This is a genomic window from Acidithiobacillus sp. IBUN Pt1247-S3 (assembly GCF_041146875.1).
In the GTDB taxonomy this organism is placed as follows: domain Bacteria; phylum Pseudomonadota; class Gammaproteobacteria; order Acidithiobacillales; family Acidithiobacillaceae; genus Igneacidithiobacillus.
Genome location: NZ_JBFRXP010000004.1, coordinates 1 through 113,973 on the forward strand (window position 1 = coordinate 1; position 113,973 = coordinate 113,973).

A 113,973-nucleotide genomic window follows, 5' to 3' on the forward strand; every position below is an offset into this window, starting at 1 on the left:
GCCACCACAGACGTTTTCGAAAATAGGCGCTGAAACCCCTATGAATGCTGGGGTGGCATTACGAATTTGACGATTTTTGCCGTTGAACTGTCGAACTCGGGTGGGCCATAACCAAAATATCCACCGGTTGCGGTACTTCCTTCACCAGATGCGCCGGACTTCTCATAATCAACACCGCCAGCGATTGACCAATTGGGTGTGATATAATATGCCCCGTGGATCATGGCACTAATATCATAGGAGCTCTGTGTGGTACCAAACTGTGCGTTCTTGGGTGTGTACATATATTGCACTTCCGGTGTTACCGTGAAGCTGCTACCGCTGTAAGTATAATATGCGCCGTACAAGTCACTATTGTCGTAAACTAGAGAACCATCAACATAGCCATTCTTGGAGAAGGCTAAGGACGTAAGATCGCTCACAGTCCCGGTATGTCCAGTATTTCCGGCGGCATAAATTGACAATGAGTTATCTGTATTGATTGCGTAGGTTAGCAATCCAGAAATGACGTTGTAACGATTGGAGAAATATCCGTCATTCCAAGAAAGAGAAGCTGAGACTGGCCCCATCGAGTAATTCACCTGAACGCCTCGACTATAAGAGGGTTGAATGGTCCAGGGAAATCCACCCTCAATATTCATGCGGTTGAAGTCAAGCGTGCCCGTGTAGCCAAGAAGCGTAGGGAGCTGCCCGATGCTGATCGAAAAATCGGAGCTTGGTACTACCGAAACATAGGCCTCGGGGAGCGCGGTAAAGTCCTTGATCGCTGTGCTAGCCGAGTGGAAAGGCTGTCCAAGATTGGGGAAATTGTAGGCACCCGCAATAAGGTTGAACTGAACTAATCCAGTGGACTTATTGATCATTACGAGACCATTGGTGATGCCTGCTCCGAAGTTCTTGCTGTTTAAACCACTCCCTGGCGCAGACGGGTTTGTCTGTGCGAAACCCATAACGGATGCTACACCTTGCACATCTATGGTACCGACAGGGCCAGCATCTACTTTAATTGGTGCAGGAATAGAAAAGCCGGCGGCAAAAGCCGTACTGGATACCGCGAAAACCGTGGTAGCTGAAAGTTTGGTGAGTAACTTGGTTGTATTGCGAAGTGACATGTAGAAGCCTCCTTGGCTAGTTGTTCAGGCAAGACATTAAACATATTGTGCCAACAATACAAAGATGCTCGTTGCGCCTTTACTACAAGATGTTGTAAATAATTTTTGCTTTTAAGTCCGATGCTGATCCGCTATGTTGTGCACCAAACATGTGCGTCCTGCCCTATGCCAGTGCGCGCTTCTCACCAGCGTGGTGCTGATTTGATAAAAACAGATCAAAGAAACAATGGCACGAAACATGCTTGAATCTAAGGGTTACCAACTTTGGAGGACAAAATGGTGAGCACAGTTCAATCCGTTGTGAAAAAATCCGAAAAAAGAACCTTCGGTGGTTTGGTAAATAACCCGGTTCTCGAAGACTACTCTTTGCGTTATGCCCCATCTAGCTTCCGCAAATGGTCAGAGTATGCAGTTGCCATGGCTGCGCTTGGCGGAATTGCCTACATGGCGGACCAGGCTATCGGTGGGTCACTCGCGATACAGTTCGGCTTTACCAACGCCTTTTGGGGCATTCTTACAGCAGCGCTTATCATATTTTTGACGGGAATACCAATTGCATATTACTCCGCAAAATACAACGTTGATGTTGATTTGTTGACGCGTGGTGCAGGGTTCGGATACCTTGGCTCTACGATCACATCGGTAATCTATGCGTCATTTACATTTATCTTTTTCGCCTTGGAAGGGTCAGTTATGTCTCAGGCGATGAATGTGTTTTTCGGCGTGCCTTTGGCTGCTGCATATGCTATTTCTTCGCTCATAATCATCCCATTGGTTGTTTTCGGAATGACATTATTGTCGGTGTTGCAGAAGTGGACACAACCGTTGTGGATTTCATTGCTGATCATTCCCGTGGTTGCTGTGTTGATTAAGGATCCCTCTTCGGTAGCAGCGTGGACCAGTTTTGCTGGAAAATCTCCGAGCGGATCAGGTTTCAACCCACTGTTGTATGGGTCTGCGGCAGGAATAGCGCTTTCACTTATCGCTCAGATTGGCGAGCAGGCAGATTATCTACGTTTTATGCCGGCGCAAAAAAGCGGTCGTCGTTGGATTTGGTGGCTCGCGGTAATGGCTGCTGGTCCTGGATGGGTGGTGTTGGGGGCTAGCAAACAGCTGATGGGTTCATTCTTCTCGTCTCTCGCTGTATCACACGGTACCGCCCTTGCTGATGCTAATCAACCTGTGCATATGTACATTGCGGCCTTTCAGTATGTGTTTCCCTATGCTGGCTTGGCTTTGACCGTCGCAGCACTATTCATTTTTCTTTCCCAGATCAAAATCAATGTTACGAATGCGTATTCGGGATCTCTTTCGTGGTCAAATTTCTTCTCGCGCGTGACCCACCGTCACCCAGGGCGCGTGGTATATATCTTCTTCAACGTCGGCATCGCCTTAGCGTTGATGGAAGGCAACATGTTCTCCATACTGGGTACGATACTTGGCTTCTATTCAAACGTCGCGGTAGCGTGGATAGGGGCTGTGGTGGCTGATTTGGTTATCAATAAGCCCCTGCTGAAACTTAGTCCTTCCTATCTAGAATTCAAAAGGGCACATTTGTACAACTTCAACCCAGTTGGTTTTGGTGCCATGGTGATTGCGTCTGCTATCTCTGTAGCTGCATTTTTCGGAGCATTCGGCCCTTGGGGAGAGTCTTTCAGTGCATTCATTGCATTGTTCATAGCCTTTACACTCTCTCCAATCATTGCCGTAATCACCAAGGGAAAGTACTACATAGCTCGTGATCGCCATTACCACGCCGGAACACACCATGACGTACTAAGCTGCACGAGTTGTGGCTATGAGTACGAAAAAGAAGATATGGCTTGCTGCCCGGCCCACGACGGACCAATCTGCTCGCTGTGTTGCTCTTTGGACACCACTTGCCATGATATGTGCAAAGATGTCGGTATGCTGAAAGACATCCCTGTGAAATGTGCGTGAACGTGTAAACTGGCGTTATTTGGAGGATTGCAAATGCCCGAAACACTTGTAAAAGTTGATCTTGAACAATCGCCATACGAGAATGAAATGGTTCATAACCGATGGCATCCAGACATTCCAATGGCGGTCTGGGTCAAGCCGGGAGACGAGTTTGTTTTGGAGACGTACGATTGGACTGGCGGCTACATCAAAAACAATGATTGCGCTGATGATGTGCGTGATATTGATTTGAGTACCGTACATTTTCTTTCTGGACCTGTGGGCGTAGAGGGTGCAGAGGCTGGTGACCTTCTAATGGTCGATATTCTCGATATTGGTGCCAAAAGTGACAGTCTTTGGGGATTTAATGGATTCTTCAGTAAGAAAAACGGTGGTGGTTTTCTCACTGAGCACTTTCCCAGCGCACAAAAGTCCATTTGGGACTTTCATGGGATGTTCACTAGCTCGCGCCATATTCCTGGCGTAAATTTCGCCGGTCTTATCCATCCTGGCTTAATAGGCTGTTTGCCCGACCAGCCAACCTTGGATATGTGGAATGAAAGAGAGGTAGATTTTATTGCGAGTGATCCAGAGCGTGTTCCCCCGCTGGCGAATCCACCATTTGCCAAGACTGCGCACATGGGAAAGTTGACTGGTGAAGCTCGGGATAAGGCAGCTGCGGAAGGAGCGCGTACAGTTCCTCCGCGAGAGCATGGAGGAAATTGCGATATCAAGGATCTGTCTCGCGGTGCTCGGGTATTTTTTCCTGTATACGTAGATGGTGCTGGCCTCTCGGTTGGTGACCTGCACTTCAGTCAGGGCGACGGGGAAATTACTTTCTGTGGTGCGATTGAGATGGCCGGGTGGATTCACATGCGTGTCAATCTTGTAAAGGGCGGAATGAAAAAATACGGGATAAGGAATCCTATATTCAAGCCTAGCCCAATTACTCCAACATATAAAGACTATTTGATATTTGAAGGAATATCCGTAGATGAGTCTGGAAAGCAGCATTATCTCGACGTCCATGTGGCGTATCGACAGGCTTGCTTGAATGCAATCGAGTACCTTAAAAAATTTGGTTACTCGGGGGCGCAGGCATATTCCATACTTGGCACTGCACCTGTGCAGGGACACATTAGCGGGGTCGTCGATATTCCCAATGCCTGCGCGACATTGTGGCTACCGACGGAAATCTTTGATTTCGATATAAATCCGTGTGCCAATGGCCCAGTGAAACAGGTATCCGGCGATGTAGATTTGCCATTGTCAGTTGACTAACTCGCTTTCGGGGTGCTTTCAGTAGGGATGTGGATTGCGCCCCATTTCGGAGAACTGCGTATGCCTCTATATGAATTTGAATGTACTCGTTGCGGCTCATTTCAATTGCTACGCCCTATGAATGAACGGAACGAAAATTGCTCATGCCCATCTTGTGGAAATCTTGTTTCCCGCATAGCAATCTCCGCACCAGCACTTTCTTTGCTGTCCAAGCAGCAACGTAGCGCGCACGCCACTAATGAGAAATCACGGCACGAGCCATCGATGTCGGCAGATATTCAGACGCGTTCAAGACACCCTACAGGTTGTGGTTGTTGCAATGGTAAGAAGAGTTTGTTGTCACCTATTCAGTCCGACTCTCCTAAAGGATTTCCTGGTAAGAGGCCGTGGATGATTAGTCACTAAATGCCTAATCTAATTTTTTTGAATAGTCACATATAGAAGATTGATGACAGATGGAATTATGATTGGAACATTTGCTTACATAGGTTTGTTCGCCATACTTGGAGCATGGGCCCGGTACGGGCAGACGTTGTTGGTACAGACGGTGCTCGGTAGAAATTTTCCCTGGGCTACCTTGAGCATTAATGTCATGGGTTGTTTTATCATGGGGTTTTTATTCTTTGAAACTCTGGAACGTATTTCCCTCAGTCCAGAGCTACGCACAGGAATGCTCACTGGAGGACTCGGCGCCTATACCACGTTTTCCACTTTTTCCCTAGAAACTCTGGTGCTCTTTGAAAATGGCGAGCCAGTGAAGGGCCTGCTATATATGTTTGCTTCATTGTTTCTTTGTGTAGTAGCGGCTTTTGCCGGTGCCTGGATCTCGCGCAGTATTTGAGAGGTGGAGGATGACGACCGTATCGGTAGTACGCATTTATATCAAAGAGGGTGACAAGTACGACGGGCACAATCTTATGGAAGAGATCTTTCGTATTCTGCATGACGAATATAAAGTGCATGGCGTAACGGTGTTTCGTGGTATCGCCGGGTTTGGTAGCAAAGGGATCGTGCGTGCTGATGATATCTTGCGCCTGAACGTACACCTGCCTCTGGTGCTCGAGTTTTTTGACGAGCCGGAGACCGTAAATGCCGTCATGCCTCAGTTGCAAAAATTAGTCCCTGCGAATCATGTGTTGCGCTGGGACGCGCAGTGTGGATGTCCGTCTTAGGCCATGATTCGTATATTAGATACGCCAAGTAATCCAACTTATTGCACAGTATTTAAATAAAGGAGCCTCAATGCGTCATGGTGATATTTCGTCCAGTGCAGATACCGTCGGCGTTGCCGTCGTCAACTACAAGATGCCGCGTCTGCATACCAAGGCCGACGTTCTGGACAATGCCCGCAAGATCGCAGACATGGTCGTGGGTATGAAGCAGGGCCTGCCGGGCATGGACCTTGTCATTTTCCCCGAGTATAGCACCCATGGGATCATGTACGACCCGAAAGAAATGTACGAAACAGCCTCAACCGTTCCGGGCGAAGAGACCGAAATCTTTTCTGCCGCCTGCCGTAAGGCGAAGACCTGGGGCGTGTTCTCCCTGACGGGCGAGTGTCACGAGGAGCACCCGAACAAGGCACCGTACAACACGCTGACCCTGATCAACGATCAGGGTGAAATCGTGCAGAAGTACCGCAAGATCATGCCATGGTGCCCGATCGAAGGCTGGTATCCCGGCGGCAAGACCTACGTGAGCGAAGGCCCCAAGGGAATGATGGTCAGCCTGATCATCTGTGACGACGGCAACTATCCTGAAATCTGGCGCGATTGCGCCATGAAGGGCGCCGAACTGATCGTTCGTTGCCAAGGGTACATGTATCCGGCCAAAGACCAGCAGGTGCTGGTCGCAAAAGCCATGGCCTGGATGAACAACACCTATGTTGCCGTCGCCAATGCGACGGGCTTCGATGGCGTGTACTCCTATTTCGGCCATTCGGCCATCGTCGGTTTCGACGGTCGCACACTCGGTGAGTGCGGTGAAGAGGAATACGGCATCCAGTACGCCGAATTGTCCGTTTCCCAGATTCGCGACGCGCGCAAAAACTGGCAGAGCCAGAACCACCTCTACAAGCTGCTGCACCGCGGTTACACCGGCATGATCAATTCCGGCGACGACATGAACGGCGCTGGCGAATGCCCTTACGAGTTCTACAAGACCTGGATCACCGATCCAGCGAAGGCACGTGAAAACGTCGAGAAGATCACGCGCTCGACACCCGGCACGGCCGAATGCCCGATCCAGGGCATTCCGAACGAGCAGGATCTGGGCGGCCACAAATAAGGCAACTCACCTCCGACACTTGAGCATGGCGGGTGCGACGTTGCCACAACCGAGCACCCTGAATCGAACAAGGATTAAGTAAGGAATAATCAAATGAGCCAAGAACATGATGCCAGCCTGAAAAAAGGCGGCGAACATCACTACGGTGAGCATTTGGTCGAAGAGGTCAAGCACATCGAAGAAGAAGTTGAACATACCCTGGGCAAGGAATACGAGCATACCGCCGTTCCCATGTCCGCCCGTCGCAGCATGTTCTCTGTGAGCATGGTCTGGATGGGGTTCCCGATGATCATTACCGGCGCGATGACCGGTTCGCTCCTCGTACTCGGCATGGGCTTCACCAGTGCCTTGTGGGCCATGCTGATCGGTAACCTGATCATGCTCGGCTACGTTGGTCTGCTGGGCCTGCTGGGCACCAAGAAAGGCTTCAACTTCGCGCTGCTCGCCAGCATCGTATTCGGTCGCAAGGGCTACGCTCTGGCGTCGGGTTTGCTCTCGACCCTCCTGTTGGGCTGGTTCGCCGTTCAGACGGGTATTGCCGGTTCCCTGATCAGTAGTGCCTATCACATCAATTACGTCGTCATGACCATCATCGCGGGTCTGCTCTTCATCGGCATCACCTTTGTTGGTGTTCGCGGTCTGCACTGGATCGGCATCATTTCCGCGCCATTGTTTGTCGTGCTCGGTTTGTGGGTCGTGATTGATGCGTCCAGCAAGACAACCTTCGACGCGATCATGTCCTACCACGGCAACGATCCGACGCACCTGCTGCCGTTCGGCGTCGGGTTGACCATGGTGATTGCTCTGTTTGTTGACGCGGGTACCGTAACGCCAGACTTCAACCGCTGGGCCAAGGACAAGAAGAGCTCCCTCGTGGCGACCTTCAGTGCCTTCCCGTTCGCGAACATGATCGCGATGCTGGTGGGCGGAATCATGACCGCAGCACTCGCCGTACCGAATGCCAACCCATTCGGCCAGGACAACATGTTCGGCTACATGATGGCCAGTGGTTCGGGTGTCCTGATGGTGCTTGCCTTCATCTTCCTGCTGGCTAACCTTGGTTCTGTCTGCTCACACTGCCTGTACAACGCCTCTACCGGCTGGTCACGTATTCTGGGCAGCGAAATGCGCTTGATGGCGGTTGTGCTGGGTGCCATCGGTATCCTCATCGCGGCGACCAACGTCTGGGCCTTCTTCATCCAGTGGTTGAGCCTGCTCGGTATCATCGTGCCGCCAATCGGCGCCATCATCATCATCGACCAGTACCTCAAGCGTCCGAACTCGCAGGTCACTGCCGACTGGCGTCCGCTTGCTTTCATCGCATGGGCGGCCGGCTCCGTGGTTGCCTTCATCGTCGAGAAAGCGTTCCCGGGCCTGTCCACCGCTATCTCCTCCGCGTTGGTCGGTGGGGCGGTGTACTGGATTCTTATGTCTACAGCCACCAAGAAAAACGCGGTGGCCTAACGTGGCCGCCGTACAGAAAACGGCTGCTGGAACACCGAATCAACCGGTGTTCCGGGTAGTTGACCAGCCTGATGAGATCGCCCGAAGCCTGAATGGCCTCGGCGTGATCGGGGAGGGCGCATGAGCGGCCTGGGCGGTTTGAACAAATCTCCGGATGGCGTCGTTCTGGGGCTGGTGCAACTGCAACTGCCCGTCGTGAAAACGCCAGCGGATCTGACCCTTCAGATGGAGAAGGTCTGCGCCATGGTGGCGAAAGCAAAGAACGGGATGCCCACTCTGGATCTGGTGGTCTTCCCGGAGTATGCGCTCCATGGACTGTCGATGGATACCAACCCGGAAATCATGGTGCGCATGGATGGGCCTGAGGTTGCCGCGCTGCAGGCTGCCTGCGTGGAGCACGCCGTTTGGGGCTGTTTCTCCATCATGGAATACAACCCGGATGGCTACCCGTACAACACGGGGCTGATCATCGATGCCGAAGGCGTGATCCGCCTGAAGTATCGCAAGCTCCATCCATGGGTGCCGGTGGAACCCTGGGAACCGGGTGACATGGGCATTCCCGTGTGCGAAGGACCGAACGGCAGCACCCTGGCATTGATTATCTGTCACGACGGGATGTTCCCCGAAATGGCGCGGGAATGCGCCTATCGCGGGGCCGACATCATGTTGCGTACAGCGGGCTACACCGCACCGATCCGTCATTCCTGGAAGATCACCAATCAGGCGAATGCCTTCTGCAACCTCATGTACACCGCAAGCGTTTGCATGGCGGGCACGGACGGGACGTTCAACTCGATGGGTGAAGGAATGGTGGTCAATTTCGACGGGACAACCCTGGTCGAGGGTAGCGGCGTACCGGACCAGATCATCACGGCCGAGGTCCGACCGGCCCTGGCACGTGAAGCGCGGCGTCTGTGGGGGGTGGAGAACAACATCTACCAGCTCGGACACCGCGGTTACGTCGCCGTCGACGGTGGGGCAAAAGACTGCCCGTACACCTTCATGCAGGACCTGGTCGCCGGTACCTACCGGTTGCCTTGGGAAGATCAGGTGGAGGTCACGGACGGCACGTCCTGCGGCTTCCCCAAACCCGTTCGAAAGTACGGCGCGGCATGAGTGTTTATCCACCAGTACATATGCGCTCTGCGCCTTGGCCTTCAGCTCGTTCACTCCATTCGGACGTCCTGAAGGTGCTGCTCGGTGATCGAGCGGCGGCAATGCGTACGGATACGGTCATTCAATCGTTCGAATCGAACGATCTTTATTAAACCTTGAGGAATATGAAATGAGTGATTACAAGATTTTTGAAATGGGTGACGTGGTTCTGCAGTCCGGCGCCACCATTCGTGACGCCAAACTGGCATACAAGACCTTCGGTACGCTGAACGCGGCGAAAGACAACGTCATCGTGTATCCGACCTGGTATTCCGGTCAACACTACGACAACGAGTGGCTGGTCGGCCCCGGTATGGCGCTGGATCCTGAAAAGTACTTCATCATCATTCCGAACATGTTCGGCAACGGTCTGTCGTCTTCGCCAAGCAATACCCCGGAACCCTACAACCAGTCTCGTTTCCCGGGTGTTACTTCCTACGATAACGTCAGCTTCCAGCACCGCCTGGTGACCGAGGTATTCGGCATCGAGAAAATCGCGCTGGTGACCGGTTGGTCCATGGGCGCGCAACAGACTTTCCAATGGGGCGCGTCCTACCCGGATATGGTCGAGCGCATCCTGCCGTTCTGCGGTTCGGCGAAGACCTCCGTGCACAACTTCGTGTTCCTCGAAAGCGTCAAGGCCGCTCTGACCGCCGATGCCGCCTGGAACAACGGCTGGTACGAGAAGCCGCCGACCAAGGGCTTGCGCGCCATGGCACGTGTGTACGCCGGTTGGGGTTTCTCCCAGGCGTTCTACCGCGAGAAGCTGTACCTCCAATACGGCTACTCTTCGCTGGAAGACTTCCTGGTCGCGTTCTGGGAGGGCTTCTTCCTTGCGCGTGACGCCAACAACCTGCTGGCCATGCTGTGGACCTGGCAACAGGGCGACATCAGCAACAACCCGCTGTACGGCGGCGACTTCGAGAAGGCGTTGGGCGCGATCAAGGCCAAGGCCATCGTTATGCCGGGGCAGACCGATCTGTACTTCCCGCCGGAAGATAACGAGTACGAAGTCAGCAAGATGCCGGACGCCGAGTTCCGTCCGATCCCATCGATCTGGGGACACTTTGCCGGCGGCCCGGGCATGAACAAGGTGGACGTGAAGTTCATCGACGATGCCTTGAAGGAACTGTTGGCTCGCTAATCCGGGCAGTCATCTCCGTCCGGCGCTGCCTGCGGCTCCGGATGGATTGTCCGGTCGTCATAAAGCCCTTGCGGAACGATGTTCTGGTTGCCGCATCATTGCGGTAGCCCCAAATTCTTATGTCCGTTTCCATGAAGACTCCTATGGCTAATCTCATACCTCAACAATTGGAAGCGGAACCTGTTGTGTCATCTCAGTCCTTCGAGGACGTGCGACATCTATTAAATCTGTATCTGATCGCACTCTGGGGACATTCTTTCGATCTGGCTGGCATTCCGGCCGCGTCGGGATCGGCAGCCGTTCGCCCCCGTATTGATCAGACCCATATTCGACTGCCGTCTTCACTGCCCCGGCAAGGGGAGGTGACCGCGCGGCGAGTCTATATTGCAGCAGCGGTCCATGCGGCCGCCCATCGCATGTACAGCCAACCGTTGAACCCCGAGTCACTGAACGCGCGTCAGCGACATCTGGTTGAACTGGTCGAGGACGCTCGGGTCGAGTACCTCGCCTTTTCGCACTTCCCGGGATTGCGTCGGCTCTGGCTGGATCTGCATCCTCCGGTGTCACCGGACCCCACGCCCTTTGCGACACTGATGTGGCGTCTTTCCCGTGGTTTGCTGGAACTGGAACAGTCCACGGACGACGACTTCATGGTTCGTAAGGCCATCTCTCTGTTTCAGGAACGAATTTCCGAAATCGATGACGCAAGGACGGCCCGTGAAATCGGATTGCGTTTGGCCCACGATATCGGCCAGATGCGCCTGTCGATGGACGAGGGCAGCGTGCCGCCAATGGCCGTCTACCGGGATGACAACCAGCATCTCTGGTATGAAGAGCACCCGTTGCCCGAAGAGACGAAGGCCGCCGATCAGGCGACAGAAGGCGTGCAAGCCGGCGCGCAGTTCGAGGAAGCCGCCGAGGGACGGCAATTGGCCTTCACCGAAGTTCCTCAGGTGTCGAGTGATGCCGAGGCTGGCTATCGAATCGAAGAGGTGACGGAAGACGCACAACTGACGTTCTTCCAGACCAGCGAAGACGAGGAAATGCATCCATCACGCTACCCGGAATGGTTCGCCCGATTCGGTGTCGAACGGGAAAACTGGTGCGCCGTGCACGAACGAAATGCGGAAGAGGGCGACATGGACTGGGCGCCCGCGGTGATTGCGGCCAATCGCCCGTTGCTGTCCAACCTGCGCCGTGTTGTCGGTGCCTTGCGCAGTCGGCACCGTGTGTTGTTGCGCAAACAGGAACGGGGGATGAGCTGGATCTGGATGCGGCGCTGAGGGCGATGGCGGATATCCGTAACGGGCAGGAGCCGGACCCGCGCGTGTTCATTCGCACACGACCGCAGGACGATCAGGTTCTGGCGTTGTCGCTGTTGCTCGATCTTTCCGAATCGGTGAACAACCCCGATCCCGTCAGCGGTCGTCCCATTCTGGATTTGGCCCGCGAAGCCGTTCTTCTGTTGGCCGAGACCGCGACGGATCTTGGCTCCGAACTGTCTTTGGCCGGGTTTCACTCTCAAGGACGTCATCTAGTAGATTACCAGAGCGCCAAGCGCTTTGATGAGCCTTTCGATACGGCGGCCAAGTCGCGCCTTGCCGGGTTTAAAGGGCGTTACTCCACTCGGATGGGAGCGGCGATCCGGCATGCGAGCGAGGCATTGCTCACGCGGGGCTCATACAACCGGATAATGCTGATCGTGACCGACGGTGAACCTTCTGATATTGACGTCTTTGATCCAGAGCATCTAATGCTGGACACACGTCATGCAGTGATTCAGGCGCGTCATCGTGGTATCTATGTTTTCTGTATCAGCCTGGATACGTATTCTGAGGAATATGTTGAACGCATATTCGGAAAAAAATATTTTGTTATTTCATGCAATCCACTTTACTTGTCTGAGCAAATGGCGAGATTGTTCCTGCGTTTCGCGCATAAGAATCTCTAGAAGGAAATTCGAATGCCTCAGTGAACGGCAAAGTAATCAAATTTGTCAAATCCTTGCCGGCCGAATTGCCGGCCGAAGGAGGGCTTTCTCATCACGATATGCGCTGCATTTGTTATAATATTACAACAATGATTGATCCCTGCACGCAAAATAGGATGCAGTCCAGAGCCCACCGTGTCGTGGCATGCCCTATGCCGTGATGATGGCTACGGGCGGGGTGGCGTATTTTGTCATTGGCTCAGCAGATGAGCATATCGGTATCCATACGATTCCCCTTGGCTTGGCTGTGCTGAGTTCCGCTTTGGCGTTTTTAGTGCATGGTGAAGATCTCCCCATGCTGTTTACTCTCGCAGAAGCCTTGCTCGCCCTTAATTGGCTCTTGACTATTTTCTGCGTATCGCAATTGTCCTTGTCTCTATACCAATTCGGCATACCTTGGTAAAAAATTAGTGGTGCCTGATTTCTCGTGCCCAAGGCGATACGGCGCTATCCACCAACACCCAGACCAAAAGGCCTAAGGCCAGCAATCCGAAGACCCCGGCAGCTTCGGCAAAGACCTCATTGAAGGCCAGCATCCCGGCCAACCGCTGATACTCCCCCGCCATGACCTGCGCCGCTGCCGGGTGCGATAGCCCTTGCGTCCCCAGGGTCTGCAACACGGTCTGATAAGCCGCCCGGCTCCCTGCGGGCAGCTCAGCCAAAAAATGATGGTAGAGGTCTTCGCGCCGGAGCCAAAGCGATGTCACCAGCGGAATCCCCAAGCCCTGACCCAAGGTGCGCAGGGCATTGAGCCAGCGGTTTGCATCAGCCTCATGGCCCAGGACCGCTGCAGCACGGCTGCCCAAGTCCATGAAACCCGAAAAGAATCCACCCAAAAATAGGCCAAAGAATAGCGGCGGCCAGATCAGACTCGTCGGCGTGGCATCCCTGGCGTAATGAGCCACCCAGACAGCACTCAGGGCGGTACCCCCCAGGCACAACACCAAAAGCAGGCGCGACGAATATGCCCGACGCAGCCACCAGGCACTCCCCAGCAGACCGAGCAACACTGTTGGCGCCATACCAATGAATAGCAGCCCCACCTGCCAGGTACTGTACCCCAGCAATACCTGGTACTGGACCAAAAAGAGGGCAAACAGCCCCTGGAGGACAGCCGTTGCCAGCAACACTCCCAGGCCCGCTACGCAAAAGCGCGGACTGCGAAGCAAGACCGCCGGCAAGGGCGAGCGCCGGGTCCAAAGACCTCGTCCCAAAAGCAAAAGCGCCACGCCTAACGCCAGCATCAGGCCCATGCGGATGGCAGAGGCCCGCCACCAGTCCAAGATCTGCCCGGAATCAGCTACTGCCTGCAAGACACCAATACCAAGCACCAGCAGCAGGAGTGCCGGCAAATCCGTCGTGTGGCCCGACGCGCGCTGTGGCGCACCGGCAACGGGAAAGCACCACAGTCCCCCCACCGCCACAGCGGCCACCAGCGCTTCCAGCCAGAAAAAAACCGGCCAGTGGCCATAGCGTATCAACGCCCCAGCCAGCAAGGGCGCCAGAAAAAAGGGCGTCATCCCCAAATAAGACCACGCCAACCGCTGCCCCTGCCCCCCCGGCCCATGGATGAGACGTTGGAATTGCCGCAGGGCCAAGGGCAGCGCAGTTCCCGCCCCCCAGCCCATCAGCACTCGGGCCGGCAGCAACTGCGCCAACGTGCTAGCCGTAGCCGCCAGCACGGCAGTAATCACCACCGTAGCTAAGGCCAACGCCAGGCTGTATCGCTCCCCTAGCACTCGCTCCAATTCGGGTAAAAGCAAAAAGGCAATACCCATGGCCGCAAAAAAATCCGCCTGCCCCCACATTCCATACAGGGTGTTAACACCTACCCCACCAGAAATATACGGGACCAGGGGTAGATACCCCCCTGCGGCAAAAAGGACAACAAAGGCAGCAGCGGCTAGTAGGCTCATTTGCAGGGCTTTCATGGCAAGCAAAGTACGCCGGCGCTGCCATCAGTGCAAGGTACGCAGCATCGTTGTTGCCATGGTATTCGCTATGAGCTGTTGCCCCAGGCGAGCCATATCAGCGGTATGGCCCAGAGCGCAGAGAACAGATAGATGTGATTCAGTGACAGTAAAGCCTGTAACGGCCCGAGGCCTGCCGAACCGATGCCTTCGCCCACCATCAATGCCCCCACCATGAGTCCCGCCATTTGTGTGCCTTCCTTGCCGTGCCGGGCAACGCCAAAGGCCATACTGTAGGGGTAGTAAATGCCACAGGCGGCACCCGCCAAGGCAAAGCACAGCAATAGTGCAGTGGCGCTATGCAGTTGCGGGATGATCAGAAAACAGGCGGCCATGCCCAGGGGCGCAGCACGGTAGACCCAGCGCCGCGACAACCATGGGTCGGGGATGGCACCGAGTACAAAGCGCGCAACCGTCATCCCCCCCCAGAATAGTGAAAGCGCCGCGGCGCCTGTTGCTCTGGCTAGATGATGATCGACGCTGACCAGAATGTTCGCCCAGCTACCGAAGCTGCCCTCGCAGATCGCATAGATAACAACGGCTGCCGCGAAGGGGATCATGGACTTTTTCCAGGCACGCAGACCGCCGATCTCCTGTCCTTGGTTCTCCTCAAGCGCCTGTGGCAAGAGCAAGGTGAGCAGCCAAAGCAGGAGCAGCGCGGCCGGCCACAGCACCCAGGTCAGCCAGACAGTCGATAGGTGCAGGAGCATGGGCGAGATCGACGTGGCCGCACCGATTACCCCATTGAGGATGGTGACCGCGGCGGTGGCACTGCCGGCAAAGATCAAGGTGGAGGCGCGATTGATCGCGGCATTGGTGAGACCAAAACCGACGCCGAGCAAGAGGGTTTCGGCCAGCAAAATGACCACCACGAGGCCCTGGCCACTGAAAAATGCCAGCACCAACAGAACCATGGCGATGGCATTGGCCAGGACCCCAATACGAAAAAGTCCATGGGCACCAAAGCGCTTGTGGATGCTACCGGCGGCCAAGGCCGCAATGATGGCGCCGATAATCTCGGGGAAGTAGAGCATGCCGTAGGTGCCATTGCCCATGGCGTAGGGGGCGCTGCGCAGAATGCTACCCAGGGCCGGGATCAGCACAAAGGCCGAGCCCTGCAAAAATCCCGCAGCGAATACCGCGGTCGTGCCTTTTTTCATCTACGTCCTATCCAGCCGTTTCCGCAGTACATCAGCGACGCGTATGGCGTTGGCCATAATGGTCAGCGACGGATTGACGGCGCTGATGGAGGGCATGAAGCTCGCGTCTACCACATACAGATTGTCGAGGTCATGGGCTTTGCAATTGGGGTCGAGAACACTCGTTTGCGGATCATCACCAAAGCGGCAGGTGCCCACCTGATGCGCCGTCGCGGAGATGTCCATGGCCTGAAAGAATACCAAGGGAAAGCCGGCTTTTTGCAACAGGCCGCGCCATTTTTCACAAAGACGCCGGTGGCTTTCGCGGTTCTTGGGCTGCCAATGCAGGTGAATCGTGTTGTGCTCATCGACGGTGACGCGATTCTCGGGTAGCGGCAAGTCTTCGGTGGTCAGCCACCAGTCGACGGAATGGCTCGCCGCCCAGGCGGTCATGGGGATCGGCCAGCGCGGCCGCTGGGCGTGCAACAGTGCTGGCGTCACCTTGCCCAGGCCCTGGATATGCCCGAGGGGGTAGGGGTAATCGGGATCACCAGAGTCCTCATAGAAGTCATTTAACGCGAGGGTCTTTTGAAAGATGCTGCGGTTTTCCCGCAGCGGATCGATCGCCATGCAGGCGCTGTTGAGATGGCACATATAGTTGCGCCCGACCTGATCGCTGCGGTTGGCCAGACCATTCGGGAAGACCTCGCTGCGGGACGCCAACAGCAGGGCGGCACTGTTTACCGCGCCCGCGGCAAGGACCACGACCCGGGCAGTGAAACGCCCGTGGTCCGTCTCGACCCCGGACACCGTCTTACCGTCGTTGGCGAGCAGGATCTTCCGCACCCGCTCGTTACAGCGCAGGTTCACATTGTTGTGCTCCAGCGCTGGACGCACCCCGCAGACCTCGGCATCGCCCTTGGCGTGGACCATACACGGGAAACCATCACATTGGGGGCAGCGCACACAGGGGCTGTGGGCAGGATCGTCTTCCAGGCGGTGCAGGGCCAGGGGCAGGGGGAAGGGGTGATGTCCTTGATCGCGCAGGGCCTGCTCGACCGAGGCCACAGCTGCATCGTGGGCGAGCGGAGGAAAGGGGTAGGGATTTCGTGGCCCCTCGGTGGGATCGCTGCCCGCTTCACCGTGGGCAAAGTACCACGCCTCCGCCTGGTCGTAGTACGGCGCAAAATCTTCGTGGGTAAGCGGCCAGTCTGGCGTAACTCCATCAACGTGCTTGCGTGCCTTGAAGTCCGTGGGCCGCCGGCGCAGAACCGCAGCCCCGTAAAACTTGGTGTTGCCGCCCACGTGATAGCCGGTGACCGGGTGAAAGGGCTGGCCATCAGCATCGAGCCAGCTCTCGTCGCTGTGATAGCGATAGCTGGCGAAGACCGTCTGCGGGTCCCAGTTGCCCCACTCGCGCGGCAAGAAATCGCCCCGCTCCAAGATCAGAATGCGCAAACCACTATCGGCCAGGGCGCGGGCCAGGGTACCGCCACCCGCGCCACTACCGATGATCAGGACATCGGCATCCATGGTTTAGCCTCCGTGACGAAAATCGGGATAGATGAGCATGCCGCCATCCACCGCTAGGGTGGTGCCGGTGATGTAGCTGGCCAGATCACTGACCAGAAAGGCGACGACTTGGGCGACCTCTTCCGGCTTGCCCAGCCTTCCCATGGAGATCTTTTTGTCGAGATCCTTGAGAGATGTTGGGTCGTCCCATACCGCCTGGTTGATGGGTGTCTTGATGGCACCGGGGGCGAGGGCGACGACGCGAATCCCCTTGTCGGCGGTCTCCTGGGCCAGGGTTTTGGTGAACATCGACAGGCCCGCTTTGGCGCTGGTGTAGGCACTGTAGCCTTCCCAGGGGATGAATTCGTGTACCGAGGTGACGTTGAGGATGACACCATGCTGTTTCTTTTCCATGCGGGGGATGGCAGCACGGGCGCAGTAATACGGCCCGAGCAAGTCGACGGCAATCACCTTTTCCCAGGTTTGTGGATCATCATCACCGACCAGTGCGTGGGGTCCATCCATTCCAGCATTGTTCACCAGAATATCGAGGCCGCCAAAGGCGCCTTCCACATCCTGTAGCAGGCGCTCCACCGCTTGCGGGTCGGAGACATCGGCAGCAAAGGCTTGGGCCTTGCCGCCCGCCTGCTCAATCCCGCGCACGACCGCTTCCGCCTCTTCCTGCCCCTTGCGATAGTGCACTGCAACCTGTGCCCCGGCTGCTGCCAGGGTCTCGCTCATGGCACGCCCCAGCCCACCGCTACCGCCGGTTACCAAGGCCGTTCTTCCGCTTAGGTCAATTTGGATCATGTCTCACCTCCAATAATCTGCACGGTAAAATTCTCTCCCTGCCAGCTATTGCTCTCTGGCCAGTACAGGGTGAACTGGACGCTTTGCCCAGGGCGCAATTTGCGGGTCGGCAAGCAGGCCAGATATCCCAACTCCCAATCTTCTGCGCGGAGATCTTGCACGTCCTGCCAATCGTCAATGCCCCAATGCACGCGAAACGGCGCCCCAAGGAGGATGCGTAGTTCCTGTCCGACCATCAATTCCCGCAGCCGGTGGCGCAGGCGCCAGATGCGATAGTCGAGCTGGGGGCGCTGGCCGCCATAGCGTTTCCAGGTCTGCGCCGGCCGATCCACCGCGTGCCCCTGGAGCGTGCTGTGGCAAAGTTTGAGAAACTCCCCGTGGGTCCAGACCAGGGGCATGGCTGAGCCGCTGGGTTGCCCCGGATACAAGCCCTTCTCGGGGATCGGGTCGCTGTCCCAGACCTGCTCCGGCAACAACCCGCCTTTGCCGGTCATCGCCGCCATGGCGCGCAGATAGGGCAGAGGGTCTTCGCCGGCGGCCAGGGCGTAGTGACCGCGTTCGCCGGTGAGCAAGGGCCAGCCACGGCCAATGCCGCAGCCATCGAAGGGGTTGCCATCGGGATGCTCGCCATAGCCATCGCCGTTGTAGCGATGCCAGACCGAACCCTTGGGCGTGTCGGTCTTGAGTAGCCCATCCATGACCGCCACCGAATCCTGGATCTGTGGGTCGTCAGCGGCGCGCAGGCCGTAGCGCACCAACTGGAGAAAATCGGTGGCCACCTGCTCGCTGGCGGCCCAGTGCGGATCCTGAGCGCGATTCTTGACCAATATCCATTCGTCTTTGGCACCCTCCTGGGTCAGCACATCGGCGGGGGCAATGCGCAGATAGTAGCCAGACACATGAAAACGCTGTGCCAGATCGGTATTGCGCACGAAGGTCCAGTCCTCCATATGGGCATTCCAGTAGTCTGCCAGCATCAGGGCGCAATCCGCGGCTTTGCCCTGCAGAAAGGAGGCGCCTTCGACCAGTGCGGCAATGGCCACCGTCAGGGTAAAGGCATTGATCCCACCATCTTCCTCCCAGCGATCCTGACCGGTGACCGGCCCTTCACAAACAATGAAGTGCAGGGCACGTTCTATCATGTCCCTGACTGACATCCCGTTCAGTGCCTTGCGTTCCTCCAGAAGGCTGGCGAGTAGCACCGGGAAGCCCGCTTCGTCGAGCTGAATCCCCTGCCAGAAGGGTTTGCCACCGAGCCATTGGTTTTGCAGCCAGTGACCGTCGGCCTGCTGGGTGCTGATCAAATAGGCGAGTACCTGGCGTGCCTCGGCCAGGGCGCCGATGGCCACCAAGGCCCCGGCGCTTTCCACCAGGTCACGGGACCAGACCAGGTGATACCCACCGCGGCTGTCGCTGGCCTCGCCCCAGGGCACCGAGAGGCTGGCTACCCGCGCGCCGGGAAAGGTGTGGTCCTCGTGTACTTTGAGCACATTGATGGAACGCGCGTAGAGCGTGTGCAGGTCGTCAGGAATCCTGTTGCGAAAATTGCGCGGGGGTGGATGCCCACGGTGCCAATCGCGCCATGCCGCCTGGTATTCGGCTTCGATCTGCGCGAAGCCACAGGCCAACGTGGCCCAGGCATTGGTGGCCGCCGCCTCTTTACTACTGCCCAAACCCAGAGCCAGATGCCCCTGGCGCGGCAACTCGCCGGACAACGCGACCTCACCGGGGCCGGCGCTGTCATAGTCCCAGCGCATCCGCCGGTGCTGATGGAAATCCTGCCAAAGATCGCTGGCACCAATCTCGCCCACAGAGCGGCGCGCAAAGCCCGGTAGCCCCGCCTCGTTTGCACAAAGCAGGGCGAGGCCAAAGGGCCCCTGTTCGGCCCAGAGCAGATCGCGCCCCTCCCAACTGCCACACCACGCTTCATTCTGTGTCGCATCCCCGCCCAGCCGCGCAGCACAAAGCAGATAGGGACGCAGCTTTGCATCGCCCTCCAAGCTGTATTCCAGTAGCAAAACATCGCGTCGGGAATCGGGACAAAGGCGCAAAGAAAAGCTGAAGCGCTCGTGATGATGGGTAATCTGCGGTAGCGGGATTTGCGCGTCTTCCAGATGCAACTCGGGCTCTGGCAGGGTTTTGAGCTCCACCCAAAAGCCTTGGTCGTCAGCAATGATAAAGCCCAAGTCGCGGATTTGGGGGATGTCGATGCGGGGATAAAAAACTTCCGTCAGGATGCCCCGAGCCATGGTAAACCACACCCGACTGCGGTTCGGGGCCACCCCTACGCAGCTTTTTTGGGCACTAGCCCAGACGGGATGACTCCAGGATGGGGATGGCGCGTGCGACATGGCTGACTCTCCTTCTTTCTCTAAATCTGTATAAAAGTGTAGGTGATGACGGCGCGGATTGCCTTGACAAAGGCGCGCCCGGCTATCGACAATCGCCAGACTTTGCGCAGACCATGGGGTTAGCGCCGTAGCGAGAGAGAGTGAAAAATGGATTTCGATGGCGTCAAAGAGCTGGTCCAGGCCGACATGCTGGCAGTCAACCGCGTCATCCAAGAACAGCTACAATCCGGTGTTCCCACCATCCCCGCCATGGGCGCGTATTTGATCAATGCTGGAGGCAAGCGCCTGCGCCCGATCATCCTTTTGTTGGCCGCGCGCCTGGGCGGGAATCGTAGTGCGCGGCCCATTCCTTTGGCGGCGGTGGTGGAGTTCATTCACACCGCGACGCTGCTGCACGATGACGTGGTCGACGGTTCGGAACTGCGGCGCAGCAACGCTACTGCCAATCAGCTCTGGGGCAATGCTGCGGCGATCCTGGTTGGTGATTTTCTCTATGCCCGCTCCTTCGAGATGATGGTAAAAGACGGTGACATGCGCGTCATGGCGACCATGGCCGAGGCCACCAGTGTTATTGCCCAGGGCGAGGTGGCACAACTCGAAAATGCCAACGATGCCGACCTCGACCCAGAAAATTACTACGCCGTGATCGCCGCCAAGACCGCCAAGCTCTTCGAAGCGGCGACCCGCCTTGCCGCTATCGTCAACCAGATGAGCCCAGATCAGGAACATTCGCTTGCCGAATATGGGCGTTTGCTCGGCACCGCCTTCCAGCTCATGGATGACGCCCTCGATTACGAGGCAGCGGCCGAGCGTATGGGCAAAAATCGTGGTGATGACCTGGCGGATGGCAAGGCAACGCTGCCTTTCATCCACGCGATGCGGCATGCGACCCCTGCGGAACAGATCGTTTTGCGTGCGGCGCTGGCAGACGAAACCCGGCAGCATCTCCCCCAGGTTCTCGAAATCATTGCCAAGACCGACGCCATTGCATACACTTTGCGCTCTGCTGAAGAGATAGCACTGCAAGCGCGTTCCTATCTGCAAGGTTTTGCCGACTGTGCCGAGAGAAATGCATTGTTGTTTTTGGCGGATTTTGCGGTCCATCGTGACCACTAACGTATCGGGGCGTGGCTCAGCCTGGTAGAGCGCCGCCTTCGGGAGGCGGATGTCGGAGGTTCGAATCCTCTCGCCCCGACCAACAACAGCGCCTGCTAGCAAAGCGGGCGTTTTTTCTATAAGGGAGGCCGTTGATCGGATGTGGAAATTTCTCATCCTGATCGCTGTTGCTGTGTACGCCGCTTGGCACTGGCGACAGGTAAGGCAACGTAATGCGCAGCGAAGACAGCCCCCTTTGCAAGAGCTGCGGCAGTGTTCCCGCTGTGCGCGCTACTGCGCACCGAAAGACATCAACTCCTGTAACGATCCTCAGTGCCCGCGTCAGCCATGAACGAAGACACCAGTTCGCGTTTTCGTAAACTTCCGGGGTGGCGCGCCGGACTCCTGATTTTGCTTATCCTTGTCGGCCTTGCTCTGGTCCTGGGGCGCGACGCCGAGTTACAGTTCTTGCAACAGCATTTGCTGCGCGGGCAGGGCGATATGCGCTACCTGCAAGAGCGCCCGCTACCGGCGCAGCGTGGAATTATCTATGCGGCCAATGGCCAGGCCCTCGCGGTCAACGTGCCCGCCGTCACTATCTGGGCCGATCCGCGGATCTTTCAACGCTATCAAAAAGAATGGCCGGCGGTGGCTCAGGCCCTCGGCATTTCTGAGTCGAGTTTGCAGCATCGTGTACATGGCGGCGGCGCGCAATTTGTCTATTTGCTGCGCCAGGTACATCCGCAGTTGGGGCAGGCCCTGGAAAAACTCCACGTGCCCGGCATCTATATAGAAAAGACCAGCCGCAGTTACTATCCTTTGGGGCCTGTCACTACGCCGCTCCTCGGTCTTGTGCATCTTGATCACCATGGCGCTGCTGGCCTGGAACGAGGCTTCGACACTTGGTTGCAGGGCAAGCCCGGGCGCGAAAAAGTGCTAGTAGATGGCAAGGGCGACGTCTTACGCGTGTTGCAGATGCAGCCAGCGCAGAATGGCCATGACCTGCATTTGACCATCCAGCCGCAAATCCAGTACTGGGCCTACATGACTCTGCAGGCTGCACAACGGCATTTTGGCGCCGAAAACGGCTCGGCGGTGGTGATCAATGTGCATACCGGCCAGATCCTCGCTATGGTTAGTGTGCCTTCGTGCAATCCGAATACCCAAAATGGCTGCACCAGTCCCAACGATTACGTTAATAACGCCGTGCATCAGGCCTTCGAGCCCGGCTCGGTGATGAAACCATTCGTGGTGGCTGCAGCTCTTGGCACGGGAAGTATTCAGCCAGACCAGAGTTTTAATGTTTCGCACTGTCTGCCGATTGGTGGGTTTTGTCTTCGCGATGATGTCGTCCACCAGGAGCTCAATGTCGCGCATATCCTCAAGTATTCCAGTGATATCGGCGCGGCCAAAATTGCCCTGCGTACGGCACCGGACGCCATCTATGACATGTATCAAAAGGCCGGCTTCGGGCGTGATCCTGAGCTCGGCTTCGATGGGGGTACCAGTGGTGTCTTGCCGCCACCAAATACCTGGGACAAGGCGCGCCATGCTACCATCGCCCTGGGTTATGGGGTATCGGTAACCACCTTGCAACTAGCCGAAGGCTATGCCGCCATTGCCAATGGTGGAGTGCATGTGCAGCCGACCCTGATTGCCGGGCAACCCGGGCGTAGTGATCGCATTATGTCGACTGGAATCTCCACGCATCTACGCCGCTGGTTGGAAGGCGTCTGTTCCGCGAATGGCACTGGCATTCTCGCTGCCATTCCTGGCTACGCCGTGGCAGGCAAGACCGGTACCGCCAATCTCGCCAACGGTAAGGATGGTTTCCAGAAAAACAAGACCAACGCTACCTTCGTCGGTTTTGCGCCGGGTTTTGCGCCCGATCTGGTGATGGCGGTATCCTTGCGCGGCAGCACGCGCTACTGGAACTTTGGCGGGGTAGAGTCGGCGCCGGTGTTTCGCGTGACCATGCACCATGCACTACAGCAGCTGGGGATCGCCCCGCGCTGGTGTGGTAATCATCCTTGCGCCTCGGCGAGTAATCAGGTCACCCAGGCGCAGGCGGAAATCTGGGCGGAAGGAGGTGGGCAATGAGATTGGCAATGGATGCAGCGGATCGCTGGGTGGCGGGGGTTTTGGCCGCTGGCGTGGGCATTATCCTACTCGCGATCCTACTCGTCGCACTGTTTACGCGTCTGCCCGTTTCGCATTTATATGTTGATGCCAGCGGAGCGCGCTTACTGCGCCAAGCGGGTATCTCTGCGCAGACCGCCCCGGATTGGCCGGGTGCTTATCGGGTGAACGCAGAGGCAAGCAATGCCGCGTTCACTTCCACGGCTAAATTGTTTCTTTCTTCCAACAAAACGGTGAACTTGCCGCGTAGGGATGTGCTGTTATGGGTCTACCGCGGCTAGTTCCTTACCTGCGCGGCTTACTGGGGGTCGTTGCTGTCCTCGTCGCGGTATTGTTGGGACTGCTAGTCGATGTATTGCTGTTAGTCCCCGGTCTACTGCTGGCCTACGTCATCACTGGTACGGCATGGCAGTGGAGTGGCTGGGTACCGAGCCCGGTACAAATCCCTACCCCGTGGGTAGCTATGGGGCTGGCGTTGCTGGCCAGTTTGGTTCCAGCGCTAGTCGATTATCTTGCTCTGCGCGTACTGCGGCTGCCCTGATCACTCAGCACTACTAAGTCCCGCATCCTTCGCCTCCAACTCCTCCCAGCGCATATAGGCGGCCTCCAGGTCGGCGCTGATCCGTGCCGCCTGCTCCTGTAAGGACATGGCCTTTTCCGCGTTCTGATAGGTTTCTGCTTGGCCCAAGGCTTCCGCCAGCACGGCCTGTTCGACTTCGAGCGCTTCAATGTATGCCGGAAACATGTCCAGCTCCTTGCGTTCGCGCATGCTGAGGGCTTTGGGTCGCCGTGCCGTCTTATTGCGCTGCGGGAGGTCTTTGCTTTTCCCTTTTAAGCCTGTCGTTGCAACCTGCTGCGCCGCCTGCCAGGCGAGGAACTCCTGATGCCCACCGGCGGTGTTTAACCAGTTCCCATCGCCCAGGCTGATGATGCTCTGCGTCACTACATGGTCGAGAAAGTCGCGATCATGGGAGACGAGCAGAACGGTGCCCGGAAAGGCGAGCAGACGATCTTCCAGGACCTCTAGGCTTTCCAGATCAAGGTCGTTGGTGGGTTCATCGAGGACCAGGATATTAGCGGGTTTGGCAAAAAGACGGGCGAGGAGCAGGCGCGCCCGTTCGCCACCGGACAGCCCCTTCACCAAGCCGCGCGCACGGTCTGGCGCGAAGAGAAAGTCCTGCAAATAGCCAAGTACATGGCGGCGCTCGCCATCGACGTCGATAAAGTCGTTGCCATCGGCGATGACGTCGACTACGCGCATCTCCGGATCGAGCTGCTCGCGCAACTGATCAAAATAGGCGATGGATTGGCGAGTACCGCGGCGGATGCTTCCTGCATCCGGTTCCAGCTCGCCCAGCAGCAGACGGAGGAGCGTCGTTTTGCCGGCACCATTTGGGCCGATGATGCCAACCCGATCACCACGTTCGATGCGAGTAGAGAAGCCGTGCAAAATTTGTTGCTCACCCAGGCGCAGATGCACATTGTCCAACTCGGCAATGAGATTGCCCGAACGCTCGGATTGCTGGATGCGGATCTGTGCCTCACCCACCCGTCCACTGCGGCTCTTGCGCTCCTCGCGCAGTTGTTCGAGTCGGCGCAGGCGGCCCTGATTGCGTTTGGCACGCGCCTTGACACCTTGGCGCAGCCAGGCTTCTTCCGTTGCCAGTTGTTGTTCGAGACGGTCGAGGTCGGCCGCCTCGGCATTCAACAATTCCTCTTTGCGTTTTTGGTAGGCAGAAAAATGCCCAGGAAAACTGCGTAACTGACCGCGATCAAGTTCGACGATGCGGGTACACAAGGATTCGAGAAAGCGCCGGTCGTGGGTCACGAAAAAGAGCGTGCCGCGATAACGGAGCAGGGTCTTTTCCAGGGCCTCGATACCCGCCAGATCCATGTGGTTAGTGGGTTCATCGAGAAAAAGCAGCTCTGCCCCGTGAATCAGGGTGCTGGCAATGGCCAGACGTTTTTTCTGCCCCCCCGACAGTCCGGCAATCTGGCGCTCACGTGGAATATCCAGACTTTCACAGAGGGCCTCCGCGCGTGCGGGCAGGGTCCAACGCTCTGGCGAGTCGTCGTGCAGGACTTCGGCACTGGCACTGTCCTGCGGACTGGCCAGCAAATAGTCGAAAACGATCTGCTCGGCCGGAAGCTCTGGCTCCTGGGTCAGAAAGGCGCGACGCAGGGCCGGGTCAATCCACAGCTCTCCACCATCCAGGGGATACTGACCGGCGAGTGCCGCAAGCAGGGTGGATTTGCCCTCGCCATTGCGGCCAATCAGGCCGATGCGCTCGCCGGCTTCGGCGCGTAAGTCGGCGTGATCGAGTAATACTCTGCCGCCCCACTCGATGAGACCCTCGCGTAACTCTAAAACCGGCAAGATCCCGCCCTCCCTCTCACAATCCTGGTTGGCAAGCTTAGGGGAGGGCGGTAGGGCCCGGCAAGGGCTTTGCTGGGCTCAATTCACCAGGCGCAGGGTCAGTGGGTAGCGATAGGCCTCACCGCTGCTGGTTTTCACCGCGGCCAGTATGCAGAAAACCAGATTCACGACGAGGAGAATCGGGAATATGACGAAACCGATCAGTAAGGAGCTGAGAATGGTGGCGACCACATAGCCAATCAGCATGGTGATCTGAAAATTCAGGGCCTCTTTCAGTTGCCCCAGCAGCCAGGCGTTTGCTTCTTCTTTTTTGAGCAGGTAGACGATGAGTGATGGCAAGAAACCGAAGAGGATGCCACCCGCGTGCACGAGCGTGGCAATATTACGATCTTCCTTGGGACTTTCCGGTGCTATAACTGTAGATTCAGGCATGTGACGTTCCCTTTATGTAATCCTGTAAAATTATAGGGTTAGCAGAACTTCTTGTCTATCTTTTGTTGGCAGGCTTCTTTGTGATTGGCAGAGGGGCTATCATCCAGAAATGGTCAGCAAGATTTTCAGCCCCGCACAAATCGCCTATCTGCAAGCCCTCGAGATTGCAGTTCCAGCAGGCATCGAAACACTAGAAATGCGGGAAGAAAATCCCGATGACGTCAGTAACGTCAAAGCAATCCCCCGCCCAAGCCCATCTGTGGTGGCCGCAGAAGAAATTCCCGAACTCTCTGCGGAAGAACCCCTGGCCGATGAAAGTCCCATACCGGTGCATTCGGCAGAAGAGAAAAAATCAGCACAGTCAGTTGCGCCCACCACCCCAATAACAAATGAGCGAATCGAGCGCATTACCCGCATGGACTGGTCCCTGCTAGAGACGAGCATCCATGCCTGTCGTGCCTGCAGTTTAGGGGAAACGCGCAAAAACGCCGTCGTCGGCGCCGGCACGCGCCCTAGCCCCTGGCTCTTTGTTGGCGAGGCGCCGGGTGCAGAAGAGGACCGCCGTGGCGAGGCCTTCGTCGGCCGTGGCGGGCAATTGCTCGATGCTATGCTGGGAGCGATGGGGCTGAGCCGGAACGAGCAGGTCTACATTGCCAACGTGCTCAAGTGCCGGCCACCACAGAATCGCGACCCGCTCGGGCCCGAGGTGCGCTCTTGCCTGCCATTTTTGCAGCGCCAGATTGCCTTGCTGCAGCCGCGCATTATCGTTGCCATGGGGCGATTCGCTGCCCAGAGTCTGTTGCAGAGCACGGAACCCTTGGCCAACTTGCGCGGCGCCTTGCAACATTATGGCGAGATTCCGTTGATTGTGACTTATCATCCTGCCTATCTGTTGCGCAATCCCATCGAAAAACGCAAGGTCTGGGAGGACCTCAAATTGGCGTTGCAAACTTACGCAGACTTGCCACAAGGTAGTGACGCCAGTGCCTCTGCTACGGAGTAACGTGCCCGCCACGCAAGCTCCCTCTCTGCGCGACTACAGTCCACCACCAAAGGGTACTGTAGACCCAGAAGCCAGCCAGGATCTCCCAAGCGACGGGTAAAAGGACGCAAACGCTGGTGTAGCCAGTGGAGTTGGCGTGGGCTAATGGGTGCTGGCAGGCGGCGTGGAATTTGCGACCAAGCGATGGGGTTGGGCGCGGCAATATTAAAGGCCCCGACCGCCCCTTGTTCCCAGGCCGTCAGGACTGCCGTCGCCGCATCGTCTTCGTGCAGGCACTGAATGGGCAGGTTGCTGTCAGGAAGACGCAGACCGATCGGCGAACAGGCGATGGCGTTGACCAGAGGCTGGGCATGCTGGCCGACAATAGCGTGCAGGCGTAACCGGCTCAGTCGCATCTGTGCATGGCGCGCGCTGTGTTCCTGCATTAGCCGTTCTACTGCCGCTTTGTCTTCTGCGTAGGCGAAGCCCGGGGGTGGGCGCAGTAGCTGGTCCTCTGTGATTCTTACCGGGTTATCGGGCCAGGCACCATAAACCGCCACACTACTGCTATATACGAAGCGTTCCACGCCTGCCGACGTAGCGGCCTGCAACAGACGCAGCGTGCCGCGGCGATTGATCTCAGCCATTTCGGCCCGCCAGCGATGCTGTGGACCCAGGCGCGGGCTGAGCACGACAAAGGCAAGATGGATGACACTGTCTACCTCTGTAAGGAGGGCGTGCCAATCCGCGTTGCGCAGATCGCCTTGTATCCAGCGCAGGCGAGGATGCTGCAGACTGCCGGGCAGGCGATCAAAGGCGATGACATCGGGCTGGCTTGAATGCTCCAGGAGGCGTGGAAGCAAGACACTCGCGGTATGCCCCGCAGCCCCGGTGAGCAGGATGCGGCTCATGCCGCGTTGGCGCTATCGTCGCTGAAGGAGGGCAAGACCTCTTTGGCCAAGAGTTCCAAAGAACGCCGCGTGACATCAGCTGGCACCATGCCGGCACCCAGCGCCAAAAGCAGACGATCTACCCCGGCACGAGCGTAGCGAGCGAGTCCTTTCCGGCATTGTTCGGGATTCCCCACCACCACCATACCCATGGTCTCCAGCAGGCGCAGGCTCAAGCCCTTGCGCAAGAGCGGCTCGAGAAAGGCCAGGCGGTGATAGTATTCATAGCTTTCCCGCAATTGCGCTAATACCGGCCGTGTTTGATCGAGCAGGCGCTGGTAATACCAGGTAAAACCTTCGGCCAGCTGCCGCGCCTCGGTGGCGTCTTCCAGGCACAGGCAACCAATGGTCATGGCAAAGCGCGGGTTGAAGCCCGGCGTATTGGCGTGCGGGCTATCGGGAACCGCGCGGCGATAGGCCTTGAGATCTTGCTTGATCATGAACCACGGCTTGAACGGGCCACTCAACACACCGATGCCTTCTTGTGCCGCCCAGCGGAAAGTTTGCGGGCTGACGGCGGCAACCCAGAGCGGCGGGTGCGGTTGCTGCACTGGCTTGGGCAGGATGTCGATCTCATCGAGCTGGTACAGCTTGCCTTGATGCTGCACCGGACCTCCGCCAGCGGCACGCAAAATCGCTAGGCCCTCCTGCAGATGGGCGCGACTGTCGCCCATCTCCGCGCCAAAGATCGCATATTCTCGGGGTGAGAAGCCGCGCCCAATCCCCACATCCAGACGACCATTGCTGAGCAGATCCAGAACGGCAACGCGCTCGGCAACCCGTACCACATGATTGTAGGGTAGGGCGATGACGGCATGGCCCAGGCGCAAGCGCTGGGTACGTTGACTGGCGGCAGCGAGAAAGATCTCGGGGGCGCTGGAATGCGAATATTCGCGCATGAAGTGGTGCTCGACCAACCACGCGCCGTGGAAGCCGAGTTTGTCGGCTAGAGCGAGTTCCTCCAAGGTTTCGTGATAGACTTGTGTCTCGCTACGCGAAAGATGGGCGGGTACCGCCAGTTCGTAGAAGAGATCCACCTGCATGATTCGGGAGACTCCATGTCAACACATACGCCACGACAGATTGCCGAGCGTCTGGAAATCGCCATCCTAACATCAGAGCAGATGCGCCTGCACTGGGTCGACGACAAAGATCAGACCCATTATATGACCGTTGTTCTACCCTTGGCTCTGGAGGAGGGAGATGCTGCCGATTATCTGCATTGCCGCGTCCTCGAAGACAATCTCGAGATTCGTGTGCGCGTTGACCTCATCCAAAACCTGCCAGCTCCGGTAAAGTAGCCCTAAACGAAGTCGGGACGCTCTTCCTCCCAATCCGATTCCCGAAACAGGGTCTGCCGATAGTAGCGCAACTCTTCGATGGACTCGCGGATGTCGCTCAAGGCCTCATGACGCTCGGATTTCTGGAAGCGAGGAAGTTTGCGATACCAACGTGCGCTCAACTCCTTCAAAGTCGAGACATCAATCAAACGGTAGTGAAAAAAGCGTTCCAAGCGCGGCATGTGCTGTGCCAAAAAACGACGGTCTTGGCAGACGCTGTTGCCACAGAGCGGCGAACTGCCAGGAGTGACATGCGCATTCAGAAAATCCAGGGTTTGCGTCTCGACGGCAGCGAGGTCCAAGCGGCTGGCGCGCACCCGATTGATCAGGCCGGACGCCCCGTGGGTACGCTGATTCCAGTCGTCCATGGCACGCAACACGTCTTCTTCGTGGTGTACTGCGAGTACGGGACCCTCGCAAATGACACGGAGCTGATTGTCGGTAACAATAGTGGCGATTTCGAGGATATGATCCTGTTGGGGATGGAGACCCGTCATCTCCAGGTCGATCCAGACTAGGCGCTGACTCTTCGGGTCCATCGGCTCTCCTCATGGCTACCTGAGCATGGTAGCATGGCAACGCCCGGATAAAAAAAGACGGGCGAGGTGCCCGTCTAATAGCCGCAAAACAACCGCTACAAACTTGTTGGCTGGCAGGTCTTGGCCTGTTTGCCGGTAATCATACGCTCCATCTCGATCGAGGCTTGGGTAGATCGCCTTCCTTAAGATCTAGAATGCCTAGGTAATGTTTCGAGAATATTTCCGGGTGTAGGGTGTGGTTTTCCGCGAGACAGCGGCTGAGCTTGGGATAAAAAAAGACGGGCGAGGTGCCCGTCTAATAGCCGCAAAACAACCGCCTGAACTACAAACGCGATGGGCGTCTGCATTCAACGGTGTAGATTCTGCAGGTAAATTGTTTCAGAATTATTTCCTGATCTCTTGCGGGGAGCGATTTATGGCGGTAGTCCTAATCGTCGACGATGACTTACGCCTGGCGCAAATGCTGAAAGGCTTCTTGGAGAAAGAAGGCTTTGCTGTGCTGTTGGCGGGCAATGGCAAGGAGATGTGGCAGCAACTCGGCGACGGCTCGGTGGATGTGATTGTCCTCGACTGGATGCTCCCCGGCGGCAAAGACGGAATAGCCTTGATCAAAGAGCTGCGCGCCAAGAATGCCCCGCCAGCGCTGATGCTCTCGGCGCGAGGTGATGACGACGACCGTATCATTGGCTTGGAAAGTGGCGTCGATGACTACTTGGCCAAACCTTTCAATGCCCGCGAATTGTTGGCGCGCTTGCGCGCGTTGCTGCGTCGGCACGGGCGTGACGAGCAAAGCTCGAGCGTCACGTTCGGTCGCTTTCGCCTTGATCTCGCCATGCGGCGCCTCTATGCCGGCGACGAAGAGTTAGATCTGACCCCCGCCGAAATTGAACTGCTAACAGTTTTTGCGCAGCGGCCAAGGCGTATTCTCAGTCGTGATCTTTTGTTGCAGGTGCTAGGCGGCGAGGAGGATGGCCGTTTTGATCGCAGTATCGATGTACGGGTGACCCGGCTGCGCAAGATTATCGAAGATAACCCCAAGCAGCCGCGCTTTTTGCTTACCGAACGCGGGGTTGGTTACCGTTTTGAGCCGGGTCAGATATCATCTTAGTTCAGCCCTATTTCCTTGCTGTTAACCAACACAGAGCAATAATTCAGGAATCCGCCGTTACCGTTTTGTGAAGTCGTGCTCTCTTCCTGTCCGCCCTCACAGAATTGAGCTATCCTACTGTTGTGACTCATTTCTGTGGAGGGTTCTAGTCATGCGATACTGGAAACCTGTTCTCGCGATGTTCTTACCTCTCACCCTTTCTGCCTGTGCCACGATGTCGCCGGTAGCTGGCAACTTTCCTCCCATCACCCCGCACCAGGCCCAGACAGGGGCCGAAAACGGCAAGCTGGTGCGCTGGGGGGGAGAACTGATCCAGACCGAGCCCGAGGCGCAACAGACCTGCTTTACCATGCTGGGCTTTCCCCTGAATCGTGATGGTCGCCCGATGCTTGGCCGGGAGGCCGCCGACGTCGGTCGCTTCATTGCCTGTGCGCCCGGATTCTACGACCCGACGCTTTATGCGGCGGGGCGAGAGATGACCTTCATTGGGACTGTGCAAGGCATCGTGAGCAAAAAAGTGGGCGGCTTCGTCTATCCCTATCCGCGTCTCAGTGCCAGCCGCGTGTATTTGTGGCCGCTACCGGAGCCGGAACCGCGGGTGAGCACCGTGATCGTGGGTGGCGCCTGGGGTTGGGGTTGGCCGGGCTATTATGGCTCCTTTGGTCCAGGTTTTGGCTGGGCGTATCCCTGGTAGCGTAGAGCGTGTCCTGCGCGCGTCCGCGTGCTAGACTTTTTCCTTTGTCGGCGGTTCGCAAATGATTCGAAGTATGACGGGTTACGCCCGGGTTACGGGGAGCGAGGCAGAAGACGGGAGATCTTGGGAGATCCGCGCGGTCAACCATCGGTTTTTGGAAGTTGTCTTGCACATCCCAGACAGTCTCTTGGCAATCGAGAATGAGCTGCGTCGGCGGGTCGGCCAGATCGTTAAGCGGGGAAGAGTGGAACTCTGGTTGCGCCAGCGTCCCCAGGAAGATGAGAGCAGCATTCGTATCAATCCCCTTCTATTGGATGATTTGCGCGGAGCGGTGGCGGAAGCTGCCGAGCTATGGGATGGCCCGCTTCCGGCACCCGATCCTCTCGAATTATTGCGTTGGCCAGGGGTTCTCCAGGGAAGTGTGCGAGAACTGCAACCAGAACCGTTTCTCGCACTTCTCGATGTCGCGCTACAAGAGCTGCAGGATTCGCGCGGCCGCGAGGGCGCAGCACTGGCAGATATTCTCGGGCAGAAACTGCAGGCGATGGAAGAAATATTGCAGACCCTGCGCGCGCAGCTGCCAGCTATTGAGGCCAGGTTGGCAGAACGCTTGGCGCGACGATTAGGGGATTTGCAACAACAAGTGGAGCCGGGTCGCTGGGAACAGGAACTGGTGTTCTATCTACACCGGCAGGATGTGGCAGAGGAAATGGAGCGACTTAGTACGCATCTTGCAGAAATACGGCAAGTGCTGCAGCGTGACGAAGCGATTGGGCGACGCCTGGACTTCCTGGTGCAGGAATGCAATCGAGAGGCCAATACCCTGGGCTCCAAGGCAGGAGATCAACAGGTCAGCCAAGCGGCCATTGAGCTCAAGGTGCTGATTGAGCAGCTACGCGAACAAATCCAGAATGTGGAGTAGACATGAGTGATCGAGCCCATCATGCGGGTATTCTATGGATTGTGTCGGCGCCGAGTGGGGCGGGCAAAACGAGTCTTTCCCGCGCCCTCGTGCAGGAAGCCGCTGCTCTGCGCACTTCGGTGTCTTACACCACGCGTGCGCCTCGACCTGGGGAAGTGGACGGCCAAGATTATCACTTTATATCGGTTGCGCAATTTGCCGCAATGGCGGAGCGAGGCGAGTTTTTAGAGCATGCCCTGGTGCATGGCAATCGCTATGGTACGGGCGAGTCCTGGGTGAAAAAACAGTTGTTTGCCGGTACCGACTGCCTCTTGGAAATTGATTGGCAGGGGGCACGCCTGGTACGTGAACGTTTACCGGAGCACATTGTTAGCGTCTTCATTCTCCCTCCTTCCCTGGCGGCGCTTGCCGAACGTTTGTGCGGCCGGGGGCAGGACAGCGACGAGGTGATTGCTGGAAGACTGGCGGCAGCGCGGGAAGAACTGCTACATTATGATGAGTTCGACTACTTGGTAGTGAATGAGGATTTTCAGCGCGCCTTAGAGGATTTGCGCTCCATTGTGCGTGCCGAGCATCTGCGGCGTAGTCGCCAGCAGCATAGCGAGCACGCGCGTCTGCGCGATCTCTTGGCGTGATTTGTTTTACAGAGAGGAAATGCCGTTATGGCCCGTATTACCGTAGAAGATTGTTTGTCGAAGGTTGATAACCGTTTTGAGCTGACCCTGGTGGCAGCGAGGCGGGCCCGCCAGTTGGCGAGTGGCGCGCAGCCATCGCTCCCGGCGGGGCGGCACAAAGATACCGTAGTGGCGCTGCGCGAAATTGCGGCTGGTGCGGTAACGCGCGCCATCCTTGATGAACCAGCACCGCCGCCCTTGGCCAGCTTCCCTGGTGCCTCGCGGCGCGAACCTGCAGGTGCCGAGGATGTCGGCAGCGACTGAGCTCAGTAGCCCGGCGGACTCCGTTTTTCTTATGGAGGCCGCTGAGGTTTTGCAACTTTCGCCGGTATCACCGTCCCTCGACGACCCCTGCGCGCCGTTGCGCCTTTTGCTGCAGCATTATTTGCCGCCAGAAGATGTGCAGAAGGCGCGGGATGCCTACGAGTTGGCAGCTGCTGCGCATCGGGAGCAAAAGCGCCGCAGTGGTGAGCCTTACATACATCACCCGGTTGCCGTTGCCTGTATTCTCGCTGAGCTGCAATTAGACGTAGCCACTATTCAAGCGGCCCTGCTGCATGATGTGATCGAAGACTGTGGCATCAGCAAGGATGAGCTGACGGAAAGGTTTGGCGCCGAAGTCACCGAGATGGTGGATGGTGTTAGCAAGCTTGGTCAGGTGCGTTTCGAGACTCGGGAAGAGGCGCAGGCGGAAAACTTCCGCAAGATGTTTTTGGCGATGTCGCGCGATATTCGCGTGGTGCTGATCAAACTTGCCGACCGTCTGCACAATATGCGTACGATGGGCGTGATGGCCGCGGAAAAGCGCCGACGTATCTCGCGTGAGACTCTCGATATTTATGCGCCGATTGCCCAGCGTCTGGGTATTCATGCAGTGCGTATCGAGCTGGAAGAGTTGGCATTTTCGCACCTCTATCCTAAGCGCTGGCATGCACTGAACCAAGCCATAAAATCGGCCCGCGGCAATCGCAAGGAGGGCGTGCAAAAAATTGGGCAGCTGATTGCCGAACGCCTGCGGCAGGAGGCGATTCATGCCCAAGTGAGCGGGCGCGAGAAAAATGTCTACAGTATTTACCGCAAGATGCAGCGTAAGGGTTTGCCCTTTTCCGCCATCCACGATCTGCACGCTTTTCGTATTATTGTTGATGATGTCGATACCTGTTATCGGGTCCTTGGTATTGTACACAGTCTGTTTCGCCCCATTCCCGGACGTTTCAAGGACTACATCGCCATCCCGAAATCCAATGGCTATCAGTCTCTACATACCATCCTGCTCGGGCCTTTTGGTCATCCCGTAGAGATTCAGATTCGTACTGAGGATATGCATCGTGTGGCGGAAGCCGGGGTGGCGGCGCATTGGCTTTATAAAAGTGGCATTCAGAGGGCGCATGCTGAGGCGCAGGCGCGAGCGTGGATTCAGCGCCTCTTGGAGTTGCAGGCGCAGGGTGGAGATTCCCAAGAGTTCCTCGAAAGCCTCAAGATGGATCTCTTCCCCGATGAGGTCTATGTTTTTACGCCCAAGGGGAAAATTCTTGGTTTGCCGCGTGGCGCAACAGCTATTGATTTCGCCTACGCCGTGCACAGCGATATTGGCAACCGGGCAGTAGCGGCCAAAATCAATGAGATCTATGTGCCACTGCGTAGTATCCTCGACAATGGTGACAAGGTGGAGGTCATCACCGCCGAGTCGGCGCATCCCCAGGCAGGCTGGCTGGAGGTGGTGGTTACCGCCAAGGCGCGCGCGAACATTCGCTCTTATCTCAAGACCATTCAACGCGGGGACGCGGAACAACTTGGACACAATCTGCTGGACAAGGCCTTGCGCAGTCTTGGAACTGCTATTGAGGCGCTGGGGGAAGAAGATTTCCAACGCGTCTACCCGACTTTCCAGGTACAGGACCGCAGCGCCCTGTTGGTGGCGATTGGCATTGGTCAGGTGATTCCTTTAGTGGTGGCGCAGAAGTTGGTGCCCGAAGAAGAGCGCGGACGTCTGGCGCAGACCGCAAGGCGTCTGGGGCAGGCGGTCAGTTCTTTGCTTCCTGGGCGGCCCGGGCGCGACGGCGAACATAACCAGCCGCTGCTGATCCGCGGTACCGAAGGGATGCCGGTAACCCTTGCGCGTTGTTGCCGTCCCATCCCCGGCGACCCGATTCTCGGCTTCATTACGGCGGGTAAGGGCATCGTCGTGCACACCCACGATTGCCACAATATTCGTGAATGGCGTAAGCGTCGCGACCGCTGGGTCGACGTGCAATGGGATCCCCAGGTACATGCCGAATTCCCTGTCCTGGTGCGGGTAGTGGCGGAGAGTGGGCGCGGTGTTCTGGCCCGGGTGGCAACCCATATTGCGCAAGCTGATGCCAATATTGATCATGTTGATATTGAGCCCCAGGATGGCCTGTACACCGGGATTACCTTTACCATTACTGTCCGTGACCGCGATCACCTAGCCCAGGTGGTACGGAATTTGCGCTCCCTGCCGTCGGTATCGCGGGTACAGCGTGTGAAAGGGTAAATTGTCAGGAGATTCCTATGCCCAAACCAGTCCACAGTGCAGACGCCCCAAAGGCCATTGGTGCGTACAGTCAGGCTATGATCCATGGAGATCTTTTGTACCTGTCCGGGCAAATCCCCATCCACCCGGGCACGGGGGAATTGGTGCAAGGAGACTTTGCGGCGCAGATGCAGCAGGTGCTGGATAATCTGCAGGCAGTCTGCGTGGCGGCCGGCACGGACCTGCGTCGGGCCGTGAAACTGCAAGTATATCTCAGTGACATGAGTAACTTTGCGACGGTTAACACCCTCATGGAAAAGTTTTTTACGCCACCCTACCCGGCGCGGGCGGCATTGCAGGTAGCCGCCTTGCCGCGCGGTGCTGCGGTGGAGATTGATGGCATTGTGGCCCTTGCCGAGGCAGGACATGTTGCCGATTGATTTGCAGCAGCCGATGCGCGTTCTGCTGCAGCAGTATCCAGAACTGCGCAGTCTGCTGGAAGAGCGTGGCATCCACTGCAACGAGTGTTTTATTGCCGACCGCGAAACCCTTGCTGGCGTAGCTGCTATGCATCACATTGATTTGCAGTCGTTGCTCGCGGACTGGGAAACGCGTCGCAGTAACAGCCCCAGTCACTAAAGTGTATGGCCGGGGGTAAAGCGGCGACGAGGCTTTGGCCGCAGGATTCCTTGACGGCTCTGCCTGGTATCGGGCCAGCGCTTGCCGAGCGGATGGCGAACCTGGGGCTGGAGCGAATCGAGGACCTGCTTTTTCATCTTCCCCTGCGCTTTCAGGATCGTCGGCGCATGTTGCCGATCACAGTATTGCGTCCGGGTATGGAGTGCGCAGTGCTCGGTGAGATTGTGGATTTGCAGCGGCAGCAGGGTCGACGGGAACAATGGCTGCTACGTCTGCGGGACGGGGGCCCGAGCACGCTCACCTTGCGCTTTTTTCATCTGAGTCCTGCCCTGCGTCAACAGTGGCATAGCGGTCGGCGGCTCTGGTGTTTTGGCGAACTGCGTTCTGGACTGCATGGGTTGGAGATGGTGCATCCGGAGTGGCAAATTGCCGATCGAGCGGATTTTCATCCTCCCGAGCATCTTACGCCTTTTTATCCGAGCACCCAGGGTATCCACCAGCAGCAGTGGCGGCGCTTTATTGCTGCGGCATTAGCATTATTGCCAACACTCGCAGACCCAATACGGGACCTTCTTCCCGGGTGGCCGACGCTAGCAGATAGCATCTGCTATCTGCATCGGGGGGCTGAGCGAGCGCCAACGCCGTGTGACCGCGAGTGGCAGCGCCTCGCGTTGGAAGAACTCCTGGCGCATCACTTGGCCCTGCGCCGGGAGCGCGAGCGCGAAACTACACAGCAGATTGTGGCGTGCGCCGCTGACGCGCGCCTGTGGCAGCAATTGCGTGCAGGGCTTCCGTTTTTCCCTACCGCAGCGCAGGATAAAGTAATTGCCGAGGCAGTGGCAGACCTGACTGGCAGCCGACCTATGCGGCGCCTCGTGCAAGGCGACGTCGGCTCCGGCAAGACCCTGGTTGCGACTGCGGTCCTATTGCACGCGGTGGCTGCGGGAATGCAGGTGGCGGTAATGGCGCCGACCGAGATCCTCGCAGTACAGTTATATGAACGTCTCCAGTCCTGGCTTGCGCATCTGAATGTGTCCGTGGGGCTGTTGTTGGGTAGCCAAGGATTGCGCCAAAGGCGCGCCGCTATGACAGATTTGCAAGAAGGAAAATTATCGGTTGTTTGCGGTACGCAGGCGTTGTTCCAGGAGAACGTGGAGTTTTCTCGGCTTGGGCTGGTCATTATCGATGAGCAGCACCGCTTTGGCGTTGATCAGCGTCGGCGTCTTTTGGAAAAGGGCAACATGCCACATCTGTTGGTCATGACTGCGACTCCTATTCCGCGCACCCTGGCGATGACCCTGCATGCCGATCTCGATCTTTCCACCATCGATGCCCTGCCTCCGGGCAGACAACCTATTGATACTTTGGTGTTGGCCGATGATCGGCGGGAGGATCTCATCCAACGTCTGCATCACCTGCTCGCCGCAGGCCGTCAGGTCTACTGGGTCTGCCCGTTGATCGAGGAATCGGAACTGCTGCAGTTGCAGGCCGCCGAGACTAGCTATGCGGATTTGCAAATAGCTCTGCCGGATACAGCAATTGGCTTGATGCACGGGCGCCAGCGGAGCGAAGAGAAGGCGCAGATCATGGAGGCATTTCGCGGCGGCGAGCTACGCATCTTGGTGGCCACGACGGTGATCGAAGTGGGTGTAGACGTGCCCAATGCCTCGGTAATGGTGGTTGAACATGCCGAGCGCTTGGGATTGGCACAACTGCATCAATTGCGGGGGCGGGTGGGACGTGGCGCGCAAGCCAGCATTTGTATCCTGATGTACCACGCGCCTCTCTCGGCCAAGGCGCGCGAACGGTTGCGCATCATGCGCGAATCGCAGGACGGTTTCGTCATTGCGCGCAAGGATTTAGAGATGCGTGGACCGGGGGAATTTCTTGGGGTGCGCCAGAGTGGCGAACGACAATTGCGTATCGCTGATTTGTTTCGTGATGAAGAACTCCTTGATCTGCTTCCCCAGCTTGCCGAACGCTTGGAGTATGACTACCCAGAGGCCGTTGACCTGCTCATTCGCCGCTGGTTGGGGAGCGCAACTGCTTACGCTGGAGTAGGGTAAAAGAAACTAATAAATCATAGACATTCGGTGATATCTTAGGGTACTCTACAAGAAATTCTATATTAGCGCGAGGAAGCACGCGTGGGACGTTGGTACCATTGGTCTCTGGCAATTGTAGGCATGGGTTTTTTGGGCGGCTGCACTTCGCAATTGCCGCCGAGCCAGGTCCACTCTGTGGCCTACTACGCGGCGAGGATCCCGCCGCCGCCCGTAAGCCCTACGATTCCCGCCGCTCCCACGCAATCCGTCGCGCCGCAAAATGTCACATTGCACATTGTCGTCAACACCGAACAGCGCAAATTGTATCTTTACCGTGGTCCCACGCTGCTTGCCACGTATCCGGTGGCTATCGGCTTTGGCGGTTCGGCTCCCCGCCGCATCCGTGGGGATGATAAAACACCCGTTGGGCATTATCATATTGGCTATGTGCGCTGGGGAACCCAGTATGGGCCCTTTATGCTCCTTACCTACCCCAATCGACGCGATGCAGAGTGGGGTTTGCGTGAGGGGGTCATCACGCAGAGTCAGTATCAAGCGATTGTGTACGCCATCGATAATGGGCAAGTGCCGCCGCAGAATACTCCTTTAGGTGGCTATATTGGCATCCACGGCATGGGGCCTGGTTTTTCCTATAGCCGCTCTGCGACAGTCTTCCCTGGTCGCTGGACCGCTGGCTGTGTCGCCCTGTCCAATCATGATGCGCAAAATCTCGCTGGCATAGTGGAACCCGGTACCCCAGTAGAGATTGTCGGTAAAGTGGGGAGTTACGGTCAGCAGATTGGTGAAAGTAGGCGTTTGGCTTTTCAGTACCGCCATGTAGCGGATAGTGGCCTAGGCCCTAGTACATCTACAGATAGGGACGTTGTCCAAAAACCCCAGACAGAGTGATGTGTTAGACCTCACTACGAACAGGTATTTCTGCAAACCAGCAAATGCGGTTTCGGCCTGCTGTTTTCGCTTTATATAGGGCGTCGTCGGCGCGAGACAAGATGTTCGAGCTTGATGTGTCTCGTGCTTCCATCGTGGTTGCGCCAATGCTGACGGTGACATAGGTGATGGTTTGCGCATTAACGTGTACGGGGTGACTGCCTACTTTTTGTAGAATACGGTTGGCCAATAATGTCGTATTCGCAACAGAAGAGTCCTCACAAACCAATAAAAATTCCTCTCCTCCGAGGCGACCAAAGTGATCAGTGCTGCGTAGCTCACTTTGGACAAGTTGAGAGAATTCCCGTAGAACTTGATCTCCTGCCAAATGACCATGTTGGTCATTGATTTTTTTAAAATGATCCAGATCCAAGATGCATACCATGGTCTCGCGCCCGTGGCGTTGATAGCGCGAGAGCCTCTTCTCCAGTTCCTCTAAGCTATAGCGGCGGTTGGCAATTCCCGTGAGTTCGTCCCTGCTGGCGAGTTGCTCCAGTTTTCGCTCTAACACGCGTCGCTGGGTAATGTCACGCCAGATGCCTTCTACACCGGCATACTGACCCATTTCATCGAGCAGGATTGTGCTGCTGATGGAGATATCGATGACCCTCCCATCACGACATTGCATTTGCCCCGGAAAATCGCGCACATAGCCTTGCGTTTTTATGGTTTCCACAAGTGCTTTACGATCTTCCTCGCAGGGATAAAACACGGCTGCTGGCAGGCCAATGATCTCATTTGGCTGATAGCCGAGAATATTGAGAACCGACGGACTGACATACCGCGTAATACCCTCGGCATCGGTGCGGTAAAAGACGTCTTGCATGGTGTTCATCAGATGCTGAAACTGTTCATCACTCTTGCGTAACCGCTCTTCCATGGCACAACGCTCGGTCATGTCGAGAAATGTGGCAATCAGACCAATGCGACTGTTCACCAGAAAAGTTTGACTCGTCAGGGCGATAACTCGGACATGATGCCGGCAGGTATAAATGCGAAACTCAGTGGGTGGATTGAGGACATTATCCGTTTCTGCTCGGCGGATGCGGGCGACGACTCGCTCTTGATCGAGGGGGTAGATAAATTCATGTACGGAATGTCCAAGGACTTGATCAGTGTTGTCGGCCTCAAAAATTTTGCGTGCAACGGCGTTGGCATAGAGAATTGTATCAGATTCGAAGACAACGACTGCTGTTGGAAGAAAGTCAAACGCCGCACATTCTTCGATAGTGAGCGATGAAATCCGCACCGGGGTGATCTCGTCTCCCATGCCCCTTCCCCGCCTCCCTGGTGTGTAGTCTGGTTGACTGTTCGCCCGACATCCTTGTGAGGATTATCGTGATTCTCATTCCTGATAGTCAACCGCCAAGCGAGAATTCTTTAATATTATGATTGTCCTGCTGTTATTCCGTTGCGGATACAATCCCCCAATGCCACGCCGCCGCGCCAATTCCCTAGTAGTGACAAGCCAGGCCAGTCTCGCAGAGCATTATCAATTGCATTGATGCGCTGTGCATGCCCGAGGTTGTACTGCGGGATGGCGCGAGACCAAATCTGTACCCGTTGGAAGCTTGGCTCACCCTCGATGCCCAAGATGGGGGAAAGATCATGCAACGCCTGAGGAACGAGCGCTTCCTCGCCGGAGAGCGGCTCGCGTGCGCCGCCGAGAAATATCGTGAGTAATACCTGTCCCTCCGGCGCGCGGTTGGGAAAGAGGGTAGAAGAGAATAGTGCCCCGAGCGTGGAAATGCCCAGTCGCCGCGGAATTAGTACACCAAAACCATCCAATGGATGTTGTACGTGCCTGCGATGAAAGCCAAGGGCCAGGGTTGCCACGCTAGGATATTCGATTGCTGCAAGCCGATCCCGCAACAATTGCGCCGCAGACGGCAAGATACGGGCAATGGCATCAGTAGGTAGGCAGAGGATCAATTTCTGTGTTTCCCAGGTGCCAGTCGTGCTTTCTACCTGCCACCCGTTTGCTGTTGGAGCAATCGCCGTGACCGCGCTATTGCAGCGCAGCTTGTCGCCGAGTTTCGCAGCACAAGCACGCGGAAGGGCCTGCATACCTCCAGGAAAAGATAGGAGACGGCTCTTTACGGCGGGGCGTTTGCGGCGCAAGCCGGCAAGCATCAGGGATCCGTGTTCCTGCTCCATCTGTGCCAGTCGCGGCAGACTCGCACTGAGCGACAAGCGCTCCGGGTCACCTGCAAAAACGCCGGATACAAAGGGATCCACCATCCAGTCGAGCACTTCCGAACCCAGGCGGCGGCGCACAAAAGTAGCCACGGATTCCTCGCTATGCGCGCGAGCGCGAAAGGGCTCGCCTAAGAGATGCAGGCGTGCGCGCAAGGATAATAGCTTGCCTCCCAGCAAGGCCCCAGGACCGAGAGCGACGAGCCGGTTTTGTCGGTTGAGGACGAAGCGGCGCCGCGCAATCGGGTTTGCCGCGATACCCGCAAGGGAAAGATTATGCAACAGTTCCGCAACCAGAGGGTCGCGAACGAGCAAGGTGTTGGGGCCTAGGTCGTAGGTGAAGCCCTCCTCGCTGTGACTACGAATGTTGCCACCGGCCTGGTCGCGGGCCTCGAGCAACAGGAATTCCTTGCCCTGTTCTTGCAGGCTCAACGCCAGGCTCAGGCCAGTGATTCCCGCGCCGACGATGAGATAGGGCAGCGATTTCATGGATTAGTCCTCCAGCGGTACTTCCGCCGCAGCGTAAGAGCGACTGTGGAGATACCAACGATGTGCGTGTCGCAATAGGGCAATGAGGATGGCGGTAACCGGCAGGGCGATGAGTAGACCAACGAAGCCAAATAGCTGGCCCCCGGCGAGAACGGCAAAAATCACCAATACGGGATGCAGCCCGATGCGGTCTCCGACCAACACCGGAATAAACAAAGTGCTCTCCAGGATTTGTCCGACGCCATAGACCGCCCAGACTTCCACCAGAGAGAGAAAAGCCCCGCCCTGGATATACATCGCCAGACTGGCAAGGATGATGCCGCTGGCAAAACCTAAGTAGGGGACAAAGCTCAGGAGACCGGATAGCAAGCCAATGAGAAGGGCGGTTTTCAGGCCCACAATACTGAGCCCGATGGCATAGGTGGCACCCAACGCGAGCATGTCCAGGAGTTGCCCGCGTAGGAATGCCATGAGCATGCGGTCGGAATCAATGGCCAATTGGCGGACCAAAGCGAGGCGCTGGCGCGGGATGAGTTCATCGAGGCGCTGTAGCAAGCGTGGCCAATCGCGCAACAGGTAGAACGTGATAACGGGAATTAGAAAGAAATTCATTAAGATGGAGAGCACGCCAGAGCCAGAAATGAGGGCTACTTGTAGACTGCTGCTGGCCCAGTGGGCAAGCTTACTGGCGTTTTTGCTGGCATAGGTAGTCAGGGTGTGACTATCGAGAGGGATTCCCAGGCGCTGGGAAATCTCTGGCAAGAATTGCGTCTGCAGCAAGTCGGCATATTGGCGAATGTAGTTGATGGCGATAAGCGTCTGGGCGCGCACAACGGGCAGCAGGGCAATAATGATCGCGGCGGCAAGCAGAACCGCAAGCAGAAAAACCAGTGTCGTACCCAAAGTTCTCCCCATGCGCCCACGCTGCAGGCGTGTGACCAGTGGATTCCCGAGATAGGCCAGCACGCCAGCAATGAGGAAGGGGGAGAGAATGGGGCCGAGCAGGTAGATCAGCCAAAGGAGTAAAGCGAGACCGATCCAAGGAAGCCAGCGTAACGGCATGTCTCAGTATTTCCTTTTCTGGATGCAGGGATACTCGCTGCATCTAATGCAGATTATGGCCACTGCCCTCCGCCGCCTCCAGCATGACTTGCTGCACTTCGGGGCTGAAATCGCCTTGGAGTACCTGTTGCCTACCTTCCTGAAAAAAGAGTTGCGCGTCCGCAGGGAGAAATTTTTGTAGGGCGGCAAAGGCGCTGCGCATGAGCTCTGGGGCTTGTGCCCGCGTGGCGGTGATCCCCCAGTTGAATAAGAGGATACGCCAGGGGCGCTGCGGGTCATTACTCTCCAGGTCGGCGGCGTAATCGGCCTCGGCCGCCTCTGCCACTGCACCCATCAAGCGCGCGAGGCTGGCGAGCGCAACAGGCTCACGCTCGCCATTGGCCAAGACGGCTAAGCCGTTTACTACCGGGTCGAGGGTGTGAATGGGTTGCTGCTCCTGTACCAGCCAAGCGGCTATGCTCACGCTAACGACCTCAAGCGCAGCCTTGCTTTTGCGCTCTCCCAAACGCTCTGCCCAGGTCGCGAGGTCCATCAGCAGGCCAATGGCGAGATCGCCAATACGTTCCGCCTCGTCTTCCGGTAGCGAAGGGTCCCAGCTGGTGGTGTCCTTCTCTAACACCGTAAAGAGCTGGCGCAAGGCATCAACCAGTTGCGGTGGGGTGATTTGTTCGCCTGTCGCAATGTTGCTTTCCGCAAAGCTGGCGAGGAGAGATTGCACCTGCTGTTCAAAGCGAGCTTTGGCGCTGGCAATGTCGGCGAGAGAAGGCACGGCGAGTTCCTCAAAGTGCGTAAATTGGGCTTTGATGGTATCATGAAAACTTTGCTAAAGCAGTTGTATTGGGAGTTCTTATGCCACAGTCCACACCCCCTCGTTCCGCGGTTGATCTACACATGCATTCTCTGCATTCCGATGGCAGCATGCGGGTGGAAGACTTGGTCGCGCGGGTCGCCAAGCGCGAGGTGCGGCTGATGGCACTTACGGATCACGATAACACTGCTGGCATTGCCGTAGCTGCGTTGGAGGCAGCCCGCCACGAGATCGATTTTATCCCTGGGGTAGAGGTTTCGAGTGAATGGAACGGTATCGGCATCCACATTGTAGGTCTTGGTATCGACATCGAGAACCAGGAACTGCAAGCTGGCCTTGATAAGATTATGGAGTTTCGCGATTGGCGCGCAGCGGAAATCGGTCGCCTGCTGGAAAGCGCGGGGATCTCTGGTGCAGAGTCAGGCGCGCGGCAACTGGCCGGGAGTCGCATGGTAGGACGCACCCATTTCGCCCGCTGGCTGCAGGACTCTGGTCACTGCCACGACAATGGCGAGGCATTTCAGCGCTGGCTTGGGCGTGGTCAGGTGGCCTACGTGCCCAGTGACTGGATTCCCATGGCTGAGGCGGTGTCCTGGATTCGCCAGGCAGGTGGTGTTGCCGTGGTTGCCCATCCTGGGCGTTACAAGCTGAGTGCGACGCGCCTGCGCGCCTTATTTGAAGAGTTTCGCGCTGCGGGTGGCGGTGCTGTTGAGGTCTCTTCGGGCGCACAGGGGGCTGCCGATCGGGAACACTTGAGCAAGTTGGCACAGCAACTCGGTCTTGCTGCTTCCCTTGGTTCGGATTTCCATGGTCCGGAAATCGGGCATGCCGAAATCGGGCAACTTGCGCCGCTGCCTGAAGGGGTACAGCCGGTGTGGGAGTGTCTCGGGCATTCCACCCCAATCGCCACCCACTGACGTCTTCCCATGCCCCAACTGCGCGAAAATATTCGTTTTGCTACCTGGGGAACGGTCGTTCTCGTCTTTGTCTATCTTGGGGCCCTCTATACCTTGAGCCCCTATGCCGGCCCGTTGCTCATGGGCGCCGTACTCGCCACAGTCGGCTGGCCGTGGCAGCGACGTTTAGAACGATCCTTTCATCTGCCACCCTGGCTCGCGTCCCTTTTGCACGCCCTGGCGTGGATGGCGGTCATCATCATCCCTGCCGTTCTCGTTGTCGAATCGATTCTGCCAGAATTGCTGAGGGTGGTTGCGCGCTGGCAGACAGGTGCACCGTTGTTGGGTGTGCCGCGGGAGTTGCAACAGATTCCCTACCTAGGCAAGTGGCTGGCGGCGCATCTGCGCCTTTTGAACGGCGCTCACATATCACATTTTTTCAGTGACCATGCCGCAGTCATCACCAGTTCCCTCGGGCAGCTCTGGTTTTTTGTTTTGCATACCTTTTTTGTCGCCCTGACGGTCTTTGCCATTAGTTTGCATGGCCGGCGCCTGGGTGAAATTTTGCACCTCGGTGCCAGTCAGCTTTGGGGACCAGAACGTGGTGACCGCTTCCTCCTCGCGGCGCGGGAGGCAACCCGTTCCGTTCTCATTGGCTTGATTGGTGTGGGGGTGATTGAGGGTCTGCTGATCGGGATTGCTTACGCAGTGGCGGGCGTCAACACCTGGCCGTTGTGGATGGTGGTTACGGCGCTGCTTTCTCCAATACCGTTCGGCGCCACGGTAGTGGTTGTGGCGGCAACTCTTTGGCTGGTTTTTGGCGGCCATTGGCTTGCTGGTCTGGTAGTGCTGGGCTGGGGCTTTTTCGTCATTACCTTGGCGGATTTAGTCATCCGACCGTTGCTAACGGGATCACAAAGCCAGGCGCCTTTTTTCCTGGTGTTTTTCAGTATCCTTGGTGGGGCGGCCGCCTTTGGCTTGATTGGTTTGATTATCGGCCCTATCTTGGTACTGATGGCGCGCGGCGTTTGGCTGGCCTGGGAACGTCGGGTCTTGCTCGAGCGCGGAACCGGAACAGGGGAAGTGCGATCTAACTCGTGAGTTTATGGAGGTGCAGAATGGATTATCAAATCTTTGATCAGCAGTACAATCAAATTGCACAGGCGACCCAGAACAATATTCAGGGCTTGCAGCAGGTAGCACAGAAGATGCAGTCGGCGATTCCTGATTCCAATCAATCGCGTGACCTGATTCTGGATCTGCGCAACATGGCGATGAATCTGCAGAGTCAACAGCAGAATGTGAACATGCTCTTGCAGCAGATGGGGCAACGCATCCAGCAGTTGGAGATGCAAATGCAGCAGATGGGGGGGCAGCCAGGAATGAACCCTAACATGGCGCAGCGTCCGTGGAATGCGCCAATGCAGGGCGGTATGGGTGGTGGATTTATGGGCAATGTGATGACTGGCCTGGGGCTAGGCGCGGGCTTTGCCGTTGCCGACAACATCGTCGACGATATCTTTAACATGTTCTGAGTGCTGTGACAGTAGGCAGGCGCAAGCGGCGGCCGCTCTGGCCGCCTTTTTTGTGGAGGAAAACGTGGCAGAAGAATGGATCTATGGCATCCACGCCGTCGAGGCGGCCGTCCAAGCGGGGGAGGTGGAGCGATTGTGGATGGCGCAAGAGCGAGCCGCTGACGCACGGGTGTTGGCAATCCGCCAGGCCGCTGCGGCGAGTGGTATTGCGGTCGTGCTGGAGCCGGCACAGGCTCTGGGGCGACGTTGTCGCAGCGAACAGCACCAAGGGGTGTTGGCGCGTGCCCTGCCGCTTCCGCCGCGAGATTGGAAGAGCTTTGCTGGACAACTACCAGACAATGCCTTCTTACTCATGCTCGACGGTGTCACCGACCCACATAATCTCGGGGCCTGCTTGCGTAGCGCCGAGGCGGCGGGTGTGGATGCTGTTCTACTGCCCAAGGACAACGCTTGCGGCATCACCGCCACGGTGCGCAAGGCCGCCGCTGGCGCTGCCTCGCGCGTGCCTGTCTTTTTTCTGACGAACCTGGCCCGCAGCCTGAAGGATCTGCAAGAGAGGAAATTTTGGGTGGCGGGTCTGGCCGGTGAGGCCGAGCAGAGCATGTACGCGGCCGATCTGCGTGGTCCCTTGGTGCTGGTCATGGGCAGTGAAGAAAGGGGTATGCGTCGCCTGATTCGCGAGCACTGTGATTTTCTTCTGCGCATTCCCATGGCCGGTCAAATCGAGAGCCTGAATGTCTCCGTTGCCACCGGGATCGTTCTCTTCGAAGCGCATCGTCAGCGGAGCGGGGAGGCGGTGGCACGGCATTCGCGCTAGAATTGAGTCAAAGCACAGGAGACCCCATGACCCCCAAGCTTGTCGATTCCCACTGCCATCTCGACTTTGATGATTTCGATGAAGATCGCGCGGAACTTCTGCAGCGCGCGCGGGAGGCTGGCGTTACCTCGATTTTGATTGCCGCGGTGCGCCAGCCGGATTGGGGGCGGGTGCGGGCGCTAGCCGATTCTGAGGCAGAGATTTGGGGGGCGGCAGGGGTACATCCCAATGAGCCCGCCGAAGAAACGCCCAAATATGCAGATCTGCTCGCGGCTCTCGATCATGAAAAAATTGTCGCTGTTGGGGAAACCGGCTTGGATTATTTTCGCATGGAAGGGGATCTTGCCTGGCAACAAGAGCGCCTGGCGATGCATATTGCGGCGGGACGCGAAACCGGCAAGCCGCTGATCATTCACACCCGCGAGGCCGCTGTCGATACCCTCGCGATATTGCGCGGCGAGGGCGCCCGTGATTGCGGCGGCGTCATTCACTGTTTTACCGAAAACCTCGATTTTGCCCACCAAGCGCTGGATCTGGGCTTTTACATTTCGTTTTCCGGCATTGTCACCTTCAAAAATGCCAAGAATCTGCAAGAAGTTGCGAAAGTCGTCCCGCAAGAGCGGCTCTTGATAGAGACGGATGCACCGTTTTTGGCACCTGTGCCCATGCGCGGAAAGCGCAATGAGCCCGCATTTGTTGCGCATGTTGCACATTTTCTTGCCGAATTGCGCGGGGAAGATTTGGCGGGTCTGAGCGCGGCAACCAGTCGTAATTTTCGCCAGCTCTTTCATGTGCCGGAGCCTGCATGCGCATAGAATTCCTGGGTACGGGCTCCAGCGCCGGGACCCCGGTAATCGGCTGCGATTGCCCGGTTTGCCGTGGAGGGAATCCGCGCAATCAGCGCAGCCGGGCGAGCATCCTGGTGCAAGAGCAGGGCACCCAGATTCTCATCGATACTGGGCCGGATTTGCGCATGCAAATGCTGCGTTCCGGTGTCTGTCATCTCGATGCCGTTTTTTATACGCACTTTCATGCCGACCATATCAATGGGATTGATGATCTACGCGCCTTTAATTTCCTCGCTAAGCGTGTCATTCCTTGTTATGCCGATCCACGCACAGCACGGGAATTGGAAGACCGATTTCGTTACTGTTTTCTGCCCCCCGATCCAGCTTGGGCAAAACCATCCTTGTCGATGACGGTAATCGAGCGAGTACAGCGGGTGGGAGTGATCGACGTTCTTCCTATACCGGTCTTGCATGGAAAGCTTCCGATTTATGGCTATCGCTTTGGCAATGCCGCGTATCTTACCGATCTGAAGACGATCCCGGAAGAGAGTTACGTGCTGCTGGAAGATCTTGACCTGCTCATTCTCGATTGCCTGCGCGAGGAAGAGCATCCCACCCATGTCAACCTAGAAGAATCTCTCGCCATTGCGGCGCGTATCAACGCCAAAAAAACCCTGCTTACGCATATGACCCATGAGTTGGATTATCAGCGCTTGTTGGCTCTCCTGCCAGAACACGCTGCGCCCGCGTATGACGGTTTAATTGTGGATTTGTAGTTTTTTATTTTATTCTTCTGCTCTTATCTATAGGGTATTCCGTATTATGGAATAGATATCTTATTGCGGAATAATGATGGGTGGTCTAGTCTCCAATATAGCCGCAGTAGGTAGAATTTTTAGTAAATGAAAATATAAGAAAATTTTTGTTTACCTTCCTCGCGGCTATGGTGCCTCTTTTGAGGTAATCAGTCTTCAGGCAGGAGAGTTGATCATGTCGATACAAGAAATGCCGGAGTATTCCTCGTCTTACCGTTGGGTCATGGCGGCAATCACTGGAGTCATCATGACTACCAGTTTTATATCTCTTACCTCGTTCGGTGTATCGGCTCCGGCCATGGCCGCAGCGATGCATGTTTCTTTGCAGTCACTTTCTACCGATGGCATTGATGCCTTCTCTGTGGGTCTGTTTATCGCGTTTTTTCTCGGTCATGGTGGAATATTTGATACGCGGATTCGATCGGGAGTATTGGTTGCGCAGCTTTTCCTAATTATTCCGCAGATCCTCATTCCCATTCTTATGCCCATCACGCAATCTCTTATTTTATTGATCATATTCCGCTTTCTTCAGGGTCTGATGATCATGATGATTGCCCTGTTTTCCTTACAACTGGCGGGCTGGTTTCGCTCCAGCCAGCGGGGAATATCGCTGGCAGCGATGTTGGGTGCCATTACCTTGGGTGGTGCTGTTGGTGGTGTGATTACGGGAGATTTGTCGTCTTTGGGTTGGCAGGCCGTATACTTTATTACGGCGGCGATTATGATCGCTGGCGCCGTGGTCTATTTTGTCTTTGCCCGGGATGCTACTAGCCACGCCGAAGGAATCAAAAAATCCAAAGCGGAACATCGCAAGCACAAATTGTGGTCTTATCCCATGACCTGGATCATGGGTATCGTCCAAATTCCAAACAATTGGACATTGTTTACGATCGGCGGTTTTTTGCCGATATATGCCTATCATCTGGGTTACAAGCCAGAGGAAACTGGTAACGTAATGTTTATTTGGGGATTGATGGGATTTGCGGCAGCAATCCTGGGTGCATTGCTCGGCGATTATTGGGCAAAGAGGAAGAATACGCACCGAAATTTCGTCAATGCACGTCTTGGGGTCATCAGTGTGGCAAATGTATTCATCATCATCGGCGCTCTGATGATTTTGTATGTTGCACCGATTTCTTATCCGTTATTACTCCTTTCGGCTCTTGTTGTCGCCTGCACGATGGCTACACCACCGAATTACTGGGCATCTCCGTGTAATATGTTCCCCGTTGCGACAATGGGAGCAGGTGCCTTTGCTATCGGCGTGATATCCAACTCGGTGAGCGCCATCGGGCCAGTCGTATCGTCAGTGATCATTCGTACCGTTGGCTGGAGTGGCGTGTTTTGGGTGATGGTCGGATTGGCGGCTGTGGGGCTAGGTGTGAATTATCTGGCGAGCCAAACAGGTTTACCGATCGAAATTGAGGGTGATGCCGACGATTCTGTTTCTTGTGCTACGGGTTTGCGTCATTAGTGGGTAGCTGGCGTGTTGAGATTGATGCGCTGGGCGGTTTCCTGTAGTAGTGGTATGCACTCTTCTTTGCGGCGGTGAATGCGGACGCCGAGACAGCCAACGCCGATCTCGGCCTCCTCATTATCGCGTGCATAACCGTCTTTTTGTGCTTGCTGCGCCGTATTCCAGAGGGTAGAGACTTGGGTAAGCGAATGGGTGGTGAGCGCGCAGAAACTCACCCGTCCTGCCTTGGTTATCCAGTCAGACCTGTTCAGTGCGTATACCCGCGTGACCGTGTTGCTGTTCACCAGCACGCTGGTGGATACGCCCCTCCTGCGCGTCACGATACAACCGCACACCGATAATGGGCTGCAGCGAACCTCACAAGTAATGATCGACAAAGCCATGACGGTGACGCGCGAAAAGTTGGGACTGGTCTTCGGGTCCCTGGATGCAGAAAACCTGGTGCAGGTAGACCGCTGTTTGTCGGTCTTTTTGGGGATTGTGAAATAGTCCACCGCTGCGAGCCAGGAGCGCCGCCAACACCTATCCTATGGTGAGGTGACGATGATATCCTTGGTTGAGTTATAGGCCCTGCCATTGCGAGCGGGAGCGTAAGCCAGCAAAAATACCATGCAGCCGAATGCGACCAATCCAGAAACACCCAAAATCGGATGGCCCTTTATAACACGAAGGAGTGATGGCACAGCAAGTCAGAGAGTTACGATCTGGCGTTGCGCTTCAACATTGAAACCGCCAAGATAAATTTTCCGCCCGATGAACCGTAGCTGCGACCCAAAGGAAACCGATAATGCCGCAACGTAAAAGCAGTCGCCGGATTATGCTGACAGCGGCAGCATTGATTATTGTGGCCATCGGCTTTGCTGCCTGGGCATTCACCGGTAATGCAGAACCCCATTCTGGCGCGCTGGCAACCCGTAGCACCACAGCACAACCCTTACCTCCGACCCTACGTCGTGACAACAACACCCCGGCCATCCCCGAAGTCCTGCCCACAGCGCCGACGAATTCCTCGAATATCGGTACCACGCTACCCATAGTCAACCTGTCCCGCGCCCTGCCCGGCTTGGGGAACGATGCGGAGACTTATGCCAGTGATCTGGAGTCCTCCAAGCTGGGGCACAACTTCCGTGCGGCGGGGCAGGCCAACGACCAGGCGATTCGCGCAGCCCTCAAAGCCGGTGATTCGGCCAAGGCCACACGCCTCCAGGCCCAGCATGAAGTCTGGAAAAAGCAGCAACGTGCCCATGCCCTGGACACAGCGGAAAAGGCTTACGCTACGGGCGATTGGTCATCAGCCGTCGCTGACTACCAGCAACGTATTGCCCTTGGCAATAACGACAATCCGCAGATCTGGTGGCACCTCGCCAATGCCATGCGCAACAATGGCGCGCCCTTAGAGAAAGATATCGCTTACACCGCCTATCTCGCTTATGAGCGCACCATTCAGCAGCACAAACCCGATGTCGCCATACTGCTTCCCGCGCTGAATCTTTTACGGCAAACCTTGGCGGCGCGAGGTAATCACCTGGGCGAAATTCATTTGCTGGAAGCCATGTATCGCGCTTACCCGGCGGATGCGCAGATTGCCACGGAATTGAAAACGGCGGTGATGACCTATGGCTTTCAGGTGCAAAGTGTTACCCCGGATGCCAACCAGTTCCCAACCCGCACCTGTGTGAAGTTTACCGCTCCGCTCTCCGATGCACCGGATTTTCATGCCAGCAACTGGGTAACCTTTTCTCCGGCACAGCCCCATGCGGTGGTGGTCCGTGAGAACGGCGGCATTTGCGTCACCGGTTTGCCTGCGGGCAGTCGCACGCAGATGCGCATCCGGGCAGGACTGCCCGCCATTGCCGGTGCGGTCATGACGGCGGCGAAAATCGTCACGTTGACCTTGCCCAATCGCTCACCCAGCATTATCTCCGATACCGGACGTTTTATTATTCCGGCATCATTGCCACCAGTGGTAGGCTTCTCCGGCGTCAATATTTCGCGGGTCAAACTGCAGATCAATCGGGTGCCGGAACGCGCCCTGCTGGCCTTCGTCGCCAATCATCCGTTGCTGAATCAGGACGGCGACGAATCCACCCTGGATAACCAGAACAGCCTGACGGTCTGGCACGGGACGGCAGACATACCGCATTTCATGCAGAACCAGTTGATGCACACGCGATTGCCCCTGCCCAAAATCCTTCAGAAGCCAGGGCTCTACGCGATCGAGATCAGCCCCGGAGACGGCACGCCCAATGCCAACGGCAGCCTCAACACCGTGCAACTGGTGTTACGCACCAACCTAGCACCGACGGTCTGGCAGGGGCGTAATGGCTTGTATGTGCAGATGCGTCGCTATACCGACGCCAGCCCCTGGAGCGGTGTCAAAGTCGAACTCATCGCCCAGGACAACGATATTCTGCAAATGGTGCGGACCAATAGCGACGGCATTGCTGTCTTCCCGAAGCCCATCCTGCAGGGCAGCGGCGGGCAGAGTCCAGCGGCGCTGCACATTTATGGACCCGGTAATGAGTTCACCCTCTTTAACCTGCAGGGCTCGCCGCTGAATCTGTCTGGACGTGGCATCTCCGGGCGGACGGCGCTGAAGCCGGTCAGCCCTTTCCTGTGGCTGGACCGCGGTATTTATCGTCCCGGCGAGACGGTGCATGTGGCGGCCATTTACCGCAGTGCAGCCGGCAAACCACTGGACTTGCCTTTGCACCTCGTCGTCCGTCGGCCCGGCGGGCAGGTTTTCCTGGACAAGGTCCCCAAACTGTCTGACGACGACGCTATCGCGGTGCCCGTCAAACTGCCGTTGGCGGCGCAGGATGGTAACTGGAGCGTGAGCCTGTCTACTGGCGTGCATGAGCCCGATCTGGCGAAGGAAACCTTCACAGTATCCGCCTTTGTACCGCCGACCCTAGCCGTCGAACTGGGCAACGCCAAGGCCGTTCCGGCGGGCCAGCAGGTACAGTGGCCGGTGCATGTGCGTTATCTCTACGGTGCCCCCGGCGCCCATCTATCGGGCACGGCACGGATCAGTCTGAGCAGCGGCCCCATCCCTTATCCGCAATGGCAGCACTACCGATTCGGCTTGCATGGCGAGGTAGTTACGGCACAGGTGCAAGAGCCCACATTGCCGGAAACCGACGCTACGGGCCTCACTCAGGTACCCATTGATTTGCAAAAAATGCCGGACAGCACCCGTTTTCTGGAGGCGCATGTGGCGGTCTCCATCAACGAGCCCTCTGGCCGCCCGGTGAACAGTCGCATCACTCTGCCCATCACGCCGGATCATCCCCTCATCGGCATCGAAAGCGGGTTTCAGGATGAAACCGTAACCGCAGGGAAAATGCCGGTTTTCCACATCGCGGCGGTGGCCCCAGACGGCAAGGCTAGGGTTATGCCGGTGCAGATCCAGGTGGTTCGGCAGTCTTCCGAGTGGAATATCTCCCTACATCATGGAGTAGCTAGTTGGGGCTATACCTACATTAACCATCCGGTGCTGACCAAGGAGGTAACCTTGCTGGCGGGTCAGCCCTACGCCCTGCAACTGCCCGTGCTGGACTATGGCCGTTACCGCCTGCGAGTGATTGAAGCCCACGGCGGCCTGGCCGCCAGTTCGGTGATTTTCTACTCCGGCTGGCAGACCAGCGGCAATCCAGGGGCGCCGCAGCGGGTTTCCGTGCGCAGCGGCACAGCGGAATATGCCGCAGGCAGCACCGCCGATATCCATGTCTCCGCGCCCTTCTCCGGCCCGGCGGTGCTGGTCATCGCCAACGACAAGATTTTGAAGGTGAAGAACTTTACCCTGCGCAAAGGGGGCCGTACTCTGCACGTGCAGGTCCGGAAGGGTTGGGGCGCGGGCGCCTACGCACTGGTGGATGTATTCCGTCCCGCCACTGCTACCGAGGCCCCGGAACGGGCCATCGGCCTGACTTGGCTCGGCCTCCAGCCCGGCCACCGTGCAATCCCGGTCCGCTTTGCCGTCCATCCAGTGTACCGCCCGCGGCAAACCATCCGGATCTCGGTTAAAACCCGCCCCGGTGCCTATGTGACGGTGGCGGCGGTCGATAAAGGTATCCTCAATCTCACCCAGTTCCCCAATCCCAACCCACTGCACCATTTCTTTGGTAAGCGGCGGCTGGATATCAGCGTCTTTGACGACTACGGCGCCCTGCTGGCCCGCCCCACGGGTTTTGAAGCCTTGCTGCAAAACGGCGCAGGGGCCAATTTCGGTCCGGCGGCACGACCCATTCCGCAGAAGGTGGTGGCGCTCTTCGCCGGCCCAGTGCAGGCCAATAGTGATGGCATCGCCGAACTGCCCCTTACAGTGCCGGAGTTCAATGGCGAACTGCACCTCATGGCCGTGACCTGGAAAGGCGACGCGGTCGGTGCAGGGGACACCAGCATCATTGTTCGCAACCGCCTCATTGCCAATCTGCTGCTGCCGCGCTTCCTGTCTCCCGGCGACAGCGCCCAGGCAACGGTCATGTTGCAGAATTTGAAGCTGCCCGCAGGCGTATATCACAGTCACGTCACGGCGACCGGGCCAATCCGCGTCGGGAGCAACAGCCATAGCGAGACATCCCTGAAACCCCAGGCCATGCGTCTGCTACCGGTTACCTTGACGGGAACCGGAGAAGGTACGGCGCACCTGGCCCTGACCATCAATGGTCCCGGAGGCTACAGCCTGGTTCGCCATTGGAGTATGGTGGTGCATTCCACCCAACCGCCCATTTCCAAAAACCATAATCTGACGCTGGCGGTGGGTGGCCAGCGCGCACTACAGCCGGAGACCCAAGGCTTTATCCCCGGTTCCACCGCGAGCGCGGTGACGCTCGGCAATACCATGCCTTTCAATCCCAAGGCCTATGTACAGGCCCTGTACCAGGGTCGGCACTGCGGTTCCCTCCTGGATGCCGCCAGCGAAGGCCTGCCGTTGACGGTGCTGAAACCGCCGCTGATCACACCACGGCGTGCCGCCAAACTCCAGGATTACGTCAATCAGGTGCTGAATTACCAGCGCTACGATGGAGCCTTTGGCCTTTGGTCCAACAATGGCGACGCCCAACCCTGGCTTACGGCTTTTGTCACCGAATTTCTCCTGCGTGCCCAGAAGGCCGGAGCTACCGTGCCGCAACCCACCATCGATCAGGCGCTGCACTGGCTGAGTCAAGAAGTCGAAAACGAAAACCATACCGTCTTTGATCGCATCTACGCCGTTTATGACCTAAGTCTGGCGGGCAAACCTCCTGCGGGGGCCATCCGCATGCTGGCACGGCACATGGACCAGATCAGCATGCCCTTGGCGCTGGCGCAACTGGGTTCGGCCCTCAACACCATCGGCGAGCCGCATCAGGCGCTAAAAGCCTTGCAGAAGGCCATCAAAACGCAGGAGCCTGTCAGTGGCGATTGGTGGTGGGGGCGCTCCGACTGGGATGCGGCCTTTGGCTCGCCGTTACGCGATGCCTGGGCTGTGCCCACCATCATCGCGCAGTCCGGCCTGATGCCCGAGGCCGTGACCAGACTGCGGCAGGACCTCCCAGGTGCAGGGTTGGCGCCCGACGACCTCACCACCCAGGAGCTCGCCTGGGCGCTCTACGCCGACGGCGTGCTGGGCGGCGCGGGTAAAATCGTCCATGTCCAATGGGGTACTCAGATTATTCAGCGGACAGGGCCTGTGGTCCTGCCCCTGATTGGTCCCATGACGCTACGCAATCTGGGTAAGGAAACCCTCCCCGTTTCGCTGGCGACCACCGGTATCACATTGATGCCGCCGCCCGCGGCCACCCACGGGATGGAGGTCAGTCGGGCTTTTTATACGCTGGCCGGTAAGCCGCTGAAGCCAGAATCTATTCCACAAAACACTGTCTTCGTAGTCGTGTTGAAAGGGGCGATCACCGACAATCTGCCACACCGCGCACTGCTCGATATGGGTTTGCCGCCGGGCTGGGAACTGGCGGGTAGCGTAACACCGAGCAAAGTGCCCAGCCTATCCTGGCTGCATCATCTGACAGCGCCGGAAGCTACTACAGCTGCCGATGATCGCTATGAAGCGGCCTTTCAGATGGCCCCCAAAAACAATGATGCATTCAACGGCAACGGGGTTCCGGACTTCAAGACGGCGATCCTGTTGCGCGCCGTTACCCCCGGTCACTACGTCCTGCCGGGGGTCACCGTCAGCGATCTCTTTCACCCCTCCATATTCGCGCGCACGGCCGGGCGGAAGGTGGCCGTGACGCTACCGTCCCCCTGAGTAGCCCATGACCAAGCGATGGTCTGGCTCGCTGGAGTGTGGTGTGGCCCGAGGTAAATACCGTTGGTGGCGACGGGTCGGGCGCTGGATGCTTACCGGCATCGGCGTGCTGGCGGTCACCGCCTGGTTTATGGCGCCCGGTACCAGGACCCTGACGCAAGAGGGCCGCATTATCTATGACCGACACGGCCATGTGCTGGCCATGTTCCTAAATAAACAGCAGCAGTGGGCCTTCGCCACCGGTCCGCGACAGATCAGCCCGGTGATGCGACGGATGCTGGTGGCCATTGAGGACCGGCATTTCCGCTGGGATCCCGGCGTCGACCCGCTCGCCATTCTTCGCGCCGTGGGACAGATAGTACTGGCGGGTCACGTGGTATCCGGCGCCTCCACCATCACCATGCAAGTAACACGGATGCTCCATCCTCAGCCCCGCACCCTACCTGTAAAGATGCTGGAAGCCATGCAGGCCATTTCCCTCTTCGAACACCATTCCAAATCTGCTGTGCTGGGCATGTGGCTATCCCTAGCCCCGGAGGGTGGCAATATCGAGGGGGTCGAAGCCGCCGCCCATGCCTGGTTCCACCAGTCACCGCGCACCTTGGGACCAGCGCAGGCGGCTTTTCTGGTGATGCTGGTGCGCAACCCCAACCAGCTCAATCCGCTGATTCATCCGCGGGCCGCCCTCGCCACCCGCAATCAGATCTTGCGGGAATCCTGGCGGCAAGGCGTCATTTCCCGGGCAGCGTTGGAGCGCGCCTTGGCCACCCCGTTGCCCCAGCGTCTCTACCCCATGCCTCTGCTCTCGCCCCAGGCGGTTTCGACGCTGCCCAGTGACACCCGCACCACTCTGAATGCGCCCATGGATCGCGCCATTGCCGTCATCGCCCGGCAGACCCTTCGCCACATGGAGCCGTCAGAGAGCGTTGCCATCGTGGTGGTCAGTCTCAAAACCAAAGGCATCCGCGCCATTTACAGTGGCGACTGGGGCAATGCTCAGCGCGATGGCTTCATCGACATGACCCAAGCCATACGTTCGCCGGGGTCGGCTCTCAAGCCTTTCCTCTACGGACTCAGCTTTGAAGCTGGGCTGATCCGCCCGACCACCAATGTGGCCGATTTTCCCAGCAATTTCGGAGCCTATGAACCCAATGATTACAATGACACCTACATGGGGGTCGTGACGGCGACCACTGCGCTGCGGCGCTCGCTGAATGTGCCCGCTATCGACCTCATCAAAGCCTATGGGCCTTTGCGCTTTGCGGCACACCTGACGGCGGCGGGCACGCCAGTGATGTTGCCTTACGGGGCCGACCCGGCCTTGCCCCTGGCCTTGGGCGGCGCAGGTATTTCCATGCGTCGACTGGTGGCACTTTATGCCGGGCTGGCGAATGGCGGGATGGTGGAGCGTCTGCATCTGATTGCTGGCCAGCGCCGTAGACAACGACGCCTGCTATCGCGTCATGCGGCAGAGGAGGTCATCGCCATCCTTAACCGTCCCTTCCCCTTCGGCGGCCCCACCGGCATCGCCTGGAAAACCGGTACCAGCGCCGGCAACCGCGACGATTGGGCCATTGGCTTGAACCACCGCTACGCCGTTGCTATCTGGATCGGTCAGCCCAACGGTGCTGCCCTCCCCGGTGATACCGCCCTTGCCGCTATTCCGATTCTCGCCAGGATCTTCAGTATCCTGCCGGGCCGCGCCTTGTCGGTGCATCCGCCCACCCGGCCGCTGACCCTGCACCAACTACCCATGGGCACCCTGCTGGAGATCGCCGCACCTGCACCGAGCGCACAACTGACCGCCGGTAAACCGGTCAGTATTCGCGTGCTCGGCGGCAGCCGACCCTTTCATTTTCTGGTGGATGGTCGCCCCATTCCGTCCAACCCGGCCTTGAGAAGCGTGCGCTGGACACCCCCTGTGGCGGGTTTCTACCATCTCAGCATTCTCGACGCCAACGGCAAACTGGTGACGCGGGCGTTGCGGGCAGTACCGAAGATCAATGCCGCTAGTGTGGAGTGGGGCAGCACTACCGCTACGCAGCCGTAGAAAACGCAAAACACCTGACAGTCAGAACTCCAGTGGTGGGCCATTTCATTTTTAAGGCTGCCCCAGATACTCTCGATCGGGCTAGTGTCATAGCAATAAAATGGATTGGCGGCTGTGGGGTTGGGTGTAAATTATCTGGCGAGCCAAACAGGTTTACCGATCGAAATTGAGGGTGATGCCGACGATTCTGTTTCTTGTGCTACGGGTTTGCGTCATTAGTTGGTAGTTGGCGTGTTGAGATCGAGAACGACGGTTAGTCCTTGTAAGCGTTTTTCGATGCGCTGGGCGGTTTCCTGTAGCAGTGGTATCCACTCTTCTTTGCGGCGGTGAATGGGCGAGGAGATACTGAGACCTACGAGGCAGGGAAGTGGAGTGTGAATGAGGACGCCGAGACAGCCAACGCCGATCTCGGCCTCCTCATTATCGCGTGCATAACTGTCTTTTTGTGCTTGCTGCGCCGTATTCCAGAGGGTAGAGACTTGGGTAAGCGAATGGGTGGTAAGCGCAGGTAGGCCGGTGCGTTTTGCATAATCGCGTACCCAGTCATAGCCATGTTGTGCCAGCATCAATTTCCCGACAGCAGTGCAGTGTAATGGTGCGCGCGAGCCGATGACTTGCTCAACCCGCATCATTCGTGGTGAAAGCACGCGCTCGATGTACAGCACCTCATCGTCATGTTCGACGGTCAGATTTACGGTTTCTTCGATTTGATCACGTAACCAAGCCATGCTCGGCTGCGCCAACGCGCGCAGGTCGGCGCGACCGTGGACAACGCGGCTCCATTCTAATAAGCGCTTGCCAAAGCAATAATTTCCCTGGATATCACGCTCCACCAAGCCGTTCTCTTGTGCCGATGCCAGAATGCGAAATGCCGAGGAAGGGGCTAGGCCGGTGACGGCAGAAAGCACCTTTAATGAAGTGCTGCCGCCCTCCTGTGCGAGTGCGTCCAAGAGAAGGCGCAGGCGGTCGATGACCTGTACGGAGCCATGGGAGGCAGAATTTTCATTTTTCATAATGCGGAACATCTCCCTCATTGCGGAATATGTGTATCTCTACTACTATGTAGTTAAACCTTTCTGACTACGGGATGCCAGTATCATGACGCAAACACCAACTCTACCCCCCCAAGCTCCCGATTTTTGTCGTGGCATGGTTTGCTTTGGCACGCAGTGGCCGGATTTTGAGCGTTGTGGGAGCCAGGCAGCCATTCGCGACGGAGCCAGTGCGGTCGCCGACCCGGCGGATGAGCGTGCGGTTTATCAGACCTTGCTGCTTGCTGATGCGTTGCGCTACTGCACCCTGCAGGTCTGTGCCGCCAAATCGTCTGGGCATCCCGGTGGTTTTGCCTCCAGTGCCGATGTCTACGCGGCCTTGGTCATGCTGGGGCATACGAATATTGTCACCGAGGTCGGGCACCATGCGCCCGGTTTCTATAGCGCGATGTTTCTGGATGGTTCTTTGGAGGCCATGCAGATCAATAACATGACGGATTTCATGGCGCGTTTTCGCGAGCGCCACGGTTTGCTTGGCCATCTTTCCGGGGCTATCCCAGGGCTCTTGGCGCCCGCTGGTCCGCTGGGGCAGGGACAGCATTTCGCCATGGCTGGGGCCTTGCTGCATCCGGGTACCCTGTTCCCCGTGACCATCGGTGACGGTGGCTTTGGCGAACCCTATGTGCTGAGCAGCATGAAGCACTTCCACTTCGCCTATCCGCAAGTCACCAACTATCTACCGATTCTGGTCTGGAACGGCTTTAGCCAAGAACACCACTCCATGGTCTCGCGCATGAGTAATGCCGAGATGACTGCCTACTGGAAGGCACATGACTTTGATGAAGTCATTTTGATTGATGCCAAGGATTTTGATGACGCCAATCAATCCGGGCCGTATGTCGACTCGGCGCGCTTTTCCTTCGCGCAGCGCCTAGCCTTTATGAAGGCAGTGCTGGCGGCGACGGCAAGGGCGGCGGATGCCGCCCTGCACGGACGCCATACTGCCGTTATCTTCAAGCAGCTCAAAGGTGCGGGCGTGCATGTAAGCGGCGCCAAGTCGCACAACCTGTACCCCAAGGATACCCTGGAGTCTCCGGAAATTCGCGGGGCGTTGGAGCGTTTGGCACTGGCACCCGAGGCCTGGGCCTTGGTGCGGGAAAACGCCCGCCGCGCCGGTGGTGGCCCTGCCGGGCAAACCGTCGTCACGGAAAAAGTACTTGAATTAACGCCGCTGGGCTCCTTCCCGGTGCAGGACTTTGCTGTGGGCGAGCAGGCGGTGCCAGCGACGGCATTTGGTGCCTTGGTAGCCTGGCTCGGACAGCAAGATCGGCGTTTTGTGGTCAGCAATGCCGACGGCAATGAGGCCTCGGCGATGAAGAACATCAACGATGCCCTGAAGATCCGTCATCCCACGGAAGACCCGCTCTACAATCAAATGCCCAATGGGCAGGTCTACGAGCCTCTCAACGAAGATGCCTGCGCCGGTTTGGCGGTAGGCTTGGCCCTCTTCGGTGGTCGCTCGCTGTGGCTGTCTTACGAATCCTTTGTCATCAACGGTTGGCCCATCGTGCAGACGGTAGGTCAGGCGATGGCGGAACTGCGGCGGCCGACCCCCTCGGTGGTCTGTATGTTCACTGCCGGTGCCCTGGAGCAGGGGCGCAACGGCTGGACACATCAACGTCCCGAGATCGAGAACTACTTTGCCGCGCAGATGCGCAATGGCAACGTATTCCTGCTCTATCCCTGCGATGCCAATGCGGTGCAAGCTGCCTATGAATACGCGGTCGAGAGTCGGAACAAGGTGATGGTGATTATCGCCTCCAAAAGCCCGCTGCCAGTACATCTGGATATGGCGACGGCGCGGGCGGCAATTCGGCGTGGGGCGGTACTGTTGCACGAAAGCACGGGTGCGCGCGGCGCGGTAACCCTGGCGGTCACTGGCGATATGGTTTTGCAGCCCGTCTTTGCCGCTCGCGAAGAGCTGGAGGCGCAGGGCTACGGGGTCCGCATCGTCAGCGTGCTCAACCCGCGCCAGCTCTACCGCGCGAGTGATGTGGCGGTGGAAACGGTCGCGGAACCCGATCGCAATTTTCTGGGCGATGCAGAATTTCACGCATTGTTCACCGGGGAGATTCTGCTGGGCATCAGTGGTGGCGGATCGGCGCCGCTGGAGCCAGTGTTTCTGCGCAGCCGCGCACAGCACCGCGACACCTTGGCCTGGCGCCGCGGCGAAACCACGGCCAGTGCTGGCGAGCTGATGGAGTTTAACGGCCTGACCAGTGCGGCTATTGTCGCCAAGATACAGGCGCTGTCGGCCTGAGCCGGAACGACGAAAATGAGTGAGACGCAGAGCAAAATCATCGTCATTGATGACGACCCGACCGGGTCGCAGACGGTGCATTCCTGTCCACTACTCCTGCGCTGGGATCCACAGACCTTGGCGGAGGGCTTGGCGGATCCGTCGCCACTCTGCTTCGTTCTGAGTAACAGTCGAGGGATGACGGCTACGCAGGCGGCACAAGTGACCCGCGAAATCGCCGAGAATCTTCGGAAAGTATTAGCGGATAGCGAGCCCAAAGGCCCAGCACCGATCTTCGTCAGCCGCTCGGACTCTACCCTGCGCGGGCATTATCCGCTGGAAACCGATGTCTTGGCGCAGGTCCTCGGGCCTTTTGACGCCCACTTTCTCGTGCCGGCCTTCTTTGACGGTGGGCGGATTACCCGCAATGGCACGCACTACGTACGCCAAAACGGCCGGGATATCCCTGCACACGAGACGGAGTTTGCCCGCGACTCGGTCTTTGCCTACCAGCACAGTTACCTGCCGGACTACGTTGCGGAAAAGACTCAGGGCAGGGTTCCAGCATCCGCCGTACAGCTTCTCTCTCTGGCAGAGCTGCGCGCGGGTTGTCTGCCGCGCCTACTGTCTTTGCAGGGCAACGCCTGTGTTGCGGTGGATGCCGAGGAGCCAGCAGATCTAGCAGCGTTTGCCCGAGACGTGAAACTGGCGGTGGCACGGGGAAAGCGATTTCTGTTCCGCAGCGCGGCCAGCCTGCTGACGGCACTGGCCGCGTTGCCGCCGCAGCCGGTTCCTGCTACGGAAATGGCTCGTTGGGTGCGTGGCGGACGTCCGGGTTTGATCCTGGTCGGTTCGCATGTACGCAAAACGACGGAGCAACTGGAGCACCTGTTGGCCGAGCCCGGCTTACAGGCGATCGAGGTCAACGTTGATGCCTGTCAGGGTGCGCCGGCAGAAGAACAACTGGCACAAATCCAGAAACGTGCAGAGGCGATCCACGCGCGCGGCGAGGATATTGTTCTGTATACCAGCCGCGCGGAGCGCCAGTTTCCCGATCAGGGCACGCGCCTAGCCTTTGGCGCGGCGCTGTCTGCCTTTCTCATGCGTGCCTTGCAGGCCATGCCGAAAGATTTGGGCTATTTGATCAGCAAGGGCGGCATTACCTCCAATGACGTCTTGAGCAGCGGCCTCGCTCTACGCCAGGCACGTGTCCTAGGGCAGATCCTGCCGGGTTGTTCGGTAGTCCAGTGCCCTAAGGATCATCCGCAGTTTCCCGAGCTGCCGGTGGTGATCTTTCCGGGCAATGTGGGTGATGAAAATGCCTTGGCCCTGGCACGCCGCCGTCTGCGCGGGGAATCGTGAGGGTGGAGGAGCTCATCTACACCCAGGCACAGCAGGACTTTCTGCGGGCTCTGGCGGCGGCGCTGCCAAGTGAGCGCGTGCGGCTCGGTCGGGAGTCGCTGCAGCCTTATGAGTGTGATGGACTCTCCGTGTTGTGCGAGCTGCCTCTCTGCGTTGTCCTGCCCCAGGACCGGGAGGAGGTGCAGACCATCCTGCGCCTTTGCCAGCGATTTCAGGTTGCTGTCGTGCCGCGCGGGGCAGGAACCGGGCTCTCGGGTGGTGCGCGGCCAGTGGCCGGGGCGGTGCTCCTGTCTCTGGCACGGATGAATCGTGTTCTCAGTATCGACCCAGAAAATCGTACGGCACGCGTGCAGCCAGGCGTGCGCAACCTCGCTATCAGCGAGGCAGCGCGGCCCCATGGCTTCTATTATGCCCCCGACCCATCCTCGCAAATTGCCTGCAGCATTGGTGGTAACGTCGCGGAAAATTCCGGCGGCGTGCATTGTCTCAAGTATGGGCTGACGGTACACAATGTCCTTGCCCTGGAAGTGCTCACTGCGGATGGCGAAATCTTGCATCTCGGTGGATTGGCGCCCGACCTGCCCGGTTATGATCTCCTCGCCTTGTTCATTGGTTCCGAAGGTTTGCTCGGCATTGTGGTAGAGGTGACGGTGCGTTTGCTGCCTGTCCCGGAAAACACTATTGTGCTGCTGGCTGCCTTTGCCAGTGTATGTACTGCCGCAGATGCCGTAAGCGCCATCATTGCTGCCGGCGTCATTCCTGCCGGGCTGGAGATGATGGATCGCCTCGCCATTCAGGCAGCAGAGGATTTCGTCCACGCGGGCTACCCGCGCGATGCCGCCGCGATTTTGCTGTGCGAACTCGATGGCGGCGAGGCGGAGCTTGGGCAGCGGGTGGAGCAGGTCGAGGGCATCCTGCGGGACCAGGGCGCCGATAGCATCCGTATTGCGCGTGATCCTGACACCCGGGCCTTGCTCTGGAAGGGGCGCAAGGCCGCTTTCCCCGCCGTGGGTCGCATGGCGCCAGATTACTATTGTATGGATGGCACAATTCCGCGCTGCCGCCTTGCCGAGGTTCTCGAGCAGATCGAGAAATGGTCGGCAGAGTATGGTCTGGCGGTAGCCAACGTCTTCCATGCTGGTGATGGCAATCTGCATCCGCTGATTCTTTATGATGCCAACCTGCCTGGGCAGATCGCTGCGGCGGAATCTTTTGGTCAGCGCATCCTGGCCCTGTGCGTGGAGGTCGGTGGCAGCATCACTGGAGAGCACGGGGTCGGGGTAGAAAAGCTCGACAGCATGTGTGTGCAGTTTTCTGCCGCAGAGCTGGAAACCATGCACCGCATAAAGGCGGCCTTCGACCCCGATGGCCGCCTGAACCCCGGTAAGGCGGTGCCGACCCTGCACCGCTGTGCCGAGCTCGGCGCCATGCACGTACATGCTGGCGCACTGCCATTTCCCGAGCTGGAGCGCTTTTGAGATGGACATCAGCTGGCGTTTGCAGGAGCAAGTACAAGACGCCTCCGCCGCCCAGCGTCCCTTGCGCATTCGTGCGGGGGCCACCAAGTCTTTCTACGGTCGTCCGGTAGATGCCGATGCAGAGCTGGATCTGCGCGAGCACACGGGCATCGTCGATTACCAGCCAGCAGAACTCTATGTGACGGTGCGCGCCGGTACGCGCCTGCAGGAGCTGCAGGAAATCCTTGCCGAGCAGGGCCAAATGCTAGCCTTCGAGCCTCCTGGTCACGGTGAGGATGCCACTATTGGCGGCGTTGTCGCGTGCGGCTTTTCCGGGCCAGCGCGGCCTTATGCCGGCGCCGTACGCGACCACTTGCTGGGGGTGCGTATCCTCGACGGCCGTGGGCAGAACCTGCATTTTGGTGGGCATGTCATGAAGAATGTGGCCGGTTACGATCTCTCGCGATTGATGGTAGGCGCCCAAGGCACGCTGGGCGTTTTGCTGGAACTGAGCCTCAAGGTTTTACCCGTTCCGCTGCGCCACTTGACCTTTGTTCAGGAGCGACTGACGGCCGCCGCGATCCGGGAGATGAATCAGTGGGTGGCACAGCCTGTCCCGCTGAGCGCCTCGGCCTATGTGGGTGGGCAACTCTATCTGCGCTTTTCCGCGCCAGAATCCGCCCTTGCCGGTCTGCGTGCGCGGGTTGGTGGAGATCTCCTCGCCCCTGACGAAGCAACACAGTTCTGGGGGCAGCTTCGTGATCAGCGGCTCTCCTTTTTTGCTGCTGGACTGCCGGTATGGCGTCTGGCGGTTCCGCCCAGCACTTCCCCTTTCCTGGAGGAATTTCCGCAGCTGATGGAATGGGGCGGTGGCCTGCGCTGGCTGCGCAGCGACGCCGATGCCGAGCAGATCCGTGCGCAAACTGCAGAGCGAAATGGCCATGCGATTCTCTATCGTGCGCCGGCGAATCTGCAGCCCTTTCCGCCCTTGCCAGATGCCCTGCGTGCCCTGCATGCGCGCGTGAAACAGGCCATGGACCCACGGCACATTCTCAATCCTGGCCGTTTGTACACGGACTTGTGAGGCGCAAAAATGCAATGTGATATTACTCCGGCCTTACATGATGCCCCCGATATCGCCGAGGCCGAGGCCATTCTCCGCACTTGTGTGCATTGCGGTTTTTGTACCGCCACCTGTCCAACGTATCAGATCCTGGGGGATGAGCTTGATGGACCACGCGGACGCATTTATCTCATTAAGGATTTTCTCGCGGGATCGCCGACTACTAGCGAAAGTCTGATTCATCTGGATCGTTGTTTGATGTGTCGGGCCTGCGAAACGACCTGTCCATCGGGAGTACGTTATGCACGGCTAGCAGAAATTGGTCGCCGCGAAATGGAGCCGATTCTCGGTCGACCGGCAAGCGAAAGACTGCAACGCGCCCTGTTACGCAGCATTGTTCCCTATCCCCGGCGTTTACGCCCATTCTTGCAGCTTGCCCAGTCGGTAAAATCGGTACTACGCGAAGACTGGGCGCGGCGGATTCCCGATTGCCCATCCCCCACGGTCGAGACGACCCGGCCGGGCTCCGACTACCCGCGCGTGCTCCTGCTAGCGGGTTGTGTGCAAAGTGTCAGCACGCCCGGCACCAATCTCGCGTTACAGAAAATTCTCGACACCTTGCAGATCCCCTGGCAGATTCCCGCTGCCGCGGGCTGCTGTGGCGCCCTCAGCCTGCATTTGGGTGCTGAGGAGGAAGCACTTGGCTTCATGCGGCGCAATATCGATGCCTGGTGGCCGTGGATAGAGCAGGGCGCCGAGGCAATTCTGGCAAGCGCCAGTGGTTGCGGCGCCATGCTCAAAGAATATGGGCAGGCCCTGCAACATGACCCCGCTTACGCCGACAAGGCAAGACGCATAGCCGAACTGGCGCGCGACCCTGGAGAATGGCTGCTTGCGCAGAATGTCGAATTGCCTGGTATCGTCCCGCACAAAACCAAGGTGGCATTTCATTGCCCATGCTCGTTGCAGCATGGCCAGGGTTTGCACGGGCGAATTGAGACCCTGTTGCAGCGTGCGGGATATACACTGCTGCCAGTGGCGGATAGCCATCTCTGTTGTGGCTCTGCGGGTAGTTATTCGCTGCTGCAGCCAGAATTGGCCAACGAGTTGCGGCAACGCAAATTGTCCTGCTTGGAAGCCGAGGTGCCAGATTGCATTGCCACGGCAAATGTTGGCTGTCAATTGCATTTGCAGCAAAAATCCAGCGTCCCGGTGCGGCATTGGCTGGAGTTATTGGCAGAGGCTATAAATAATATGGGCCGCCCCAAGAATGAGCTGGGTCATCTTTGACGTCATCTGCAACGCAGGTGTTGTGATCGCTAAGTCTTAACTACAGGCGCTCGCCGCCCAGCCGCAATAGCGTCGCTACATTCCGTGCGGTTTCACGTAAATCTTCGGTCCCTCCCGCAAAAATTTCGGCTTCCTCTCCCAAACGCGGGATACTGGTTAAGACCACTGCTACACCCAACTCCCGCAAGGCGTCGGCACTACCCGAGCGGGAGCCGGCGAGGGCGATGAGCGGCTTGCCGAATTGTTGGCAACGCCTGGCAACACCCGCAATGGTCTTGCCACGCACGGTTTGCGCATCAATGCAGCCCTCGCCGGTGATGATGAGATCGGCGCTGCGAATTTTCTCGTCGAGATCGATGAGTTCGGCGATCACCTCGATGCCGGGGCGCAGCTGTGCGTCGAGAAAGGCGAGGCAGGCAGCGCCTACTCCGCCGGCAGCCCCGCTACCAGGAATCTCGCGGATAGTACGGCCAATTGTCTTCTCCATGCAGGCAGCATAGTTTTTCAAGCCTGCTTCGAGGGTCTCAAGCATCTTTGTGTCGGCGCCCTTTTGCGGGCCAAACATGTACGTCGCACCAAACGCACCGAGCAGAGGATTGTTGACGTCGCAGATGATCTCCACCGTGCAGTCCCGCAAACGCTCGTCCACGTGCTGCGTATCGATCTGCCGAACCTGCGCCAGCGCCGCACCAGACGGAGTCAGGAGCTTATCGCTGGCGTCGTAAAAGCGCAGTCCCAGGGCAGTGAGCAGTCCCATACCACCGTCGTTCGTCGCACTACCACCAATGCCCACGACAATCTTGCGGCAACCCTGATCGAGTGCCGCGCGAATCAGCTCGCCAGTGCCGGTACTCGCGGTCTGCAATGGATTTCGTTCGTCTGGACGCAAAAGCAGCAAGCCACTTGCCTGCGCCATCTCGATGAGGGCGGTGTGTCCACCGTCGACAATGCCGATGTCGGCTTCCATGATGCGGCCAAGGGGATCTTGTACGGGTACCGCGACTCGTTCTCCCGACAGTGCTTGCAAGAGCAGGTCAAGGGTCCCTTCGCCGCCATCGGCCAGTGGCAGAAGCTGATATTGCCAATCCGGGAATATCGCTTGAAAGCCGACGTGAATCGCGGCGGCGGCCTCCTGCGCCGTAAGACTGCCCTTGAAGTGGTCTGGCACAATCAGTATCTGCATGGTTATTTCCGTTGGATTACTTTTCAGCACATTTTGACAGTGTAGTTCAGCGCAGCTTGCTTTTCTTCTGCCATTGATACTATCCTCAAAGCTCATGAACGCTAGGGGCGTCCCGTTTGGGGCTGAGAAGTACCCTTGGAACCTGATCCGGTTCAGACCGGCGTAGGGAAGCGGCCAATCTCTGGCGTTCGCGGATTCTGTAAGGAGCAACGCCATGGCAACTCGCCCCCAAGATCTCAGTACCCTTCCCAGCGATAGCGAAGTCACCACCGGTCCCATTCTCGGATCGCGCAAGTGCTACACCTCTGGCACCGTATTCCCGGTATTGCGGGTGCCGCATCGCGAGATCGAACAAAGCCCAACGCGCCAGCGTGATGACTCCCTAGTGGAAAATCCCGCCATTCCCGTCTATGACGTGAGCGGTTCCTACACCGACCCGCAAGCGGAGATCGACATCCGCGCTGGCCTCACGCCACAGCGCTGGCACTGGCCCTGGGTATTGCCGACGAAACTGGTGCATAGTATTGAGCCATCCTCGGCCTATGGGCGTCAGCGTCAGGAAGACCCCAAGACTGCCGCCATCCGCTTCCAGCGCCGCGCCGAGATCCGTCGCGCGGCACCGGGGGGCAACGTAACGCAGATGCACGCTGCGCGCGCTGGCATCATCACGCCCGAGATGGAGTATGTCGCCATCCGCGAAAATGAGAACTTGGAACAGTTGCGCGCGACCCATCCTGCGCTCTTTCGTAGCCATGCGGGAGAGAGCTTTGGGGCTGGCTTGCCCGAACGCTACACGCCAGAATTTGTGCGCGACGAGGTTGCGCGTGGGCGGGCCATTATTCCTGCCAATATCAACCACCCCGAACTCGAGCCGATGGCCATTGGTCGCAATTTCCGCGTCAAGATCAATGCGAATATCGGCAACTCGGCCGTCAGCAGTTCCATTGCCGAAGAGGTAGAGAAGATGGTTTGGGCCATCCGCTGGGGTGCCGATACGGTCATGGACCTCTCTACTGGCAAGCACATCCACGAGACGCGCGAGTGGATTCTGCGTAATTCCCCAGTACCCATCGGTACGGTGCCTATCTATCAGGCTTTGGAAAAGGTCGACGGCAAGGCCGAAGAACTCACCTGGGAGCTTTTCCGCGACACCCTCATCGAACAGGCAGAGCAGGGGGTGGACTACTTCACCATCCACGCTGGCGTGCTGCTGCGTTATGTACCGTTGACTGCCAATCGCCTCACCGGCATCGTCTCCCGCGGTGGCTCAATCCTGGCCAAATGGTGCTTGGCGCATCACCAGGAAAACTTCCTGTACACCCATTTCGCCGAGATTTGCGAGATCATGCAGGCCTATGATGTTAGTTTCTCGTTGGGGGACGGCCTGCGCCCCGGCTCCATTGCCGATGCCAATGATGAAGCACAGTTTGCTGAACTGCATACCTTGGGTGAACTCACGCAGATTGCCTGGCAGCATGACGTGCAGGTAATGATCGAAGGACCAGGGCATGTGCCCATGCAGCGTATCCGCGCCAACATGGATGAGGAGTTACAGCACTGCTACGAGGCACCGTTCTATACCCTGGGGCCACTGACCACTGACATTGCGCCAGGTTACGACCACATCACCAGCGCCATAGGTGCGGCACAAATCGGTTGGTATGGCACCGCCATGCTTTGCTACGTCACGCCGAAAGAGCACCTCGGTTTGCCCGACAAGGATGATGTGCGCGAAGGCGTGATGGCGTACAAGCTCGCTGCCCATGCAGCGGACCTTGCCAAGGGCTATCCGGGGGCACAGGTGCGTGACAACGCATTATCCAAGGCGCGCTTCGAGTTCCGTTGGGCGGACCAGTTTCATCTAGGTCTCGACCCGGAAAAGGCGCAGGCCTACCACGACGAGACCCTGCCCCAGGAAGGTGCCAAGCTGGCGCACTTTTGCTCCATGTGTGGCCCGCATTTTTGCTCGATGAAGATTACCCAAGACTTGCAAGAGTATGCCGAGCAGGGCATGCGCGAGAAGTCTGCGGATTTTCAACGCTTGGGCAAAAATATCTACCTCAAGTCTTAATCAGGGTCAGAGGTACACACCCAAGACGCCAACAAAGGTCAGGATCAAGGCGAGGGCGGCGAGGAAACGGGCGAAGATTCCGTAGCCTCGTAGCGCCTTTGCTGCTGCCGCCCAGTCTTGCCCATCCAGGGCGCGGCGCAGGCGCTTCAGCGGCGCAAAGTTGAGATGAAAGGCGCCAAGGGCGGTAATAGTCCCGAGCACTACCATGATCCAGATGGCTACCCCGAGCTGGGCAAAACCGCCAATGCTCATGACCATGGCATAGCCACTGAGTAGCAGGAGTAGGGCGGCGAAGATCCCACCGAAGGAAAATGCTTGTATGGCTTGCTGTAGCAGTGCCCAGGATTTGGCACTGTGCTCCTGAAGTACCCAACGGGGCAGCAGGTAAAATCCAAGAAATACCAACCCACCGATCCAATAGAATAGTGCGATCAGGTGAAAAAACTGCCAGATGGCAAATTGCGGCATGGTTTCCTCCAAGAAAAAAAGGGGCCCGAAGGCCCCCAAGGATACGCTACCGATGGAACTTGTTGCTACTTGAAGCGTTTTCGGGTGTAGAGGTACATGACCCAAGCAATGCTCATGTAGACTAAAGGCAGAAAGAAAATGAAATCTTCCAAGTCTGTGTACTGCATGGCCGCCTCCTAGCGTGAAGAAATACCTTTTTGATCCAGCTCTTCATCCTGGTGGTCGAACATTGCCGCGCCAGCCGCCGAGATCAGTACGATCATGGTGGTGCCCACCAGCCAGGCAAAGTACCAGGGGCCATAGTCGCCAGTAATCACTGCCAGAAAGATGGCAAAGGCGATGATGACGGTACCTACTATGAGTGTCAGTAAGCCTTTCATGTAAGCCTCCTATCAGTAAGCGTGGTCGTCGTGGGCGGAAGGCGCTTTAACCTTGCCGCGCATGACGTTGAAACACCAGGTGGTGTACGCCAGGATGGTGGGGACGAAAATTGCGGTGAAAATCGTCATCCAGATCAGGTTGTACTGGCTACCGGTACCATTCCAGATAGTGATGCTCTGGGCTGGGTTGTCGCTGGAGGGCATAAGGAAGGGGAACATAGAGATTCCCACCGTACCCAAGATGCCAATCCATGCCAAGGCACCGAGCCACCAAGCCAAAGCCGCTTTTTTGGCGCGCATGGCGAAGGAACCAAAGAGCATGCTCAAAATGCCAATCAAGGGCACGATCCAGAGGATAGGACTGCTATGGTAGTTATTCAGCCAAGCCCCGGCCGAGCGGGTAACGTTCTGTGCCGCTGAGATATTGGCCGGCATGCCCGGCGTGGCGTCGTGCAACACATAGCCGCTCTGGAAGGAGATCCAGATACCGCCAACGATGAAGAGAACGGCACTTAACAGGCCCGCCAGCGAACCGATGTTTTTGGCACGACTGTAGATGGGGTCAACGCCGCGAATCATCAGCATGGCCGAGCCTTGGTAGATGGCCATACTCAGAGCCAGCACACCACAGAGGATGGCGAAGGGATTGAGCAGGTACCAAATGAAAGATTCGGTCTGGTAGTACTGGCCATCCCAAGCAAAGTGGAAGCCAACACCCTCAAGGATGTTACCAATGGCTGCGCCATAGATGATCATTGGCAGGGCGCCCGAGAGCAGGAAGACCCAGTCCCAGGTATCACGCCACTTCTGAGCGGGAACCTTGGAACGGTACTCAAAGGCCACCGGACGCATGATCATGCTAAACAACAGCAGGATCATGACGATGTAAAAGACTGAGAAGGAAGTGGCATAGAGGCTGGGGAAGGCGGCGAAGATGGCGCCGCCACCCAGAATGAACCAGACCTGATTGCCGTCCCAGTGCGGTCCAACGATATTCAGGGCCTCGCGTCGCTCGCCATCGGTCTTGCCGACAAAACGCATCAGCGCGCCGACACCCATATCCATGCCCACCATGATGGCCAGGCCCATGAGCAGTACGCCCAAAAGCAACCACCACAGGACTTTCAGAAAAACATATGCATCCATTTTGTGCTCCTTAATGTGGCGAGGCGCGTGGCCTCGCCCATGTTGCTCAGGATCGATCCAGGCTCGGTTTGGCAAAGGCCGGTTGTCCTGCCATGCCTCCACCACCAGCTGCAGGCGCCCCGCCATGGTGATGGCTCTCCTGCGGTCCGAGACGCGCGTACTTGAACATCAGGTAAAGCTCCGCCGCAATGAAGGTGCTGTAAAGCAGCACGAAGCCAATGAGTGAAAAGATCATATACCCGACACTATGGCTTGAGGCCGATACGAAGGTGGGCAGCCAACCGTAAACGGTCCAGGGTTGACGGCCATTTTCCGCCGTGATCCAACCAAACTCACAAGCGATCCACGGCAAAGGCACGCTCCACAACGCAATCTTGAGGAACAAGGGGTGTTTCTCGATCTCATTCTTCAGGCTGTAGTAGGCAGCGAAGGCAAAAAGCACGAGCATGAAGACGCCAGCTGCCACCATCAGGCGGAAGGCCCAGAATTCCACCCAGACATTGGGAATGGTCGCCTTGGCAGTCTTGTCGAGCACGCTTGGCAGGTTGCTGGCGTTGACTTTGGCAAGATCCTGATCGGGGGCAAATTCCTTGGCGAGGAAGCCGTAGCCCATGTCCTTCTCGTACGCATTGAAAGTTGACAAGGCAGCCGTATCACTGTGGTTGGCATTGTAGGCCTTGAGGGCGATCATCGCTTTGATGCCATTCTCGATTCTGGGTTTGGCCTCTTGCTCGAGTTGGATGATGCCAGGAATGACCGTGTCCTCACTGTGAGTCAGTAGGGGAGTCAGCACATAGGGAATGCTGATTTCAAAAAGGTTCTTTTGATCGGTCCGGCTAGGCAAGGCAATCAGATTCCAAGAGGCAGAAACCGGGTGCGGGTCTGTCTGCCAGATGGCTTCCATGGCCGCTAATTTGGTCGGCTGGGAGTGGGCGTCGATATAGCCCAACGCGTCACCCAAGGTGATTACACCCACGGTAGAAATCACACCGAATATGCTTGCCAGCCGGAACGAGCGCAAGGCAATGTCACGCCGCTTCTTGGTGAGCAGGTAATAGGCGGAGACGGCCATGACGAACATCGCACCGGTCACGAAGCCGGCAATGGAGGTATGCACGAATTTCGCCTGGGCATCGGGGTTGAAGATCAGTCCCACGAAACTGGTGAACTGCATACGCATGGTGTTGGGGTCAAAGGTGCCACCCTGCGGGTCTTGCATGAACCCGTTGGCAATCAGGATCCACAGTGCCGAGAGGTTGGAACCCAGTGCCACGAGATAGGTGACCACCAAGTGCGCCTTGGCTGACATACGATCCCAGCCAAAGAACATGACACCGACAAAGGTGGACTCCATGAAAAAGGCCATGAGCCCTTCGATTGCCAGCGGTGTGCCAAAGATGTCACCCACGAAATGCGAGTACATGGACCAGTTGGTACCAAACTCGAACTCCATGGTCAGGCCGGTAGCGACACCGAGGGCGAAGTTGATGGCGAAGAGCTTGCCCCAGAATTGGGTCATCTCTTTATAGATTTGTTTGCCCGTCACCACATATACCGTTTCCATAGTGGCGAGAATGAAGGTGAGCCCCAGGGTGAGGGGCACAAAAAGAAAGTGGTATAAAGCCGTTAACGCAAACTGCAGGCGTGACAGCTCCACCACCGTCGGATTGATCAGCATATCCATGGACTACCTCCTACAAAGACGCCGGTACGTCCTGTCCCGGCACATAACGGTGCAGATCTTTTTCTGCCCGCACTTTTTCCACTTGCTTTGCGGCGGCTTTGTTTTGTAATAAACGACTATAACGATGCAGCAGGCCCGCTGAGTCTCCTCCGGAGCTCGACTGGCTGCGGCGCTGGTATTCCTCGATGCTGCTCAGGCGGCGGCCCTGGGTTTCGCGCCCTGGGTAGAGCAGGGTTTCCTCGGGAAAACGCTCGAGCAGGGCATGGATTCTGGCGAGTAGATTGCTGCGCGCCTTGCCCCGCAGTTTGGGGTGCAGACCTCGCACCAGCAGCGTTTCACCGGTAAACACGCGGTCGTTCCAGGCGTACATCAGCGCGCAGGAGGTGAGACCCGGGGTATGAAATACGCGCAGGGATTCTTCGCCAAAATACAGCACGTCTTCGTCGCGAATACGCATGTCGACGCAGATGGCATTGATGCTCTCGTGCGCGGCGAGTCTGGCGCCCCAGCGCTCGCGCAGGATCTGGGCAGCTTTCTCGTGACTGCTGTTCCAGTGGGTAACCAGCAGCAAGTGCAGTTGCAGTCCGCGACTGCGGAGAAAATCCTCGACGGCTGCCAAGTGCGTTTCGGCAACATCAATGACTACCGCCTCGCGGGTGATGGGGTCGCCTAGGACATAGGCGAGGGCACCCTCTTTCTCAGGGCAGATCTGGCGAAAAATCATGGGAGCCTCCCCACAGCAATTTCCTGTATATCAGCAAATGTCATGCCAATATCTTATTTTGTCGCTGTCGCTCGTAACTGCTGATAAACTTGGCTGTGCCGCGATGGAGAGATTGCTTGCGCTACGTGGACGGCAGGGAAACTGCCAAAATTGGCAGAAATGAGTTGGCAGTGCTGCTATAATTGACAGCGTGCTGACGACTAAGGGGGACGGCCAATGCTGAAACAATTGCGACCGGAGCTGACTTCGTTGCTCGATTGTTTTGCCTTGCCTGCGGTGCTTTTGGAGGCAGACCACACGGTACTCGCGGCAAATCAGGCGTATCGCAAGTAGTTTGGCGATGGAAAGCCTCTGCAGGGGCGCCAGTGTGACGAGATTCTGCGCAGCGTTGGTATGCCCTGTGGGGATGCTGGTAACGAGTGTCCGCTGGATCGCTGCCAACAAAACGCTAGTGTGCAGCACACGGTGCATATGCACGACGGACGTGCCTTGCAGATCGATTTGTTCCCCATTCGTAATGCCGACGGCAAGCCAGCCTATTTTCTGGAATTGCTCACCCCTCTGCCGGATCAGGATGCGCCACCCCTAGGCTTGGTGGGCCAAGGACAAGCGATGCAGCAACTCTCGCGCCTATTGCATCGTGCCGCCCCGAGCGAGGTGCCGGTGCTCTTGCTCGGTGAGTCGGGTACGGGTAAGGAACTTGCCGCCGGAATGATTCATCGCGCCAGCCAACGTGCACATGGTCCCTTTGTGGTGTTGGATTGCTCTGGTCTTTCGGAAACCCTGTTTGAGAGTGAGCTTTTTGGTTATGAGAAAGGGGCCTTTACTGGCGCCCATAGTCGCAAGATTGGCCTTGCCGAGGCGGCCAATGGTGGCACGCTCTTTCTTGATGAAGTTGGCGATATTCCGTTGCCCTTGCAGGTCAAGCTCCTGCGTTTATTGGAAACCGGGACGTTTCGGCGGGTTGGGGGTATCGAACCGATTCATTCTGAGTTTCGCCTGATTTCGGCCACGCACCGCGATTTGGAACGCATGGTGCGGGAGGAAACCTTCCGCCAGGATCTCTATTATCGCATCAGCGCCTTCCCCATCACCTTGCCGGCCCTGCGCGAGCGGCGCGAGGATATCCCACAGATTGCAGAGTTTCTCCTCCAACATCTGGGCTATCCGCGCTCGCGCCTAAGCCCCGAGGCATTGCAGCTTCTGCTGGAACATGATTACCCAGGGAATGTCCGTGAGCTGCGCAACATACTGAATCGTGCGGCGTTGTTGGCAGATGATGTGTTGATTCTGGCGGAGCATTTGCCGGGGAATTTGCGGCGGTCACCACATGCGCAGTCCGCTCCTACGGCAATGGATTTTTCCTCTCTGGTTCCCCTGGCAGAAATGGAAGAGCGCTACCTGCGCTGGGCGCGCGCGATGCACCCCGGAGATCGCCTTAGTCTGGCACGCTCTTTGGGGCTGAGCGAACGAACCCTCTATCGCAAACTGGAAAGCATCGGCAGCTCGCACGAAAAAGAGGATCTGCAACATGGCTGACTACGCCTTGCCCCAGGCAGATTGGGCACCCGGCTCATGGCAGCGCCCAACGGCACAAGCAGATGCGCCGGTGCTGTTGCTTCTGCATGGGCTTGGTGCCAGCCAGGAGGATATGCAGGACGTGGCGGAGTTTCTCGATTCGGAACAGAAATATCACCTGCTTACCCTCAATGCGCCACGGCGTGCCGTGACTTTGAATCGTGGCTATGTGATGCCCGCCTGGTATGATCTGTTGGGCCTCGGGCCCGATTCCGCTGAGGATGGCGCGGGTATGCAGGAAATCGCTGACGCTCTGCGCAGCGCCTTGGCCCCCGTTTTGGCAGGACGGGAGCTGATTCTGGGTGGGTTTTCCCAGGGGGCGGCTTTATCGTTGTACCTGCACTTGCATGCACATTTTGCCGCCCGTGCGCTGCTGATCTTCAGCGGCTATCTGCCGTTGCGCCACAGCACACCAGCAGCAAGGCAAGATACTGCCCCGATCTTTTGGGGCCACGGTACCCGCGATGACATCTTGCCCTTGTCCTACGCGCAGTGGGGAGAGGAGATCCTGCAGCGGCAGGGCTACCAGCTAGAGCGCCATGATTACCCGATGGCGCACAACATTGTTGCTGAAGAGATCGTAGCGGCGCGGGATTTTCTCGCATCCCACGTCGGGTAGCATGTGCGTCTAGTCTGCGAAAATGAACTCGCCGAGACCCCAGCGCGCGGCTAAGGTCTCGGTGGCGTTAAGCAACTCCTCGGCACGGGCGGGGTGATTGACCGGGGAGTTGGCAATGCGCCGTAGGATCTCCTCGCGGTCACTCCCTTGCGATAACAGATGGATCAGCTCGCCGGCATCACGACCCACAATCTCGCCACCCAGGAATTCGCCGCTGTCCATGTCGGCAAGGATGCGGGCAAAACCGCGGGTGTCGTCCTGCCCTAAGGCTCGCGGCGAGGTCTCGAAGGCGGCAAAGCCCACGGCCGGCTCAAAACCCTCATCTTCTGCCTCATTTTCATCCATGCCGATGCGCGCCAGTTCTACCGCCGAGTACACCAGTTCTGGCACCCATAGGGGCGCGCGCTCGCGCCTGTTGTCTGCAAGGATGTTGTCGATGACCAAAGTGGCATCCGCCAAGGCCTGGTTCGCGTTCATGTAGGGCCCGACCACATCGCCAATGGCATAGATGCCACTCTCTGCGGTTTCCAGGTGCTCGTCTGTCTGCACAAAACCCTGGTCGTCAGTAACAACGGCGGTATTCGCGAGCCCCAGAGCCTCCGTATGGGCTGCGCGCCCGGTAGCAAAGAGTACCCAGTCTGCGCTTTCCCGTTCGCCGTCGGCATTCGCGACCCAGGCTTGTTCGCCATCGACTCCAGAATTGGCCACGGCAAATTTGCGGCGCGGCTCGATCTGTAGTTCCGTCAGGGCATCCATCAGCGCGTCTTTCGCCTGCGGGGAGTAGCGCAGGTGGTGAAGGGGGGCGGAGTTGACCAGCCAGCGTACTTCCTTGCCCAACTGGGTAAAGATGTACGCGAACTCTGTACCAATCACGCCGCCGCCAACGATAATGACGCGATCGCCCTGCGGTACGCCGTCATCAAAGAGCATGTCGCTGTGCAGAATCTTGCCGCTTTGCAGATTTGCACCCTGGGGTAGGCGCGGCGTGGAGCCGGTCGCGATAACGCTATACTCGGTGTGGATGGTTTCCTCACCGGCCGGCGTCTGGATCATGATCTCGCGCGCGCTGCGGTAGCTGCCGACACCACTGTACATCTGCACACCAAGGCGCTTGAGATAATCGACATAGCTTTCACGTACGGTCTCGACGACTTTGTGTTGGTGTTGCCAGGCCTGCGCCATGTTGCCGCGCAGGGTTTCGCCAAGTATTCCGCGCCCGGCAAAGTGGCGGCTATTTTCGATCCACTTGGCAGTCTCGTGCCAGTCTTTCTTGGGCACGCAGCCGCGATTGAGGCAGGTGCCGCCCCAGACACCTTTTTCGATGATGGCGACTTTTTTGCCGCGCAGGGTGGCGAGTACGGACGCACGGTATCCACCCGGACCACTACCAATGATGACAATGTCGAATTCTTTCATAAAGCCCTCATGTCGTTATGCCCAGTGTACCCGTTTTTCCGAGCCAACTCAGCCATCGAGCAGAAGTGCAACGCAAACAAGGAGGTCGACAGTGATGATTGGCCTTCGGTATGATTTGCAAAATCTTTTGATGGGGGCGCAGGCATGGCAGAACATCTGATACTGGCGGCCGTGGATGGCTCACAAAATGCCTTGGTGGCGGCGGGGGTGGCGGCGCGTTTCGCGAGTCTGCTCTCTGGTCGTTTGGGGCTGGTGACGGTCTTGCAGGTGCCGCAGGTGCCTTTGGGCTTTGGCAGCGGACTATTCTCCGAGGGACTGCGGGATCGCCTCATGCAAGAGGCAAGGGCCGAGGCAGAAAAGACCCTGCAGGGGGTCGCAGAGCGTATCCATGAGGCCTGTGGCCTGCATCTGCCAGAGTATTTTATTGCCAGTGGTGTGCCTGAGGTCGAAATCCCCAAGATTGTCGCCGCTGATGCGCAGATCATCATGGTGGTAGTTGGCCGTCAGGGGTTTGGCACGGAGAGTAAGCCGCGCGGCTTACCACATGCCTTAGGCGATCTTGGGGCCAAACTCAGCCTGAGTTTGCGGGTGCCGGTACTTACGGTGCCTACGGATGCCTTGGAAGGACAGATCTGCGCCGGGGTCGCGCAACTCGGTGCTGAAGCGAAGCAAGAGGAGGCTTGAGCGTGGAAGTCTATTTGCCGATTGCCCACATGGACATCAACATTTTCATGATTGTGGGCTTTGGCTTGATCGTCGGATTCCTTTCCGGGCTCACGGGCGTGGGCGGGGGCTTTCTGATCACGCCGTTGCTGATTTTCGTTGGCGTCCCGCCACTAATTGCTGTGGGTACCGGCGCGGCGCAGATCGTTGGTGCTTCGTCCGTGGGCAGTTATGCGCACTGGCGCATGGGGAATGTCGACATGCGCATGGCCATCGTCCTCCTCGTTGGGAGCTGGACCGGTGGTCTGATTGGCGTGCACGTCGCGAAAATCCTGGAACAGAGTGGGCATTTTGGCCTGGTCGTTTCCTTCCTCTACGTTGGCCTTTTGGGCTTTATCGGCATTTCCATGCTCATCGAATCGCTAATGGCAGTGCGCGGCAAGAAGAAAAACAAGCCGGTGCAGGAGAAAAGATCCTCTTGGGTTGATCGACTGCCCTGGCAGATGAACTTTCCGGTCTCCGCTTTGCGCACTACCGTTTTGCTGCCCTTGGGCCTGGGCGTTGCCGTGGGTGTGCTTACCGCGCTGATGGGCGTGGGCGGCGGCTTTGTCATGGTCCCGATCATGCTCTATGTGCTCAAGATGCCTACCAAAGTGGTCATCGGTACCTCTTTGTTTCAGCTCCTGTTCACTACTGCCGAGGTGGGCATCCTGCAAGCCGGCATGAACCATGCGGTAGACCCTTATTTGGCCCTGGCACTGGTGGTGGGCTCTATTTTTGGTACGCAGTTTGGCGCCCGTTTGGGCGCGCGCATGCCGGGGGAGCAGTTGCGCTTGGTCCTGGCCTTGGTGGTAGTGGCGGTGGCAGTGAAGATGGGGCTGGGGCTGGTCATTCCCCCAGAGCATGCCTTCCAGGTATCGCAGGTGCTCTGATGCGAAAGAAATTGTTGCGTATTCTTCTGATGGTCTCATTTCTCGCAGTACCGATTTCCGTTCCCACGATTGCACAGGCGTCGGTGAAGGCGGCGAGCGTTTTGTTGGATACGGATACCGACAGAGTGGACGTTACCAGCCGCTTTCGTGGCCGCGATCTCCTCGTTTTTGGTGCCCTTTCTCACCCTGGACAAGTGATTGTGGTACTGCGCTCTCCAGATAGTGCAGTCGCTGTGACACGTAAGACGCAGATGGGCCCGATTTGGGTAACCGGAAAGAAGGTTACGGTAAGCCAGTTTCCGGGAGTGCTACAGATCGCTTCCTCCGCGCCTTTGGATAGCATTCTGCCCTCCGCAGAGCGAGATACCTTGGGACTCGATCCGCGGGGAATTTTGGAAAAGGCAAAATATGATCCAGAACCGCGCGAAGCAGACGCCTGGGTAAAAGCGGTTATTGCCGCCAAGGAGCGGCAAGGCGCCTACCAGATCAGCTCCACTGGTGTGCGAGTACAGGATGGACGCTTGTTTTCGGCCCATTTGCACCTGCCGGCGACGCTGCCCTTGGGTGCCTATGAGCTAGATGTCTATCTTGTTCACAAGGGCAAGGTATTGGCGCAAAGTGCGCAAAAGATTGAGGTGCAGCAGGTGGGTTTGGAAGAGTGGATCGCGAAGTCTGCGGACACTCAGCCCTGGCTATATGGCATTGTCCTGACCCTCATCCTCGCGACTCTGGGACTGGGGCTTGGCATTATCATGCAGCGGAAAAGCTGACCGATCCGAGCTGTCAGGGACATGAAAAAGGGGCCAGAAGGCCCCTTGTTGTTTGCTAGATCGCTGCTCAATGGCTCTCGTAGCCCGCCATGTGGGTGATGCGGTGACGGAAAACCCAAATCTGATAGGCGTTGTACATGATCATTACGGGCACAAAGCCGGTCATGAACAGGGTGAGGATGGCCAAGTCATTAGCGGGATTGCCGCCAGCGGTGATGGTCCAGGTTTGTGGGATGATATACGGGAAGTTGGTCGCCCACATGCCGCCCCACATCAATAGCACAATGGCGCCACACCAGAGCAGGGCCGGAAAGTCCCGATGCGCCGAGTGCGCAGCCATCATCTTGTAGGCGGCAATCAGGATGGCGACCAGCAGCACCAACCAGCCAAACCAACCGCTGCCTGTCCATTTACCGGCATCGGGCATGATCGCATAAGACCAGATTAAGGTGATCACAACCGCGGCCAAGGCAAGGAAGGAAAAGATCGTTGCCCAGGAGTGCGCCTTTTTGTAGATGGGATCATCCTGCTGGAACCGCGCACAAAGGTATAGCGTGCCAGCCAAGCCGCCAGCGATGAGCGCGCCAATACCGGTCCAGATACTGAATGCACTGATAAAGCTCAAGGCATTGCCGGAGAAGTGCGGGATGGTGTTGGCGAAGGGGTCAGCAGCACTGGTGATCCCTTGCGCATTTTCCTTGCTCATGGGAAAACCGAGCAGCGTGGCGCCAAGGGCGATGCCGGCGAAAAGTGCAGCAATCAGACTGCCGAGCCCGAACATCGTGCCCCAGAATTTTCTGGAACCCTTGGCATGTACATGGAACTCAAAGGCGACGGCACGGGAGATGATGCCCCAGAGCGCGAACATCAGCGGAATCATCAGGTAGTTGAAGGTAGCGCCGTAGACCAGGGGGAAGGCCCCGAAAATCACGCCACCGGCAACCACCAGCCAGGTTTCATTGGCGTCCCAGGTACCGGCCATGGATGCCATGACGGCAGCCCGTTCGTTTTCATCCTTGAGCAAGAGAGAAAACACACCGGCTCCCAGATCGGCGCCATCGAGTACAATGTAGATGACGAAAAAGAGTCCCAATAAAATCCACCAGAAGGTGCTCAGTGCACTGTGGATGCGTAGAATTTGATCAATATGATCCATTTTTGCTCCTCCACGGGGGCAAAAGCCCCCGATTGCTGTTGCTTAGCGGCTCTTGTCGAGACTGGGCTTGGCAAAACTCGCCTGCGCCATGCCTCCACCAGCGTTGTGGGTCGGCTCGCTGCCAACCACCGGGCTGCTGAGATCCGGGCCTTTCTTGACGATGCGCGAGAAGAAATACCAGGCACCGCCCCAGACCATGAACTCAAAGCCGATATAGCCGATAAACCAGATCGATTCGGCGGCTACGCCCATGTGGCTGACGCCCTGCCAGGTGCGCATCAGCCCATAGACTACCCAGGGTTGGCGGCCGATTTCACGGGTCCACCAACCGGTCCACACCGCCAGGTAGGGTAAGAAGCCACTGAATACTAGCAGGCGGAGGAAGGTGGGGTGACGACGCAGGTTTTCTGCCGTGAGCTGCCCACGCAGGCGCAGCCAATTTCCCCACAAGGCCATCAGGAAGAGCAAGAAGCCGATCGCGACCATGGCGCGGAAGGCGTAAAACGGCACCCAAACATCGGGTCGATCATGGGGCGCGAACTGATCCATTCCCGTTACTTTGCCGTTGAGGGTGTGGGTCTCCAACAGACTCAACACATAGGGGATGGTGATGGAAAAAACGTTGCCATCGTTTTTGCTGTTTGGAATGGCGATCACATGCCAGCCACTATTGACCTGTCCATTGGGCAGATAGGTGTGATAGTGCCCCTCCATCGCTGCTAGAGAGGTTGGTTGGTCGGCGGCAACTTCCCGTCCCAACTCGTCGCCAATGAAAATCTGTAACGGTGTAATGACGATCAAGGCGAGCAAGGTTGGCTTGAGCAGAGTGGTAAAAAGATCGGCATGGCGATTCTTCAAGATGAACCACGCGCTGACCGCGGCGAAGAAAAATAGCGACAGCTCCACGGTAGCAACCCACATATGCGGGAAACCGATATTGAAGTTGGGGTTGAAGATGGCATTCCACCAATTAGTGACCTGAAACAGGCCATCCTTCAAGACGATGCCGCGCGGCGATTGCATCCAGCCATTGGCGACTAGAATCCACATGGCAGAAAGGCTGGAGGAGAGGGCGACGTTGAAGGTGGAAAAAAGGTGCATGCCTTTGCCGATCTTGCCCCAGCCGAAGATCATCAGGCCGATAAACCCAGCCTCATACATAAAGGCGGTGATGGTCTCAAAGCCAAGGATGTTGCCGAAGAACGGACCGACGGCCTGAGAGAACGGCCCGTAGAGGATGCCAAAGGCCATCTCCATGGTGACGCCGGTGGCGACACCCGCACCAAAGTTGACGATGAAGAGTTTTTCAAAGAAGCGTTGCAAGCGGTACCACTTTTCGTTCCCCGAGCGCAGCCAGGCCACTTCCAAAAAGAAGAGCAGCCAGGACATGCCGATAGTCACCGGCGTCCACAGGATGTGCATGGACGTGATGAAGGCAAAGTCCAGGCGACTAAGCAGAATCGGGAGGGTGTTCTCGATAATCATGATGTTTCCCTCAATGATGAAAACGACTGTTTCGCGTATTGCGACAGTCAAGGGAGCATCTTCCATACCAGAGTATTTCACTAAAGTTTGTTATCAATATAATTATATAGTTATCGTTTTATATGAGTACGAGCCCCTCCCTTAGGCGGTTCATAACAACCGTTCTGTGTGGTTTATATGAACCTTTTCGGTTGAAAAGGCCCGGTCATCAGTTGGTTGGAGGGATGGGTCCAAGGCTAGGATGGAGCTGCACACTTTCCACGTGCCAGGCTGAGTGTTGCGCCGCCAACTGGGTGTTGAGTTGTACGCGAATTTCGTTGGCGAGGCGCGCTTGCGCGGTGGAATCCTGCGGCAGCGCAAGCAGATCGGGGAAGCGCAGGAAAAGGTTGCCAATGATTTCCTGCTCTGTAGGGCCATTTAGTGCGGGCGGCGACTGATCTTGCGGCCCTTGTAATTCGGCTATGGGGTGAATTTGTAGCGCCAGCAACTGGCCGTTGCGACGCACTGCCGACCCATAGCTGCCGAGCACTATATTGTGGACGATTGCTTGGGTGGGTGTTGGTTTGCTGACAGTAGGCGATACCTTGGGTGCTGGTTGTACCGTCAGGTACAAAAATGCTCCAACTACCGCTGCCGCGGCGACGATTCCAATCCCCCAACCACCTGCTTTTTTCTTCGCCATATTGCTGATTAGTTACCAGGAAGATCGCAATGTCGGCATCTTGTGCTCCAGCAAGGCTTCCAGTTTTTCGATGTCAGGCGTGTAAATATCTTGCAGGTATTGGCGTACGTTGGGTTCCACCTGCGGCTTTGCAGCGGATTTCAAAATCATGTTTTGATATAGCCACCATTGTAGATTTCTAGGTATGAGATGGTAACCGATCCAACGTGCAGCGGGACTCGCAGCACAGCGCCGGGCCCAGTTGTTTCTGGGAGCCTTGAAGCCATTGTGTATTTCGCTCAGGTCCAACTCCTGAAATGGCTTGGGATCAATATGGAGATGGGCAGCCACCTTTTTTAGGGTCAAACTGGGCTCCTGCACGAGATCATCGAATTGCAGAATCAATACTTGGTCCTTGCCAAAGATCTGCAGGTAACGCCGTACTTGCTCGTAATATAATCCCAGATCTACGTACATGTGGGAAATTCCCAAACCTTTTCTGCTTTGCGAAAAGTCGTTGTGGAGCAGATCTACGGAAAAGGATTGGTTGACTAACCCCTCGCGAAATTCCATCAGATAGTGAGAATGCGCGCGGCTGATGGGATCACGCAGAAGGATGATGATGCGTGCATGGGGAGCGACCGCGTGTATGCGCTCTGGGGCTTTGCGACACCAGAGGTTGGAAGTGCTAGCATCACCAACCGCAGTAAAAGTTCTGGAATTTCTGTAGAGGTTCAGGTAGGTATTTTCGTCGGTGATATGTTCGATTAGATGTCTATTCTTTGGCTGAATCCTGGCGAAATAGTGCGGTTCTTTGAACGCAGGCAAGAAGACATCAGGATGTTTCTGTAAGTGACGATACAAAGAGGTCGTTCCTCCTTTTACCGTGCCGGTAATGAAAAAGTTTGGCCAGATGGGTTTGCTGGCATTATTCATGCGGCAGGGGAACGATCAAGAACGCGCAACTCTCACTTCTCCGGTTTCATCTCTGGATGTAATAGTAGCACTGGCAGGCTGGTGTCGGCGAGGATGTCCTCGCTGGTGATCATTGCGGTGATGTCATCATAGTGCTGCGGCATCTCACCGCCTTTGCAGAGCAGGGCGATCTCCACGCCGCTGCGGCGGAATTCGGCGACTAGTTCGTAGAGTTGCACATCGCGGCGTAACAAGATCCAGTCGGTACTGGCGAGCTCCAGCAGTGGTGTTTCTGCGGACAAATTGCGTCGGGCGAGCAGCTCATGCACCCGATGGGAGGCGATGGCCGCTACGGGCTTACCATTGTGAATCAACAGAATATGGGGTAAGCGAGGATAACGACGCAGCAGGCGGTGTAAATCTTTGAGCAAACGATGGTCGTGCAGGCGCAGCAATGGGGTTTCGACCAGGCTACTGGCCGCGCGCATCAGATACAGATTACTGTGTCTCGCTTCGGGGATGTAGTGGCCGCGACGCAACAGCTTCAGCGTATAAATGCTGTCGCGGGTAACCATGCGGCGAATGCCAAAGGCAATGGAGGCCACCAAAATCAGGGGGACGATAATATGGTAGTCATTGGTCATCTCAAAAATCATGACCGCACCGGTAACCGCTGCACCCGTTGAGGAGGCCACCATACCCGCCATACCCAGCGCCGCACCGGTGGCGAGGTGCATTTGTAACTCGGGAAAGAGCCCATTCATCACCAGAATGAACGCCGCCCCGAGTAGTGCGCCCACGTACAGAGACGGCGAGAACACCCCGCCAGAACCCCCTGCAGCAAGCGTCGTGCTGAAGCTCAAAATTTTCAGCAATACCAGCAAAGCGAGAAAGCCGGGATTCAACAATACCCCATTGAGCACATCTTGCACGGTGGCGTAGCCCACACCCTCGACATAATAGTGACCGGTGACGACGAAAATCAGCCAAATGCCTACGCCGACGGCGCCCATGCCTACTATGGCGCGAAGATAGGCATTGGCGATCAGACCCTCGAAAAAATCCTCGGTCCAGTACAGCATGCGGGTAAAAAACAAGCCGACTCCGCCGACAATAATGCCGAGCAAGGCAAAAACCAGATAACTGCGGATATCCATATGCGCCGTTTGGGCAATGATATCGGGTGGGATGATGAAAGAGGGATAATTTCCGAGTATCAAGCGAGAGACCAGGGTGGCCGTGCCAGTGGCGATCATCACCGGCACCAGAGTACGCGCGCTGATCTCCACCAGCATCAGTTCGACAGCGAAAAGCACCCCGCCCACAGGCGTATTAAACGTAGCGGCGATACCGGCACCGGCGCCGGCGGCGATGAGTCCCAGGCGCTGCCATTCCGGCAAACGAATCCATTGCGCGAGGCTCGAACCAAAGGCAGCACCAATCTGGATGATGGGTCCCTCGCGCCCCACCGAGCCGCCACAACCAATGGTGATAGCCGACGCCAAGGCCTTGACGATGACCACCATCGGACGAATGACGCCAGCCTTATAATAGATGGCGTCCATGACCTCCGGGACACCGTGTCCTTTGGCCTCTGGGGCAAACTGACGCACCAGCCAAACAACGACCAGACCACCCATGATGGGGGCGAGGATGATGCCCGCCCCCCAGCGACTGGGAGCAGCGTGTTGTAGCGCGTTGAACACAAAACTGATCTGGCCGTAGAAAAAGAGATTGTGCATGAGGCCGATCAGCCGGCGAAAAACCACGGCCCCCAGGCCTGCCACCACGCCAACAAAAATGGCCAGCAAAAAATGAAAAAAAGGATTGCGCCGGACCTTGCGCCAACGGCTGCGGAGGGCTCCGGTATCGCTACTGCTCCCTTCGACGGAGGCCGGCATGGCAGGACTCATTGGCTCACTTATGCGCCTGCTGCTTGTAAAATGACTAGTGCCTGTTCTTCGACAAAAACCTTGCTATCTACCTTGCAGTAAATGGCCCCTTCATCGGCAAAGATGGCAACCTCTGCTACCCCAGGCAGAGCAAGAAGTTGCTGTTCTAATCCAGCGTTTTGCCGAGTAGGTAGAGTAAATATGCGGGTAGCGAGGTAGCGCGGACGCTGCATGCCTAGGGCGACGAGCAACCACAACACAAATATGCCGGTCACTACCCAAAAAATAACGCTGTAATTGCGGGATTCTGGAATATAGAGCAAACCACCGAGCAGACCACCACAAAACGCACCGAAAAATTCCGACGAGGTATAAACGCCGGTAGCGGTACCCTTGGCACCGGGATGACTGAACTTGGCAATCAAGGACGGTAGGCTCGCTTCCAATACATTGAAACCAACAAAGAAGAAAAAGAGGGCAATGGCTATCATGGTCAGGCTGTGATAGGAAACTGCCATCAACACGCCGGCAACGATCAACAGTACGATGGCCACTACAAAGATCTCTTTCAATTTGCGTTTGGCCTCGCCGATGGCAATCAACGGCACCATGAAAAGGAAGGAGAGCAACATGACCGGCAGGTACAGAGTCCATTGATCCGCCAGCGATAGCAGGGGATGGCGCGGATCGACCAGAACCAGGGGCAGCACGACAAAGATCGCCGTAAGGCCCGTATGCAACGAAAAAATACCAAAGTCCAGGCGCAGCAGATTGCCATCTCGCAGCACCGTGCGCAGCATGGCGGGATTTAGTTCAGCATCTCGATGAAATTTGGCCGGACTACTCGGAATGACCAGATACAACACGGCAATGGCCAAGAGTGCCAGCACGGCAGTCACCCAAAAGATCCCGGAAACCCCAATGAAATGGGCGAGGGGTGCGGAAAGTACCAGAGAGACACTGAAGCTGATCCCGATGGTGATACCAATGACCGCCATGGCCTTGGTCCAGCGCTCCTCCCGCACCAGGTCGGCGGTAAGGGCAATGATCGCGGCGGCCACCGCGCCCGCCCCCTGCAGCACACGGCCAATGAGCAAGCCATCGATGCTGGTGGCCAACGCCGCAACGACACTGCCTATGGCAAAGATGAGAAGGCCCATGGCAATGACCGGTTTGCGGCCGATATGATCGGAAAGCTTACCAAATGGGATCTGCAGGCATGCTTGGGTGAGGCCGTAGGCACCCAGGGCAATACCGATCAGGGCGGGATGCATCGCCGCCCCGCGCAGGCCGTGGGCGTAGACCGAGAACACCGGAAGAACCAGGAACAATCCCAGGAGCCGGAGTCCAAATATTCCGGCTAAAGAAAAGACGGCACGCTTTTCACGGCGGTCGAGGGCAGCGTTTGCGGACACGAAAACTCTCCTGACAACAGACTTAGGAATTATGCTTACTTTAAAGACCATATACTGAAAGCGAGCACCGCTTCAGTAAAATCGATTTAATCGAATAATATATTATTGAAAATGATAACATCACGGGGTATAACCCCTGTCTGAGCGTGACATCACTGTGGAGGGCGGCCTGTGGCCCTGGATGCTGAGCAGCTATTGACCTTTTTGGTGCTTGCCGAAACCGGCAGCGTCAGCGAGACCGCACGCCGCTCACACCGTGGGCAGCCCGCCATATCGGAGCGTTTGCGCAAGCTCAACGAAAGTGTCGGCGAGCCCCTGTATGTTCATGAAAACGGAAAGTTACGCTTAACAGAAATGGGGCTGGCATTGTTGCCAGAGATTCAACGCTTGCGCACAAATATGCAGGTGTTGGAGGACTTTGTCAGAAAAAAACAAAATCTGGAGTTGGGTACCCTACGCTTAGCATCGACAAGTTTGATCGTTAATTATCACTTACCCCACATCCTCCACCAGTTCCGACAAAAATATCCCCACATCAATTTACTGATCCATAGTGGGGAGCGGTATTGGCAAGGCTTGTTGGCCGAGAAAGTCGATGGCATTTTTTTTGAAAACGGCGCAGAAGCTCCTCAGCTACCCACATCCTACGAGGTATACTTGTGGCGTAACGACGACATTTTGGCGGTGCTCCCTTTGGACCACCCCTTGTCTCATCAACCCGTTATCTCCCTGGAACAGTTGCGTGATTATCCACTCGTATGGCGAGAGCCTTCCTCTGGCACAAGGCGGATACTGGAAAAGGCGTTATTGGCCAAAGATATTCAACCGGCACATTTCATTGAGGTGGTCGATGTCGAGTCGGTTGGTGCGCTGGTGGAAGCCGGTTTGGGTATTGGCTTTATGCCCCGCAGCGTCATTGATCGGCGGCAGGATTGGCGTTTACAAAAAATGCCCTTGGCTGCGAACCTGGTTTTGGAAACCTACCTCGCTGTGCCGCCCGATGGCCAGCGATCGCGCGTTCTGCGTGCATTTCTAGATCTATTACAAATCTCCACAAAACAGCAAGAAGCTATACCGCGGATGGCCTAGCAGCCTGCGGAAAATTGCTGCGCAATGCACGTCACACCGGGCAGCGTCCCGTATACATCTCCTCAGCGCGATTCTGCACCAGGAAGGCATCGTCGTCGGCCTGCATGCGGTCGCCGAGAAAAGCGCGGACACTGGTCCATCGAAAACCGTCTCCACTGGGTCCGAGATGTGATCTACGATGAGGACCGTTCCTGCATCCGCACCGGTGCCGGCCCACAGGTCATGGCCTCTTTACGCAACCTGGCGATTTCTCTCCAACGCCTGACCGGTGCAAAGGGTATCCCCGCTGCACAACGGTATTGCGCCAGCCTGCAGCATCGCATCCTCCGCTTCCTCGGTATCAGCGACGATCAGGGGGCAGGACTTTGACGGGGACCTGAACGTCTTTTGCTTTCACTTTCTTTCGCCTATGCTCCCCATAGTCCATTCATGCCAGCACGAGGCATGCCCATGAGCACCGCCAGACAGATTGATCAACATCTACCGGAATTGTATGAACGGGATTACTTTGCCTGGACGCAACAGCAGGCAACAATACTTCGTTCTGGGCAAATCTCAGGCGTGGACGTCCTACACTTGGCCGAGGAGATAGAGGACTTGGGACGCAGTGAAAAATGCGCTCTTGCGAGCCGCATGGTTGTACTCTTGGCACACCTCCTGAAATGGCAATACCAACTAGCGTTAAGAAGCAAAAGCTGGCAGCGCACCATTACGACACAACGCAAGGATGTGAAATACGAACTGGCGGGATCTCCCAGCCTGAAGCATTCATTCAATGATCCAGAGTGGCTAGACATTGTATGGTCCAAGGCGACCATTCTGGCATCAGAGGAAACCGGCATAGACCTCGTTGTGTTCCCTGAGGACTTACCGTGGGACGTCGCCGATGTAGTGTGGGAAGGCTGGATGCCCGAATGAACAGCCTCACCATAATGTCTCAAAACAGCGCCCGACCGGCAGGCCATGAACCCGGGGGGGATCAGGCCTTCTGCCCAGGCTAGGTCAGCAGCCATGAGACACAAGGACGCAAAAGGTCTTGATGGTTATACCCCCACCCTCATGCCGTTCGCATGGCCGCGCTCTCTGCTCATAGCGCGGCGTTTTCCAGGAGTGCATTCGGTGTCAAATGTGATACCATCAACGAATGATTATTGTCGTGGACACCAATGTGTTCGTTGGCGCTTGCTTGGGTAGCAAGGCATCCAGCGGGGTTATCGCTTCCTGTTTGCACCGACGATGCTCCCCTTTGATGGGGACGGCTTTGTTGATGGAATACGAGGACATTCTCGGGCGAGACGAGATTTTCGTGAGATCGCCCCTGAGTAGGGCAGAACGGGAAGATCTGCTTGATATTTTTCTTTCCACCTGCCAGTGGACCCGCATCTACTTCGGTTGGCGGCCCAACCTGCCGGACGAGGGCGGCAATCACCTGGTAGAACTTGCCGTAGCAGGTGGAGCCACCAGGATTGTCACGCACAACCTGCGTGACTTACAGGGCAAAGGGTTAAGGTTTTCCGGTCTGGAAGCAGTGAACCCAGATCAGTTCTTGCAGGAGATGACACCATGAGCGCATTGACCGTTCGGCTACCGGATGACAAACATCGCCGCCTGAAGGAACTTTCCAGGCAGCGCAAAGTAAGCGTGAGTCGCCTTATCGACGAAATGACCACCCTCATGCTGGCGGATTTCGATGCAGAAACCCGATTCCAGTTGAGGGCGGCTCGTGGGCAGGGAAAGACTTCTCGCGGGCTTGAGCTATTAGGTAAGGCCGAGGATGGGGCGCGGAACAGCCAGCAGTTCCGGGGCGGAGCGGAATGATGTAAAACCCCTGTCCGAATCTCGCCCCCCGTTCAGAAGGCACTTTGCCTATTTTCGGACAGGGGCCGGAGTAGGTGTCCGAAAGGGACCCCCAATTGCTGGTGTTGCATGTATGAACATCTCCGGCTTTGCACTTCAAAAGTGAAGCCGTCAAGCTTTAATCACTTTCAACACGGCGCATTTCGCGGTAGCTGCGCCGCGCTTCAACCTTCCTCTATGGCTACCCAAACAACTTTTGATGGAGGTCCGCCAATGAACAAGGCCGCCTATGCCCTTAAACTGCCACAGTCGCTTAAGACGGCTGCGCAACGTCTTGCACGCGAGGATGGCGTATCGCTCAACCAGTGGATCACTGTAGCACTAGCTGAAAAGGTCGGCGCAGTGGAAACCGCTGCCGACTTCTTCAGGCAGAGAGCCAGCAGAGCAAATCCTGCCGACTTTCAGGAAATCCTAGACAAGGTAGGGAAGAAACCACCGCTCCCTGGCGACGAGATGCCGGGTGGATAATGGATTCCTGTTAAAGCCTGTCCGGCAAACGAACCTTTGCCAGACATACCCAAACCTGTCCGATAACCGCCGTTTTTATGGGTTTTCGGACTTTTTGATAAACGGCAGGGATGACGGACACGTACTGGAGGGCTATATGAAGGTACGCTACGATCCGGAAGCCGATGCCCTGACCATCTGCATCAGAGACCAAAAGGTCATGGAGAGCGAAGAGATACGTCCTGGGGTCATCCTGGACTATGACCAGGAGGGGAATGTGGTCGGGATCGAGATATTGCAGGCATCGAAGACCGGTGCCACACCACAGTCCATTGAGTATGCTTACGGGTGAACGCCGGGGCGCTCCCGGCCAATGTCACATAATGCCGGATTATGGTAAGTGGGAAGGCGACACACCGCGCGCACGGCCAGATCTGGGCCCGTACCAACATCAATCTCTCTCCCTAGAGCGAACCCCTCGGTCACGAAAGAAAGATACTAAGCCACCAATAAAAAATACCACTGGTATTAGATATTGAAATACCTCAGTAAAAATTACTCCCACAAATACAAATCCGTTGGCGAAGCCATGCTGAATAGCGTTTTTGAGATTTGCTTGTGGGCTAATTGAATGTGAAGGCTGCACCATTGTGTTGGCTGAACTAGTCTTTGCAAGCAGGTGAATGTGCCACATGTGGAATCCCACATAGGATACAAGAAGTAAGACCAAATCCAGCCACCATGGTATCCGACTGGCCAAGGTCAACAAGTCACCAATGGTGGAAGACCTGGATGAGCGATAACGTGGTTGTGGCATCATGTGACGGTTCCTCTTCAAGTGGGTAACCGGAAGCCGCGCCATACCAGGATGCAGCATCCATCCTGCTTAGAGTATACCCCAACCGGATGTCAGGCACCCCCCAGGAATCGCGTCAGATTAGACTCGAATCTGGGGTTTATTGACACCCTGCCACAGGTCAAAAGTCTTTCCGGACACTTTTGGGATTTGTGCGGTAAACAGCGGGGAATGAGCTCGGCAACCTAGCCAGCTCGCCGGCGTCACGACACTGGCAGCGCCGTGGGGAAACTCTTCTCTGCCCTGTGCCGTCACTGCATGAGCTCCCACGGATTGATGACGTTAAGGCCGGCCGCTGGGAACGGCGCAACGTCGCGCGTGGCGACGGTGAAGCCGCGAGCGTTCGCAGTAGCGGCGATGTAGCCGTCTGGCGTGGGGAAAACCTTGCCGGCGGCACGGGCGATAACGGCCAGCTCGGCGTAGTGCCGGGCTGCGGCCGTGCGTTGCTGCGCGCACACGAAGCGCGCGATGCACCTCGTCTGGCAGATTTCTAACGGTAACCGCTGCCATGCTGTCACCATACAATTTGAGATATCAACGAAATCAATCTAATGACTATGATGTCATTAAGCAATAGTCCGACAAACCCAAATTCCTATATGGATGCCTCCATGTGAGCAAGATGATTTTGATATCTGGCATATTGAGGTCGGGTTGCAGTCTTATATCCGGCCTTTGATGCAGGATGGTAAGCCTGCTGGCCCTGATGGAATCCGCTGGAAGAGCCCTCATCTGCGATACGTCCTCGAAGGACAGGAATTAGTCAGGATGTCTCTTTCCACGGTCTGACCTGTTTTGCCATCAATCGTCTATCAGCCTGCGCAACTCCTTTTGTTGAACTTCAACAATTCTGTAACTGCGACTACGCTACCGCTTTTGTCGCTGGGTAATGCGCGTCGTATTTCCTCTCTCTCGCCAGCAGTGCCCAGATGGTTCGGGCCATCTTGTTGGCCTGTGCCACCACCGCCACATTGTGTGGCCGTCGGCTGAGGAGTTTATCGATCCAGGGGTTCCGGTTCTTGATCTGGAAGTTCACGACAACCCTGGCTCCGTGGATCAGCAGGGTTCGCAGATAGGTGTCCCCCCGCTTACTGATACCCAACAATCGGACCTTGCCCCCGGTTCCACGCTGGCGAGGGACCAAGCCCAGAAACGCGGCAAACTCCCGTCCTGAATGGAAGGTCTTCATATCCCCCACGGTGGCGATGAGGGCGGTTGCCGTCAGCAACCCCACGCCGGGAATCGTCATTAATCGTGTCACGGCCTCCTGGTCTTTTTTCCATAGCATCAGACGCTTTTCGATCTCCGCAATATCCTGGTCCATCTCTTCAAGGCGGTTCAATTGCCGACGCATCGTCTCCAGCATCATCGGCGATACCGCCCCGTCCAGATCGGCCAAAGCCTCTGGAACCTCTTTCAGCCCCCGTTGGCGGCCTTGCGGTAAATCAGCACCGAATTCGTACAGTAAGCCGCGGATCTGGTTCACCTGCATCGTTCGGATCTTGATCAACTGTGATCGTATGCGATGCAGTGTCAAGACCGACTGCTGCTCCTCCGTTTTGACCGCCACGAAACGCATGCCCGGACGCTGTACGGCCTCCCAGATGGCCGCAGCATCGGCAGCGTCGTTTTTGTTGGTCTTCACGAAGGGGCGTACGAACTGAGGGGCCATCAAGCGCACCTCGTGGCCGAGTTTGCGCAGTTCGCGTGCCCAGTAATGGGACGTACCGCAGGCCTCCATGGCAATGACGCCAGGTTGCCGATTGACGAAGAACTCCAGGAGCATCTGGCGCTTCACCGGCTTGCGGTGGATCTCACCCGTCTCCATGTCTACCCAATGCAACTGCATCACCCGCTTTGCCAAATCCAGCCCATAAATAGTAGTCTGCATATCGAGTCCTCCTTGACCCTTTTGTGGATGAATTTCCACCTTGGCACCTGGATGCCGTTCGGTGCAAGCGAGGACTCCCTCTCCTGGATCTCCCCGCTGCCCGTCCTGTAGGGGGAGGCATCCATGCCATCTGCGATTGTCCTCACAGTCCTACGCATTTTGGGCACCGGAAGGGCGATTCTGGCTGTGCAGCGTTTTTGCCGGAAGGTTCCAGCGGCGACCACACCCGTAGGATTTGGTGTCGGCGCTTTTGACATCGGCCCCCCTGTACGTTCACCTTCTGGGTATGCGGTAGGTCAGTCAGGGCTTTTCGTCGTTTTTTGCCTGCTCGATCACATAATGATTTTCCGGCACATCTAGGCCGTGGCGGCGTAGGGGCAGCGTATAGATGCTGGCCGACAGGAGCATACGGCGGATGGCAAAGGCGGTGACGGACGTGAGCATGGCGGGGAGCAGAGCCTCATAGCTGCCGGTCAGCTCCACCGCCATGACTGGGGCGCTCAGCAGTGCCCCAGTACTGGCAGCCACCATGCCCGCCATGCCGCAGAGCGCGAGTAAGCCCATGAGCTTTGCAGATAAGATATGCCAGTGCAGTAATAGCAAGCCATACAATGCGCCGGTACCAGCGCCAATAAACAGGGAGGGCGAAAAGATCCCTCCAGATCCGCCCGAGCCAATGGTCAGGCTGGTCGCCAAGAGCTTGAGCAAGATCAGCAGCAACAGGATGCCCCAGGCGCTGATCTCACCGCGCAAAATGTCACCGATACCCGCATAGCTACCGCCGATCAGGTAGTAATGCCCGGTTAACGCAAAACACAGCAGTAGCAATAGGCCCACCAAGAACATGCCCAAGGCATGACGAACATAGGGGTTCCCCAGGAATTTTTCGCTGTATTGGGTGATGGCGCCAAGACTGGCGATGAAAAGCACTGCCGCAAGGGCGTTGATGGCGCCCAGGATCACAAAAAAAGGCAGATCAATGGCCTTGCTGGCAAGAACACTGGTGACGGCAGGCAGCAGATGAAAGTTACCAAAGACGAATTCGCTGATCTGGCTGGCGGTAATGGTCGCAACCAGAGTAGAAAGAATGGTCCATGGACGCCAGTCGGGGACGATGATCTCCATCGCCAAAAACCAGCCGCCCAGGGGCGCATTGAAGACCGCAGCGATACCCGCGCCCACCCCACAGCCAAGGAGGTGAATGCGCCGGGGTGCCGGCATGGTGAAGAGCGTATCCAGCCACGCCGTGATGGCCGCACCGAACTGCATGGCGGGCCCCTCGCGTCCCGCAGAACCCCCAGTGCCAATGGTAATGGCGGTAGCCAGAGGACGTAGCAGGGCCAAGCTGCGCTCCATACGGCCTTCCCGGGTGTAGGCGGCTTCGATTACCTGGCTGACACCCGCGCCTTGCACCCCCGATCCGAAGCGATGGGCTAAAAAAATGACCAGCAGCCCACCCAAGGCCGGGACTATGGGCAAAGCCCAACCCCAGGGTGATGGCGGACTGTGGATATGCAGATGGTCGTGGATGTCCCAAATACCGAGGATCGCCAGGTTGTGGATGAGGGCCACGAGATAGTGGAAGCCAACGGCGCCAATACCCGTCAACACGCCAATCAATGCGCCGAGCAGAGCAAGCAAGGGACCCTCAGCAAAAGCGCCGTGATCGGGATGCCAGAAATGCCACTCGCTTTTTTTGCTTTTTTCCTCGTCCATGGGTTGATCAGAGGGCCATGCTCATGGCAACTGCGGTTCTTCTAGCCATTCCCAATCCACGCCGCGATGCTCGATCTCTGTCCGTAACATTTGCCACGCATCGCGCAAAGCTGGTGGATTGCCGCGCAGACCTAATTCGATTTGTGTGCCACTGGCCAGAAAGCTTGGTAGGCTGGAAAACTCGATTGTCGGATGCCCAGCGCAAAACTGCTCCATGAACAGCACCCAGTCGCTTTCCTTTTGTCCATGTAAAAGTACCCGCAATTGCAGCGCCGGAGTACGCACAGGAAAATCTCGTTCGAGAACCCAAGCGCTCATGGGCTCTGCCATTTGCGGAAACCCTGGAAAAAAATAACCGTTGCGTAGCTGAAATCCCGGGACCTGATTGATGGGGTTGGGAATGATGCTGGCCTCGCTGGGTAAGTCCGCCATACGGATACGAATGGGTTCTGCGCCGTCGGCAAAGCGATCGCGAATCAGTCGTTCGGCTTCGGGATGACGCTGCAACGGCAGTTCCAGCGCTATTGCCGCCGCTGTCCTCGTTAGGTCGTCGGGGGTGGCACCCAGCCCGCCAAAGGAAAAAAAGGGGCACTCTTGCGCAAATGCCCAACGATACTGCGTAACGAGATCCTCTAGGCGATCGGCAAGCAAAAGACTCCAGGCCAGCTCGTAGCCGCGTGCCAGAGCCTGCGCGCGACTGCGGGCAAAATGACGGTCTTCCCGCTTGCCGAGGAGAATCTCAGAGCCCACGATAATGATGCCGAGGTGCCCGGTCATGCACTTCCCCCTGGGTTACAGCCGGAAAAGTCTGGACTCTGATAGCCGCGTTGCCAAACCACCCGATCATTTTTTAGAACACAGTCGCCGCGTAGCAGATGCCGCAGCGCCTGCGGGTAGAGTTGGTGCTCCAAATCCAGAACCCTCGCCGCCAGGGTTTCTGGATTATCGTCAGCGAGGATGGGAACGATGCCCTGGGCGATGATCGGGCCAGCATCCAGTTCCGGGATGACGAAATGCACCGTCGCCCCATGCCAGCGTACTCCGGCGTGCAAGGCGTGCTGGTGGGTATGGAGACCGGGAAAAGCAGGCAAGAGGGAGGGGTGAATGTTGATCAGGCGGCCTACATAGCGCTGTACGAAACTGTCGGTGAGCTGGCGCATGAAGCCGGCCAAAATGATCCAGTCTGGGGCGTGGTCATCGATTGCCGCCGCCAGGGCCTGATCAAAACTTGCGCGGTCCGGGTAAACCTGGTGGGGGATTACCCGCGTGGCGAGCCCGGCCTCCCGACACCAGGCGAGGCCGGCAGCGTTTGGCCGGTTGCTGATGACGGCGCTGATACGTGCGGGGAGATCGCCGTTTTGGCAGGCCCGCTGAATAGCGCGCAGATTGCTGCCGCGCCCGGAAATCAGCAGCAGCAGCTTTTGTTCAGTCAAGATAGATAACTCCAGCAGATTCCCGTGCTTCGAGTCGACCAATACAGTAGGCGGCCTGTCCGCTGGCCGCGAGATTTTGGATGGCGGCCTCGCGCTGTTCCCAGGGAACGATGGCGACCATGCCAATGCCCATATTGAAGACGCGGCGCATCTCCGCATTGTCGACATCGCCCTGCTCTTGCAGCCAAGTAAAAATGGCCGGCCGTGGCCAGCTCCGCGGATCAATGACGGCGGCCAGCCCGGAGGGCAAGGAACGCGGCAAATTTTCGGTCAATCCGCCACCAGTAATGTGAGCGAGCGCACGGATTTCTACCCCGCTGCGCAGGGATTGGATGGCACGCACATAAATCTGTGTTGGACGCAGGAGTTGGTCGATAAGGGGCTCACCGTCCAGTTGTAGGTGTTGATGCGCCCCTGCCCGCACCAGAATCTTGCGAATCAGCGAATAGCCATTGCTGTGTGGCCCGGAGGACGCGATGCCAATCAGCGCGTCGCCGGCCCGACAGCGGCTGCCGTCGAGAATTTCCTCACGCTCGACGATGCCGACGGCAAAGCCGGCGAGGTCGTAGTGATCGTTTGGGTACATGCCGGGCATTTCTGCGGTCTCGCCGCCGAGCAGCGCGCAGCCAGATTGCTGGCAACCCTCGGCAATGCCGGTAATGACCTGCGCTGCTACGTCCACATCGAGCTTGCTGCAGGCGTAATAATCGAGAAACCAGAGGGGCTCAGCGCCAGAAACGAGAATGTCATTGACGCACATCGCTACTAAGTCGATACCAATACCGTCATGCTTTTTTGCCTCCAGGGCGAGGAGCAATTTGGTGCCGACGCCATCGGTGCCGGAAACCAGGACCGGTTGGCGATAGCCTTGCGGTAGGGCAAAAAGGCCGCCAAAGCCGCCCAACCCACCCAATACCTCAGGACGTTGGGTTGCTGCGGCAAGAGGTTTGATGCGGTCCACCAGCTGGTTGCCGGCATCGATATCGACACCAGCTTGCTGGTAAGTAAGGGGATCTTTGGGATTCACGGCGGGCTCCTCATGCATAATGGGACGATGGTACGGAGCCACCGCGCCCGCGGCAAGCCAAAAAAATACCCGCAGGGCGCTGCGGGTATTGTACAGACAGAAAGTAGGGCTTCAGAAGCGCTTGAAGGCCTGGCCACTTTTGGCGGCCTGGAAGCGCGCTTCGACGAGCGACCAGTTCATGTTTTTGTGCAGGGCCGCAAGGTAGTCGCCACGACCCAAGGCCTTCCAGTCGACCATGTAGGCATGCTCGAAGACGTCGACAACCACGAGTGGACTGAAGCCGCCGATATTGCCATCCTCATGCAATTGCACGAAGTGATTGTTGATCTGGCCGGTCGTGGTGTCGTAGTAGCAGATTGCCCAGCCGATACCACGGCTTTTGGCAGCCGCCATCAGGTCTTCATGCCAAGCTTCGGCGCTACCGAATTGCTCGGTTACTGCGCTCTTGAAGCCGGGCGCATGATCCATACTGCTTCCAGCCTTGAGCTGCGCAAAATAGTACTCGTGCAGGACCATGCCGTTGTATTCAAAACCAAAGCGACGACGGCGGTCGGCATAGGTCAAAGAAGCGCCCTTGCCGGCCGCGCGCATCTCCTCCAGTTCCTTGCGCAGGGCATTGCTTTGTGCAACGTAGCCCTTGTACAGACCCCAGTGGTCGGTAATTTGATCATCGCTGATGCCGTCAAGGCCGCTGGGCTTGAGTTCTTCCCGTACTGTGTATTCAGACATTGCTACTCTCCTGTCGCTGAGTGGGACTGCAAGTATCAATAAATTGTAGTCGGCGACCTGCACGCCCTGCAAACGATAACGAGGTCGGCTGGACGAGTGCTTTGGCTCTCCTGTTGGCGTTGACAGACTGCGCGGTTTTACCGATATCCCCGCCGCAGCCGGGTCCGCCGGACCTGCTCCACCAGGGCCGCCGCCGCCTGCGGGCTCGCCACAAAAGTCTGGACGACACGGGTGGGACGGTGCCCTATCCGCCCCCAGCTCCGCAGGATCTCCCAGTGCCCCCAGAGAGCCTGCTGCAGGGAGAGCCGGTAATAGCGGAACTGCCCCTTTTCAGGATCCCGTTTCTCCCAAACCCAGGTCTGCCAGTCGGCAACCTGGTAGGCCAATTCCCGACCTTGGGCATCCGGGCTGGGTGCATCCAGGAACTCAGCCATCGTTTTTCCGCAGGACTGCGTACAGGGCGCTGTGCAACATTGATTGGCAACCCAAAAGCTACACTAAATTTTCGTGTTGGACATGATTTTATAGGGCGAGCAACTGCGCAAACCGGATCAGGAGCAACCATGGTTCCTACGAAACCATGCATCTGTCCGTCGCCACTTACACACATTCTCTCATGCAATCTTCCGCCGCCCAGCGCCATGCGAAACGCTTCGACCGCGTGCTGCTTCACATCGAACAGCACCTCGACGACGAGTTGTCCCTTGAGACACTGAGCGAAGTCGCGCATTTCTCGCGCTTTCACTTCCACCGTGCCTTCTCGAGCTATGTCGGTGTGAGCGTGGCGCGCTATGTGCAGCACATGCGGCTACGCCGGGCCTCGCATCGGCTACTGAGTAAACCTACCGACGGTGTGCTGGACATCGCGTTGCAAGCCGGTTTCAACAGCGCCGAGGCATTCAGCCGCGCTTTTAAACGCACTTTCGGTCAAAGTCCCACGGCATTCCGCCAGCAGCCTGAGTGGCATGCCTGGAATGCCGCCTTCGTTATTTCACCCTTTATCTGGAGCATCATCATGCAAGTCGATATCGTCGAGTTTCCTGCCACCCGCATTGCCGCGCTGAAATTTCGTGGACCAGTGCGCGCAGTGCCGCAAACCGTACAAGCCTTCATCGCCTGGCGCCAAGCCAGCAGTGTCTCGCCGGTGGATCGCTGCAAATCCTTCGGTATCGCCCACAATAACCCAGATACCGCACCGAACGATTTCCACTTCGACGTCTGCGGCGAATTACTCGAAGGAGCGCAGGTCGCCTCCAATCCGCAGGGCGTGGTTGAGGATCTCATCCCTGGGGGACGCTGCGCCCGCGTGCGCCACCTCGGACAACGCAACCGTTTGGGTGAAACTATCTACCCACTATACCGTGACTGGCTGCCCACCAGCGGAGAAACGCCGCGTGACTTCCCGTTATTCTTCCACTACGTCACCGTCGTTCCCGGACCCGACTCCGATAACGACATCACAGACATCTACCTGCCGCTGAAGTGAACCCGTGTCGTTCAAAACCGATCGTTTGATGGACACGCCCGCCGAGGCCTGAACGGCGGCCAGTGTTTCCCGTGGTGCCGATGGGGTTTCTGGACAAACTGCCCCAGAGATGAGTTTTCGGACACCCCATTATTCGTGTTCTCTAGACATTCAGCCCGGCTCCGCCGGGTTTTTTATTTGCAGTACCGCCTGCTCTATCCAAGCGGCGAACGCCCGGTCTTCCACCAGATATTCCCTGTTGCCGGTAGTGGCGATTACGCCCTTTGCGCACATTCTGGTTAAGCTCCGTTGAATGACGCCTGATGTTACGCCTTTTGCGGCAATCTCCATACGCTCCGCGATGAGTTCCCGGCTTTCTTGTGCGTAAGGCTTTTGTCCCTCCACTATTATGCTGAGCACCGCCTGATCGATGGGGGTCAGCTCCGCCCATCGGCTGGGGTATTCAGCCGACTCCTGTATGGCGGCTTTAACTTCCTGCAGTGCGGTGGCAATATCGGTGCTGCCCAACTGGACCATATTCGCCATCATCAACCGAAAATGCTCGGGCACCAGCGCCAAGTCGATAAATGCTTGCCATGCCTCCGCTTCATTTAATTGCCGTTGGGTCGCGTTGGTAAATGCGCGGAGCATGTGCCGCACGAACTCTGGGCCCATCTGAGGGAATGGAATTTGATGGCTGAACTGGAAGAGTGGCGCTTTTTCTTTCTGGAACATGCGCTGCAGCCCTTCGCTCGACGACCCCGTGAATACGGCTTTGATTTGGTCTCCATGTTTATCAAGGGCGCTTCTCAGGGCGGCCACCAGTGCGCCGTACCGCTTCTCGTCCGCCAGCGACTGGATTTCGTCCACAAGCAGCAGTGTGGGTTTTTTCTTCTGGGCCAGGGTGTTCATCCACTGGCGGAGATCCAGCATTCGGTTGCTGACTTCTGCTATTCCCTGCTCCCACGAGGCTTGGGCACCCACTGTTCCGGCATTTGCGCCGACGCCTATTTTTGAGCCGGGCCGCCCGAGTCTGCGCCGGATATCGGGTATAATCCCCTCCCCTTCAGCGGCTTTTTGGATGGCGTCCAGTAATACGGCTTCGGGGTCTTCTCTGGACTCCCACAGGGACACGTAAATGGTGATATACCCCGCCCGCTCGGCGGCTGGGACCAGGTCTTTGCGGAGAAACTCCGTCTTGCCCATACGTCGCTGAGCGAAGAGCGCCAAGCTCTTGATGAGGCCGATATCCAGCGTTTTCAGGTATTGATCCGCCAAGTCCGTGCGGGGGTAGTGCCAAGGGTCCACGGTCATATTTATCCTGTTTTATCGCCACAATAGATAATTATCTATTATACGGATAAAACGAGATAATTCAACAGAGCCATCCGTCCAGCCGATGGCGTTCTGGCTGTTCTCGAAACTCGTCAGTTCTGGCGGCCAGATACGAGAACGGTTTGCGAGAATAGGCGGGCGTCACAGTGACGCGCTGAGCCCGAAACGGGGGATATTTTTTCTGCCATGTGGTTGAGGCAGGCGGCTTACGCCGCCCCCCTCAACGGGGCCTGGGACGGTTTTTATAGACTGGCTGCGGCACGGGCTGCTGTGTCTGCACTGGCTGCTGCCCCCGTCCCCGCAAGGCACGGGCCTGTCCTTTTTGTAACGCAGCGAGTGCCTCGTCCTTGATGGATGGGTCGGCTGGACGAGTGCTTTGGTTTCGACTCCGGGCCAGGACTGCTACACTGCTAGCTCGTTCTGTTAGCGAATGTCCCTTAATTATGGCGCTATCTTCCATAGTGGGTCAGCAGCTTTTGCCGTTGCAGCCACGGCAACTTGCGGGAATGACCAATCTTCCCGGTCTGCATGAAGAAGCCCTGGCGGCAATTCGCTTGCTGCGCAGAGGCTCCGCCGCGCTCTGTCTGTACGGAGAGATGGGGGTCGGCAAGACGCACCTCTTACTTTGGGCTGCCTTTGCCGGAGGTGCTTGGGCTCCCTATGTGGATTGCCGAACGGCCGTGGATGACAAAGTCTTGGATCTCAGCGCCGCCCCCTTTCTCTGCTTGGACAATATTGATGCTTGGGCGGGGAATCCAGGGCGTGAGGAAGAGCTTTTCTGCCTGTTTAATACCCGTTTGGAGCAGGGCTTGCCGTGGTTGGTCAGTTGTGTTGCGCCACGACCGCGCTGGCTGCTTGCCGATTGGGACAGCCGTTTGACGTCCTTTAGCAGCTACCGGTTGGAGCGTCCACAAGAAAAGCAGCTTGACCAGTTGATACTGCAAATTTCGACACAGTTTGGTACACCCTTTGCGGCGCCATTGCGGCGGCACCTATTACGCTGGGAAACACGCAACATGAGTGCCCTCAGTAGTTTGATCGAAGAGTTTCAGGGCTGGCTGTGGCAACGCCAAGTCACACCTAATGTGGTGCAATGGCGACTGTTTCGGCAGCAGACGCATGGCTGATTTATTGAACGATGGGGCAAAGGCGCTATCCGAGCGTTGGTACCCGCAGCCCCAGTCGCCCCGGTGGCGGCAGATGGTGTTCCGTTTCATTCGGGCTGGGCTGGGGTTTTGGCATGATGATTGTATCGATCGTGCGTCATTGCTCGCCTATACCACGCTCCTCGCCATTGTTCCCTTGCTGGCAGTGATTTTTAGCCTCTGGAACATCATCGGTTTTGCTGAGGACAAACGACGACTCATCGATCGCTATGTGTTTCAGAGTTTTCTCCCGCAAGTAGGCGATACGGTAATTCATTGGCTCAATCTTCTTGCTTCCCGAGGTGCCAGTTTGGGCTGGTACGGGGTCATTGGTTTGCTGTTTACCGCTCTCTTGCTGATCCACGAGATCGAACGGCATTTCAATGCAATTTGGGGCGAAAAGGTTCTTGTCCACTGGCTACGTCCGTTACGTTATATTTTTTTGCTTATATTGGGGCCTATCGCAAGTGCAGTGCTCATTCTTTCCTTGGGCCCAGTACAACACTGGTTGGCGCGGGTTGGTGTCTGGCCAGTATTTCCGGAGCAACTCAACGACTTGATTGCGTTTGTTGTGGAGGTGGTGATTTTCTGGGTCTTGTATCGGGTATTGCCAGCAGCGCATGTAGACATGGCAGATGCCTTGCTTGGGGCATTGACCGCCGCATTATTATTGAGCCTGGCAAAATTTTTGTTGACGCTGTATATCCGCTACTCCATTACTGAATCACTGTACGGCGCCTTGGGGTTGTTGCCGGTATTTCTGCTTTGGCTGTATCTGACTTGGTTGGCGGTGTTGTTTGGTGCGGAAACCGCTGCGGCGGCACATTACCGCAAGCATCAAGTGGAGCCACCAGTGCAAGATGCCGGATAACACGGGCGAGACATTTGCAGTATGATTCTTTGCCATAAGATGAGAGATGAGAAAGGATATTGTAATGAAATTGACCCCCTATTTGGGCCTCGCCATTCTCGCGACCGCCATTGCTGGCTGTGCTTCGGCAACCAACAACGGTTTGCCGCCCTCGGGCCAGGCTATGCCACCCCTGCCGCAGCCCGCATACAAACCCTCGGCGCAGCCAAGCATGCCAACGCCGCCCAAGATCACCCTGCCAGCCGTGCCGAAACAGCCGCTGCCCGCTATTCGCGAGGAAAATCTGCCGACGCAGGCCCTGGCGCCAGTGCCGATGGTGCCGACAGTTTCGACCCTGGAGTCGAAATCCTTGGTCCCAGTGCCAAGCAGTGTGACGGCTATTACTGGCAGTAATTTTGCGCATATCTGGACAAAAGACTTGGGCAGCGCCCGTACGCAAAGCACGGCTTGTATTGGGGATAGTGGTGCCCAGCGGGCGTCCTGCTGGCAGGGGGTGGCCAATTGGGCGCAGACGCGGGCGACTATGTATGGCAAGGCTGAGACGCTCCTGGGTGGGGCGCAGGCAGAACAGGCGGGCGCGGCGCAGAAGTTTTTCCAGACTACCAGTCAGTGGGCGAGCGCCTGCAGTAGCCTCTCGGCCACGGATTGCGCCAAGTCGCCGCTCATTGCCAAGATGCAGCAGTGGAAGTCTTCCGTGGGAATTGGGGCCAGCAAGCAGTAACTAAAAGGCAACGGCGCCTCATGGCCGAGGCGCCTATAACGGTTACAGTTTGGCGTAGGAGTGCAGGCCTCCCAGGAAGAGATCAACGCCAATGAAGCAGAAAGTGACGGTCAGGAGACTAATGACTGACCACCAGGCCAGGGTCTTGCCACTTGGCCGGTGTTGCGGACTGCGGCCACGCAGATGTAGATAAGCAGCGTAGTTGAGCCACACGATCAAGGCCCAGGTTTCTTTGGGATCCCAGGACCAGAAGCCGCCCCAGGCCTTGGCCGCCCAAACCGCACCGAGAATGGTGCCAGCGGTAAAGAACAGAAACCCGAAAGTCACCATCGCGGCCATGATACGTTCCAGCTTGTCGAGTTCTGGCAGACGTTCTATCAAGCTGCTACCCAATCTTTCTGCTCGCTGGCGCAGCAAGTATGCCAGGCCCACCATTGCCGCCAAATAGAAATTGGCGTAGGCAATGAATTCGCAAGGCACGTGTATCTTGATCCAGAAGCTGTTCAGTGCGGGCACAATAGGCTGTATTTGACTCTGGTGATAGGCAACCCCGACCCAAATCAGAAAGATGTCGGCGGCCAGAATCATCGGCATGGCGAAGGCGCCCAAGCCACGGCGTTTGCCCTGGGATTCGTAATAGAGATAGAACAATGCCGTGATGGTGCAGAGCAATACCATGGCATCGTACATATTGGTCACCGGGATATGGCCCCAGGACGGGTGCCCCACATAGGTCTGTTTCCAGCGGATGGCCAGGCCGGCAAAGCCCAGTACGGTTGCCAACCAGGCGAAGCGGTGTCCGCGATCGCCAGCGCTCTGTGACCCGGCGTACAGGTACCAGTAGTAGCTGACGGCACTCACCAAGATTGCGGCGCTCATCCAGTAGAACATGGAAGTGCTTTGGAATACGTAGCGTAACAAGAGGCTGTCGGCTGCGGTGTAGCCCGCCATATAGAGCCAGACGCCGGGCGCTGCGACTATTAAAATCGCAAAAAACAGGCGGCGAAATGCCGGCCAGTGCCAACCAAACCAGAGCAGCGCGGCATACCAGATTCCCAGGGTGATGTACTGCCACATCCAGAAGTCGGCACGAAACACGGCCCAAACGGCAAAAGCCCCCGCAGTGAGTGCAACTGCCCATAATCGTTGCCACAAGCGTTGTTCCCGCGCCCCCTGCGGGAACGCGAACCATTGACGAAGCTCACTAACATCTACAGACATCGCTGCTCCTCCTCAAGGCCGGTAGCCTGGCACGTTGATCTTGACTCCATTACTGACGTAGGTCATGAAGTAATCCAGGTCGCGATACTCCGAACTTTGTAGCTTTTGCGGGGCGGCACCGACCTTTTTGTCACAGCCCATGAAGCGTTTCTGCAGGGTATTGACTGCCCCCCACGCAGATCGGTAAGTGGGAAAGTGCGCGCTTTGCCCGAGTAACGGAGAAATAATTTGCGCACGCAGGTATTTTCCGGCGTAGGCGACGTGGCAACTGGCACAGCTGAAATTTAATTGCCCACGGTGCATAAAGTAATACGCCTTACCCTCCTCGAAGGCCGCTACCGCCCCTGCTCCCTCTACTTTGACATTAGTCGGCAACCCGTTAGAGAGAGAGGTAAAATAGGTTTGCAAAGCGACGAGGTCACTGTTGCCGTATTTTAGCGGCTTTAGCCCGTTACTGCTGCGGCAGGCGTTGATACGCATCGCCGCGGTCACTACTTGGTGCGTTTTACTGTCATAGTAGGGGAAACCAGCGGCAACCCCCTTGCCCCCATCGCTGAAACAAGAGGCATAGGTTTTGCCATCAGGGAACTTGGCCTCCCAGAGCTTTTTTCCTTGCGCCAGGGTCAGGTCACCAGGGTTGAATTGCATCGCTTCCTGGTACTGTTGGTAGGCTTGTTTATTGAAGGCATAACTTCCCAACGCGTACTGCGCGAGGCTCATCTTGGGAAATTGTTCCTGAAAGTACTGATGGAACTCCTGCAAGGTTTTCTGTGGCCCGACTTTGGTGTTGCCCAACTGCCACCAATCGATAGCGCTGGCAGAGATTGCTGCGCTGCATAGCGCGAGACCGAGGCTCAAGGATAACACCCGTTTTGCGTATTTCATGTCGTTTCTCCTTGTGTTGGGTGATTACTTCTGCAAAGACCAAAGATAACCCGCAACCAGTTCAATCTGGTGATGCGTCAATACCTTATTTTTGCCAAATTGTGGCATGTTGATATGCGGTATGACCTTTTCTGGGTCATAAATGAAATTCACCAGTTTCTGACGATTGTGGAAAACGATTTTGAAGGGAAAGTGAGTCAGATCTGGTCCTACATTGCCGGCCATGGTGCCACCTGGTAAAACGTGACAGGCCAGACAATTGCCTTCAGCCCGATTAAACGCAATAGACTTGCCGGCGGCGATGTCGGCAGCACTGGGCGCAGCAATGGCTGCGGTGGGGAGGGCGACAGCGCCCAGTAACAGTAGGATGCGAGCGGTTTGACGATACATGATGTTCTCCTTTTGCTGCGGTCAGGACTGGAGCTCCTCGGTGATGCCGAGAAATTCCTGATGAAAATCTTCCGGGTTACGGGAACTATCGCCGCTGATCTGTGCTTGATGGGTTCCGGTTTTGCGAATCCACAGACGTTTGCGCGGCACATAAAAGAGAATGAAAATTCCCCCAACGAGCAGGAAGCAGGCGCCGTACACAATCTGCATGCCGGGATATTTGGTCATTTCCAGTCCCGCCGACCAACGAAGATGGAGATGCTGCAGGGTGATAAGAAAGGGCAGGGGGTAGTTATGCAAGCTACGTAGGGAAACCATGCTGGAGTGCATGAAATAGGCCCTTTCTAGCGCTGTGAGCTGAACGCCGCGCGCCGTGCTCACCTGCTCTAAGGTTTGGCGAAATACGGTGGAACTGGCATCCGCGCCTTGCGCAGCCGCAGTCTCCAAGGCACCAAGATAATGCACGAAGAGTCCAATGCCGCCATGCGGGCCCTCGGGGATAGCCAGGTACTGTTCGGCGCCGATACCCTGGCGACGATAAGCCAGCAGAAGAAAGCTCTCCCCCTGGCGCTGCAGGGGTCGTAGATAGCTTTTGTAAACCCAGCTTTCTCCGGTCTTGCGATTGGTGACACGGTATCGGGCGATAGGGCCCACATTAATCATGGTATGATTGGGGCGTTCGGGAAGTCCTAAGTCCGAGCGGGGAATGGTGTTGTTGATCTTGAGCTTTTCTATGGTTAACTGATAGTTGTTGCCGCCTGCGCGCAACCGCTGTCCGACCCGTGCGGCAAAGGCATTGGCGGGCAGTCCAGGGTCGAGCAGGGAGTGGCTCTGAAAATCGAGCATCGAACGACCATCGCTGTAAGAAGTCTGGAAAATACTTACGCCATCATAAGTTAACGGATGATTGGGATACGCGATACCGGTATGTAACAGCTTTCCGTGGGCGTCGTACAAAGAAATTTTAGAGATAAAACTCTTGGCGATGCCATTTCGGTAATGGGTAATCGTAAAATGATCGAGTCGTGCGGTAAATGGCAGGCGCTGCACCAGAAAGCCGTCGCCAATCAGTTCAAACATCGCGTTCACGCTTTGCCCGACTGGTATGCTAATGATGCCGCGAAAAGCACTATCATCTGCCGGTAACCAATCCTTTTGCGGAATTTTGGACAGCGGTAGGGAGAAATTGCTAAGTGGACGTACGGAGCCTAACCATTCCCGAATTTTTAATGGCAGGTTGGCATTGTAGAGCGCGCCAGCGCAAAAAAGGATAATCGCAAAGTGGGTAAAGATATAACCGAAACGATAGAAGCGGCCCTTTTGCGCGAAGAGGATCTCTTTCCCGTCCGGTCCGGCGAGCAGGTGCGTGCGGTATCCTCTTTCCCGTAAAACTTTTTCCCATCGACTATCGGTGAGGGCATCTGCAGCTAGCGAAAATTGTGTTTGTTCGCAACGACTGGACAAGAATTTGCTGCTGATCAAGCGTTTTGGTAACGCCATATCGCGGAGCATCGCCGGTGTATTGCGGGTAACGCAGGATGCTGTCGATAGCACGAGAAAGGCAACAAGACCGATGTACCAGCCACAGCGATAAACATCGTAGAGATCGAGATCAGCAAATACCCGATACCAGAACGGCCCGAATTGGGCAACGTACTGATGGTAACTTACCTGCTGCGCGAGAATCGTGCCAATGATAGAAGCGATAGCGACAAAGAGCAGCAAGTGGACTGCTAAACGCATGGAAACCAGCGCCTGCCAAACAAGGCGTGCGCTGGCGCTCCAAGGACGTTGCGTCTGCTGTTCAGGGAGCGAGGGGTTGTGCTCGATCGCCATGATTCGAACCTTTGAGTAACCAAATTTGATAGAGACTGATGGCCATGCCCAAGAGCACTACTGGACAGGAAAAAATGCCACCAATTAACACCAGCCAAACGAAGTCCGGACTCTGCTTGGTAAGAAACCATCCGGCGAAATCGAGAAAAAATGCGAGAAATGGAATGGCAATGAAGAAGACCTTCACCCCCTTAGATGATCGCGTTCGAGCAAAAATCCACCCGGCAATCCAAAAAATTACCCCGAGCGTCGTTAAATGAATCATGCCATTCATGAGCATAGCTGAATACGGCATACCCATATCTACCTTTGCTTGTTTCTTGAGAAGATCGAAGGTACCAATATTCGGCATGCCTATGGTGTGACACTTAAGACAGGAGGCGTTGATCAATGGACGTACGTTTTTCTCGTAGTCTGTGCGACTTTCACCATTGGCAATCCAATGATTGACGGCAGTGATCATTTTCGGCTTTTCTTGCGCCGGTACCTGCGCCATCGACATCATCGTTGGCAGCATGGCTTGCAATTTGCTGGAGCTGCGATTGCCATAATAGTGAACGACTAGGTCTTGCACAGAAATGCCAGGTTTTCCGTCTAATCCCTGAATGGCGACGTAGGTATAGGCTTCTGCCGAAAGTAGCCCCAGTCCCACCAGGAAAATGAAACCGGTGTAGAGCAGCTTCTCGATAAACGGCAAATCTGGCAAGAGCTTCATCGCGCGTCTCCCTCAGAGCTCATATTCTTTTGGGAAGGCAATGCCCGGATTCCCAGTCATATTTTTCGTCAAGACAGGCAAGTCACGACGATCGACGCGGACGGTTTTTTTGTCCTTTAACCATTTTGCAAAAACATCCCAAACCGGAGTGCCTTCGACCTTTTGCATCGCCGCCCAGCCCGCCACCTTATACTTCTTGCTGGCGTGAACCAACTTGCCACCAACACGCAAATCAGAGATTCGCTTATTGATGGTCTCGGCCGGATTAAACGTATACTGAATGTTGCCAACGCGAATCATGTCACCCCCCTGAATATAATAGGGGTCAGGATTGAAGAGATTATCGGCCACTTGTTCCATCACATTTTTCAGTTCGGCTCCGGTATATTCCGTAACGGTTACCTGCGGATAGGTGATGGCGGTTTGTCCCATCACGTCTTCCATGGTGATGGTCTCACCTGGTAATTTGGTGTATCCCCAACGGAAGCCCGGTGAAAAGGCTGCTTCGCAATCCATTTCTTCGCGTAGCGCATTGCAGATCAACTGGTCGAAGCTGCCATTAAAGTTGTCGCGCCGGTAAAGCAGGCTCTCGGTTACCGCCATCGGCTCGGCCAGTTTTTCCGCGTAGGGTGCGCGAACTTTCTCGATGTAGTCGCTCATCTCCTTGTCTGCGGGAATCATGTTGGCAAGGATCGGCAGATAGTAGAAGCGCCAGCCAGAGAGTTTTCCCTTGCGCACATCCAGATCAAAGCGGGCCATGAATTTTCCATTGGTGCTGGTATTGACGATGATGGTCTTGTTGACCATCACGGGTTTCGGGCCGACGATTTCGTGCGTATGACCGCCGAGAATGATATCAATTCCATTGACCTGAGAAGCCATCTTCTTGTCGACATCGATACCGTTGTGCGAGAGTACGACCACCACATCCGCCTTGTGCTTTTCGCGGCACTCGTTGACCATTTTTTGCATATGGCCGGGATGCACTCCAAAAGACCATTTGGGGATGAAGTAGGCCGGATTTGCGATGGGTGTGAATGGAAAAGATTGACCAATCACTGCCACTTTTACGCCATTGATCTCGCGAATATCATAGGGATCAAAAACCGGTTCATCCCAGGGAATGGTAAAGACATTCTGCGACAGGAATTTCGCCTTTAATTTGTGTTTTAACAGGTATTCTACGCGCTCGGCACCATAGGTAAATTCCCAGTGCCCAACGAAGTAGTCCTCCTTGAGCAGATTCTGCGCCCCCACCATGTCTTCGCCGCGGGTCCACAGGCTAGTGGCCGAACCTTGCCAGGCATCACCGCCATCAAAGAGGAGGGTGCGATCGGCTCCAACCTGCTCGCGGTAGCGCTTTACCAGGGTGGCGATATAGGCATAGCCACCAATCTTGCCATATTTGTGCGCTAGGCTGTCATAATCAAGGCAGGATAGGGCGTACCCCTCGGGTGTTCCGGCTTTAATCCCGTAGTAATCCAGTTTGGCGTTGCCAACGAGATGTGGGGTGACGCCCCATTCGTGTTGTTGCTTGGTGCCAATGTTGGTGCCTGGCTCCCGCCACCAAACGGGTAGCAGTTGGGCATGGGTGTCGGTAATGTGCAGCAGGGTTACATTGCCATACTTGGGGATGTCGTAGGGATCCTTGCCATCCCCCCAACTGGAGGCCAGGGCCGAAGGCGCAAGAAAGCCACTGGCCCCGGCGATGCCCATAATCCCCATGAAATCTCTACGGCTAATATTCATTGCGAACAACTCCTCTTCAAGTTTTGGCATAGTTGCTGGCGTTTGCCAGCGAACGCGGTTTCTCAGTCCGAATTACGCAGCCGGTGCGACCCAGTCCGGGATCTTATGTAGTGCGCGCGACATCGGAATCTGTTGCAGGGCCTTGATGACCCCTTGGTCGACACTCTCGGTGACCTTTTTGTTGGCAGCGGAGGTGCCTGCATAGGCCGTTCGCTCGCCATAGACGATGTAACTGTTCTGTCCGCGTCCGAATACCGTCAGGTTTAACGGGCAGGCCGCGGCGCTGGGCCAATAGGTATTGAGCAATTTGCTGAAGTCATAGGGATTGCAGAAAACCAGGGCGCGAACATCGGTGAAGTGTACCGCATCAAAATCGGGGATCTTGAGAGTCTTCTGCTGCGCTTTGACCAGCTTGAGGATGTTGAGCTTGAGAACGATTTTGTAACCCGCAGCATGGAGATTGCTGTTAATTTCCGACATGGTGCTTTTGATGGGCAGATCGACCTTCTCGACATAGAGTGGTGCAGCGCAGACCTGGGCGACGGAAAAGACAGTGAACAGGCCCAGCGCAGAAAAGGTGGCAGTGATTCGCTTCATGATAACTCCAGACTCTAAGATATAAAGCCTGTAGCAAAATGTATGCCGTAAAGATATCGATTCCTAGCGGAATCGGTCCGCGTTCCTATTCTCCAAAAAAATCAGCGAGACAGAAACAACTGCCGGGGGATCGCGACAGAAGAGCTCGGGGAGAATATGACTGGAGGACGCTTGGGGTGGGCAAAATGGAACAGCAGGGTGCTACAGAGGGGACAGGCCGCTTTCGCGGCCTATCGTATTCAGGCCTTGGGAACGTAGATGTCGCACCAACCCTTGGGGTCGATCTTACCGGCTACCGCTTTGCACTCGCCATCGGCAGTAGGTGTGGGGCCAGGAATAAAGAGCTTACAGTTGCTGCACATTTCCGAGCCCTTCGGCTTGGCGCGGTAGTTGACCGCCGTCTTGGCCATCTTGTCGGCAGCCTCGGCCGGACTGGTAAATACCAGCGGGGCGATTGTGGCGGCGCCAACAAATAAAGCACTTTTGCGTAACCAATCGCGGCGGTTCATCTTGGGGGTCTCCGTACTCATAACGTTACTCCTGTTGTGGTTGAAGCCATCCAGACTATACCCAAGCCAACAGCCGTTTGTATACCTTGTGCTCAAAGATAACGCAGCGACAAATCCAGGCTCTGGACATTGCGGGTGATGCTCCCCACCGAGAGATAATCGACGCCGGTGGCGGCGACGGCGGCGACGCTGTCCAGGAAGATATTGCCGGAGGCCTCGAGGGGGACGTGGCCGGCAACCCGTTGCACGGCGCTACGCAAATGCTCTAGCGAGAAATTGTCGAGGAGCACCATGTCGGCGCCGGCGGCGACGGCTTCGTCGAGCTGCTCCAGGGTCTCGACTTCGACCTCGACGCGGGTGAGCACCGGCGCCAGGGCGCGGGCGCGAGCGATGGCCGGGGCGATGCCACCAATCGCAGCCAGATGATTTTCCTTGATGAGGATGCCATCAAAGAGTCCCAATCGGTGATTGTGCCCACCCCCGACGCGCACCGCGTATTTTTGCGCCAGACGCAGGCCGGGCAGGGTTTTGCGGGTATCCAATAGCCTGGTCTTGCTGCCCTGCATGCGTGTCACAAAAGCGCGGGTTTGCGTGGCCGTGGCGGACAGCAGTTGCAAAAAATTCAGTGCGCTGCGCTCGCCGCTCAGCAGTGCCGCCGCCGGGCCGCGGATGCTGCAAAGCTGTTGATCGGGGGCGATCTCGGCACCTTCCGCAGCTTGCCATTCCACTTGCAAGCGAGAACTGAGTTGGGCGAATGCGGCCTCAGCGTAGGCTTGGCCGCAGAGTACTCCGGCCTCCCGGCTGATGATCCGTGCCTCTAGCTCGCGCGCGGGATCAATGAGGGCCGCGCTCAAATCACCGCTGCCGAGGTCTTCTGCCAGGGCGTGCGCTACGGTTTCTGCTATGTCAGCTGGCAGCATGTCCTTTCCTCTCACTTGCCATCCACAGCCACACAAGGCCAATGATGCCAGCGAGCAGGGAGGCAACCAAGATACCGACCTTGGCCTCTTCCCGCAGCTCCGCCTGGCTAAAGGCCAACTGGCTGATGAATAGCGACATGGTAAAGCCGATACCGCCCAGCCAGGCGGCACCGAGTAAGTGACGCCAGGCGACGCCTTGGGGGAGCTTGGCGATGCGCAGACGAATTGCTAGCCAACTGGCTAGACTGATACC

General features: G+C 57.0%; 108 protein-coding genes, 1 tRNA gene, 1 pseudogene and 1 riboswitch (1 of these 111 only partly in view). Of the genes and pseudogenes, 62 read left to right on the forward strand and 48 right to left on the reverse strand.

All coding sequences use genetic code 11. The features are described 5' to 3' along the window. Positions 1–38: 38 nt before the first annotated feature. Positions 39–1,112, reverse strand: a complete 1,074-nt coding sequence (locus tag AB4090_RS03830; protein WP_369572538.1) for an outer membrane beta-barrel protein — start codon at positions 1,110–1,112, stop codon at positions 39–41. Positions 1,113–1,388: 276 nt separating this feature from the next. Between AB4090_RS03830 and AB4090_RS03835 the strand changes: the two genes are divergently transcribed. From AB4090_RS03835 to AB4090_RS03890, 12 genes are all read left to right on the forward strand, one after another. Beyond that, a complete protein-coding gene (locus AB4090_RS03835; protein WP_369572539.1) occupies positions 1,389–3,053 on the forward strand; it encodes a cytosine permease in 1,665 nt (554 codons plus the stop codon). A 33-nt stretch (positions 3,054–3,086) separates the two neighbouring features. Further along, on the forward strand, positions 3,087–4,313 hold the full coding sequence (gene fmdA / locus AB4090_RS03840) for a formamidase (RefSeq protein WP_369572540.1): 1,227 nt from the start codon (positions 3,087–3,089) through the stop codon (positions 4,311–4,313). 60 nt (positions 4,314–4,373) lie between these two features. Further along, positions 4,374–4,718, forward strand: a complete 345-nt coding sequence (locus tag AB4090_RS03845; protein WP_369572541.1) for a zinc ribbon domain-containing protein — start codon at positions 4,374–4,376, stop codon at positions 4,716–4,718. A 58-nt stretch (positions 4,719–4,776) separates the two neighbouring features. Next, a complete protein-coding gene (gene crcB / locus AB4090_RS03850) occupies positions 4,777–5,154 on the forward strand; it encodes a fluoride efflux transporter CrcB (protein ID WP_369572704.1) in 378 nt (125 codons plus the stop codon). Positions 5,155–5,164: 10 nt separating this feature from the next. Beyond that, entirely contained in the window at positions 5,165–5,485 is a 321-nt protein-coding gene (locus AB4090_RS03855; protein WP_369572542.1) for a DUF190 domain-containing protein, read from the forward strand. A gap of 70 nt (positions 5,486–5,555) precedes the next feature. Then, on the forward strand, positions 5,556–6,599 hold the full coding sequence (locus AB4090_RS03860; RefSeq protein ID WP_369572543.1) for an aliphatic amidase: 1,044 nt from the start codon (positions 5,556–5,558) through the stop codon (positions 6,597–6,599). A gap of 93 nt (positions 6,600–6,692) precedes the next feature. Beyond that, on the forward strand, positions 6,693–8,063 hold the full coding sequence (locus AB4090_RS03865) for a cytosine permease (protein ID WP_369572544.1): 1,371 nt from the start codon (positions 6,693–6,695) through the stop codon (positions 8,061–8,063). A gap of 120 nt (positions 8,064–8,183) precedes the next feature. Next, positions 8,184–9,179, forward strand: a complete 996-nt coding sequence (locus AB4090_RS03870; protein ID WP_369572545.1) for a formamidase — start codon at positions 8,184–8,186, stop codon at positions 9,177–9,179. Between the two features lie 169 nt (positions 9,180–9,348). Continuing rightward, the gene (locus AB4090_RS03875) at positions 9,349–10,362 is read left to right on the forward strand and encodes an alpha/beta fold hydrolase (protein ID WP_369572546.1); all 1,014 of its coding nucleotides are present in this window, start codon (positions 9,349–9,351) and stop codon (positions 10,360–10,362) included. Positions 10,363–10,547: 185 nt separating this feature from the next. Then, positions 10,548–11,645, forward strand: a complete 1,098-nt coding sequence (locus AB4090_RS03880) for a hypothetical protein (protein WP_369572547.1) — start codon at positions 10,548–10,550, stop codon at positions 11,643–11,645. A gap of 5 nt (positions 11,646–11,650) precedes the next feature. Then, complete coding sequence (locus AB4090_RS03885; RefSeq protein WP_369572548.1) at positions 11,651–12,313, forward strand: nitric oxide reductase activation protein NorD; 663 nt, start codon at positions 11,651–11,653, stop codon at positions 12,311–12,313. 184 nt (positions 12,314–12,497) lie between these two features. Then, a complete protein-coding gene (locus tag AB4090_RS03890; RefSeq protein WP_369572549.1) occupies positions 12,498–12,755 on the forward strand; it encodes a hypothetical protein in 258 nt (85 codons plus the stop codon). Between the two features lie 4 nt (positions 12,756–12,759). On the opposite strand, the gene AB4090_RS03895 is transcribed toward AB4090_RS03890, so the two are convergent. The 5 genes from AB4090_RS03895 to AB4090_RS03915 form a co-directional block, all read right to left on the reverse strand. After that, entirely contained in the window at positions 12,760–14,268 is a 1,509-nt protein-coding gene (locus AB4090_RS03895; RefSeq protein WP_369572550.1) for an MFS transporter, read from the reverse strand. Positions 14,269–14,351: 83 nt separating this feature from the next. Beyond that, positions 14,352–15,482 (reverse strand): sugar MFS transporter, encoded by a 1,131-nt coding sequence (locus tag AB4090_RS03900; protein WP_369572551.1) that lies wholly within the window; start codon positions 15,480–15,482, stop codon positions 14,352–14,354. Beyond that, positions 15,483–16,994 (reverse strand): GMC family oxidoreductase, encoded by a 1,512-nt coding sequence (locus AB4090_RS03905; protein WP_369572552.1) that lies wholly within the window; start codon positions 16,992–16,994, stop codon positions 15,483–15,485. A gap of 3 nt (positions 16,995–16,997) precedes the next feature. Further along, complete coding sequence (fabG, locus tag AB4090_RS03910; protein ID WP_369572553.1) at positions 16,998–17,783, reverse strand: 3-oxoacyl-ACP reductase FabG; 786 nt, start codon at positions 17,781–17,783, stop codon at positions 16,998–17,000. After that, positions 17,780–20,134: a glycoside hydrolase family 15 protein gene (locus AB4090_RS03915; RefSeq protein WP_369572554.1), complete on the reverse strand. Its 2,355-nt coding sequence runs from the start codon at positions 20,132–20,134 to the stop codon at positions 17,780–17,782. The genes fabG and AB4090_RS03915 overlap by 4 nt, the downstream gene beginning before the upstream one ends. 147 nt (positions 20,135–20,281) lie before the next feature. Here AB4090_RS03915 and AB4090_RS03920 point away from each other — a divergent pair, with 147 nt between their 5' ends. The 5 genes from AB4090_RS03920 (at position 20,282) to AB4090_RS03940 (ending at position 23,909) form a co-directional block, all read left to right on the forward strand. After that, positions 20,282–21,250 (forward strand): polyprenyl synthetase family protein, encoded by a 969-nt coding sequence (locus AB4090_RS03920; protein WP_369572555.1) that lies wholly within the window; start codon positions 20,282–20,284, stop codon positions 21,248–21,250. Between the two features lie 5 nt (positions 21,251–21,255). Next, positions 21,256–21,332, forward strand: a tRNA-Pro gene (locus AB4090_RS03925). A 245-nt stretch (positions 21,333–21,577) separates the two neighbouring features. Then, a complete protein-coding gene (locus AB4090_RS03930) occupies positions 21,578–23,329 on the forward strand; it encodes a peptidoglycan D,D-transpeptidase FtsI family protein (RefSeq protein WP_369572556.1) in 1,752 nt (583 codons plus the stop codon). Beyond that, entirely contained in the window at positions 23,326–23,649 is a 324-nt protein-coding gene (locus tag AB4090_RS03935) for a hypothetical protein (RefSeq protein ID WP_369572557.1), read from the forward strand. The genes AB4090_RS03930 and AB4090_RS03935 overlap by 4 nt, the downstream gene beginning before the upstream one ends. Further along, entirely contained in the window at positions 23,631–23,909 is a 279-nt protein-coding gene (locus AB4090_RS03940; protein WP_369572558.1) for a hypothetical protein, read from the forward strand. Before AB4090_RS03935 ends, AB4090_RS03940 begins: the two co-directional genes overlap by 19 nt. Here the strand turns inward: AB4090_RS03940 and AB4090_RS03945 are convergent, their stop codons facing one another. Continuing rightward, the gene (locus tag AB4090_RS03945; protein ID WP_369572559.1) at positions 23,910–25,745 is read right to left on the reverse strand and encodes an ABC-F family ATP-binding cassette domain-containing protein; all 1,836 of its coding nucleotides are present in this window, start codon (positions 25,743–25,745) and stop codon (positions 23,910–23,912) included. 78 nt (positions 25,746–25,823) lie between these two features. Then, entirely contained in the window at positions 25,824–26,177 is a 354-nt protein-coding gene (locus tag AB4090_RS03950) for a DUF4870 domain-containing protein (protein ID WP_369572560.1), read from the reverse strand. 109 nt (positions 26,178–26,286) lie between these two features. Here AB4090_RS03950 and AB4090_RS03955 point away from each other — a divergent pair, with 109 nt between their 5' ends. Then, positions 26,287–27,180, forward strand: a complete 894-nt coding sequence (locus AB4090_RS03955) for a uracil-DNA glycosylase (RefSeq protein ID WP_369572561.1) — start codon at positions 26,287–26,289, stop codon at positions 27,178–27,180. Here the strand turns inward: AB4090_RS03955 and AB4090_RS03960 are convergent. Both AB4090_RS03960 and AB4090_RS03965 read right to left on the reverse strand, forming a co-directional pair. Beyond that, on the reverse strand, positions 27,129–28,070 hold the full coding sequence (locus tag AB4090_RS03960; protein WP_369572562.1) for an NAD-dependent epimerase/dehydratase family protein: 942 nt from the start codon (positions 28,068–28,070) through the stop codon (positions 27,129–27,131). The genes AB4090_RS03955 and AB4090_RS03960 overlap by 52 nt on opposite strands. Further along, positions 28,067–29,152, reverse strand: a complete 1,086-nt coding sequence (locus tag AB4090_RS03965) for an LLM class flavin-dependent oxidoreductase (protein ID WP_369572563.1) — start codon at positions 29,150–29,152, stop codon at positions 28,067–28,069. Before AB4090_RS03965 ends, AB4090_RS03960 begins: the two co-directional genes overlap by 4 nt. 15 nt (positions 29,153–29,167) lie before the next feature. Here AB4090_RS03965 and AB4090_RS03970 point away from each other — a divergent pair, with 15 nt between their 5' ends. After that, on the forward strand, positions 29,168–29,410 hold the full coding sequence (locus tag AB4090_RS03970) for a hypothetical protein (RefSeq protein ID WP_369572564.1): 243 nt from the start codon (positions 29,168–29,170) through the stop codon (positions 29,408–29,410). 2 nt (positions 29,411–29,412) lie between these two features. Here the strand turns inward: AB4090_RS03970 and orn are convergent, their stop codons facing one another. Further along, positions 29,413–29,988: an oligoribonuclease gene (gene orn, locus AB4090_RS03975; RefSeq protein WP_369572565.1), complete on the reverse strand. Its 576-nt coding sequence runs from the start codon at positions 29,986–29,988 to the stop codon at positions 29,413–29,415. Positions 29,989–30,403: 415 nt separating this feature from the next. Between orn and AB4090_RS03980 the strand changes: the two genes are divergently transcribed. The 10 genes from AB4090_RS03980 to AB4090_RS04025 all read left to right on the forward strand — a co-directional run bounded on the left by AB4090_RS03980 (position 30,404) and on the right by AB4090_RS04025 (position 39,473). After that, positions 30,404–31,096 (forward strand): response regulator, encoded by a 693-nt coding sequence (locus tag AB4090_RS03980; RefSeq protein ID WP_369572566.1) that lies wholly within the window; start codon positions 30,404–30,406, stop codon positions 31,094–31,096. A 151-nt stretch (positions 31,097–31,247) separates the two neighbouring features. After that, complete coding sequence (locus tag AB4090_RS03985; RefSeq protein ID WP_369572567.1) at positions 31,248–31,790, forward strand: Slp family lipoprotein; 543 nt, start codon at positions 31,248–31,250, stop codon at positions 31,788–31,790. A gap of 73 nt (positions 31,791–31,863) precedes the next feature. Further along, positions 31,864–32,712, forward strand: coding sequence for a YicC/YloC family endoribonuclease (locus AB4090_RS03990; protein WP_369572568.1), 849 nt, complete (start codon positions 31,864–31,866; stop codon positions 32,710–32,712). A gap of 2 nt (positions 32,713–32,714) precedes the next feature. Next, positions 32,715–33,347: a guanylate kinase gene (gene gmk / locus AB4090_RS03995; RefSeq protein WP_369572569.1), complete on the forward strand. Its 633-nt coding sequence runs from the start codon at positions 32,715–32,717 to the stop codon at positions 33,345–33,347. 27 nt (positions 33,348–33,374) lie between these two features. Continuing rightward, complete coding sequence (rpoZ, locus tag AB4090_RS04000) at positions 33,375–33,650, forward strand: DNA-directed RNA polymerase subunit omega (RefSeq protein ID WP_369572570.1); 276 nt, start codon at positions 33,375–33,377, stop codon at positions 33,648–33,650. Further along, positions 33,634–35,901 (forward strand): bifunctional (p)ppGpp synthetase/guanosine-3',5'-bis(diphosphate) 3'-pyrophosphohydrolase, encoded by a 2,268-nt coding sequence (locus tag AB4090_RS04005; RefSeq protein WP_369572571.1) that lies wholly within the window; start codon positions 33,634–33,636, stop codon positions 35,899–35,901. The genes rpoZ and AB4090_RS04005 overlap by 17 nt, the downstream gene beginning before the upstream one ends. Positions 35,902–35,918: 17 nt before the next feature. Further along, complete coding sequence (locus AB4090_RS04010) at positions 35,919–36,320, forward strand: RidA family protein (RefSeq protein ID WP_369572572.1); 402 nt, start codon at positions 35,919–35,921, stop codon at positions 36,318–36,320. After that, positions 36,307–36,519, forward strand: coding sequence for a DUF1858 domain-containing protein (locus AB4090_RS04015; RefSeq protein ID WP_369572573.1), 213 nt, complete (start codon positions 36,307–36,309; stop codon positions 36,517–36,519). The genes AB4090_RS04010 and AB4090_RS04015 overlap by 14 nt, the downstream gene beginning before the upstream one ends. A gap of 5 nt (positions 36,520–36,524) precedes the next feature. Next, positions 36,525–38,585, forward strand: a complete 2,061-nt coding sequence (recG, locus tag AB4090_RS04020) for an ATP-dependent DNA helicase RecG (protein ID WP_369572574.1) — start codon at positions 36,525–36,527, stop codon at positions 38,583–38,585. Positions 38,586–38,666: 81 nt separating this feature from the next. Further along, positions 38,667–39,473 (forward strand): murein L,D-transpeptidase family protein, encoded by an 807-nt coding sequence (locus AB4090_RS04025; protein ID WP_369572575.1) that lies wholly within the window; start codon positions 38,667–38,669, stop codon positions 39,471–39,473. 4 nt (positions 39,474–39,477) lie between these two features. Here AB4090_RS04025 and AB4090_RS04030 read toward each other — a convergent pair whose 3' ends face one another. From AB4090_RS04030 to AB4090_RS04045, 4 genes are all read right to left on the reverse strand, one after another. After that, complete coding sequence (locus AB4090_RS04030) at positions 39,478–40,782, reverse strand: diguanylate cyclase (RefSeq protein ID WP_369572576.1); 1,305 nt, start codon at positions 40,780–40,782, stop codon at positions 39,478–39,480. Between the two features lie 116 nt (positions 40,783–40,898). Next, a complete protein-coding gene (hemG, locus tag AB4090_RS04035) occupies positions 40,899–42,197 on the reverse strand; it encodes a protoporphyrinogen oxidase (RefSeq protein ID WP_369572577.1) in 1,299 nt (432 codons plus the stop codon). A 3-nt stretch (positions 42,198–42,200) separates the two neighbouring features. Then, positions 42,201–43,259, reverse strand: a complete 1,059-nt coding sequence (locus AB4090_RS04040; RefSeq protein WP_369572578.1) for an AI-2E family transporter — start codon at positions 43,257–43,259, stop codon at positions 42,201–42,203. Positions 43,260–43,302: 43 nt separating this feature from the next. Next, entirely contained in the window at positions 43,303–44,028 is a 726-nt protein-coding gene (locus AB4090_RS04045) for a hypothetical protein (protein WP_369572579.1), read from the reverse strand. Positions 44,029–44,150: 122 nt separating this feature from the next. Here AB4090_RS04045 and AB4090_RS04050 point away from each other — a divergent pair, with 122 nt between their 5' ends. From AB4090_RS04050 to AB4090_RS04080, 7 genes are all read left to right on the forward strand, one after another. After that, positions 44,151–44,984 (forward strand): PHP domain-containing protein, encoded by an 834-nt coding sequence (locus AB4090_RS04050; protein ID WP_369572705.1) that lies wholly within the window; start codon positions 44,151–44,153, stop codon positions 44,982–44,984. 9 nt (positions 44,985–44,993) lie between these two features. Then, a complete protein-coding gene (locus tag AB4090_RS04055; protein WP_369572580.1) occupies positions 44,994–46,064 on the forward strand; it encodes an AI-2E family transporter in 1,071 nt (356 codons plus the stop codon). A 17-nt stretch (positions 46,065–46,081) separates the two neighbouring features. Continuing rightward, complete coding sequence (locus AB4090_RS04060) at positions 46,082–46,498, forward strand: hypothetical protein (protein ID WP_369572581.1); 417 nt, start codon at positions 46,082–46,084, stop codon at positions 46,496–46,498. A gap of 64 nt (positions 46,499–46,562) precedes the next feature. Further along, positions 46,563–47,315 (forward strand): 23S rRNA (guanosine(2251)-2'-O)-methyltransferase RlmB, encoded by a 753-nt coding sequence (gene rlmB, locus AB4090_RS04065; protein WP_369572582.1) that lies wholly within the window; start codon positions 46,563–46,565, stop codon positions 47,313–47,315. A gap of 26 nt (positions 47,316–47,341) precedes the next feature. Then, positions 47,342–48,130 (forward strand): TatD family hydrolase, encoded by a 789-nt coding sequence (locus AB4090_RS04070; protein WP_369572583.1) that lies wholly within the window; start codon positions 47,342–47,344, stop codon positions 48,128–48,130. Further along, a complete protein-coding gene (locus tag AB4090_RS04075; RefSeq protein ID WP_369572584.1) occupies positions 48,121–48,879 on the forward strand; it encodes an MBL fold metallo-hydrolase in 759 nt (252 codons plus the stop codon). The genes AB4090_RS04070 and AB4090_RS04075 overlap by 10 nt, the downstream gene beginning before the upstream one ends. Before the next feature lie 214 nt (positions 48,880–49,093). Further along, entirely contained in the window at positions 49,094–50,392 is a 1,299-nt protein-coding gene (locus AB4090_RS04080) for an MFS transporter (protein ID WP_369572585.1), read from the forward strand. Here the strand turns inward: AB4090_RS04080 and AB4090_RS04085 are convergent. Beyond that, positions 50,389–50,610 (reverse strand): IclR family transcriptional regulator C-terminal domain-containing protein, encoded by a 222-nt coding sequence (locus tag AB4090_RS04085; RefSeq protein WP_369572586.1) that lies wholly within the window; start codon positions 50,608–50,610, stop codon positions 50,389–50,391. The two genes, AB4090_RS04080 and AB4090_RS04085, sit on opposite strands and share 4 nt — an antisense overlap. Between AB4090_RS04085 and AB4090_RS04090 the strand changes: the two genes are divergently transcribed. The 3 genes from AB4090_RS04090 to AB4090_RS04100 all read left to right on the forward strand — a co-directional run bounded on the left by AB4090_RS04090 (position 50,591) and on the right by AB4090_RS04100 (position 58,695). Beyond that, positions 50,591–50,884, forward strand: coding sequence for a type II toxin-antitoxin system PemK/MazF family toxin (locus AB4090_RS04090; RefSeq protein WP_369572587.1), 294 nt, complete (start codon positions 50,591–50,593; stop codon positions 50,882–50,884). The two genes, AB4090_RS04085 and AB4090_RS04090, sit on opposite strands and share 20 nt — an antisense overlap. Positions 50,885–51,182: 298 nt before the next feature. Further along, positions 51,183–56,645: an MG2 domain-containing protein gene (locus tag AB4090_RS04095; protein ID WP_369572588.1), complete on the forward strand. Its 5,463-nt coding sequence runs from the start codon at positions 51,183–51,185 to the stop codon at positions 56,643–56,645. A gap of 7 nt (positions 56,646–56,652) precedes the next feature. Continuing rightward, positions 56,653–58,695 (forward strand): transglycosylase domain-containing protein, encoded by a 2,043-nt coding sequence (locus tag AB4090_RS04100; protein WP_369572589.1) that lies wholly within the window; start codon positions 56,653–56,655, stop codon positions 58,693–58,695. Positions 58,696–58,910: 215 nt separating this feature from the next. On the opposite strand, the gene AB4090_RS04105 is transcribed toward AB4090_RS04100, so the two are convergent. Continuing rightward, positions 58,911–59,708, reverse strand: a complete 798-nt coding sequence (locus tag AB4090_RS04105; RefSeq protein WP_369572590.1) for an IclR family transcriptional regulator — start codon at positions 59,706–59,708, stop codon at positions 58,911–58,913. 85 nt (positions 59,709–59,793) lie between these two features. Here AB4090_RS04105 and AB4090_RS04110 point away from each other — a divergent pair, with 85 nt between their 5' ends. Genes AB4090_RS04110 through glcF form a run of 5 tightly spaced genes read left to right on the forward strand, consistent with a single transcriptional unit; the run spans position 59,794 to position 67,158 of the window. Further along, positions 59,794–62,007 carry a phosphoketolase gene (locus AB4090_RS04110; RefSeq protein WP_369572591.1) on the forward strand — a complete coding sequence of 738 codons (2,214 nt, stop codon included), beginning with the start codon at positions 59,794–59,796 and terminating at the stop codon, positions 62,005–62,007. A gap of 15 nt (positions 62,008–62,022) precedes the next feature. Beyond that, positions 62,023–63,348, forward strand: coding sequence for a four-carbon acid sugar kinase family protein (locus AB4090_RS04115; RefSeq protein WP_369572592.1), 1,326 nt, complete (start codon positions 62,023–62,025; stop codon positions 63,346–63,348). Positions 63,349–63,350: 2 nt separating this feature from the next. Beyond that, the gene (locus tag AB4090_RS04120; protein WP_369572593.1) at positions 63,351–64,826 is read left to right on the forward strand and encodes an FAD-linked oxidase C-terminal domain-containing protein; all 1,476 of its coding nucleotides are present in this window, start codon (positions 63,351–63,353) and stop codon (positions 64,824–64,826) included. 1 nt (position 64,827) lies between these two features. Next, complete coding sequence (gene glcE, locus AB4090_RS04125; RefSeq protein ID WP_369572594.1) at positions 64,828–65,889, forward strand: glycolate oxidase subunit GlcE; 1,062 nt, start codon at positions 64,828–64,830, stop codon at positions 65,887–65,889. Between the two features lie 9 nt (positions 65,890–65,898). Then, a complete protein-coding gene (gene glcF / locus AB4090_RS04130; protein ID WP_369572595.1) occupies positions 65,899–67,158 on the forward strand; it encodes a glycolate oxidase subunit GlcF in 1,260 nt (419 codons plus the stop codon). A 40-nt stretch (positions 67,159–67,198) separates the two neighbouring features. Here the strand turns inward: glcF and AB4090_RS04135 are convergent, their stop codons facing one another. Further along, positions 67,199–68,341 (reverse strand): glycerate kinase, encoded by a 1,143-nt coding sequence (locus tag AB4090_RS04135; RefSeq protein ID WP_369572596.1) that lies wholly within the window; start codon positions 68,339–68,341, stop codon positions 67,199–67,201. 93 nt (positions 68,342–68,434) lie between these two features. Beyond that, a riboswitch (TPP riboswitch) is annotated at positions 68,435–68,527 on the forward strand. 28 nt (positions 68,528–68,555) lie between these two features. Between AB4090_RS04135 and thiC the strand changes: the two genes are divergently transcribed. Then, on the forward strand, positions 68,556–70,412 hold the full coding sequence (gene thiC, locus AB4090_RS04140; protein ID WP_369572597.1) for a phosphomethylpyrimidine synthase ThiC: 1,857 nt from the start codon (positions 68,556–68,558) through the stop codon (positions 70,410–70,412). Positions 70,413–70,418: 6 nt separating this feature from the next. Here the strand turns inward: thiC and AB4090_RS04145 are convergent, their stop codons facing one another. The 5 genes from AB4090_RS04145 to AB4090_RS04165 form a co-directional block, all read right to left on the reverse strand. Further along, positions 70,419–70,880 carry a hypothetical protein gene (locus AB4090_RS04145; RefSeq protein ID WP_369572598.1) on the reverse strand — a complete coding sequence of 154 codons (462 nt, stop codon included), beginning with the start codon at positions 70,878–70,880 and terminating at the stop codon, positions 70,419–70,421. 176 nt (positions 70,881–71,056) lie between these two features. Beyond that, the gene (locus tag AB4090_RS04150) at positions 71,057–71,260 is read right to left on the reverse strand and encodes a hypothetical protein (RefSeq protein ID WP_369572599.1); all 204 of its coding nucleotides are present in this window, start codon (positions 71,258–71,260) and stop codon (positions 71,057–71,059) included. Between the two features lie 12 nt (positions 71,261–71,272). Then, on the reverse strand, positions 71,273–72,406 hold the full coding sequence (gene cydB / locus AB4090_RS04155; protein WP_369572600.1) for a cytochrome d ubiquinol oxidase subunit II: 1,134 nt from the start codon (positions 72,404–72,406) through the stop codon (positions 71,273–71,275). A 46-nt stretch (positions 72,407–72,452) separates the two neighbouring features. After that, complete coding sequence (locus tag AB4090_RS04160) at positions 72,453–74,090, reverse strand: cytochrome ubiquinol oxidase subunit I (RefSeq protein ID WP_369572601.1); 1,638 nt, start codon at positions 74,088–74,090, stop codon at positions 72,453–72,455. A 10-nt stretch (positions 74,091–74,100) separates the two neighbouring features. After that, positions 74,101–74,814 carry an MBL fold metallo-hydrolase gene (locus AB4090_RS04165; RefSeq protein WP_369572602.1) on the reverse strand — a complete coding sequence of 238 codons (714 nt, stop codon included), beginning with the start codon at positions 74,812–74,814 and terminating at the stop codon, positions 74,101–74,103. A 393-nt stretch (positions 74,815–75,207) separates the two neighbouring features. On the opposite strand from AB4090_RS04165, the gene AB4090_RS04170 reads away from it, so the two are divergent. After that, positions 75,208–76,353, forward strand: coding sequence for a sigma-54 interaction domain-containing protein (locus AB4090_RS04170; RefSeq protein ID WP_369572603.1), 1,146 nt, complete (start codon positions 75,208–75,210; stop codon positions 76,351–76,353). Next, complete coding sequence (locus AB4090_RS04175; RefSeq protein ID WP_369572604.1) at positions 76,346–77,011, forward strand: alpha/beta hydrolase; 666 nt, start codon at positions 76,346–76,348, stop codon at positions 77,009–77,011. Before AB4090_RS04170 ends, AB4090_RS04175 begins: the two co-directional genes overlap by 8 nt. A 9-nt stretch (positions 77,012–77,020) precedes the next feature. Here the strand turns inward: AB4090_RS04175 and AB4090_RS04180 are convergent, their stop codons facing one another. Further along, entirely contained in the window at positions 77,021–78,427 is a 1,407-nt protein-coding gene (locus AB4090_RS04180; RefSeq protein ID WP_369572605.1) for an NAD(P)/FAD-dependent oxidoreductase, read from the reverse strand. A gap of 144 nt (positions 78,428–78,571) precedes the next feature. On the opposite strand from AB4090_RS04180, the gene AB4090_RS04185 reads away from it, so the two are divergent. From AB4090_RS04185 to AB4090_RS04195, 3 genes are read left to right on the forward strand one after another with little or no spacing between them, the layout of a single operon-like run. Beyond that, positions 78,572–79,111: a universal stress protein gene (locus AB4090_RS04185; protein WP_369572606.1), complete on the forward strand. Its 540-nt coding sequence runs from the start codon at positions 78,572–78,574 to the stop codon at positions 79,109–79,111. Positions 79,112–79,113: 2 nt separating this feature from the next. After that, positions 79,114–80,022, forward strand: coding sequence for a sulfite exporter TauE/SafE family protein (locus AB4090_RS04190; RefSeq protein ID WP_369572607.1), 909 nt, complete (start codon positions 79,114–79,116; stop codon positions 80,020–80,022). Further along, complete coding sequence (locus tag AB4090_RS04195; RefSeq protein WP_369572608.1) at positions 80,022–80,792, forward strand: TIGR02186 family protein; 771 nt, start codon at positions 80,022–80,024, stop codon at positions 80,790–80,792. Before AB4090_RS04190 ends, AB4090_RS04195 begins: the two co-directional genes overlap by 1 nt. 67 nt (positions 80,793–80,859) lie before the next feature. Here AB4090_RS04195 and AB4090_RS04200 read toward each other — a convergent pair whose 3' ends face one another. The 6 genes from AB4090_RS04200 to AB4090_RS04225 form a co-directional block, all read right to left on the reverse strand. Next, a complete protein-coding gene (locus tag AB4090_RS04200) occupies positions 80,860–81,948 on the reverse strand; it encodes a cytochrome d ubiquinol oxidase subunit II (RefSeq protein WP_369572609.1) in 1,089 nt (362 codons plus the stop codon). 42 nt (positions 81,949–81,990) lie between these two features. Next, positions 81,991–83,433, reverse strand: coding sequence for a cytochrome ubiquinol oxidase subunit I (locus AB4090_RS04205; protein ID WP_369572610.1), 1,443 nt, complete (start codon positions 83,431–83,433; stop codon positions 81,991–81,993). 208 nt (positions 83,434–83,641) lie between these two features. Continuing rightward, positions 83,642–84,115: a hypothetical protein gene (locus AB4090_RS04210; protein WP_369572611.1), complete on the reverse strand. Its 474-nt coding sequence runs from the start codon at positions 84,113–84,115 to the stop codon at positions 83,642–83,644. Between the two features lie 12 nt (positions 84,116–84,127). Beyond that, positions 84,128–85,030, reverse strand: coding sequence for a sulfotransferase (locus tag AB4090_RS04215; protein ID WP_369572612.1), 903 nt, complete (start codon positions 85,028–85,030; stop codon positions 84,128–84,130). Positions 85,031–85,062: 32 nt separating this feature from the next. Then, entirely contained in the window at positions 85,063–86,910 is a 1,848-nt protein-coding gene (locus tag AB4090_RS04220) for a chloride channel protein (RefSeq protein WP_369572613.1), read from the reverse strand. 20 nt (positions 86,911–86,930) lie between these two features. Beyond that, the gene (locus AB4090_RS04225; RefSeq protein WP_369572614.1) at positions 86,931–88,316 is read right to left on the reverse strand and encodes an MFS transporter; all 1,386 of its coding nucleotides are present in this window, start codon (positions 88,314–88,316) and stop codon (positions 86,931–86,933) included. A gap of 171 nt (positions 88,317–88,487) precedes the next feature. On the opposite strand from AB4090_RS04225, the gene AB4090_RS04230 reads away from it, so the two are divergent. The 8 genes and pseudogenes from AB4090_RS04230 to AB4090_RS04265 all read left to right on the forward strand — a co-directional run bounded on the left by AB4090_RS04230 (position 88,488) and on the right by AB4090_RS04265 (position 93,059). Next, on the forward strand, positions 88,488–89,405 hold the full coding sequence (locus AB4090_RS04230) for a LysR substrate-binding domain-containing protein (protein ID WP_369572615.1): 918 nt from the start codon (positions 88,488–88,490) through the stop codon (positions 89,403–89,405). A gap of 138 nt (positions 89,406–89,543) precedes the next feature. Further along, a pseudogene (locus tag AB4090_RS04235) lies at positions 89,544–89,663 on the forward strand (ISAs1 family transposase); the annotation flags it as partial. A 192-nt stretch (positions 89,664–89,855) separates the two neighbouring features. Beyond that, positions 89,856–90,323: a DUF29 domain-containing protein gene (locus AB4090_RS04240; protein ID WP_369572616.1), complete on the forward strand. Its 468-nt coding sequence runs from the start codon at positions 89,856–89,858 to the stop codon at positions 90,321–90,323. A gap of 226 nt (positions 90,324–90,549) precedes the next feature. Next, entirely contained in the window at positions 90,550–90,972 is a 423-nt protein-coding gene (locus tag AB4090_RS04245) for a putative toxin-antitoxin system toxin component, PIN family (RefSeq protein WP_369572617.1), read from the forward strand. Further along, positions 90,969–91,223, forward strand: coding sequence for a ribbon-helix-helix domain-containing protein (locus AB4090_RS04250; protein WP_369572618.1), 255 nt, complete (start codon positions 90,969–90,971; stop codon positions 91,221–91,223). The genes AB4090_RS04245 and AB4090_RS04250 overlap by 4 nt, the downstream gene beginning before the upstream one ends. Positions 91,224–91,475: 252 nt before the next feature. Then, entirely contained in the window at positions 91,476–91,730 is a 255-nt protein-coding gene (locus AB4090_RS04255; RefSeq protein ID WP_369572619.1) for a toxin-antitoxin system HicB family antitoxin, read from the forward strand. A gap of 136 nt (positions 91,731–91,866) precedes the next feature. Then, on the forward strand, positions 91,867–92,061 hold the full coding sequence (locus tag AB4090_RS04260) for a DUF2283 domain-containing protein (RefSeq protein WP_369572620.1): 195 nt from the start codon (positions 91,867–91,869) through the stop codon (positions 92,059–92,061). Positions 92,062–92,810: 749 nt separating this feature from the next. Continuing rightward, positions 92,811–93,059, forward strand: coding sequence for a hypothetical protein (locus AB4090_RS04265; protein WP_369572621.1), 249 nt, complete (start codon positions 92,811–92,813; stop codon positions 93,057–93,059). Positions 93,060–93,427: 368 nt separating this feature from the next. Here the strand turns inward: AB4090_RS04265 and AB4090_RS04270 are convergent, their stop codons facing one another. The 7 genes from AB4090_RS04270 to AB4090_RS04300 form a co-directional block, all read right to left on the reverse strand. Next, on the reverse strand, positions 93,428–94,456 hold the full coding sequence (locus AB4090_RS04270) for an IS110 family transposase (protein ID WP_369572622.1): 1,029 nt from the start codon (positions 94,454–94,456) through the stop codon (positions 93,428–93,430). 300 nt (positions 94,457–94,756) lie between these two features. Next, complete coding sequence (locus tag AB4090_RS04275) at positions 94,757–96,172, reverse strand: chloride channel protein (RefSeq protein WP_369572623.1); 1,416 nt, start codon at positions 96,170–96,172, stop codon at positions 94,757–94,759. Between the two features lie 21 nt (positions 96,173–96,193). Further along, positions 96,194–96,949 carry a competence/damage-inducible protein A gene (locus AB4090_RS04280; protein ID WP_369572624.1) on the reverse strand — a complete coding sequence of 252 codons (756 nt, stop codon included), beginning with the start codon at positions 96,947–96,949 and terminating at the stop codon, positions 96,194–96,196. Beyond that, positions 96,946–97,605, reverse strand: a complete 660-nt coding sequence (gene purN, locus AB4090_RS04285; protein WP_369572625.1) for a phosphoribosylglycinamide formyltransferase — start codon at positions 97,603–97,605, stop codon at positions 96,946–96,948. Before purN ends, AB4090_RS04280 begins: the two co-directional genes overlap by 4 nt. Beyond that, entirely contained in the window at positions 97,598–98,632 is a 1,035-nt protein-coding gene (gene purM, locus AB4090_RS04290; protein ID WP_369572626.1) for a phosphoribosylformylglycinamidine cyclo-ligase, read from the reverse strand. The genes purN and purM overlap by 8 nt, the downstream gene beginning before the upstream one ends. 111 nt (positions 98,633–98,743) lie before the next feature. Continuing rightward, on the reverse strand, positions 98,744–99,361 hold the full coding sequence (locus AB4090_RS04295) for a superoxide dismutase (RefSeq protein WP_369572627.1): 618 nt from the start codon (positions 99,359–99,361) through the stop codon (positions 98,744–98,746). A gap of 137 nt (positions 99,362–99,498) precedes the next feature. Then, a complete protein-coding gene (locus AB4090_RS04300; protein WP_369572628.1) occupies positions 99,499–99,795 on the reverse strand; it encodes a WGR domain-containing protein in 297 nt (98 codons plus the stop codon). Positions 99,796–99,977: 182 nt separating this feature from the next. On the opposite strand from AB4090_RS04300, the gene AB4090_RS04305 reads away from it, so the two are divergent. Continuing rightward, positions 99,978–100,847 (forward strand): GyrI-like domain-containing protein, encoded by an 870-nt coding sequence (locus AB4090_RS04305; protein WP_369572629.1) that lies wholly within the window; start codon positions 99,978–99,980, stop codon positions 100,845–100,847. A gap of 150 nt (positions 100,848–100,997) precedes the next feature. Here the strand turns inward: AB4090_RS04305 and AB4090_RS04310 are convergent, their stop codons facing one another. Next, positions 100,998–102,140 carry an AAA family ATPase gene (locus AB4090_RS04310; protein ID WP_369572630.1) on the reverse strand — a complete coding sequence of 381 codons (1,143 nt, stop codon included), beginning with the start codon at positions 102,138–102,140 and terminating at the stop codon, positions 100,998–101,000. Positions 102,141–102,604: 464 nt separating this feature from the next. On the opposite strand from AB4090_RS04310, the gene AB4090_RS04315 reads away from it, so the two are divergent. From AB4090_RS04315 to AB4090_RS04325, 3 genes are read left to right on the forward strand one after another with little or no spacing between them, the layout of a single operon-like run. Next, complete coding sequence (locus AB4090_RS04315) at positions 102,605–103,288, forward strand: hypothetical protein (protein ID WP_369572631.1); 684 nt, start codon at positions 102,605–102,607, stop codon at positions 103,286–103,288. Continuing rightward, entirely contained in the window at positions 103,281–104,177 is an 897-nt protein-coding gene (locus AB4090_RS04320; RefSeq protein ID WP_369572632.1) for a YihY/virulence factor BrkB family protein, read from the forward strand. Before AB4090_RS04315 ends, AB4090_RS04320 begins: the two co-directional genes overlap by 8 nt. Positions 104,178–104,223: 46 nt before the next feature. Beyond that, positions 104,224–104,898 carry a hypothetical protein gene (locus AB4090_RS04325; protein WP_369572633.1) on the forward strand — a complete coding sequence of 225 codons (675 nt, stop codon included), beginning with the start codon at positions 104,224–104,226 and terminating at the stop codon, positions 104,896–104,898. Positions 104,899–104,940: 42 nt separating this feature from the next. Here AB4090_RS04325 and ccsB read toward each other — a convergent pair whose 3' ends face one another. The 10 genes from ccsB to nhaA all read right to left on the reverse strand — a co-directional run. Further along, positions 104,941–106,119, reverse strand: a complete 1,179-nt coding sequence (gene ccsB / locus AB4090_RS04330; RefSeq protein ID WP_369572634.1) for a c-type cytochrome biogenesis protein CcsB — start codon at positions 106,117–106,119, stop codon at positions 104,941–104,943. 12 nt (positions 106,120–106,131) lie between these two features. Beyond that, entirely contained in the window at positions 106,132–107,004 is an 873-nt protein-coding gene (gene soxA, locus AB4090_RS04335) for a sulfur oxidation c-type cytochrome SoxA (protein WP_369572635.1), read from the reverse strand. A gap of 24 nt (positions 107,005–107,028) precedes the next feature. Continuing rightward, positions 107,029–107,394: a sulfur oxidation c-type cytochrome SoxX gene (gene soxX / locus AB4090_RS04340; RefSeq protein ID WP_369572636.1), complete on the reverse strand. Its 366-nt coding sequence runs from the start codon at positions 107,392–107,394 to the stop codon at positions 107,029–107,031. Between the two features lie 21 nt (positions 107,395–107,415). Then, complete coding sequence (locus AB4090_RS04345) at positions 107,416–109,230, reverse strand: cytochrome c biogenesis protein ResB (protein WP_369572637.1); 1,815 nt, start codon at positions 109,228–109,230, stop codon at positions 107,416–107,418. Next, entirely contained in the window at positions 109,199–109,945 is a 747-nt protein-coding gene (locus tag AB4090_RS04350) for a hypothetical protein (protein WP_369572638.1), read from the reverse strand. The genes AB4090_RS04345 and AB4090_RS04350 overlap by 32 nt, the downstream gene beginning before the upstream one ends. Positions 109,946–109,957: 12 nt before the next feature. Then, entirely contained in the window at positions 109,958–111,694 is a 1,737-nt protein-coding gene (gene soxB, locus AB4090_RS04355) for a thiosulfohydrolase SoxB (RefSeq protein WP_369572639.1), read from the reverse strand. Between the two features lie 72 nt (positions 111,695–111,766). After that, entirely contained in the window at positions 111,767–112,291 is a 525-nt protein-coding gene (locus tag AB4090_RS04360; protein ID WP_369572640.1) for a DUF302 domain-containing protein, read from the reverse strand. Positions 112,292–112,530: 239 nt separating this feature from the next. After that, positions 112,531–112,821: a high-potential iron-sulfur protein gene (locus AB4090_RS04365; protein ID WP_369572641.1), complete on the reverse strand. Its 291-nt coding sequence runs from the start codon at positions 112,819–112,821 to the stop codon at positions 112,531–112,533. Positions 112,822–112,892: 71 nt separating this feature from the next. Further along, positions 112,893–113,720: a carboxylating nicotinate-nucleotide diphosphorylase gene (gene nadC / locus AB4090_RS04370; RefSeq protein ID WP_369572642.1), complete on the reverse strand. Its 828-nt coding sequence runs from the start codon at positions 113,718–113,720 to the stop codon at positions 112,893–112,895. Then, positions 113,707–113,973: the 3' end of a Na+/H+ antiporter NhaA gene (gene nhaA / locus AB4090_RS04375; RefSeq protein WP_369572643.1), read on the reverse strand. It continues 1,113 nt past the right edge of the window; the window shows 267 of its 1,380 coding nt (coding positions 1,114–1,380); its start codon lies beyond the right edge, outside the window; its stop codon occupies positions 113,707–113,709. The genes nadC and nhaA overlap by 14 nt, the downstream gene beginning before the upstream one ends.

Excerpts from the sequence above, each read along its gene's own strand:
- AB4090_RS03830 (WP_369572538.1), bottom strand. The coding sequence starts at position 1,112 with ATGTCACTTCGCAATACAACCAAGTTACTCACCAAACTTTCAGCTACC.
- AB4090_RS03835 (WP_369572539.1), top strand. The coding sequence starts at position 1,389 with ATGGTGAGCACAGTTCAATCCGTTGTGAAAAAATCCGAAAAAAGAACC.
- fmdA (WP_369572540.1), top strand. The coding sequence starts at position 3,087 with ATGCCCGAAACACTTGTAAAAGTTGATCTTGAACAATCGCCATACGAG.
- AB4090_RS03845 (WP_369572541.1), top strand. The coding sequence starts at position 4,374 with ATGCCTCTATATGAATTTGAATGTACTCGTTGCGGCTCATTTCAATTG.
- crcB (WP_369572704.1), top strand. The coding sequence starts at position 4,777 with ATGATTGGAACATTTGCTTACATAGGTTTGTTCGCCATACTTGGAGCA.
- AB4090_RS03855 (WP_369572542.1), top strand. The coding sequence starts at position 5,165 with ATGACGACCGTATCGGTAGTACGCATTTATATCAAAGAGGGTGACAAG.
- AB4090_RS03860 (WP_369572543.1), top strand. The coding sequence starts at position 5,556 with ATGCGTCATGGTGATATTTCGTCCAGTGCAGATACCGTCGGCGTTGCC.
- AB4090_RS03865 (WP_369572544.1), top strand. The coding sequence starts at position 6,693 with ATGAGCCAAGAACATGATGCCAGCCTGAAAAAAGGCGGCGAACATCAC.
- AB4090_RS03870 (WP_369572545.1), top strand. The coding sequence starts at position 8,184 with ATGAGCGGCCTGGGCGGTTTGAACAAATCTCCGGATGGCGTCGTTCTG.
- AB4090_RS03875 (WP_369572546.1), top strand. The coding sequence starts at position 9,349 with ATGAGTGATTACAAGATTTTTGAAATGGGTGACGTGGTTCTGCAGTCC.
- AB4090_RS03885 (WP_369572548.1), top strand. The coding sequence starts at position 11,651 with ATGGCGGATATCCGTAACGGGCAGGAGCCGGACCCGCGCGTGTTCATT.
- AB4090_RS03890 (WP_369572549.1), top strand. The coding sequence starts at position 12,498 with ATGCCCTATGCCGTGATGATGGCTACGGGCGGGGTGGCGTATTTTGTC.
- AB4090_RS03895 (WP_369572550.1), bottom strand. The coding sequence starts at position 14,268 with ATGAGCCTACTAGCCGCTGCTGCCTTTGTTGTCCTTTTTGCCGCAGGG.
- AB4090_RS03900 (WP_369572551.1), bottom strand. The coding sequence starts at position 15,482 with ATGAAAAAAGGCACGACCGCGGTATTCGCTGCGGGATTTTTGCAGGGC.
- AB4090_RS03905 (WP_369572552.1), bottom strand. The coding sequence starts at position 16,994 with ATGGATGCCGATGTCCTGATCATCGGTAGTGGCGCGGGTGGCGGTACC.
- fabG (WP_369572553.1), bottom strand. The coding sequence starts at position 17,783 with ATGATCCAAATTGACCTAAGCGGAAGAACGGCCTTGGTAACCGGCGGT.
- AB4090_RS03915 (WP_369572554.1), bottom strand. The coding sequence starts at position 20,134 with ATGTCGCACGCGCCATCCCCATCCTGGAGTCATCCCGTCTGGGCTAGT.
- AB4090_RS03920 (WP_369572555.1), top strand. The coding sequence starts at position 20,282 with ATGGATTTCGATGGCGTCAAAGAGCTGGTCCAGGCCGACATGCTGGCA.
- AB4090_RS03930 (WP_369572556.1), top strand. The coding sequence starts at position 21,578 with ATGAACGAAGACACCAGTTCGCGTTTTCGTAAACTTCCGGGGTGGCGC.
- AB4090_RS03935 (WP_369572557.1), top strand. The coding sequence starts at position 23,326 with ATGAGATTGGCAATGGATGCAGCGGATCGCTGGGTGGCGGGGGTTTTG.
- AB4090_RS03940 (WP_369572558.1), top strand. The coding sequence starts at position 23,631 with ATGGGTCTACCGCGGCTAGTTCCTTACCTGCGCGGCTTACTGGGGGTC.
- AB4090_RS03950 (WP_369572560.1), bottom strand. The coding sequence starts at position 26,177 with ATGCCTGAATCTACAGTTATAGCACCGGAAAGTCCCAAGGAAGATCGT.
- AB4090_RS03955 (WP_369572561.1), top strand. The coding sequence starts at position 26,287 with ATGGTCAGCAAGATTTTCAGCCCCGCACAAATCGCCTATCTGCAAGCC.
- AB4090_RS03960 (WP_369572562.1), bottom strand. The coding sequence starts at position 28,070 with ATGAGCCGCATCCTGCTCACCGGGGCTGCGGGGCATACCGCGAGTGTC.
- AB4090_RS03965 (WP_369572563.1), bottom strand. The coding sequence starts at position 29,152 with ATGCAGGTGGATCTCTTCTACGAACTGGCGGTACCCGCCCATCTTTCG.
- AB4090_RS03970 (WP_369572564.1), top strand. The coding sequence starts at position 29,168 with ATGTCAACACATACGCCACGACAGATTGCCGAGCGTCTGGAAATCGCC.
- orn (WP_369572565.1), bottom strand. The coding sequence starts at position 29,988 with ATGGACCCGAAGAGTCAGCGCCTAGTCTGGATCGACCTGGAGATGACG.
- AB4090_RS03980 (WP_369572566.1), top strand. The coding sequence starts at position 30,404 with ATGGCGGTAGTCCTAATCGTCGACGATGACTTACGCCTGGCGCAAATG.
- AB4090_RS03985 (WP_369572567.1), top strand. The coding sequence starts at position 31,248 with ATGCGATACTGGAAACCTGTTCTCGCGATGTTCTTACCTCTCACCCTT.
- AB4090_RS03990 (WP_369572568.1), top strand. The coding sequence starts at position 31,864 with ATGACGGGTTACGCCCGGGTTACGGGGAGCGAGGCAGAAGACGGGAGA.
- gmk (WP_369572569.1), top strand. The coding sequence starts at position 32,715 with ATGAGTGATCGAGCCCATCATGCGGGTATTCTATGGATTGTGTCGGCG.
- rpoZ (WP_369572570.1), top strand. The coding sequence starts at position 33,375 with ATGGCCCGTATTACCGTAGAAGATTGTTTGTCGAAGGTTGATAACCGT.
- AB4090_RS04005 (WP_369572571.1), top strand. The coding sequence starts at position 33,634 with ATGTCGGCAGCGACTGAGCTCAGTAGCCCGGCGGACTCCGTTTTTCTT.
- AB4090_RS04010 (WP_369572572.1), top strand. The coding sequence starts at position 35,919 with ATGCCCAAACCAGTCCACAGTGCAGACGCCCCAAAGGCCATTGGTGCG.
- AB4090_RS04015 (WP_369572573.1), top strand. The coding sequence starts at position 36,307 with ATGTTGCCGATTGATTTGCAGCAGCCGATGCGCGTTCTGCTGCAGCAG.
- recG (WP_369572574.1), top strand. The coding sequence starts at position 36,525 with ATGGCCGGGGGTAAAGCGGCGACGAGGCTTTGGCCGCAGGATTCCTTG.
- AB4090_RS04030 (WP_369572576.1), bottom strand. The coding sequence starts at position 40,782 with ATGGGAGACGAGATCACCCCGGTGCGGATTTCATCGCTCACTATCGAA.
- hemG (WP_369572577.1), bottom strand. The coding sequence starts at position 42,197 with ATGAAATCGCTGCCCTATCTCATCGTCGGCGCGGGAATCACTGGCCTG.
- AB4090_RS04040 (WP_369572578.1), bottom strand. The coding sequence starts at position 43,259 with ATGCCGTTACGCTGGCTTCCTTGGATCGGTCTCGCTTTACTCCTTTGG.
- AB4090_RS04050 (WP_369572705.1), top strand. The coding sequence starts at position 44,151 with ATGCATTCTCTGCATTCCGATGGCAGCATGCGGGTGGAAGACTTGGTC.
- AB4090_RS04055 (WP_369572580.1), top strand. The coding sequence starts at position 44,994 with ATGCCCCAACTGCGCGAAAATATTCGTTTTGCTACCTGGGGAACGGTC.
- AB4090_RS04060 (WP_369572581.1), top strand. The coding sequence starts at position 46,082 with ATGGATTATCAAATCTTTGATCAGCAGTACAATCAAATTGCACAGGCG.
- AB4090_RS04070 (WP_369572583.1), top strand. The coding sequence starts at position 47,342 with ATGACCCCCAAGCTTGTCGATTCCCACTGCCATCTCGACTTTGATGAT.
- AB4090_RS04075 (WP_369572584.1), top strand. The coding sequence starts at position 48,121 with ATGCGCATAGAATTCCTGGGTACGGGCTCCAGCGCCGGGACCCCGGTA.
- AB4090_RS04080 (WP_369572585.1), top strand. The coding sequence starts at position 49,094 with ATGTCGATACAAGAAATGCCGGAGTATTCCTCGTCTTACCGTTGGGTC.
- AB4090_RS04095 (WP_369572588.1), top strand. The coding sequence starts at position 51,183 with ATGCCGCAACGTAAAAGCAGTCGCCGGATTATGCTGACAGCGGCAGCA.
- AB4090_RS04100 (WP_369572589.1), top strand. The coding sequence starts at position 56,653 with ATGACCAAGCGATGGTCTGGCTCGCTGGAGTGTGGTGTGGCCCGAGGT.
- AB4090_RS04105 (WP_369572590.1), bottom strand. The coding sequence starts at position 59,708 with ATGAAAAATGAAAATTCTGCCTCCCATGGCTCCGTACAGGTCATCGAC.
- AB4090_RS04110 (WP_369572591.1), top strand. The coding sequence starts at position 59,794 with ATGACGCAAACACCAACTCTACCCCCCCAAGCTCCCGATTTTTGTCGT.
- AB4090_RS04115 (WP_369572592.1), top strand. The coding sequence starts at position 62,023 with ATGAGTGAGACGCAGAGCAAAATCATCGTCATTGATGACGACCCGACC.
- glcE (WP_369572594.1), top strand. The coding sequence starts at position 64,828 with ATGGACATCAGCTGGCGTTTGCAGGAGCAAGTACAAGACGCCTCCGCC.
- glcF (WP_369572595.1), top strand. The coding sequence starts at position 65,899 with ATGCAATGTGATATTACTCCGGCCTTACATGATGCCCCCGATATCGCC.
- AB4090_RS04135 (WP_369572596.1), bottom strand. The coding sequence starts at position 68,341 with ATGCAGATACTGATTGTGCCAGACCACTTCAAGGGCAGTCTTACGGCG.
- thiC (WP_369572597.1), top strand. The coding sequence starts at position 68,556 with ATGGCAACTCGCCCCCAAGATCTCAGTACCCTTCCCAGCGATAGCGAA.
- AB4090_RS04145 (WP_369572598.1), bottom strand. The coding sequence starts at position 70,880 with ATGCCGCAATTTGCCATCTGGCAGTTTTTTCACCTGATCGCACTATTC.
- AB4090_RS04150 (WP_369572599.1), bottom strand. The coding sequence starts at position 71,260 with ATGAAAGGCTTACTGACACTCATAGTAGGTACCGTCATCATCGCCTTT.
- cydB (WP_369572600.1), bottom strand. The coding sequence starts at position 72,406 with ATGGATGCATATGTTTTTCTGAAAGTCCTGTGGTGGTTGCTTTTGGGC.
- AB4090_RS04160 (WP_369572601.1), bottom strand. The coding sequence starts at position 74,090 with ATGGATATGCTGATCAATCCGACGGTGGTGGAGCTGTCACGCCTGCAG.
- AB4090_RS04165 (WP_369572602.1), bottom strand. The coding sequence starts at position 74,814 with ATGATTTTTCGCCAGATCTGCCCTGAGAAAGAGGGTGCCCTCGCCTAT.
- AB4090_RS04170 (WP_369572603.1), top strand. The coding sequence starts at position 75,208 with ATGCCCTGTGGGGATGCTGGTAACGAGTGTCCGCTGGATCGCTGCCAA.
- AB4090_RS04175 (WP_369572604.1), top strand. The coding sequence starts at position 76,346 with ATGGCTGACTACGCCTTGCCCCAGGCAGATTGGGCACCCGGCTCATGG.
- AB4090_RS04180 (WP_369572605.1), bottom strand. The coding sequence starts at position 78,427 with ATGAAAGAATTCGACATTGTCATCATTGGTAGTGGTCCGGGTGGATAC.
- AB4090_RS04185 (WP_369572606.1), top strand. The coding sequence starts at position 78,572 with ATGGCAGAACATCTGATACTGGCGGCCGTGGATGGCTCACAAAATGCC.
- AB4090_RS04195 (WP_369572608.1), top strand. The coding sequence starts at position 80,022 with ATGCGAAAGAAATTGTTGCGTATTCTTCTGATGGTCTCATTTCTCGCA.
- AB4090_RS04200 (WP_369572609.1), bottom strand. The coding sequence starts at position 81,948 with ATGGATCATATTGATCAAATTCTACGCATCCACAGTGCACTGAGCACC.
- AB4090_RS04205 (WP_369572610.1), bottom strand. The coding sequence starts at position 83,433 with ATGATTATCGAGAACACCCTCCCGATTCTGCTTAGTCGCCTGGACTTT.
- AB4090_RS04210 (WP_369572611.1), bottom strand. The coding sequence starts at position 84,115 with ATGGCGAAGAAAAAAGCAGGTGGTTGGGGGATTGGAATCGTCGCCGCG.
- AB4090_RS04215 (WP_369572612.1), bottom strand. The coding sequence starts at position 85,030 with ATGAATAATGCCAGCAAACCCATCTGGCCAAACTTTTTCATTACCGGC.
- AB4090_RS04220 (WP_369572613.1), bottom strand. The coding sequence starts at position 86,910 with ATGCCGGCCTCCGTCGAAGGGAGCAGTAGCGATACCGGAGCCCTCCGC.
- AB4090_RS04240 (WP_369572616.1), top strand. The coding sequence starts at position 89,856 with ATGAGCACCGCCAGACAGATTGATCAACATCTACCGGAATTGTATGAA.
- AB4090_RS04245 (WP_369572617.1), top strand. The coding sequence starts at position 90,550 with ATGATTATTGTCGTGGACACCAATGTGTTCGTTGGCGCTTGCTTGGGT.
- AB4090_RS04250 (WP_369572618.1), top strand. The coding sequence starts at position 90,969 with ATGAGCGCATTGACCGTTCGGCTACCGGATGACAAACATCGCCGCCTG.
- AB4090_RS04255 (WP_369572619.1), top strand. The coding sequence starts at position 91,476 with ATGAACAAGGCCGCCTATGCCCTTAAACTGCCACAGTCGCTTAAGACG.
- AB4090_RS04260 (WP_369572620.1), top strand. The coding sequence starts at position 91,867 with ATGAAGGTACGCTACGATCCGGAAGCCGATGCCCTGACCATCTGCATC.
- AB4090_RS04270 (WP_369572622.1), bottom strand. The coding sequence starts at position 94,456 with ATGCAGACTACTATTTATGGGCTGGATTTGGCAAAGCGGGTGATGCAG.
- AB4090_RS04275 (WP_369572623.1), bottom strand. The coding sequence starts at position 96,172 with ATGGACGAGGAAAAAAGCAAAAAAAGCGAGTGGCATTTCTGGCATCCC.
- AB4090_RS04280 (WP_369572624.1), bottom strand. The coding sequence starts at position 96,949 with ATGACCGGGCACCTCGGCATCATTATCGTGGGCTCTGAGATTCTCCTC.
- AB4090_RS04295 (WP_369572627.1), bottom strand. The coding sequence starts at position 99,361 with ATGTCTGAATACACAGTACGGGAAGAACTCAAGCCCAGCGGCCTTGAC.
- AB4090_RS04300 (WP_369572628.1), bottom strand. The coding sequence starts at position 99,795 with ATGGCTGAGTTCCTGGATGCACCCAGCCCGGATGCCCAAGGTCGGGAA.
- AB4090_RS04305 (WP_369572629.1), top strand. The coding sequence starts at position 99,978 with ATGCAATCTTCCGCCGCCCAGCGCCATGCGAAACGCTTCGACCGCGTG.
- AB4090_RS04310 (WP_369572630.1), bottom strand. The coding sequence starts at position 102,140 with ATGACCGTGGACCCTTGGCACTACCCCCGCACGGACTTGGCGGATCAA.
- AB4090_RS04315 (WP_369572631.1), top strand. The coding sequence starts at position 102,605 with ATGGCGCTATCTTCCATAGTGGGTCAGCAGCTTTTGCCGTTGCAGCCA.
- AB4090_RS04320 (WP_369572632.1), top strand. The coding sequence starts at position 103,281 with ATGGCTGATTTATTGAACGATGGGGCAAAGGCGCTATCCGAGCGTTGG.
- AB4090_RS04325 (WP_369572633.1), top strand. The coding sequence starts at position 104,224 with ATGAGAAAGGATATTGTAATGAAATTGACCCCCTATTTGGGCCTCGCC.
- ccsB (WP_369572634.1), bottom strand. The coding sequence starts at position 106,119 with ATGTCTGTAGATGTTAGTGAGCTTCGTCAATGGTTCGCGTTCCCGCAG.
- soxA (WP_369572635.1), bottom strand. The coding sequence starts at position 107,004 with ATGAAATACGCAAAACGGGTGTTATCCTTGAGCCTCGGTCTCGCGCTA.
- soxX (WP_369572636.1), bottom strand. The coding sequence starts at position 107,394 with ATGTATCGTCAAACCGCTCGCATCCTACTGTTACTGGGCGCTGTCGCC.
- AB4090_RS04345 (WP_369572637.1), bottom strand. The coding sequence starts at position 109,230 with ATGGCGATCGAGCACAACCCCTCGCTCCCTGAACAGCAGACGCAACGT.
- AB4090_RS04350 (WP_369572638.1), bottom strand. The coding sequence starts at position 109,945 with ATGAAGCTCTTGCCAGATTTGCCGTTTATCGAGAAGCTGCTCTACACC.
- soxB (WP_369572639.1), bottom strand. The coding sequence starts at position 111,694 with ATGAATATTAGCCGTAGAGATTTCATGGGGATTATGGGCATCGCCGGG.
- AB4090_RS04360 (WP_369572640.1), bottom strand. The coding sequence starts at position 112,291 with ATGAAGCGAATCACTGCCACCTTTTCTGCGCTGGGCCTGTTCACTGTC.
- AB4090_RS04365 (WP_369572641.1), bottom strand. The coding sequence starts at position 112,821 with ATGAGTACGGAGACCCCCAAGATGAACCGCCGCGATTGGTTACGCAAA.
- nadC (WP_369572642.1), bottom strand. The coding sequence starts at position 113,720 with ATGCTGCCAGCTGACATAGCAGAAACCGTAGCGCACGCCCTGGCAGAA.